The sequence below is a fragment of the Vibrio hepatarius genome, from assembly GCF_018860525.1.
Lineage (GTDB): Bacteria > Pseudomonadota > Gammaproteobacteria > Enterobacterales > Vibrionaceae > Vibrio > Vibrio hepatarius_B.
In genome coordinates, this window is the sequence record NZ_JAHKPM010000042.1 from 1 (window position 1) to 115343 (window position 115343).

Sequence of the window (115343 nt, forward strand, 5' to 3'; positions counted from 1 at the left end):
CAGCTTCTGCCCATCGGTGTACCAGGCGAGCTGTATATCGGTGGTGCGGGATTAGCTCGCGGCTACCTCAATCGCCCAGAGCTCACCGCTGAAACGTTTATTGCTCACCCCTTTAGCGATGAACCAGAAGCGCGTTTATATCGCACCGGAGATTTGGTGCGTTGGCTGCCCGATGGCAATCTCGCTTTTTTAGGGCGTTTGGATCATCAGGTCAAGATCCGTGGATTTAGGATTGAGTTGGGGGAAATCGAGTCTCAGCTTTTGCGTGAGCCGAGTGTTAAAGAAGCCGTGGTGTTAGCCCGTGAAGATCGCTGTGGTGACAAGCGCTTAGTGGCCTATGTCACAGCGGCTGAGACGTCTGAGGATGTGGGCGCAACAGAAGACGCGCTGATTGATTCACTCAGGCAAAGGTTAACAGCCGTATTGCCCGATTACATGGTGCCATCGGCTTTTGTGGTGTTAGAGCACTTGCCATTAACACCCAACGGTAAAGTCGATCGTAAGGCCCTGCCTGAGCCGGATTTAGCTCAGGTGACAGGGGCTTATGAAGCACCGCAAAGCCTCACCGAAGCGCGTTTAGCTGAACTTTGGCAAACACTGCTACATCTAAACTCGCCCGTTAGCCGTGATGCGCATTTCTTTGAGCTGGGTGGGCATTCATTATTGGCCATGAAGCTGGTTGCGGCGATTAATGATACGTTTTCAACACACCTATTGATTAAAACCATTTTTTCCAATAGTTATTTGCATCAACTCGCCGAGCAAATTGATAACAATCAGTCAAAAGAAAATGTATGGCAACCGCTTGTGGAAATGCACTCAAACGATAAGGACATGAAGAGTTTACCTATTGTCTATGCAGTGCCGGGCGCAGGTGGTTCAAGTGCCGCTTATCAAGCACTCGCTAAAGCACTGGAGCCCTATGCGAAAGTCGTTGTGCTGGAGCCCAAAGGTATAGCTGGTGATCAGGCACCACATAAAAACTGGGTTGAAATGTTGGACGAATATACGGAGGAGATACAGCGTTATCAACCTAAAGGACCATACTGGCTATTGGGTCATTCTTATGGTGCCAGAGTCGCATTTGAAATAGCGGTTAGATTGGAAGCACGAAACAAAGAGGTAAACTGTATCCTACTCGATGCTGAACTCTGTGGCGTTATGACGGAGGACATGCCTGAAGATACGTTAAGTACAGAAGAAAAAGTGCTCAGTGTTATGCAAGAGTTTCTGGATGTGACTGTTTCTCCTTTTGGCTCATTGAGTAAGGAACAAGCGAAAGCGGAATTGATTCAATTGATGACAAACGCCGGTTTGATTTCACAAGAAAGGGGGGCTCGGCAAGTAGAAGCCATATTGGAGATTTACAACTTTCAGGAACAAACTGGTTTTGATTATCGAGCGAGCCAGTTAATCGATGGGCCATTAACGTTGCTGTATAGCAAGGAGTCTTTCTCTCAAGAAAGCCTTCTTAAGGTTCATGAATTACACGGAAAACTCAGCCAAAAGGGCTTCTCCTGTTATCCAGTGGAAGGCACACATGTCTCTATGCTTAGGCCGCAGCATGTACATAGTATCGCTAGCTCTGTGCGTGACTTAATTCACGCCAATACCTGTGGAGTAGTCATGGAGTAATAATTTACATAAAACTAAAAATATCAATATTCAATAGCCAGCTTGTTAAGTTGGCTATTGAGTTGACCTAAACTTATTGAGTTCCATTTCAATAGTTAGGCACTTATTTCAATCGTTGGCGTATGATAAATCTACCCATACAGAAAAGGCGAACCCAATGGTTCGCCTTTTGTTATTCAAGTTAGTTTCCAACTTAGTTATCTGTGATCAGTAAAGAAACTTACTCTTCGTAGTTATCAATACTTGGGCAAGAGCAGATTAGGTTACGGTCGCCGTAGACGTTGTCGACACGGTTAACCGTTGGCCAGTATTTCCACTGCTTAGTTGCCGGTGTTGGGAAGCAGCCTAGTTCACGCGAGTATGGGCGGTCCCACTCGGCAGCAGACAAGTCTGCTTGGGTGTGAGGTGCGTTTACTAGCGGGTTGTTCTCTAGTGGCCATTCGCCATTTTTCACCTTGGTCATTTCTTCACGGATGGCGATCATCGCTTCGCAGAAACGATCGATCTCTTCTAAGTCTTCCGATTCAGTTGGCTCAACCATCAGTGTGCCAGCCACAGGGAAAGACATAGTTGGCGCATGGAAACCGTAGTCCATTAGACGCTTGGCAATGTCTTCTTCGCTGATACCTGTCTCTTCTTTTAATGGACGAATGTCGATAATACATTCGTGAGCCACACGGCCATTAGTACCACGGTAAAGTACCGGGTAATGAGGACGTAGACGCTCCATCATGTAGTTCGCATTTAAGATAGCGACTTTGGTTGCATCGGTTAGACCAGCTTCGCCCATCATAGCAATATAAGCCCAAGAGATAGGCAAGATAGAGGCACTACCAAGATCGGCTGCTGCTACTGCTAAGTCTTCACCTTCTACACCGTTTTCAATGTGACCTGGTAGGAAAGGCGCTAGGTGCGATTTGACACCAATTGGCCCCATTCCTGGGCCACCGCCACCGTGCGGGATACAGAACGTCTTGTGCAAGTTAAGGTGAGAAACGTCAGAGCCGATGAAACCCGGAGAAGTAAGACCGACTTGCGCATTCATGTTGGCGCCATCAAGGTATACTTGGCCACCAGCAGCATGGACCATTTCACACACTTCTTTCACTTGCTCTTCGTAGACGCCATGCGTTGAAGGGTAAGTGATCATAATGCTTGCGAGGTTGTCTTTGTGCTTTTCAATCTTAGCCGCAAGATCGCTCACATCGATATTACCCTCGTCATCACACTTAACGACTACAACCTTCATTGACACCATAGAGGCTGTCGCTGGGTTGGTGCCGTGTGCAGAGCTTGGGATCAAGCAGACGTTACGGTGTCCTTCGCCACGACTATCATGGTAGCGCTGAATGGCGATAAGGCCGGCATATTCACCTGATGCGCCTGAGTTTGGCTGTAATGAGAAGGCGTCATAGCCTGTAATCTCACACAGTTTTTCTTTAAGATCGTTAGCAAGTGCAGTGTAGCCAGCTGCTTGATCTAATGGCGCGAATGGGTGAATAGAACCAAACTCTGGCCAAGTGACAGGGATCATCTCAGCCGCAGCGTTGAGCTTCATAGTGCAGCTGCCGAGCGGGATCATACCGTGAGTAAGAGAAAAATCTTTGTTCTCTAACTGCTTCAGGTAGCGCATCATTTGCGTTTCGCTGTGATGCGTATTGAATACTGGATGAATCAAATATTCAGATGTACGGCGCAGCGCTTCAGGGATGGCAGCAAATTCGTTGGATGCAATCTCAGTAGATAGGGCATTCACATCTTCTTTCACGCCAAATACCGCGAACAAGGCTTGAATATCTGCCGTTGTAGTGGTTTCATCCAAGCTCACACCGAGCTGACCTTTCAGTAGACGCAGGTTGATGTCTGCTGCTTGCGCTTTGGCGTACAGCTTGTCTGTATTGGCAGAGGTATTGATAGTTATGGTGTCAAAGAAGCAATTATGAGCAAGCTCAAAACCAGATTTAGTCAGCCCTGCCGCCAAGATAGCCGTCATGTGATGGGTGCGGCGTGCAATAGTGCGCAGGCCTTCTGCGCCGTGGTATACCGCGTAGAAAGAGGCCATGTTAGCCAGCAGTGCTTGCGCGGTACAGATGTTCGATGTCGCTTTTTCACGGCGGATGTGCTGCTCACGCGTTTGCATTGCCATACGCAGCGCTTGTTTACCTGTGCTGTCGATAGACACACCGATAACACGACCTGGAATAGTACGTTTGTGCTTTTCACGCGTTGCCATAAATGCAGCATGAGGACCACCGTAGCCCATAGGAACGCCGAAACGTTGGGTTGAACCAATGACAACATCGGCGCCCATTTCACCTGCTGGTTTAAGCAGTGTAGAAGCAAGTAGGTCAGTCGCTACTGCAACTAATATTTTGTTCGCTTGCGCTTTAGCGATGGTTTCAGTGATATCTCGCACTTCACCTGTGGTGTTTGGGTATTGAACCAATGCGCCGAAAATATCTTGCTCAGCAAGAGAGTCAAGTGAGCCAACCAGCACGTCAAAACCAATGTATTTAGCACGGGTTTTGATGACTTCGAGTGTTTGCGGGTGTACATCATCAGCGACAAAGAATACGTTGCTTTTGCTCTTACCTGCGCGTTTACAAAAGGTCATGGCTTCAGCCGCTGCGGTTGCCTCATCAAGCAAAGACGCATTAGCTATGTCCATTGCCGTTAGGTCCATAACCATTTGCTGAAAGTTCAGCAGCGCTTCAAGGCGGCCTTGTGAGATCTCTGGTTGGTAAGGCGTGTACGCTGTATACCAGCCAGGGTTTTCCAGTACGTTACGTAGGATCACATTGGGTGTGAAAGTGTTGTAGTAACCTTGGCCGATAAAAGTACGCTTAACTTGGTTTTGATTGGCGAACTCACGCATAGCTGAGAGCATGTCTGTTTCGCTCATGGCCTCTGCAAGAACCATCGGTTTCTCAACGCGGATTTGCGCTGGTACGGTTTCATCGATCAGTGTATCAAGGCTAGTGGCTTTGATAGCATCCAACATCTTTTGTTGGTCTTTTTTATTAGGGCCGTTGTGGCGAGCAACGAACTCATTTTGGGTGCTAAGGCTTTGAAGTAATTCAGTCATTGTCCTTTACCTACTCCATCATTCGGGTATTGGATACCGCTACTGATATAAATGATTATACGTCCGAGTTTTGGAAAAAAGCTGCCCCGTTATGGGACAGCTTTACCTATTTGCCTATTACTCGTCTTCGATTGAGTTTAGGTATTCTTCTGCGTCTTTGAGATTGTCAAGTTCAGCAGCATCTGCCATTTTGACTTTAACAATCCAACCGCCTTCATAAGGCTCTTCGTTGATAAGCTCTGGGCTATCTTCGAGGTCTTCATTTATCTCGATTACTTCACCAGTAATGGGAGCGTAGATGTCTGAGGCTGCTTTTACAGATTCAACCAGAGAGAAACTATCACCAGCATCAATTTCAGCTTCTACTTCAGGAAGGTCAACGAAAACTACGTCACCCAGCATTTCCTGTGCATGCTTTGAAATACCGATAGTTGCTGTGCCGTCACCGTTGTCACGTACCCATTCGTGGCTGTCTGCAAACTTCAGTGTTTTGTCCATTGCTTAGTCTCCAAAAAAATAACTTTGTTTAAATTTGTTTACTTGTAAAGAGGGAAGCGGTTGCACAGTGTTTTTACTTCTTTGCGAACGCGTTGTTCCACTTGTGCATCACCTTCTGGGTTTTCTATTAGCCCATCCAGTACATCGCCAATCCAATTACCAATGAGTTTGAATTCTTCAGCGCCAAAGCCGCGGCTTGTTCCCGCAGGTGTACCTAAACGTATACCCGATGTAATCATAGGCTTCTCGGAATCGAATGGGATTCCATTTTTGTTACATGTGATCCCTGCACGTTCTAGCGCTTCTTCTGCCTTGTTGCCTTTCAATCCTTTCGGACGAAGATCAACCAGCATTAAATGTGTGTCAGTACCACCAGTGACAATATCGCATCCACGAGTTTGCAATACTTCAGCCAGTACTTTTGCATTATCGATGACTGAATCGATATAAGAGGAAAACTCAGGGCCAAGAGCTTCGCCAAATGCGACCGCTTTGGCCGCAATAACGTGCATTAATGGTCCACCCTGAAGGCCTGGAAAGACTGCAGAATTTATTTTCTTAATGATGTCGTCATGGTTGGTTAAGATCATACCGCCACGTGGACCACGTAGAGTTTTGTGTGTTGTTGTTGTTACTACGTGTGCATGCGGCAGTGGGCTGGGGTGAGCCCCTGTTGCTATAAGGCCAGCGATGTGAGCCATATCAACCATTAAGATGGCGTTGACTTCATCGGCAATGTCGCGAAATTTAGCAAAGTCGATAGTACGTGGAATCGCGCTGCCACCTGCGATGATCATTTTAGGCTTGTGCTCAAGTGCTAATTCACGAACATCTTCGTAATTGATTTCAAGTGTTTCACGGTCAACGCCATACTGAATGGCATTGAACCATTTGCCAGAAAGTGCAGGGCGAGCGCCGTGCGTTAGGTGACCACCTGCGTCCAGCGACATGCCAAGAATGGTATCACCAGGCTGAAGTAATGCGAGTTTCACTGCGCCATTTGCTTGAGCGCCAGAGTGAGGTTGAACGTTGGCGTATTCACATTTAAAGAGCTGTTTCGCACGTTCAATCGCGATGGCTTCTACGGTATCAACATGTTCACAACCACCGTAGTAACGACGGCCGGGATAACCTTCTGCGTATTTGTTGGTTAAGCATGTGCCCTGAGCTTGCATTACGGCTTTCGATACAATGTTCTCAGAAGCAATCAGCTCAATCTGTTCATTTTGACGAGTATTTTCTGCTTGGATACCAGCAAAAACCGCATCATCTGTAGCAGCAAGGTTGGTTGAGAAAAAATTCTCTAGGCTGTGATTTGGGTAAGTGTTGTTCATGGTAGATGACCTTCCATTCGTGCTAACGAGATTATTAATAGGATTATCGCTCTCGTTAGTCCTCTTTCTGTTTACTGCCCTCTATAATGAAGACAAGGTGAATTCCATACCCCAAATGATGAACTATCGCGGGGAAAAACCGAATCTCACTGTTAAATCACATTATCAGTCAGTTCGGAAATCGCATCTCTACAACTAACAAGTTGGTAACATAGCTTTTGTTGAAGCTATAATCAACTAAAAATTTCCTATTGGAAACATGGTTTCTTAAAATGTTACCAAGAGCACGGTTTATTTGTCCTAGTTATCTTTTTTATCCTATAAGCTTAGTGCACAATAAAAACCAACAGGAAATGGACATTCAATGAAGAGGGATACATGCCTGAAGACACCTATGACGAGTACCCATCTTTAACTCTTGCAAAAGAAGGCGAGCAAAATATTGAGCCTTTAAAATTAGGCGAGAAAATTAAGGACATTCGAAGTAAACTGGGGATCACTCTTGAGGAAGCAAGTCAGCGTACAGGTTTGGCTCGTTCTACCTTGAGTAAAATTGAAAATGAACAGATTTCTCCCACGTTTCAAGCGATGCAAAAACTGGCTTTAGGCTTGCAAATTGACATGCCACAACTATTTGAACCGCCAAGAAAAAAGGTGGCAACGGCACGTCGTGATATTACGAAGACTAGGCAGGGTAAATCACACCCAACACCTACCTATGAACATGAGTTACTGGCGACCCAACTATCGAACAAAAAAATGATGCCTTTTAAGAGTCGTATTCATGCGCGAAACTTTGAAGAATACGGTGACTGGGTTCGCCATGACGGAGAGGAATTTTTGCTCATTCTTTCTGGCACCGTTCTCTTCTATTCTGAATTCTACGAACCCGTTGAATTAGGTGAAGGTGACAGTGTTTATTATGATGCAACTATGGGCCATATGCTGATTTCTACCAGTGAAAAAGATGCCAATATTTTGTGGGTAACAGCTAAATAGTGACAGCTTTGTCAGATTTCCTATAGTAAAGGCAAACGATTGCATTTCGAGTTTTAGTTGATACAATGACATCCTCTCGATTGAGATGGTGTTTTCTTTTGTTATCGGAAAATGTGAAGATGATGTTAAATGTCACATTTTGAATGCTTGCACTCTTGTTAAGAGTGCAAAAAGGTCTCACTCGTGTTTATTATTGGAAACAAGGTTTCCTTGAATGGAAAGCGGACCTGATTAAATGGAGACAACAATGACTCAAGATCTACTTAAAACACCACTTCACTCCCAGCACGTAGAAGCGGGTGCGAAAATGGTTCCTTTTGCAGGCTATGATATGCCAGTGCAATATAAACTGGGTGTAAAGAAAGAGCACCTGCATACTCGTGATGCTGCTGGGCTTTTTGATGTATCCCATATGGGGCAGCTTCGATTACATGGTGAAGGCGCTGCTGCATTTCTTGAGTCTTTAGTTCCTGTTGATATTATCGACTTGCCGCAAGGCAATCAGCGCTATGCCTTCTTTACTAATGAGCAGGGCGGAATTATGGATGATCTTATGGTGGCAAACCTAGTTGATCATTTGTTTGTCGTGGTCAATGCGGCATGTAAAGAACAAGATATCGCGCATTTAGAAGCTAATTTACCCGCCGACGTTGAACTTGAAATCATTGACGATCGCGCGCTACTTGCACTTCAAGGACCTAAAGCGGTGGATGTGCTTACGCGTTTTAACCCTGCGGTTGCTGAAATGCTATTTATGGACGTCAAAAAACTCGATATTCTCGGCATTGAATGTATTGTTAGTCGCAGTGGTTACACTGGCGAAGATGGTTACGAGATCTCAGTACCAAATACTCATGCTCAAGAGTTGGCTGCTAAGCTAACTGTAGAAGAGGAAGTGGAATGGATTGGACTTGGCGCACGTGATTCATTACGTCTGGAATGTGGGCTATGTCTCTATGGGCATGATCTAGATACAACAACAACACCTGTTGAAGCTAGCCTTTTATGGGGAATCCAAAAAGTGCGCCGTACAGATGGAGAACGCGCAGGTGGATTTCCTGGTGCGGACATTATCCTCAAGCAGATTGAAACCAAAGATGTCTCACGCAAGCGTGTTGGTTTGGTTGGTCAAACTAAAGCCCCCGTTCGTGAAGGTGCGGAGTTATTTGACGCCGACGACAATAAAGTAGGTATTGTAACCAGTGGTACCGCAGGTCCAAATGCGGGTAAACCTGTATCCATGGCATACGTTCGCGCTGACTTAGCGGCCATCGGGACGGAATTATTTGCTGATGTTCGTGGTAAGAAGCTACCAATGATAATTGAAAAGATGCCGTTTGTACCACAGCGCTATTACCGTGGATAAGTAGGTATTTTTAAATAGCAATTTCTTTTAAACCTCTCATTTGAGAGGTTTTTTATTTCTATTTTTGGGATGTTGACTTTTTAATTTTTAATTAAATTAATGATTTAGAATCTAACGCCTTCTCTTTTTGTCAACTAGACTTAACTTTGACAGATAGAAAAGGGAGACGGAATGATGAAAGCTTTACTTGGGTTTCTCGGCTTGATATTTGTGTTCTCTCGTGCAATGGCAAACGATGTATCCGCCTACATTGTTAATGGCACTAACGTTAGCAGTGCTACTACATACCCTTCTTTTGCTAGCATGTTTGTTATTAGTGGAGCCTCTTACAGTAACTATTGTGGGGCAACTATGCTCAATAGCCAATACGCACTCACTGCTGCCCACTGCATCTATGAAAACTTTAGTAATATGCTCAACACTTATATCATTCCTCAGCTTTTAGATGAATCAACTTATGCCAGTGCTGAAAAAGCCAGAGCGTTGGAGTTTTATTTCCCTAGTGACTACATAGACTCAGGAGCAGCACTTTGGCCTAATGATATCGCTGTGATCAAGCTTGAATCGCTTCTGTCTTCTGTTCCTGATTATACCTATCTACTCAATACGACGATTAATAACAGTTTTTCTGCTTCAGAAACTTATATCGCGATAGGACATGGCCAAATTGCGGGTAACGTGTCGGGTGGGACCATATTACAACAAACCAACCTCGATTATGTGTCCTTGAATGATTGTCGGTCTAAATATGGTTTAGTGACTGATAAACAAATATGTTTTGGAGGGGCTCAGTCAGGTGGATATAAAAATGCGACTTGTAGTGGCGATTCTGGAGGCCCGGTCTATTTAGAAAGTGGTAGCCAATACATTCAGATTGGTATTACTAGCTTTGGTCCTGGGTCGTGTGGTGACGCATCTTCGACCGTTACCTCTGTCTTCACAGATGTTTATGACTACATTGGCTGGATTAATCAAGTAATAAATGGTCAGGAAGCCCCTAAGTATTACGTCACTACGATCAATGGGGAGCGTACCCTTGTCAGTAATATTATTACCGCGAATTCAGAATCAGGTGGAAGTATTAACCCGATTATTTTAGCTGTATTCCTCCTATTTAGGTTGTTTAAAGAGCGGTTCAAGCCAATTAAAAAATCGATTTTTTCACCAACTAGCAGTTTATAAAGCCATTAATTTTTGGGTGTAACTCAACTTTATTATTAACTTTGGGATTTTAAATTGTCTCATAATTGATAATTTCATGATAAATGTGTTACTTACTGAGGTATTTAATTGGGTTAAAGTACTTTTTCTATTCTGGCAGCTTGACAATATTTTCTGAATCAATATTGTCTCTTCGATCAATAAGAATGAGCCGGAGAATATGCACATGGCGAGTAGGCTAAGCTATGAAGTAACCTTTCTTTCAGATGCTTCCATGCAATCTAGAGTATTTAATGAGTCTTTACAAAAAGGTATTAACCAGCCCATTGGCATGAATGCGGTTGAGATGTATGCAGCAGGTGATGTCAGCCTTGGTGACTATGTCTTGGTTGACTACCATTATTTGAATGAAACCAAATTTGAGCAGTACAATCAAGCACGAATGATGAGTGCTAATAATGCCAGAGAAATTATTATAAACTGTCCAAGAAATATATCTTCAGCAGAGCTTTTAAAATGGAGAAATTTGGTTGGGGTTTTCTATCTCGATGATAATATATCGATATTATTCAAGGGTATGGAAAAGATTTTTCAAGGTGAAATGTGGTTGTCACGACAAATAGCTCAAGAGCATATTGAGTATTTTAGATCCGCTAATGCAGCAACGACTTCTCAAGTTTATGCAAACCTGACTAAACGTGAAAAACAAATTATGCGTTTATTAGGGCATGGTGCATCCAATGCAACAATTGCCGATGATCTTGTTGTGACGGAAAATACGGTTAAGACACATCTACATAACATTTTTAAGAAGATTAATGCTAAGAATCGATTGCAAGCGCTGCTTTGGGCAAACAACAATATTGCTTTAGAAGACAGGTCTTAAATTCAGTATGAATAATTCTTACTGATATACCTGCACAAAGCTTTGAGTAAAGATTAGGGTAAATTTATATGAAGTTTAAACACACCATTGGATCTGAATAAGCTGTTCTAACCGTTATTATGCATTTAACTGACAAATCAATATTAAGTGTCCAATTAGTCTCTGGTCAGCCATGCTGTGCAGACGAGTTTGATGATACACAAGACCCATTTTATTCACCACACCGTCATGAATATTGGGAGATTGTCTGGTGCCTCAATGATGTCGGCAGTCAATGTATAGACTTTGTTGAATATCAAAACCGATCAAATCGATTTTTCACTATTACGCCTGGTCAAGTGCATTCTTCTCAATGTATGGGAAATAATGTCCGTTTTTTGGTTTTTGCGACAGGCTTTATTGATACCCATCCTCGCAATATTCAACTAATTAACAGTATTTTCGCCTCATTTGATAGAGTCCCATACATTGACTGCTGTGATGAAGGTATAATTTACTTAGAATCGATTTTTTCGCTGCTCAGTGAAGAGTGTAAACGGATTGATTGTGACTGGGATTTGGTGGAATCATTAGTCAGCAGTTTTATGCGTTATTTGATTCGACATTCTAAAAAATCTGATGGTAGTTCAATACTTTACGATGGACGAGTTACTGCACTGGTTGAGTTGATTGATAGGTACTATCGACAAGAAAAAAAGAGTGGATTTTACGCGGATAAGTTGTCTTTGACCACCAAAAGGCTTAATGAAATTGTTAAGCGGGATAAGGGAAAATCAGTCACTCAACTCATACATGATCGTCTTGTATTGGAAGCCAATAGAGAAATGACTTTTTCAGAGAAGAGCATCAAGAAAATTGCTTTAAATTTGGGCTTTGATGACCCAGCATATTTCAGTCGATTCTATCGTTCACAAACAGGTGAAACACCAACTCATTTTCGTCTTCAATGTTCAGATAGTGCAAGATAATAGGCATTAAATCCATTTATAGTGGCTCTTAAGGTACTGATAATACCCGAATGTAAACTTAATTATTCGGTAGTGTTAGTTCTATGACAGTCAATTTAAACAAGGATCCGATTTCCACATCTTTCTATCAGTATTTATGGCCTGCACTGGCCGGAATGCTTACTAAATCTCTGTTTATTATGGGTGATGGGTTAATTATAGGCATAGGGATTGGAGTGGAGGGGCTCGGTGCTCTCGCACTTATAATGCCAGTGTTTTCTATTTTTACTGCACTTGCGATGATGATAGGGATTGGCGGTGCGGCAAAAATGTCCATAGATATAGGCAAGGGAAAGATTAACTCGAGTCAGGTCTGGTTCAGTCAATCAACTCTGCTGATCGTTGTTACTTCAATTATAACAGCTGCCTTAGCCATTATTTGGCTCGATGACCTTCTGACTCTAATTGGTGCGTCTGGAATAATAGCTCAGCTAGCGCGTGATTATCTTCTCATAATGTTACCATTTTTCACGCTCTATTCTGGTACTTGGGTTTTATCCTGTTTTGTACGCAATGATTCTAACCCTAGATTGGCAACTTACGCTATGTCTTCTGGAGCCATTGTAAATTTGTTATTTGATTATTTATTTATAATGGAAATGGGAATGGGCATTAAGGGTGCAGCGTATGGAACCATCACTGCCCAGCTGGTTATGTCACTCATTCTTCTCAGTCATTTTGCGCGTGTTCGGGGTTCTCTAAAGCTTAGTTTAAAAGGGATTGGTTTCAGCAAAGCCAGAGATATTCTGGCAATGGGGGTACCTTCATTTTGTGTTGAGATGGCATCTGCATTAACGATAATATTGTTTAACTATATTCTTTTGACTCAGTTTGAAGAGAGTTACATTATTGCATATGGCCTAAATACCAATATTGGTGTTTTCGCACTATTTGTTATGGTCGCTGTTGGACAAGCTTGTCAGCCGATTCTTAGCTTCAACCATGGAGCAAAGCGACAGCCTAGGATTGATGAAACTATAAAATTAGGTCTAAAGGTAGCGATTATCAGCGGTAGCTTATTTCTCATCATTATCTGGATATCCGCTCCTTTTATAGCATCGTTATATTTAGGTAATTTAACCCAGTTGATATCATTGGCGGTGACAGCATTAACATACTATTTTTTCGCTGTGCCACTGATGGGGTTCAATATCGTTGTTGCCAATTTATTTCAAGCGATTGAGAAACCACAACGTGCGACTGTGCTTGCCTTATCTCGCGGATTCATTTTTGTCGTTCTTGGTATGCTTTTACTCCCTATGCTTTTTCCTAGCAATGGTATTTGGGTGAGCATTTTATTTGCAGAATTTTTGACAGCAATAATGGCACTTATTATGTTGTTGAATTACTTTCGTGACTCACGGCCAGATAGAGCAGAGTGCATTTCAAACTTTGGCACTTAGGTTGTTCGTGCTATATACAAATAGTAGTCACTGTATGCAGTGATTTTAGAGCTTATTTGAGTAATAAAATAAGCTCTGTCGCTGTTTATGTGGAGAATACCTGAGTTAGTCGTAAATCGTAGGAATGGGTAACCTCTTGTGCTGCGTTGCTTTGTAAATTGCGATTAAGCGGTCTGATGTGTCTTGTGATACAGACTTGCCTTCAAGGAAATCATCAATTTGGTCATAAGTGAGGCTCAGGGCATCTTCGTCAGCTTTTTGTGGATCTAGCTCTTCTAAATCGGCAGTTGGTGTTTTGTTTACTAGGACTTTAGGAGCACCTAGGGTGTCTGCTAGCTCGCGAACTTGACGTTTGCTCAGGCCAAAAAGAGGTGCTAAGTCACATGCGCCATCACCAAATTTTGTATAAAAACCGGTAATGTTTTCTGCTGAATGATCTGTGCCTAAGACTAAACCGCCAACATATCCTGCGATTTCATATTGTGCTACCATTCTTGCTCTGGCCTTTACGTTGCCTTTTACAAAATCAACTTTCTCTTTTTGAGTTGGGAACAAACCTGTATTCGCCAAAGCTTGGTGTGAGGATGTATGTAGACCATCAACACCAGGTTTGATATTTACCGATACAGAGTGAGTGGGTTGAATAAACTCCAAGGCAATTTGGGCTTCGTCTTCATCTTTTTGCTCGCCGTAGGGCAGGCGAACGGCGATAAATTGGTACCCAGCATTTGTTTCACTATTCAGCTCATCGATAGCGATCTGTGCCAAACGCCCACAAGTGGTCGAGTCAACGCCACCACTGATACCCAGCACTAATGTTTTACATCGTGCATCCTTTAGCCTGTTCTTAATAAATGCGATACGGCGGGTGATTTCAAATTGAGGATCAATTGATGGTAGTACACGCATTTCGTCACGGATTTGCTGTTCCATAGGTTTTCTTCCTGCAAGCATGATTTTACGGAATAATAGTAATATCATACCTCAAAGAACGGTTTAGAAAACTATGAACAGTGAATTCACATATATCAGGGAAAAAAATGAACAAAATTGCGGTGTTTGGCAGTGCTTTTAACCCACCAAGCCTTGGTCATAAGAGTGTTATTGATTCGTTGCAGCACTTTGATCGTATTTTGCTAGTACCAAGTATCTCCCATGCATGGGGTAAAGAGATGCTTGAATACGCAAAACGATGTCATCTGGTTGAGGCATTCATTGAAGATTTATTGATGGTTAATGTGGAGCTAAGCTGTATTGAAGAGATGTTATACCAGCCAGAACAAAGTGTGACAACTTATGCTGTCTTGAATGAACTTCAAAATCAACACCCTAATGATCACATTACTTTTATTATGGGGCCAGATAATCTGTTTAATTTTTCTAAGTTCTATCAAGCAGATGAAATTCTCAACAATTGGTCGGTAATGGCTTGCCCAGAGAAAATTAAAGTGCGAAGCAGCGATATCCGGCAGTCAATCGCAAAAAAACAAGATATTAGCACCCTGACAACACCGAGAGTCTGCCAGTTACTGAACAATAACAAGTTCTATTAATCTTTACAGCGTTTTTAAGGTCTTTGACCTTCAACAGGTAATGACTTCGGGTGGTGGCTCAGTAGGGCCTATGTTGTTTTGTGCTTCAATAATGGCTTCAGGTCGTTGCGGGCGTGAGTAGTAATACCCTTGAATTTGAGCACAACCCATTTGGTGTAGTTTATCAACCGCTTGCTGGGTTTCAGCACCTTCTGCAACAAGATCAACCTTGAGTTGTTTGGCAAGTTGGATAATTAACCAGATCAAACGTTCAGATGTTGGGTTGCTGAACATATTACGAATAAAGCTCGCATCAATCTTTATGCAATCTATTGGGTATCTGTGAATGTAGTTGAGGCTTGAATAACCAGTTCCGAAATCATCAAGAGCAATACAAAAACCGAGCTTCCTCATTTTATCGAGAATATCCCCAATCTCACTTGCCTGTGTGAGTAGTACAGTTTCGGTGAGTTCTATGGTGAACTCTTCGGGCTTGAACCCGTAACGACCAATTGTTGAGGTGATATGTGTAAGATATCGATGAGGATCATTGAGCTCATGTGCAGAGCAATTAATACCTAACTTCACTTTGTGCCCTAAACCCGCTTCCAATTGTTTTTTGGCCCAGCATGCTAGCTCAAAAATCCTTTCGCCTAAATCGACGATTAAACCTGATTGTTCGGCTGCTTCAATGAATTCGGTTGGTGAGATAAAACCAAGCGTGCGGCTTTCCCAACGAGCTAGAATCTCAAAATAATGCCAGTGCTCTTGACCTAGCTTGACGATGGGTTGAGCGACAACATGAATCTCGTTTGATGTTTTATGGCCTGATGTAAGCACTTTTCGTAAGGCATCAATTACTCGGGTACGTCTATAGTATTTTGCACTTAGTTCAGTATCATAGCATCTTATTTGTGATTTTCTCGACTGTTTACAGTCTTTCAGTGCCAAACTGGCATTGAGAATCAACTGTTCGGCATTCACTCTATTATCTGATGTGATCGCTATACCCATGCTGACATTGATTTTCACATTATGTACAGGATCAGTGTAACCAGCACTGAGCTTTGCCAATATAAGCCGACATGCTTCTACAGGATCACTAGCGTAGGTGATGAATGCAAACTCGTCACCAGAGATACGAAAAGCAAGTTGTCTGATATGAAGTGAAGACTCAATCGTATGTGCGACAAACTTAAGCACCTGATCACCAACATATTGTCCATATAGGTTGTTAATGGATTTGAAGCTATCAATATCGACATAGACTAATGCCAAGTAGTCAGCATGTGATTCAGTTAAACGTTCAAGCTTATCGGATAAGTAACTTCGGTTCAGTAGGCCTGTTAAATTATCATGAGAGACTTCGTAACTGAGTTGTCTAACGAGGCTATCTGATCGTGCAGCGAGCCACTTTACTCGCAAACTGTGTACTACCATATTAGCGAGTAATATGTGGTAATAAATCAGTTCTTTTGGGTTTTCAATTGGTTGCTTGAATGTTGATAAAAGAACGCCAAGTACCTCACCTGATACTGTTTTTAGTGGAATACCGATATAAGCTTCTAATTCATGCTCTCGGATGTATGTGTCTTCAGGAAATTGCAAAGAAACGTTTTGAGTGTAAAGTAAATAATCAAGCTGAGAATGGCTAACTCGAAATGAGGGGGTGCTTCTTAGTGAGTAAGAAGTGGGGACACTTTTAGATTCAAAGCAGGCTTGAGATAAACAATAGCCATTGGAATTAAATTTATCAATTTCTACGATACAGGTGCAATATGTACCAAAGTGTTGATTCAACACTTTGGTCACTTGATTTAACAACTCTGTACCATCAAGTTGCAACGTACTATTAATGACATCTAAATCCATAGATGTCACCTGTACTGGTGTCCTAGCCATTTGAACTTACCTACTTTGTCGTGATTTAAATCACTTATTTATTGGTAACGCTATGATTAAATATGGTACAGGTCTCATATTATTTCAAATTTTGGCAAAGTTTTTTCTCTCGACTACTGCTAGCCTATTCGTCTATCAATCTATTTTTAAGATAATCGAGAAACAGTTTGGTTCGGGTATGTTGGTAATCTAATTTAGGGTAGTAGGCATATACAGTTGTTTCATCAGTAGTTATTGATGGCAAAATTCTTTTTAGCGCTCCAGATTTTAATTCATCTTTGATCATGACGTCATTTGAAATGAGTATGCCCATAGCATTTTTTGCTGCGTAGTAGAGGGCCTCAGGATTGGTTGTTGCAAGGTTACCTGTCAGGATAATTCTCTTACCAGTGTTGAGTTTGACTTCCCGCTGGGGCCTTTCTCCCCAAATTAGAGTGTTGTGCTGGGTGAGTTGTTCGATATTGTCAGGCTCCCCATATTTATCTAAATAGAAAGGAGAAGCGTAGAAACCAGCTTTGTGCTCGAATAGAGCTGTAGCCTTAAAGCTCAAAGAGTTAAGTTGTTCTAGTTCCCTACTAATAAAAAGGTCTAAACTGAGTTCCGGTAACTGACCTGGAGTGGTGGTAATTAATTGTATTCGTATATCTGGATACATCTGGAGAAAATCATCCAGATATTGGACTAGGAACTTAGAGCCCACGGCAATGGTAGCACCTATCTTCAATAGGCCAGCAGGTGTTTGATTAACTGAGCGTGTTTCATCAATAATTGATTGCCATCCTTCTAATTGAATTTTCGCTTGCTGATAGAAAAGTGCTCCTGCTTCAGTTTGAGTAACACTACGGGTGGTGCGTTTAAGTAGTTGTACGCCAATTCTTTCTTCAAGCCAATGAATACGTTTACTTATCGCAGAACTCGTCGTATTCATTTTCCGAGCAGCACCATTAAAACTGCCTTCATCTACAACTCGTATATAGCTCTGTACGCTTTGGATCCAATCCATTTTCTACCTTACTCTTTCCTGTATGGAAGTAATCATTTTCCAATTGAAGATATTATCATTATATAGAGTTTAATCTAAACTTTGTTGCACATGGGCTATGTGAGGTATTGTGATGAAAAGAGCGCCGATTTTAATGGCGATGTTAATTATTTCTACAGGGCAGGTAGGTGTCAGTATCTATCTACCTTCACTCCCTATGATCAGTCACGCCTTACAAATCAGTCAGTCCGATGCACAACTATTGGTGACTCTATTTCTTATCGGGTTTGGTTGTTCACAGCTATTTTATGGCCCTTTATCAGATGCTATTGGCCGACGGCCCGTTTTTATTTTAGGTCAGGGTGTGTATTTGATCGGCACTTTGCTTTGTATCCTATACAGCCATAATCTCTGGTTGTTAGTCGTTGGCAGATTACTACAAGGATTAGGTTCTGGAAGTGCCTCAGTTCTGGGTCGGAGCGTGCTTCGAGACTGCTATGATGGTCAGGAATTAACAAAAGCACTATCGTATGTCTCAGTAACCGCATCTATCATGCCTGTTCTTGCACCGGTGCTTGGTGGCTGGGTGGCATTCTATTTTGGATGGGAGTCCGTCTTTGTCTTTGTGTTTACCTATCTGGCTGCGACTTTTGTTTTGGGTTACTACTTATTGCCCGAAACAATGACTTATGAAAGAACAAAATTCAACATAAAAACGGTGGCATCAAATTATGTAAAGCTGATCAAGAGTAAACAAGTATTTTTTAGCGCGAGTTATAACTGGATTACTTATTTAGCATGTGTCGTTTCCTTGTCTGTAATGCCATTTATTCTGCAACACGAATTGGGCTTAACGACGGCTCAATATGGAACTGTGATGGTGGTACCCTCAGCGGGTTTGTTAGCCGGGACTTTAGCATTAAATGTTCTGAATCGTTACTTAAATTCGCGGAAAATTCTTGGGTTAGCAGCCGGTATTATTGTGCTGTCGGGCGTATGGTTAATTGTGGCAGATTTGACCATATTTAATATTACTTGGGCATTTACATGGATGGTGGTTGCACAAGGTCTATCTTTCCCGCTCTCCATTGCGACGTTACTGGCACCGTATAAAAGACAGGCCGGAGCGGTGTCTGCTTTAACAGGTGCTATCCAAATGTGTTTTGCTGGATTGCTCGGTGGCTATTTAGTTGAGAGTTGGATACGAAGTAGCATAGCATTAGGTGTGTTTTATCTTATTTGTGCGGCCACTATGGTCATCGTATTGTATGTGAGTCGCGTAAAGCCATTCATACGCCAAGAGTTTGCTTGAAAGGCATCAACTCCCTGTTACAATGCGCTGACTAGTTAACACATATTCTGAAGGAGTGATGATGGAGCACAAAGAATTTGCTCAATTAGTTACTGTACTTTGTAAGCAAGATAACTTGCCTCAAGTCTTAGAATTACTAAAAGTTAGTGAAGATGAAGAAATAGCTCAAGCTGCGTTATCACTGGCTGGTCAGTTTGCTCTGGCAGAGGTTGAAGGTGAACAACGTATTTACCACGTGACTATTGAGAAAAGCCTGCAGGGCGAAGACCAGGAATATGTTGAGCATATTATGAACGAAGGTGATGATGTTGTTCGTTTTGTTGCTTGGTTCTTTGAGGTTATGTTTGACGTAAAACGAAAAGAAACTTACCAAGCTGCCGGTAAAACGTTTCAGCAGCCCAAACGGTAATTCAATAGTGAAGTTCTAGATTATGAACTGACCTCAATAGTAGGGCAACCAACCATTGAGGTCTTATTTTTTAACCAGCAGAACTTTGATTATTTTCTAAATTGACGACGTTATCAGGAACTTTATTTAGTCCTTTTTTCTCAAGCCAAGCAGTGAGGTTGTCCGCACCACCAATATATTGGCCATCAAGCCAGATTTGTGGGACAGTGACCGGTGTTTTTTCACCAATAATCGCTTTGACTTCAGGGATCATTCGATATAACGCGGCGCTATCTTTAACGACATCATGGTACTGGTATTCAATTCCAGCATCATCGAGCAGTTTCTTTGCTTTGACACAATATGGACAGGTGGCTTTGCCGTATACAATGTTACCTTTAAGTGTGTCGCGTTTTGTCCATTCTTTTATGACAGATTGAACTAAGACCCCTCGATTTAACGCCTCACCCTGGCTGACAACTTTACCTTCAATCATAAGAATAGGCGCGTGCCATGCACCCACCTTAAGTGGTTCCCACCAGTGAGATAACCAGTCTTTGACTTCCAGTTCAACGGCGACTTCAGACAACTCATTTTCAAATGTATCTTTTAGAATATCTTTGGTTAGCGTACATTCACCACAAGGAATTTTGACGCTAAATGGTCCCCAACTGCCACCCCAGCGATATAGCGTTATTTTGATTGGATCTGTCATAGAACTCTCTCCCATACCTATCTACAATTAATAGAACGGGATTAGCGGGTATTTATTTCAATTGGCGAGTTTTTTTTGATTCCCATTGAGTGATAAAAGCAACAGATGCAATAATAATGGCCGCGCCAAGCCATAATCTACCGGGTGGAATCCAACTAAAGACAACCCAGCCGGCCAGCACATTCAATGGTAACTTAGCATGATCAAAAGGCTGTACAAACGACGCATCTGCAACAGAATAAGCTTTTACGACCGCCCATTGGGCTAAAGCCGTCAGAGTACCGGCTGCGAATAGTACTAGCCAGATCGAACCGCCTATTGGTGTTTGCCAGTCGGGTATCGCGAGCAAAATATTAAATGGAGTAATCAAAATCAGTAAATAGACAACTATGGTGGATGGTGAATCATCAGAAGATAATTTTTTTACCATTAATGAGTAACAGGCCCAAAAAAATGCAGCACCAATAGGGAGTAATGTCGCCCAACTAAAGTCATCTGCCCAAGGTTCTAAGATGAGCATGGCACCAATAAAACCAGATACTGTCGCTCCCCAGCGTGCTACCCCCACTTTTTCTTTTAAAAATAGACCTGAACCCACGGTCGCAAAAAGTGGGGATGTCATCAATAAAGCTATGCCTTGCCAAATAGGTACAGGATAAGCGAGGGCCCATAGCCACAATTGAATGCCGATGACAGAAATGAAGACACGAAATATATGCCAACCGAGGTGGTTTGTACGTAAGGATTGACGAATACCAAGTGTTTTTAAATACGGCAAAATAACTATCAATGCTATCGCATATTGAATTAGAGCGATAGTTGTAGAGGCTAAGCCGAATTTAATGCTGGCAACTTGCGCAAAGCTATTTACCAACGCAAACGCTAATCCAGCCATGAGCATCCAACTTGCTCCCTGTACTGGGTGATGGGATTTTGAAACCATAATTATCTTTTCAGAAATTGAGTATGCAGAATCATACGATGTTATTGCTTACTCGTCATCTATCTCACTGTTTATTATTTGATTTTTTGTCGAAATAGTCAGCTTAATCACCTTACTAAAGCACGTGTAACATTGTTTTTTAGCAAAGCAAGGAGGTCATCTAACTCTGCTACGCTCACCGATGCAAAACGAGCAAATGGACTTGCTTGACCATGAGTGATGAGACAAGAAGGCATATTTGCGTTGCTGGCTGCTTGTAAATCATAGACATAGTCGCCCACATAAAGCACTTGTGGAGATGATAACTGCCATTCATCGGCAAGCGCTAACAAAGAGTCTGGGGCTGGTTTAGGTGGGAAATGTTCACGACTGATGATACGTGAAATGTTCAATTTATGCTGTGCCACTTTCCGTTGGGATGCTTCGTAGCAATTACGTGTAATAATAGCGGTGTACAGTTTATTTTGTTCAATGTAACTGAGTAAGTCATGGCAACCTTGCATAGGAGTCGAATGATTGGCGTCATCAAGTTCGTGTTTAAGGACTAACTTCTTTGCTTTCTGTGCAGATTGGGAACAACCTATATTATCAATAAAAGTAAGTAAATCAATGCTTTCCGGGCAACCTATTTGTGATCTAAGCCATTTGAAATTTAGACTTGAGCTTACTAAAGTATTATCCAAATCAAAGACGATGGCTTTGATTTTCTCTATGTTTAGATCCATGACTTCCATGTGAACTCCCTCAGTAGACGTTATGTGAACTCTTTGTCTAGATACTCAACAATATTAGATGATTCATACATCCATTCTACCGTGTTATTTTTTTCTATCCTTAGGCAAGGTACCTTTATTGTGCCTCCGCCCATTTCAAGCTCGGATCTATGCTGCGGGTTCGCTTTGGCATCACGTAATTCAATATTTAATGATTGGCGTTTCATTGCTCTGCGTACTTTGACACAAAATGGGCAAGCTTCAAATTGATAGAGGGTGAGTTGATTTGTTTTATCATCAATTTTTTGCTGTTCTTGGGTAGAACGTTTGACACCTTTAGGTGAGAAAATAAAATTGAGCAATAGAATTACACGGCCTAAGAACCAACGGACAAACTTCATAATATTCCTTACAACATGGTATTTATAGCAACATTGTACCCAAGTTGGCCTTTAATGAGTACTGATCTTGTGCTGCTTTGTCACTGTCAGGCCCAGCCGTTTGGCAAGTCGGGTTAGATTCGCACGGTCTGTTTTTAATTGGCGAGCAGCTTTGGCCCAGTTAAACTCAGCTTCAGTGAGCGCGTGTGTAACTAGCTGCCTTTGATAATCTTCTGTCGATTCACGTAGCCCTTTTGACCAAGTTGGTTCTGGCATATAAGTTGAGTAAGAAGTTTGGTCTGTGGGTATTTTAATTGGTAGGGTATTCAGTTCCCCAATATCTGAAATTGATACCGAAATCAGCTTGGCATTGTCAACTCGTGCTCTAGCTTTTAATGCAGCACGGTTAATAACATGCTCTAATTCACGCACATTGCCTGGCCAATTGTAACGTGGCAGTAGATGTTGAGTATCTTTACTTAGTTTGATTTGAACAATACCAAGCTTACGTCTCGCTTGCTCGAGGAAGTAACCCGCTAGAAGGATGATGTCGCCTTCGCGTTGACGCAGTGGAGGAACACTGATTGGGTAAACACTTAATCGATGATAAAGATCGGCTCTAAATCGTCCCTCAGCGACTTCTTCGGGGAGATCGCGGTTGGTTGCAGCTAATACACGAACATTTATAGTTTCAACAGTATCTTGGCCCACTGGCTGGATTTCATTGTTTTGTAGAGCTCTTAAGATTTTACTTTGTGCATTGAGTGGAAGCTCACCTATCTCATCTAAAAAAAGTGTCCCTCCATCTGCAAGAGCAAATTTGCCTAATCGTGATTTATCAGCGCCAGTGAATGCCCCTTTAACATGCCCAAACAGTTCACTCTCAACTAAATTTTCAGGAATAGCAGCGCAATTAACATACACTAAGGGTTGTTTGCGTCGATTGGACAAGTGGTGAATGCTTCGGGCTACTAACTCTTTACCGACACCAGTTTCTCCGTTGATAAGGATGTTAAAATGGGAGGGGGCAACTACCTCGATATCCGATTTTAACGAGAGCATCTTTTGACTTGTTCCAATGATTTCTCCTCCTTCTCGTTCCCATGCATCTTCGTTTAGTTCTTCAAAACGTTGCTGAGTTTGTTTTGCTTGCTGTTCGAGTTGATTGACTGTCATAGCCACTTTAAGTGTTGAAGCTAGGATTGCTGACAAAGCCTCTAAGCTACGTGTTGGAATTTGGTCAAAGACATTGGGCGTTAAGCTGTCAAGTGCCAGTATCCCTAGAAGTTTATCAGCATAGATAAGTGGTAGGCCCATGCAGGAATGCATGGGTAGGTCACCTTCGTAATCAATTAGCAAATTATCAAACGGGTCGGGCAAATCGCAATTGGTATCAAAGCGTACTGCCACTTTTGATGAACATATGATGTTTAAGCGTGGATGCTCGCTGATAATAAATCGACGTCCTAGCGTGTCTCTTGTCAAGCCTTGGATAGCGAGTGGAATAAGAGTTTCACCTTGTAATGAAAGTAGCGCGATACTATCACATTGAATCGCTTTGCGAATGGCATCAAGCAATTTGTGAAATCGCTCTTGCTCATTATGACCAGTAGCAAGGCCAATTGTCATATCGATTAAAGTAGAAACAGAAATATCTTGCATGCTAGCGTTAGACTCCAGAATGAATTGTGATGCCTTTGCAGTTAATTGGGGCGGTTAAAAAACAGTCACAGCCAGTGTGTTATTAGTCTATTATAGAGTCATTTGGACTTATTTCAATAGGTCTAAATGACTTTCATAAGACGAATTATTCACTAGAATCCAAGTAATTACGCGTTTTGGTGACTTGGCACTGATTGTGCAAAAGCATGGTAAGAGTAACCATACTTGGAGAATATATAGATGCTCAATAACCAGCATATTGACGTTGTAAAAAGTACCATTCCTTTGCTAGAAAGTGCCGGACCAGTTTTAACTCAGCATTTTTATCAGCGTATGTTTTCACATAATCCAGAGTTGAAAGACATCTTCAATATGACGCATCAGAAGACAGGTCGCCAAAGTGTGGCTTTATTTGAAGCGATTGCTGCTTACGCAAAGAATATTGAAAGCTTGGAGGCATTGGCTTCTGCTGTTGAGCGAATTGCTCATAAACACACCAGTTTCAATATTCAAGCGGAGCATTATCAGATAGTTGGCCATCATTTAATCGAGACACTACGTGAATTAGCACCAGACGCATTTACAGAGCAGGTAGAAGAAGCATGGACGGCTGCTTATTTGTTTCTTGCAAAAGTATTTATTGACCGTGAGGGAGAATTGTATCTGCAAAGAAAGCAAGCAATCGGTGGCTGGGAAAATGCACGTCAGTTTATTGTAAAAGAGAAAACTCGAGAATCTGAACTAGTGATGAGTTTTGTACTGGCCCCTGTCGATGGTGGTAAGGTGCTTGATTATATTCCTGGGCAGTACGTTGGTGTTGAAGTTAAGCCATCGTCAGGGGAGCATAATGAGATTCGTCAGTATTCTTTATCTCAAAAACCCAATGGTAATAATTACCGTATTTCAGTCAAACGTGAAGTGGGTGAGTATAAAGGCTTGGTGTCTAATTTTCTGCACGATGAAGTGACTGAAGGTGACATTGTTCACTTATACGCACCAGCAGGTGATTTTTATTATCAAGAGAAAGAAGCGCCTGTTGTGCTTATTTCTGCTGGAGTAGGTGCAACGCCTATGCAATCAATGCTACAAGCACTAGCGGATGCTGGTAAACAAGGTGTGTCTTACCTTTATGCTTGTAACAATGCTCATCAGCACACTTTTAAGCATGAAACTGAGCAGCTTATTGACCAATGTGGCTGGCAGCAATTTACTTGGTATTTGAATGGTGGGGCCCATTTTAAAGGTCAAATGGACCTAGCTCCGATAGCAAGTTCATTGTCTTTAAGTTGTGCTGATTTTTACCTTTGTGGCCCAGTTACATTCATGGAAATCATGGTGAAGCAGTTAGAAGATCACGGGGTACAAAGAGATCGTATCCATTACGAAGTCTTTGGTCCTCATGCTTACTTATAATGTTTGAAAAGGGTTTTCTTAAGGAGGCCCTATACAATTATCTGAAGTTATTTTTTAGCCAATTCCAAATTGAATATCGATTTGATGCAATGGGCGAACTTTTGTTGCCAAGGTAAAAGCTAGCGAGAAACTGAGTCCGAATCTCGTGAATATCTGAATGTGACAGCTTTGCTATTGTCTTTGCTGTTGCATCGGCATGATCGTTAGCTAGACTGAAATCCATGTTTAAGTAACCTTGGACGTAGAGCCAAACATGCGTAACTAGCATTAGTATGTGAAAATCTTGATACTCGAGACTTTTGGCATATTCGGTACCTAACGTTTTGTTTAGTGTCTGCCACATGGTTTTTACAGCCGTTTGATTGAGCTCAACACTTGATAGGCATTCAATATGCGCTTTGGTTAAAATCCCCAACAGGTGAGATTCATCTGCTATGTTGGGTTTATTCTGCTTCACATTGGTAAACAACACCGAATGTTGTTGCAAAAATTGTTGCCATAGTTGTGGGTGATCATGGATTAGTGGTAGTGAACTAATACCTATCTTTTGAAACGCTTGGTTGAGTTCACTCATTGGATTGTAGTGTTTCTATTTGAATTTCAAATGAGCCCTTATCACAATCAACGAATACGCTTGTTCCACTAATCATAATAGACAGATCCATCCCACGTTCAATCACTTCAGATAAGGCTTCTATACCCTCGGAGCTAAGGCGATAGATATGAGCATCATACTGGTGTGATTTGTTTTTAGTTTGTTCCCACCAAGTACTAGACTTACTAGTAAAACTAAAAACATCCACTCTATCAGCTAAGCGAGTCGCTTTTTTTATACGATCGAGTGCTGGCTCGCCGACTTCAATCCAATGTGAAATCGTACCATTTAATGCTTTTACCCAAAGATCTGGCTCTTCGATCGATGATAGACCTTTGGTAAATGTTAATTCTGCTTGGTACTTTATGCAGTATGCTAACACGCGAGCGATCATCCGAGCTGTATTCTCTGACGGATGTTGAGCTATGGTCAACTGTGGTGAGCTATATTGGTCTCTATTAGTATCTGAAATCGAAAGCCGGAATTTAAAAATAGTCGGTTTTAGTGCCATGATTATTTGCTACACATAAAAAAATAGCCAGCATAATGCTGGCTAATAAAATTCTTTTAGTTTAAAAATTAAACTAATTTGATGTTTTCTGCTTGAGGGCCTTTTTGGCCTTGAGATACAGTGAACTCAACTTTCTGACCTTCAACTAGTGTACGGAAACCGTCGCCAGTGATTGCAGAGAAGTGAGCGAAAACGTCAGGGCCGTTTTCTTGTTGAATGAAACCGAAACCTTTAGTTTCGTTGAACCATTTTACTGTACCAGTAACAGTGTTTGACATAATGTTTTTCCTTGATAAATCTTTTAAAAGCCATAACGGCAACGATAGCGTGGAAAAGGAGATTGCTATTGCGCACGACGTCACGGAAGAAATACAAGAAATCCAACGAAACGGCGAAATAAAAACAAGAACCGTTTTCTAGCTGACTCATAGTCTAAAGGTAAGTGGCACTAAGTCAATAAAATTCATATGATACTTTTCTGTTTCTACGATTTTTCATTGGAAACTTGCGCTGAGTAGGGTTTCGAAAATATTACTGTTTACAGTCAAACCAGTGTAACATTCGAAATTCCGATATTTTTTTGATAAAAACAATTTAATTGATTGCTTTGTTATTAATCGCCAGGTGTTTATAAAAAATTCATAAGGAAAGTTTATGATTCATTGTACTAAAAAAAAGAGTGCTGAGTTTCAACCTCAAGAGATGCGTTTAGAGGTTGGGCGAGGTGAGATTAAAGATAATGCACTTAAAGCGCTTGTTACCAGCCCGGTATTTAGAGCACGTGTAGAAAAAGCGAAGAAGGGAAAAGGGAGCTTTAATCGTAAGTTGAAACACAAGGGCAAAGAGCCCTATTCAAAAGCGGCTTAGTCTTGCTTTTGAATAGGGCTTTATTCGTTTCAATCTGCCACAAGATTTATCCAGCGACTTCCACTGGCTTTCGGCTATTATCTTTTATTTTAAATTTTTTGATGTTTCTCTTGTTAATAAAGTGTAACTTTTTGTTTCTTTTCTATGGGTGGTTCAATTATTTCTTTAAACGTCAAGGAATAAGATAAAACATAGGCTTAACCATTATTTTACATATGTTAATGGCAATATTTTTGGTGGTAACATCATAAATCTATCACTTGAATTGAATGAAAAAGTGATGTAAACATTCGGGAAATGAGTTTGCATAAATGAAAGTGAACTTTCACCTAGAGTCATAGTGAGTAGAAGATGAAGCTTTTCCTGATCATAGTTACGTCAATTTCAGCTGGTGTTTTATCTGCTGAACACCTCCACTCATTCATGCTGGGGTTATGTATCTCTGCCATAGCGGTTGGTAGTTGTTATTGGTTTGCTTTTCGAAGCACCCGCTTTCCTGAATTAGCGGTATTGTTCCTTATTATTGGTTTGTTTTCTAAGTTGATTATTACTGTTGCGGGGGTGAGTTGGGGGTTGTCGCAAGAGTTGATTTCTTCTCCGTTCGTATTTGCACTGTCATATCTATTCTTCTCATTGATTGTGACATACTTGTGGTTTACATACCGCGAAAGTATTACGCCTAAGCCAGAAACAGTTCGAAATGTTTCTCAAAAACGGCAGTAACTATCTAATGATGAGTTACTGTGTTTTACTTTAGTGTAATGAACGTTATTCGAGCTGATTTTTTGCAACTATTTACCAATAAATGGCGCCGAATTCTCATAAATTGATAAAAGCTATCATGGATAAGTAACTATTAGTTACAAAGCAAACACATAGCTAAATTGTTTGTATATACTCAAACACATAAACAGTACGTTAAATTGTGACTTGAGTGGTAATGTCCCATGATAAGAAATTTCCTTTACCAAGCTGCCTTGTGGTGTACCTTGACTGTTGCATTCAGTACTTTTTCTGCGCCAACGATTATCCCAGATCCACCTTCATTATCTGCAAAAGGCTATGTTTTAATCGACTATAACACTGGAAAAGTATTAGTTGAAAAAAATGCTGAGACCAAGCTCAATCCAGCAAGTTTAACCAAGCTTATGACGGCCTATGTTGCTGGACAAGAAGTCAAGGTTGGTAATATTACTTTGGATGATCAGGTACTTATCAGCAAAAAAGCATGGGCAAAAAACTTTCCTGACTCATCAAAAATGTTTATTGAAGTGGGTACTAAAGTCGCTTTGATGGATTTGTACCGAGGCCTTATTGTTCAATCAGGCAATGATGCGAGTGTGGCCATTGCCGAATATGTGGCTGGAAGTGAAAGTGCGTTTGTGAATATGATGAATTCATGGGCAGAAAAACTTGGATTAGAGAATTCTTCATACAGTAATCCTCACGGCTTAGACAGCAAAGGGCTTTATTCTACACCGCTTGATATTGCTAAACTTGGGCAAGCGATTATTCGTGATCTACCGGATATATACTCTTTATACAGTGAAACCTCCTATACGTATAATGGCATTACCCAATACAATCGAAATGGGCTTCTACGTGATAGGAGTATCAATGTCGATGGTATGAAGACAGGTTATACGAGTGGTGCGGGCTACAGCTTAGCGACTTCAGCGACATATGGAAACATGAGATTAATTGCTGTTGTGATGGGAGCTAAAAGTGCTAAAAGCCGAGAGTCTGTAAGCAAACAGCTACTGAGCTATGGTTTTCGCTTTTTTGATACTATCTCCCCTAACAAAGCCGATGATGTTGTAACAAGTACCAGGGTATGGATGGGGGAGAAAGATCAACTATTTGTAGGAGTCAGTGAAGATATTTACCTGACCTTACCAAGAGGAGACATTGATAAGTTACAAGCAGAAGTTGAATTTGATCATGAATTGGTTGCACCTATTACTAAAGGCGAAAAAGTAGGCAGTGTTATATATGCAGTAGAGGGCCGACAATTGGTGGTGACTGATCTCGTCGCTCAGTCTGATATTAAGAAAGGAAGCATGTTTAAACGACTGATCGATTGGTTCAAACAGCTTATCTCAAGTTGGTTTTAAGTGGTAAACCATAAATAAGATTAATCTTTAACTAACGTTTACTGTCGGCTGACATCTTGGTAAACAAAAAGTCACATAGTTAGGTTCATATATGTGATTTAAGGATTAACCATGGAATTTACGGAAAAAGACAGAGAAGTCCTCTATGCGACGTGGATGTCTAAAAAGTCAAAAATGCGTATTACGCAAATGGAGTTTGCAAAAAAACTTGGGATTAGTCAGCTTAATTTTTCTCAACTTCTACGAGGCGATCAACCGTTGACCATGTCGTTTGTGAGCCATTTTTGTCGTTTGCTTCGATTGGATCCTAAGCTAACTTTCCCTTCTCTCAAGCAGTCGAATAATTTAGGCCCTAAAGTTGTGTATCTAAAAAGTCGCATGAGTGTGGATGGAGAAATTCAAAATGCCTACATTGAAGGCAATCAGATTGTGGTTGAATATGCCCATACCATCAATGAAGAATAGGCGGATTGTTATGTTCGCTACCGTAGCCTTTCACTCGGTGGTATCCTAAACTCACATACTCCCATCCCTAAATTTCCCCATGTTAGAAAAAGAAAACTTGATTAAGCTAGCGCGTGTTCAGATGCCATTTGGTAAATATGCTGGCCGCGTGCTGATTGACTTACCTGAAGAATATTTATTGTGGTTTGATAAAAAAGGTTTTCCGAGAGGGGAACTAGGGGATCTGCTTAAACTCTGTTTAGCGCTACAAATAGAGGGACTCGATACATTGGTCAAACCGTTAAAGAATGGCACTATGCATTAGACTTCGTGTTTGGTTTATACCAAACTGATTTGATGGTTTTCAGTATTTGGATGCGCAACCCATAACATAATCTTACTAAGCATCTGTTTTGGAAATATATTCTAACAATTTCGATGAGAGGTTGTGGCTTAACGCGTTTAGACCTGGTCGGACCAAAAACTATAAGACATAGCTAACAAACTCGCGTTTTATGCGTGCTTTAAATTTCTGCGTGAGTTTATACTAATGCACCGCAATCCTTTTTGTTACCTTCAACGCGCTTATTATCATTTGAGAGGGCGACTTCACACTAGGTTGTTACCTTTTCAAGTCCCTGCCTTTAGTCAGCACTGTCCTTGTTTCATCCTTTTCTCTGTTGTTTTTCTGGCTTCATGTTTTGATGGCTCGGAAAAAGCGCAAAATATTCAAATACCTTCTTCTGGTTCTTCTATTTCTCAAGAAACCAGTTCTGAGCAAGAACTTTTTGCAGAAGCTGACTTAACTATCAATGGTATAGCACTAACGCCAGAAAACATTCTGGCTAAGAGGGGAGAGTGGAAACAACGGCTGAAAAATCTTAATGTTAGCGCTGGAGAAGATTCTACAATTCTTAACTTTTCGCATGTGCAATTTGGTGATATGCCGAGTTATGATCATATGGGGCAGAATACGGTTATTAAATCTTCAGATCTTTTTGAGCGTTACATGATTAACGTTCAAGAACAATTGGATCCCTCAGAACATCAAACATCGGACAGTACAGGATTAAAAAAGCTATTCGATTTTCTGGATGATTTGGGCAGGACATATACTGGATTACGTTTAGATAAGTCAGGGACCACAGTTAAAGTGGTGCACTACGGACCTGATGAGTACCCTAAGTTTAGAACGAGAGATGAAAAGCGAGTAGAGCCTGCCATATTTGGTGAATTTTTACAGTTCAACCTCGAGGAAAAAATAGAGTTCTTACGTTTAGCATCCTATCTAAAAACGGTAGAAAAAATTGGAATACCTGAGGATGCCACACCTGAAGTTATAATCCAAAAGTTAAAAAGCTATCAAAATACTGGAGCTCAATTCAACTACTCTGATATGCCAAAAGATATTAACATTCTCTTTCGAGAAAAAGAGTTTGAATTATCAAATAAAGAGAAAATACTTGTCACTCATAATGGTATCTCACTAGCGTTGGGTACTGAAGAACCATCTCCAATCAGTATGAGCGCAGATGTCCGCTTTCTTACTGATAAATACAATATTAATAATTTTGATGTGATTCGTGATTCACAAACGCTCACAGAAGAGAATCGACAGGAAGTGGGTGAGTTTTTCGATACCATGCTCAAGAGTGACGGGCGAATTCTGATGACAGGTTATGCTATTGCAGGGTTTGGTGATCTTGTGAACTTCCAGATGTTGTATAAAACAATCATCAGAAAACACCCTGAACTTAAAGGCAGAATCGATGCTTATGCACATTTTTATCGTTACTCAATCAGTAATGAGATATTAGATAAACTGCTCGATAAAGACATTAAAGTCGTGACGCACCAAAATGCGAATCGCCAATGGGATCCTAACTACAGCTACCAGCTAGTAAATGAGCTGGGTAAGCGTCATAAACCGGAATTTGAGATTCAATATAATGTAGGTTCGGTATACAGTGTGGTTGATGATCAACACATATTGAGAGTTGGTGAAATTGGCGGTATGGCAGGTGTGAGTCAAGTTCAAGATGCTTATTTTACCGGTCTTTCACGTGGAGCAATAGGGTTTGGTATTCCAAGTGTATGTGCCGATATTGATAATCCTGAAATCAAAGTGGTTTTATCTGGAATTATGCATGAGGTGTTAGGCCAAGCACCGGACAGTAGTATTTCTTTATCTTCATTAATTCAAGAACATTTTGCTTTGATGATGGCCCGTGAAAACTCACAAGTGATTAACCAAGGCCGATTTTACAATGTAAATGATGTGCAAGATGGGCAAAATCTGAGTATAGGTAAACGTGTATTGGTCGAGATTTTGAAGGCAATGACAGAGCATGCTGCGACAGGTAATCCTATCATACTTGCAACAGGAAGAATTGATGCGCTTCAGGAGCAGTCTAAAGCCATAGGTGTAACATTAAATGAACGACCTAGCTTTGCTATACAAGGTACTAAATACAAGCTGTTTGAGCTGATTACTAGTCGAGGCGATAAAGCGTTTGTTGTTCAAGGGTTCTTTGACAACGCACTTGTAAATGCAGTGATGAAGGATGCGAGTATTCCGACGGTTTATTCTGGGGAAGGTTCAATGAATGAGGGCCTTTCGTTCCGAGGAAAAGGTTTTATGCTCCCTTTCTACGATTACCAGGTAACCACACTTATTGAGTCAGCAGGGATTGTTAGCACGCAAGATATTGGTTCATTTGGGCTTGAAGTTGACGGAAATGATCGAGACTTTCTGGATGATCCCAACAAGTTAGTTAAGATAAAGCCGGACAGCGATTCGCTACAGGAAATTAGTGAACCTTATGATTTAATTAAGCTAACACTTGATGATCAGCCAGCGCAAATGTATATGGTGACAAAGCGCTCTTTTTCAGATATCCATTTAAAAAAGCTCGACAAGCCTGCTTTAGACTTCCATGTCTTATCTTCGCAAGCTCAATTAGATAAGGTGTCAAATATATACCGTTCTGAGGCAACGATATATAAATTAGAACCTTGGGCTCAAGAGTGGTTAAAACTGATTTATGATCGAGAAAATACGCAATTAGATATGGATAAGCTGGGGAAACAAACTCTAGCGATACTAAAGGAAGAAAAAGAGCAAATCGCCAATTGGTTTGATTTATTTAATTAATGTCATTAAGACGACTGTATTTTTATTGATAAATATGAAAAGGAGGCGGATTTGTCTCCTTTTCTGTTTTGTATTTATCAAACTTGAATAAGCACAACACCTCAGTTTGAGTTAAAAGGGTCTTATTTACATGTGTCGAGTTGAAAAAACTCAATAACCTGTACTAGTATGACCAGAACGCATTGTAACTATCTAGCTGACTTAAATGAGCTTTTTCCTAGTTTTTAATGTTCGGCTCTGTGGTGGTAAGCGTACTGATAAAATGTATCTACTAGCGAGTAATTACCATGATTCATAACGCAATAATTAATATCACTAATCTTAGGCTTAGGACGTTTATAGGTTTTAATGACGATGAAAAACAAAAGCAGCAAGACATAATTATTAATGTTGAAATCCATTATCTGGCAGATAACAAGTGCCTAAGTGACAATGTTGATAATGCCCTAAACTACAAAACCATTTGTAAAGATATTATCCACCATGTTGAAAATGGGCGGTTTTTGTTGTTAGAGAAATTGACTAGTGATGTGCTCGGTTTATGCGTAGATAACCCAGTAGTGAGCTTTGCTAAAGTGACGATTGATAAGCCTCATGCACTGAGATTTGCTGATTCTGTTTCCTTGACATTAAGTTACTCAAACGAAGAAAACAAGGGTGGTTAGATGATGAGTGATGAAGCAAGGCGAGTAGAAAAAGCACTTATTGAACAGGGTTTGGAAACACCACTTATTGATCGCGTTATGACACCTGAGCAAAAATATGAAAGGATCAAAGGACTGCTTACTGAAATGATCTCAGTAATCGGTTTAGATTTGAATGATGATAGTCTAGCCGAAACACCACATCGCATCGCTAAGATGTATGTTAATGAGATATTCTCTGGGCTAGATTATGTGAACTTCCCTAAAATCACTGTTATTGAGAATAAAATGAATGTTGATGAGATGGTGAAGGTGTCAAATATTAATCTAACATCTACCTGTGAGCATCATTTTGTCACCATTGATGGGTTGGCGAAAGTAGCCTATATACCAAAATCAAAAGTGATTGGTCTATCAAAGATAAATAGGATAGTACGGTTTTTCGCTCAACGCCCTCAAGTTCAAGAGCGTTTGACTCAGCAAATTCTTATTGCCGTTCAAACTCTAGCTGAAACAAAAAATGTTGCGGTGACGATAGACGCGACTCATTATTGCGTTAAATCGAGAGGAGTGATGGATGTCAATTCAAATACAACAACAACAGCCTTAGGTGGTTGTTTTAAAACAGACCCTCAAACTCGCGCGGAGTTTCTACAATGAGCAAGACTATATTAATTACTGGTGTTGGTAAGCGCCTAGGTTTTGAGTTAGCTAAAGCATTATTAAAGGATGGCTATCAAGTGGCTGGCACCTATCGCACAGAATACCCATCTCTTGCTGACCTCAAAGAATTAGGAGCTGATCTCTATCAAGTTGACTTCTATCAGCAAGATCAAGTCGATGACTTAGTTGCTCAGCTTGTGCAAAATTATGCGACTATTAGAGCCGTTGTTCATAATGCTTCAGATTGGTCTGCTGACCACGATGGTCAGGTTGAGTCTAGTAAAAGTGCAGCAGCCGTTATGCAACGTATGATGACGGTACATGTTTCAGTGCCTTACCAAATCAATTTAGCGCTGCAAGACATTCTTCGCAAAAATGGTCATGCTGATGTTATCCACATTGGAGATTATGTCGCTGAAAAAGGTAGTAAAAAACACATTGCCTATGCTGCTAGTAAGGCTGCAATGAACAATCTGACTTTATCCTTTGCCTCATTACTTGCTCCTGAGGTTAAAGTGAACACTATCTCGCCAGCATTGTTAAAATTTAACCCAGATGATGGGGCTGCATACAAAGATAAAACACTGGCCAAAGCCTTGCTTCCAAGAGAGGCAGGTTTTGATGAAGTGATTGAAGGCGTAAAAATGTTGCTTAACAGCCATTTTATGACAGGTAGAAATTTGCAGTTTGACGGAGGACGTCATTTGCGTTGACTACTATACATAGTCATACCTATTGTACATGGTCACTAGTAGCATACTTTTCGCCAATGTTACTTGCCAGAAGGGTGAAAAACCGAGTTGAAGTAGATATTAAATACTTTGGCTTTGGTGGGTTATAGTCGCAGCCATTGAAATAAGAAAAGCCAAATTAATGGCTTTTCTTGGGGCCATTTCGCACCATATCTTGTCCAGTTTGGAACACATCATCGGTTACCCATCTAGCTAATAGTAATTGATGGTTGTCATCCAGCACTGCAACAAAATGGCGTCCGTCGGCGTTATTGGTCGCAAGAGCAATACCCGCAATTCCTTCCAATCCAAAGCTACCATTTTCGACTGCTATCAGAAAAGCTTCCAGCTCTTCTAGGCTATCAATGGTACGGTCATCACTAAACATAAAACTAATCTCTATAGACTCTCATTGAGTGGTCGATGTGAATATAAGCCTACACTCTAGCCATCATTCTTGTCGATTTCTAGGTGCTATGGATCTTTCGAACAAAATTCAACCACAAAGGTCAATAGATCCTAACCACGAGATATAAATTAGTATGCTGATATTCCAAATTTTTTTAGTTTAGCTGGAAGAGTATCATCCAGCCTATCTATATCCTTAGATTCAATTTCTATTAAGTTAAATTGATGGTTGTGATAGATGGCTTGAATCTTTTCTTTTTCGATATCTGTGAAATTATCGCTTCCCCAGTATTGGAGATAGACTTTACCACTAGGAAGGTAAAAATCGCTTAGAATGTCTTCCTCTATCGGCAGCTGGCGATCGTAAGCGTGAACGATACCGTTCATGTATAGCCAATTATCAATTTTTAGTTCGCTTTTCGAGCGGACATAATGGCCGTCTAAAGTGCGAAACTTGGCTTCAAATTTTTGCCTAAAATGAGAAATAGATTTGTCTGTAGAATATTGTTCAGCTTGCTGACCAGAAAACTCAGTGACAGATTGCTTAAAACGTTTGTTGTGTACAATTGAGTCGTGCCACAAGGCATATTGGTGATCATTTTTCTGGTCGTGTTTCTGGTATCCACCCATTTTGAGGCCATTATTGGTGATTTCCCATCCATTATCAGCTTTGTGTAACCAGCCAAGCTCTTGAAGTAGCTGATTGATCTTTTTGGGGTTGAGAGCAAAACGTTGGCCAAGTTGCGTTGTGCTTAGTGGCTTTCCACTACTAGAGCTACTGTTTATAAGCAAGTTTTCAGGCCAAACAATAAACTGGCCGTATTTGGGGTGCTGTAGATATTCCCCCCCAAATTTCTTCCCTATTTCTGTGAGTAGCCAAGTGTCTTCATGGCGATTAACATAACCTGCATTTTTTAGCGTTTTAAATAGCTGCTTGGCCTCGGTGTTTCGCAGCTTAGCTAGTGCAGTTGTAGAGATTTTATCTGCCATGTTTCTTCCTTTCATTTTTGGGAAGGTTTAGCCGTATTGTTAGATATATAGTCCAGTGAATCAAGCGAGTAGAAGAAAGAAACTTTGTTAACAATTATCGTTTTGCATACAAGATAACCAGTGAACAAGGTGTAACAAGGATCTGTTTATCTTCAATGTGTTTATTGAGCTCATAACAATGGGTATCACAAATAGTGACCCATTGCTGTTTATAATTGCTTGGCAAACTAAAACGGGCTGGTGCATTGGTTTGGTTAATACAATAGAACATTTCCTCTCCTTGATTACCCAAACCAAGGTGCAAAGCTACTGCATTAAGTGTATTCCAATCATCATGTTCGATTTCGGTTCCATCGACACGTCGCCAATGAATGCGATTATCATGACGCTGCTTGCCACTGAAGGCTTTAATAAAAGGAGCCATAAATTGATGACGAGCCGCGACTATGTGACTCATCCACTGTTTAAAATTGTCCTTTTCAGGTGAAGGTCGCCAGTTTAACCAACTCAACTCATTGTCCTGGCAATAGGCATTATTATTGCCTTTTTGGCTATGTGAAACGATATCTGCAGTAAGTATGTGTGGTATGCCAAACGAAAAAAGTAGACTAGCCATAAAATTACGTTTTTGCTTTTCGCGCTTTTCAATAATGATAGAACTGCCGGTGTCACCTTCGATACCATAGTTGTCTGAGCGATTATCTCCGTGCCCATCGCGGTTTTGTTCACCATTATCATGGTTGTGCTTTTGGCGGTAAGAAACTAAGTCTTGTAAAGTAAATCCATCATGATAGGTGATATAATTGACAGTGAGGTTATATGGCCAGTTGGCAGCACTGTATAAATCTCTTGACCCCATTAGACGTGTTGTGAATTCTTTAAGGTAGCCTTGATCGCCTCGCCAAAAACTTCGGGTGATGTCTCGCAGCCTATCATTGCATTCATTCCAGCCAATTGGAAAGTGTCCGACTTGATAACCATTGGGCCCTATATCCCAGGGTTCTGCAATAAGCTTTACTTGTTTGAGCACGGGGTCTTGGGCAACCGCTTTAAAGAAAGCAGAACTTGGGTTGAAGGTATCCCCTTCGCGACCTAATGTAGCCGCTAAATCAAAACGAAATCCATCTATCTGATATTCTTCTGCCCAATATCTGAGGCTGTCCATTACTAGGTTTAGAGTGGGTTGGTACGTTAAGTCGAGGGTATTTCCACAGCCAGTGAAATTTGCAAACAAATCACCATGTTTGAAATAATAGTTATCGTCTAAAGCCTTTAGGTTAAACAGCAGGCCTTCATTACCTCCTTCCGCAGTATGATTATAAACTACATCAAGGATGACTTCGATTCCATGGCGGTGTAGTTCTCTAATAGCTGTTTTAAATTCATACACTGCATCTGTATCCGCAAAACGAGGATCTGGGGCCATAAATACATACGGATTGTACCCCCAATAATTAGATTGGTTGTTTTGCAGCAGGTGAGGTTCATGCATACAAGCGGCAATGGGTAACAGCTGTATCGTATTGATATTTTGCTTTCGGTAAAATGCGATCATTGCTTCGCTGGCCAAACCAAGGTAACGACCTTGGTGGCAATGTGGCACGTCTGGGTTTAGCTTAGTCACACCTTTAATATGAGTTTCAAACAGTACTATTTCTTCTCTCGGACGAAGAGGTTTGGATATATTTTGCCAATCAAAGTCGTTATTGACTACCACTGACTTTGCGACTTGGAAACTCTCAACTGGTGTGTATGGTGGTGTGTAGTGAAGAGGCTTCTCTAGTGCCTTAGCATATGGATCTGATATGAGATAGTCACCGTCTGGGTGATGAACTATAAAGCCGTATTTTTGTCCAGCCTTCACTCCGTCAATGTGAATATGTTGTATGCCTGCATATTCATTATTTATTGGGTAGGCTTGGAATTGGTTACCTTCATTAAATAGTGCAAGGCGTATATTATGGTGATCGGGCGCATAAACAGAGAAATTGCATCCATCACTGTCTAAAGTGGCACCAAGAGGATAAGGGCTAGAACAAGGCATAATTAATATTGTATCAGTTGTTATTTAATAACTGAACTAAGTAAATCTCTTTGTTGTAAGGACGTCAAGCGCCTTCTTGTTGAAAATTAAATTGTCAATAAATGCATTTGTTCTCAGTGTTTTTAAATTTAAAAGTGATCTTAATTAGACTTTTTTGGGATTATAAAGACATCTTTGGTATTTTCTACCCCCTATATTTGTGATCTAAACCAAAAATATTTTTGTTATTTATTTTTCTCATCCTTTCTCATCCCCCTAAAAATTTGCCTAGGGTGGAGGAAGTCAACCTTGCCTCTTATAGTTAGTCTGTCAGTAGTTAGAGCAAATAGGTTGAGACATTAATCTTAACCTTTCTTATCTCGCTTATTTATGATTTTGTTTCTGCCTTTACAGGATCGTTCAATGAGTCAGGCATAAGAATAATAAACCTTAAATGGAGTGAATAATGAAAAAAATGAATTTGGTTGCGGTTGCAGTGGCTGCAGCTCTTACCGCTGGGCCTGTTTTGGCTGTTGATTTCAATGGCTATTTTAGAGCAGGTACAGGAATTAGCGGTAATTCAGGTAGCGATGTAGCGGTTAATAAGGCTGGTATCGGTCGTCTGGGTAACGAAAACGACAATTACTATGAATTCGGTTTTTCTGAAGAGCTAAAAACAGGGGAACAAACTTGGCGCGTTGAATCTATGTTAAACAAAGGAGATCAGGGTCAATCGGGCAGTGAAGATGGGGACATTAATGTCGCTCAGTTTGCAGTAAAAGCAAAAGGTCTGATTGCTTCTGATAAAGAAGCGACACTTTGGGCCGGAAAGACCTACTATCAACGTAAAGATGTGCACATTACAGACTTCTACTTCTTAAATACTTCAGGTACAGGTGGTGGTATTGAAAACTTGTCGCTTGGAGAACAAAAATTATCTGTCGCTCTTATCCAAGATGGTGAAGATGATAATGGTGCCGGTTATATTTTTGATACCCGTTTAGCCAATATGGGCGTTTGGGAAGATGCCTCCCTTGAGCTGGCTTTAGCCTATAACTTCTCAAACGAAAAAGACGGCAAAAATATTGATGCTGACGATGGTTTGTTGGCATCGGCAATCTTACATCAAAATATGAAGCTCGGTTTTAACCAGACAGTACTCCAGTTCGGAACCAATGGCTATGGTGCTCAGGTCGCATCATACGGCTCTGGTGCATACTATAACCGTGCAAATAACGCTCAGAATGAGGCTTCCGGTTACCGTTTTCTTAACTGGGGCGTTGTGAGCCTTGGCAGTGATTGGGAAATGGGACACCAGTTAGCCTTTATGTTTGGTAGTGATATAGGCAATAATACCACTTCATTTACATCAGACACCGACCAATTTTCTGTTGTGGTCCGCCCTATGTATAAATGGGACAACACCATGCGTACCATTTTTGAAGTCGGCGCAAATATGGGCGAGAGAATCAACTCGGCAGGTACGGTGAAAGAAGATTTTGGTAATACCAAACTTACTGTGGCACAAGGCTGGGCAATGGGTAATGATTTTTGGGCACGTCCTGAACTGCGAGTATATGGTTCCTATATCACAGATACTGAAGATGACAACGCATTTGGCACTGGTGAAGATTCTGAATACGTGGTTGGCATTCAAGTTGAAGCTTGGTGGTAAACCGATAATAAAATTGTGCTAATTGGCACGTCAAGTTATGATGGCCGACAGTAACTGTCGGCTATTTTTGTTGCCATTTAATCTTTTAAAAACAATTACATGAGAAAGATATTATGTATGCTTTTCGTATCCTTACCTTTAGCAGTTGTATTGCCTTATTTGGATGCCAGTCTCCCGAAATAATTGAGCAGTTTAGTACAGAAAGTACCACTCAGGTGGCTTTGCTGTCAGAGCTAGAATCAGTACCAATGAGGCTACCAAGTAACAAAAGCGTTAGTATTACCTCTAAATCGCAGGCTCTTAAATATCAAGATATTAATAGTCCTGTGGCTTTATTTGAGTTACCCGCTGATCGTGGTGAATTTTCAATAAATATTTCTAGCGAAATTGGTGAAACGGCTTTTGTTCCAAGAGCGGTTATTCTCGACAAAAATGGGCGTGAGCTAGAGCGTTATGGAAAAGACGTGTTTATATACCAACCTCCACGTCTTGGAGCTGGTAATCGTTTGAGCGCTGAGGTTGATTTCTTTCCACCAAGAGATAACACAAATGTCTATTTGCTGATTTATACAGATAGATCTGAACTTGGCAAAACCACTATGGTTACTCATCCTGCTAGGTTGTATGCAGAGGGGAGAGGGAACTACTTGCCTGAAGTAAAAGATATTGCAATTCCGAATTCAGAATATGGTCTGGTTAGTGTGTCTATTGACCGAGTTGGCTTTCTTAAACATTTGGCAATAGGAAGTGCATCTAGTGACTCAAGCTCACAACCTTTGATGGCAAAAAGCGTGGATATAGTTCAACCTGAAACGCAACAATATTATCATCAAGCAATAACAGCAGCTGTTGCCGATGACGATCTTAATAAAGCGATAAACTTATTGGAAGAAGCGAAAGCACTTAATGTTGAAGGTGCCCAGCAAGTTTTTGTTAAAGCGGTAGAAGATAGAAAGAACACTTTATGATAGTAATGCTTATAGCTAGACGCTAAATTTTTGTTTACTGAATGGGGCTTAATGGCTTTGACCATGAAATTACTTTATCCGATGGTAGGCAGTAGTAACTCGGTGCCCCAATATTTAAGATGGAAACACTTAGTGTCTGAAATTACTTTTGACCGTACCCCCGATTGTAGCGGTATGAAACGTAACTGACATTGAAATTCAGTCAAACTGTCAAATGAATAGCACGTAATCGTCATATTTTACTCCTAGCATGCTGGTTGATATTTTACTCAATTAGTCCAGAGGGATTGAGATAGTGACAACATTATTAACTAAATCAAACGTAATATCATTGCTTCTTACATCGGTGGTATTGTCAACGTCAACGATGGCGCAGGATGCTAATATCGACTCGTTGATACAAGCTGCTCAAAAAGAGGGCCAAGTATATAGTGTTGGTATGCCTGATAGCTGAGCAAATTGGGATTACGAATGCACTTGGAATAGATTTAAGGATTAAAGATGGTTGTTATACCTCAACAATACAGGGTGTGCCAAGTTACCGAGAGGGTAAAGTAATACGCTTAAAGGAGTGGCTGCAATCTCAACCTGATAAGTATTCAGTTATTCACTTCTATACCGACTCGATAAATGATTTACCATTATGTGAGTTTGCCGATAAGGTCTACCTAGTGAACCCATGCCCACAATTGCTAGAGCAAGCCCAACACCATAATTGGACTAAATTGAACTGGGAATAATCAAAGTACATGTCCGTGAGTGGCCTAATTAGACATTTTATACAAATTGATGCATTACTAAAGACTATCTAAAAACCTAAAGTTAACTTAAGATATCTGCTCACGATATAGAGGTTTTAAAAGGGTATTTAAGTTCTTATTTGAATGAATGGTATTTGTATGGAAATGACGGTTGGTGAAGTAGCGAAACGAGCGGGTGTCAATGTGTCAACACTGCACTTTTATGAACAAAAAGGGCTTATTTCAAGCTGGCGAAATCAAGGTAATCAACGCCGATACCATCGTGATGTATTGCGCAGGCTTGCGGTTATAAAAGCGGCGCAAGAAGTAGGACTTACCTTAGAAGAAATTAATCAATCACTTTATTATTTACCTAAGCATCATGCTCCCACACGTCAGCAGTGGGAAAAAATGGCATCGAGTTGGCACGATTTACTTGACCATCGTATCCGGCAGTTAGAAGCTCTCCAAGATGATCTGGGGGGGTGTATCGGTTGTGGTTGTTTATCGATGAAGTCTTGTGCCATCTATAACCCAAAAGATATTAGAGCAGAAGTCTTTGAGGGGAAAACTATGTTGACTCATCCGGAGGAATGGTCAGAACCATTAGATGTCGAAAATGAATAATGATGAAAGGCAGCTTGAATAATACGCTAAAGATCTAATTTCGATACTTTTAATCGTTTGTTGTAATCCTACACTGGACAGTTCTAAGCTGGAAAAAATTGTCAGATCTCTCACTATTCTCATACCCATTCAGTAATTTTCTGACCAGTCCTATGGTCGTATTTGTGAAGTGTATTGTATTTTATATCCTCCTCCTCCATTTCTACGCCTCATTAACTAAGGCTATAGGAGGAGGGAGTTTGATTTGCTAAGAATATAACGTGAGCTTGAATACATCTACCTTGGTCAACACGGTTATTAACTTAATAACACGAAATATCAGTGGGAATATGAATGAAAATCAAGCGAACAGAACTGTGTATAGTGATAGCAGTGCTTGGCTTATTGGCTGGTTGTGATGACTCTCCAGAAGCCCAGGCAATTGAGACATATTTTGGCGGCAGTTCGACATATTGGGAATCGGAGAATGGTAGTTCAGCCGACTCTGATGCGGTATACAAACAAGCTGTCATCTACTACAAACGCGACGATGGTGATTATAACAACTGGGGGCTGCATTTATGGAATAGCACCTCTTGCGATTCCATCTCTGATGACATGCTGCCTGATATTGATTGGAGTCACCCAGTAATATGGAAAGATATCGACCTAAGATATGGTGCTAAATTTGTTATACCGCTGAAGTCTGAGCATGGTGCGTGTATGAATTTTATCCTCCATAAAGAGGATGATAAAGCACTGGGTGGTGAGGATTTAAAAGTTGAATTTGATAAAGGAAATACGCTCTATACCGAGCATGGAAGCGCGATACTCAAATATTCTCCTGATGAACCATTGAATGTAAAGCTTGATGGTGCCGCTGCCCATTGGCTTGATACTAATTCGATTGCTTGGTTTGACCATAGTAACGCGGTTAGTTATCAAATCTGGAGCCATGAGACGGGAGAAGGAGATATTGCTCAACCACAACATTTTATCAAATACGATCTGGCGATCTCCGATACTATTTATCACCCTAAGTTTCCCAATCTTAACGGCCGTGTAGGTTTTACTCTCAATGTTACTCCCCAAACAGCCAAAGCTTTACTCAAAACACAATTAATTGCGCTTGCACTCGATAATGATGGTAAGCCACTCGTGGCTACACGTGTTCAAATCCCAGGTGTACTTGATGATCTGTACACAACAAGTCCAAGTGATGCGGATGAAGAAAAACTAGGCAGTTGGATTGAAGACAATAGGGCTCAATTTGCTCTCTGGTCACCAACCGCTCAGAAAGTTGAGCTGCATTTGTACGATCAAAATAAAATGCCATTGCCTGATTCTCCTTTTGATTTGACGCTTGACGCTTCTACCGGTATTTGGCGTTTTGAAGGTGATGTGTCACTGAAGAATATGTTCTACCGATATCGTGTGAAAGCGTTTCATCCGCAAACTGATAACATTGAATGGATGACAGTTACTGATCCTTACTCGCTGTCACTCAGCACGTCTAGTCAATATTCACAACTTGTTGACTTAAATGCCCAAGACACTAAGCCTTCTGGTTGGGATAACCAGAAAGTTCCTGAACTCACCAATCCAGAAGATCACATTGTTTATGAGCTTCATATACGCGACTTTAGTGCCAGCGATAAGCAAGGTGAAGAGCTTAACAATGGAAAATATCTTGCTTTTTTGGAAGATGAGCGAGATAGCGTCAAGCAACTGGCAGCACTTAAAGAAGCTGGCCTGACGACGATTCATCTTTTGCCTACGTATGACCTTGCCTCTATGCCTGAAGATCCTGAAAAAATGCTGAGCCTGACGGATACGGTTGAAAAACTTTGCAGTATTAACCCTGCGGCCAATCTATGTAGTAATAGTACTTCACGCCATTCTTCAATATTGTCTTTATTGGAGCAAACTGATCCAAGTAGTGGTGAGGCACAGAAGTTATTGGCAGATATCCGCCCAATTGATGGCTTCAATTGGGGGTACGACCCTTTTCATTACAACGTGCCAGAAGGTAGTTATGCGGTTGCGAGTGATGGTATTTCACGTATTCGTGAATATCGCCAGATGATACAGAAACTTCATGCAATGGGCTTTAGGGTTGTTCAGGATGTAGTTTATAACCATACCTATGCTTCCGGACTGTACGAGAAATCGGTACTCGATAAGGTTGTGCCTGGCTATTACCACCGCCTTAACCCCTTAACAGGTGCAGTCGAGAACTCGACATGCTGTGATAATACCGCATCGGAACACCGAATGTTTGAAAAGTTAGTCGCTGACAGTGTCGTTATGTGGGCCAAAGACTACAAGATAGATGGTTTTAGGTTTGATTTAATGGGGCACTTGATGAAGTCAAGTATGCTGCATGTTTATGAACAAACGCAACAGGTCGACGAAGATACGTGGTTCTATGGAGAAGGTTGGAACTTTGGTGAAGTGGTTAACGGGCAACGTGGTGAAAATGCCACGCAGTGGTCAATGGCAGGGACAGGTATTGGGACATACAATGACCGATTGCGTGACGGGGTTCGTGGTGGTGGACCATTTGATAGTGGGGAAGCCTTGCTAAAGAATCCAGGCTTTGCCAATGCTGGTAGTCGATTCAGTGATGACCTAAAGTCGAAGATGGATCTTATCCGCTATGGTATGGCGGGTAATTTACAAAACTATCCGTTGGAAACTTATAGTGGCGCGATTGTCTATGGGCGTGATTTTCAATACGGAGGTCAAGGTGCTGCTTACACGCTTGATCCTCAGGAATCGATTAACTATGTTTCAAAACACGATAATCAGACCTTGTGGGATTTCAATCAATATAAAGCCGATAGTAACATAAACTCTGCGGATCGGGCGCGTATGCAAATTGTCGGCCTCTCAACGGTTATGCTTGGGCAGGGAGTGCCATTTTTACACATGGGGTCTGAGCTACTGCGTTCTAAATCAATGGAGCGTGATAGCTACGACAGTGGCGATTGGTACAATAAAGTCGACTTTAGTAAGCAAACCAACAATTGGAATGTTGGTTTGCCTCGTGCCGACAAAGATATGGCAAACTGGGATGCGATTCGATCCGTGATCGCTAATCCAAATACCGTTGTCACACCAGAGCACATTGCTTGGACTAACGAGGTATACCAAGAGCTGCTCAAGATCCGTTCAACGTCACCTTTGCTCCGTTTGGTTAGTGAAGAAGAAGTCTTAAAGCGTGTTCGGTTTCACAATACAGGGCCAGCAACTTTACCAGGTATGATCGTTATGTCGGTCAATGATGGCGTGAGTGTAGGCTCTGATCTTGACAGCAATTTTGATTCTTTGATTGTTGCCATTAATGCTAATACTTCTGAACATACCATTCCTATCATAGGTGCAGAAAATTTTGAGTTAAATCCGATTATGAAAGATTCCTATGACCCTGTTGTCCGACAGGCTAGGTTTGACAACGGAAATTTTACCATCCCACCATTAACTGCAGCTGTCTTTGTTCAGGTACAAAATGGCGCTCAAGGTGAAGGTTTAACACTTGTCGATAAACCGAATGACTTAGCTCCGTTTGGTTCAACAAAAGTGTATGTTAGAGGGTCAATGAATGACTGGGGAACAAGTGATGAAATGATTTACCAAGATCATGGTCAGTATACCTTTGAAGGGTATCTTACCCCCGGTGAATATCAGTTCAAACTGGGATCGTTGGATTGGAATGAAGTTAATCTTGGTTTTGGTTCTCTAGCTGTTCTCAACGATTCCATTACGCTTGAAGATGGAGGTAGTGGCCATATAAAAGTAAAAGTAAATAACCAAGGGGTGCATAAGTTTACGCTTGATGCTTCAGATCAAAACTCTCCCACCATTTCAGTTATAGATGCCAAGATTGATTACGCCTGTTATGAGGATGATAACAGAGCCTGCAACTTAAGAGTTTATCAGGTGATGGTGGAGTCCTTTGTGGATGGTGATCCCAAACATAGCTATGGCCATGGTTATGGCAATTCACATCATAATGGTGATCTTCAGGGTGTGATCGACAGCCTAGATTACATCGCAAGTCTTAATGTAAACGCATTATGGTTAACGCCTGTGTTTGATTCATGTGCAGGCCAAGCTGGTGATGATCGCCTAGATGCGACGGGTTACTTTCCCTGTGATTATTTTAATGTTGACCCAAAATTTGGTACCAACGATAAGCTTAAGGAGCTGGTGGATAAAGCGCATGCAAGAGATTTGTATGTTTTTCTCGACGGTGTCTTTGGCCATTCTAATCTTGTTGGAGTTAAACCGTCGCCAACGGGTAAGTTACCGTACTTAACAACGAAGGAAGGTTACCCTGGCACATACGTGGCCTATCCAAATGAAGATAGCGATGCCTTTTTTGTTGAGGTAGCGACATATTGGATAAAAGAATATGGTGTTGATGGCTGGAGGCTAGATCAATCCTATCAACTTCCTTTAGACACTTGGCGTAAAATTCGTGCTGCGGTTGAGCAGGCATCTATGGGAAACAAACTGGCGGGCCAGCAGTGGGGAACGTTGGGCTATCTGGTTGGCGAGGTATGGAAGGGTGCAGATGATATTACCGCAACCGCGTATGGTAGTGATGCCAAACCTGGCCTCTCTTCAGCGTTTAATTTTCCGTTACGTTATGGGTTGGTTCAGGCGCTGGTCGTTGAAGAGTCGGGCAAAAGTGGTAGCGCAAGAGCGCTAGATGCCAGCTGGAATAGCCGAGCGAAATCTCCCTATCATGCGATGCCAAATCTTATGCTAGGTAACCATGATCTGGTTCGTTTTGGCGATCTTATTCAACGTGGAAAGTTAGGTAATGAGGTGAAACGGCATAAAGCCGGATATAGTTTTTTAGCAGCATATTCAGGACCAATTACTGTTTACTATGGTGAGGAAATTGGTGATGAAGTTGCGGGTTTTGCTAAAAAGATCGATGAAAACTGTGTTTCCCAAGGTCTGTGTGATGATCACGTTGCACGTTCCAGTGCAAAAATTGAAGGCGTGACAGGCGCAGTACTTACAGTTAATCAACAAGAATTAAAGCAGTATTTTACTATGCTAATGCACCTACGTAGTCAGTATCCTGCATTATACGCAGGAAAACGCCGTAATTTATGGCTAGACGATAACTTATACGCAGATCTCAAAGTGTATGATAATCAGCAAATAATTTACGCACTCAATACGTCAACATCTGATCAAATACTGTTTGTTGATTCCACTTATCTAAAACAAACGCATTTACTCCGAGACTTAATCAGCAACGAAGTGGTGAATGTGACAACGGGTCCAGTACAAATTAAAGTCCCAGCATTAACTGGGCGCTTTTTAATCGCTGAGTGATGAGTTATTTATATTATTCCTAGCCGGAGGGTTTATTACTGATGCGATAAACCCCGTCTAATCATTTTGGACTCAGTTTTGTTTCTATCCTAAGTAACTTAGAGCTTAAACATGAAAAGCATTTGCATAATGAACATGCATTGTGCAAGTTTTGTTGCATAATGCAAATTCATATATGCAATATATGGCGCAATTTAACCAAGTTAATCGGAATTCATCACAATTCAGTCTTTTTTCTCTTGGCATAGAATTTGTAGACTATCAATAGTGTCCTGAAATGTGCTCATCATCCTAAACGTGTGTTCATATGGTTTGGTAGAGTAATTAAACTGGGCGCCAATACAACAAGCAGTAGAACAAAAAATAAGCCAAACATGTTTGTTTATAATCCAAGGAGTGGAGGCGGCATGAAATTGATAGAGCTCGTCTACGTTAGCAAAGCTAGAAATAGGCTTGAACAAGATGAATTGGAAGGCATCTTATCAAAAGCCCGCAAAAACAATACCGACCATGATATCACGGGACTTCTGCTTTATGATGGCTATGGTACCTTCATTCAAGTGTTAGAAGGACCTGAACCATCAGTTGAGCGGCTATTCGAAAAAATCAAAACAGATTCTCGCCACTCTGGTGTTAACAGAATCGGTTTCCATCAGATAAACAGCCGCAGCTTCCCTGATTGGAAGATGGGCTTTCGAGTGCTTGATCAAGACCTTGAATCTTCAATTCCAGGATATAGTGATTTTATGAAGCACAAGGGAGAGGTGCAATATCTTGTAGAGCACAAAAGTTTTGCCATGCAGATGGTGCACTATTTTGTGAAAAAAGATTAGGGAGAGAGGCATGTTATCATATTTCAAGATTGCTCATAAGGTCTACCTGCTAGGGTTTTTCCTACTTGGTGCGATACTTATTATGGGAGGGTTTGCTCTTCATCAAATGAATAAAATTGGTGTCGAGTTAGCTGATATTGCAGAGCGAGATATCCCTCTTACTAAGGCTTTGACAGTATTAACAGAGCACCAGCTTGAGCAGGCGATTATGTTCGAACGAGCCTTAATTAAGGCTATCCGAGTAGAGCAAAATCTTGCGCCAATGAGTGCTTTCGTGGAATACAAAAATAAAGTAGATAAAATTAGTATTAAAGTTGAGAAAGAAATAGTGGCAGTTGAGCAATTGATTACTGCAGCGATTCCAAAACTTCACAGCTTGAAAGCAAAAGCAAAGTTCGAAGCAAAATTGGCTGAACTTAAAAAATTTGAGGAGTCTTACCATTCTCTGGTGGATGAGGTTAAAGAAACGATGCGCTTGGGATCTCAAGGAGATATCGAGACCATGCTTGTGTATTCGGAAAAAGTAGAAAAACACGAAGATGAAATTGATAATTCATTAATCAAAATATTGGATGATGTACAGAGTTTTACGTTAGCCAGCGCTTTGCAAGCCGAAGAAGATGAAAAATTTGCCATCAAATGGATGAGTGTCATCGCAGTTGTTTCAGTGGTGTTTGGCATTATTATGCCTATTTGGATTGCTAAAGCTATTAGAAACCCCATAGTCACCTTGATTGGAAGGCTTCAGCAAGTTGCACAAGGGGACGGTGATTTAACCATCAGGCTTGATAGTAGTGCTAGAGATGAAACAGGCACAGTAGCCAGTGCTTTTAATACCTTTCTTGGCGTATTAACTGGAACCATTTCTGTGGTTAGCTCAAAAGCCGCAGAATTAGGTAAATCATCTGAATCTGCATTGGGCGCGATGCAACGGACATTGGCAAATGTTGAGAAACAACACAGAGATATTGAGCAGGTGGCGACGGCGATTAATGAGATGAATGCGACCACACAAGAAGTTGCTACTAGTACAGCTAACGCATCTTCTGTTACAGATGCGGCTAAAAAGCACGTTGTTGATGGTCAGAGAGAGTCGTTGGAAATCCAGAAGATTATTGAAGAATTAACCAATGAAGTCACGTCCTCATCAGGGGTGATTGAAAATCTGGTCTCTGAAACTAACAATATTGGAACCGTACTTGAATCTATTCAAGGGATTGCGGAGCAAACAAACCTGCTTGCGCTTAATGCAGCGATAGAGGCCGCTCGGGCAGGGGAAACAGGGCGAGGCTTTGCGGTGGTTGCCGATGAGGTACGTTCACTTGCACAACGTACTCAAGATGCGACAGTTGATATTCAACAATTAGTTGATCGATTGCAATCTGAAGCAAAAAATGCAGTAACCAGTATGCAAAAAGGGACAACTACAGCCCAATTGTGTTTAGAGAAAAGTACGCAATCGGCTAACACCTTCCTTTTAGCCGCTGAGTCTGTTAACGAGATCGCTGGCTTAAATGTGCAGATCGCGACCGCTGCGGAGGAGCAAGCTGTTGTAGTCAAAGATTTGGATGCCAATCTCACCAATATTAAGCTGCTGTCAGAAGAAACTGCCGAAGATTCTAGGCATACTGCTTCTGCAAGTGAGACAATTGCCAAAAATGTTATAGATTTACATCAAAACTTAAATAAGTTCCAAATCTGAGATTGTTGAGAGCCAACATCACTTTTTATATCTGTGAAGTAATGATTGAGGGATATGGCAGTAATCTTGAGGATAATGCGTAAGGCGGTCCTGGTGTTCAGGATCGCTTTTTACGTAATTGGTCAGTGGTAACACCTCAACGACAATATGACTGCTGTTAGGTTGAAGACTAATAAATTGTTTTGCTTTGGCTAAGTGTTGATAATCTTTACTATAGACACCTGTACGGTATTTTTTACCTATATCTTGCCCTTGTTGGTTGAGGCTAAAGGGGTCGATGATCTCAAAAAAGAGTACCATCAATTGCTCAACGGTTGTTTCTTGAGGATCAAATTGAGTACGAACACATTCAGCATAGCCATCATATTTTCCTGTAGTGTCGATATTCATACCATTTGCGCGTCCAGCTTCAGTTGCAATGACTCCGGGAAGATGTTTGATAAACTCTTGAACGCCCCACAGGCAACCGCCGGCAAAATATATCTCTTCCAATTATCTGTACTCCTATGACTTACGACATCCTATTACACCAAAATTATAGTACTAGGGGTAGGTTTTATTCTCTTCCTTAAAGACAACTAGCTAGCTTTAAGTTTTTTATGGAGGGACAAGTTAGGTTTATAGTAGATAGGCATCTTAAAAAGCCTTTTAGATGCCTTAAATTGGCTATTTTAGGGTGTTTTAATCTATTGATTTTTAAAGCTTTATTTCGGTGGAAAACTCAATGGTGACAGTGGTAGGCTAGCAGCAACTAAGGAGACATTATGTCAACAAAGAATCAAACCTACTATCAGCAAGATTTTTCTCATCAAGATCTGCAATATGAAATTTATGAGGACTGCCAATTTACTCAATGTAACTTTGAACGTGCAGATTTACGTGATGCAAAATTTATCAATTGCCGCTTTATTGAAGCGCAGGCAATTGAAGGGTGCAGCTTTGCCTATGCGAAATTAAAGGACACCAGTTTTAGCAACTGTATGTTAGCGATGAGTCGGTTTGTTGGAGCCGACTGTTTTGGCATTGAATTTAGAAAATGTGATTTAAAAGGGGCAAATTTTCAAAGAGCTAATTTTATAAACCGTATCAGTGATACGGTTTATTTTTGTTCTGCCTATATGACAGGATGCAATTTGAGTTACACCAATTTTGAAAGAGCACTGCTTGAGAAATGTGATTTGTATGAAAATCGGTGGAATGGAGCAAACTTATTTTCAGCTAACTTATCGGGGTCTGATTTATCCCGTGGTGAGTTTACTAAAGATCAATGGGGTTCATTTAAAGTTGAAGGTGCTGATCTCACTTATGTTGACTTAGAAGAGCTTGACGTTCGCCGCGTACCATTAAATGGAGTGAAAATTTGCAGTTGGCAGCAAGATCAACTTTTATCTCAATTTGGCTTAATTGTTGTGGCGTGATTTTGTGATTACGCCATACCAAGCGCAATCTTAATGGCGAAAGACAACATGCCTAAGAAGATTACGCTAGCAAGCCATATGAATACAAACCAGGTTAACTTTTTCATCAGTGGTAATTCTCCCCATGCTTCATTTTTCCTCTGAAAATCCAATAGGTATAGGCACTGTATGAGATGATAAGTGGGAGTAGAAATACAGTGCCAGCAAGTAAGAATTTCAGACTTTCATCGGGAGCCGCTGCTTGATGATAAGTGAGGCTAAAAGGCACTAAATAAGGGAAGGTGCTTATTCCAAAGCCCAGAGCGGCAAGTCCAAACAAAGCAATACCACATAGGTAGGCTTTTAGTGCTTTGCGATTTTTTAAAGAGCGATAAAGCTGCCGTATAAACCATGCGGACAAAACCGGTATACACAATAATATTAAAGCGTTTGGAAAACTAAACCAGCGATCAAATATCAAGTTGTTTTGCAGTGGAAGCCATATACTCACAATCGCAATACATAACACCATGCCCATACCCCACCGCTTTGCAATGATCTCATAGCGGCCGGTTAGATCGCTTGGAAGTTTAATCATCAGCCAGCACGACCCTAACAAAACGTAAGCAAACACCAGCGCTAAAGCACAAAATAGACTAAAAGGACTTAACCAATCGAACCAAGTGCCTGCGTATGAGCGTCCCTCAACTTCGATTCCTTGCAATAGAGCGCCAAGCATTATCCCTTGCATAACCGTGGCAAGTAGTGAACCGACGAAAAAAGCAATATCCCATAAAAATTTCCCTTTGGTGGTTTTAAAACGATACTCAAATGAGACGCCACGTAGGATTAAGCCCAGCAACATAAGTATGAGAGGAGCATACAATGCTGGCATAACAACAGAGTAAGCTAAAGGAAACACGGCGAACAAACCGCCGCCACCGAGAACTAACCAAGTTTCATTCCCATCCCAAACAGGCGCTATGCTGTTCATCATCATATCTCGTTCCACTTCGCTATGAGCGCTGGGAAACAAAATGCCAATTCCAAGATCGAATCCATCGAGTATTACGTAGATGAGTACTGCAAGGCCAATCAAAGCGTACCAAATGAGCGCATAATCCATGTCGTTGTCCTTACGTTAAATGATTTGAATGGGAGGCTGGTGGTATGTCTGTCCCATCGGGTAGACGGCTGTCTAGTGAGCGTTCATATCTCGTTGGAGACTTGCGCATGAGTCGAAGCAAATAAAAAATACCCGCACCAAAAACTAAAAAGTAAACGATGACAAAGGCCGTTAATGAGATACCAATTGCGGTTGCATCAATGGGGGAAGCCGATTCTGCGGTGGTGAGCAAGCCATATACTGTGAAAGGTTGGCGACCTACTTCCGTTGTTATCCAGCCTGCAAGTACGGCCACAAAGCCCGCTGGGCCAAAAGCAATACAAATCTTGTGGAACCAACGAACTTCGTAGAGGGTGTTTTTATATCTTAAGTACAAACTGCAAACACCAACAAACAGCATGCCAAAGCCTATGGCGACCATAGTTCTGAAACTCCAAAATACGATACTGACGGGGGGGTGTTCATCTTCTGGGAATGCATCTAGTCCTTTGACTTCTCCATTCCACTGATGGGTGAGAATGAGACTTCCTAAATGAGGTATTTCAAGTTTGTAATCGACTGTTTTGGTCTCATCATTGGGAATACCAAATAAAATAAGCGGCGCACTTTTGTGGGATTGATAATGTCCTTCCATTGCCGCAACTTTGGCAGGTTGATGTTCTAGTGTGTTTAAACCATGCATGTCTCCAGCTATTATTTGCAATGGTGTTACAATTGCAGCCATCCACATCGCCATGGAAAACATGGTTCTTGCAAGAGGATTTTTGGGTGCTGAAAGTAGGTGATAGGCACCAACAGCTGCGACAACAAAGGACGTTGTTAAATAGGCAGCAAGCAGCATGTGTACCAATCGATAAGGAAATGATGGGTTAAAAACAATTTCAAACCAGCTTTCGGGAACAAACTGTCCAACATCATTAATAGAAAATCCGGCTGGAGTTTGCATCCAACTATTAACTGACAGTATCCAAAATGCTGAGAGAAATGTACCAAATGCAACTATGCAGGTAGACATAAAATGTAGCTTTTTGCCAACCCGTTCCATGCCAAATAGCATTACGCCTAGAAATCCAGCTTCGAGGAAGAAAGCCGTGAAGACTTCATAGCCCATCAATGGACCTAATATGGGCCCAGTTTTATCAGCGAATACACTCCAATTAGTACCAAACTGATAACTAAGAACTATGCCACTGACCACTCCCATGCCAAAACTAATCGCAAATATTTTGATCCAGTATTTGAAGAGTTGAAGATATTTTTCTTCTTTTGTTTTAAGCCATAGACCTTCTAGCACAGCTAAATAGCTGGCAAGACCAATAGTGAAGGCTGGAAAAATAATGTGGAAGGCAACCGTAAAGGCGAACTGAAATCTGGCTAAATCCACTGCTAACGTGTCCATAATTATTTCCCGCTGTTGGTACATCTATTTCTACGGTGCTGCGATAACGAATGTTCAATCTGAGCCAAACTTTTTATTGCTCTTATTACGGTTCTATTTCGTATCGAAATATATCGGTTCTTCAGGAAGTAAAAATATGAACTTGAAATCAAAACTAGAAGCAATCGCTCCGACGTTTGAGCCGGGTGGGAAGTACGAAAAGTTTTATCCAATATTTGAGGCAGTCGCCACCATCCTTTATACACCAGGAATGGTTAACAAAGGGGCAACACATGTCCGAGACAGTATTGATCTGAAACGCATTATGATTTTTGTCTGGCTAGCGACTTTTCCAACTATGTTTTGGGGTATGTACAATATTGGTAATCAGTCTGCATTGGCATTAATGAGTCAGTACACCCCACAAAACTTAGAATCTATCGTCGCTGAAAGTTGGAGATTAGCGTTTGCTTTTGACAGTTATCAAGGGTTGGTAGAGGCTGGCTGGGGTAGTAAAATGTTGTTAGGCGCTACCCATTTCTTGCCTATCTATTTAACAGTATTTGTCGTTGGTGGTTTTTGGGAAGTCCTATTTGCTGTTGTCAGAAAGCATGAAATCAACGAAGGTTTTTTTGTTAGTTCTGTTTTGTTTGCTTTAATCTTACCTCCAACTATACCGCTATGGCAGGCCGCATTAGGTATCTCATTTGGTATTGTGGTAGCCAAAGAAATTTTTGGAGGCACAGGTCGTAACTTTCTAAATCCAGCGTTAGCAGGAAGAGCATTTTTATATTTTGCTTATCCGGCTAATATGTCTGGGGGTAGCGTATGGGTAGCCGCTGACGGATACTCAGGCGCCACGCCATTGAGTCAGTGGTATGAGGGTGGAAGCAATAATTTAATCAATAATATGACAGGTGAGGCGATTACATGGAATGACGCTTTTCTGGGTAATATCCCAGGCTCAATTGGTGAGGGCTCCACATTGCTTGTGATGTTAGGAGGTATAATTTTAATTGGAATGCGTATCGCTTCATGGAGGATTGTTGCTGGCGTTATTCTTGGATTGTTTGTCGGCTCAACCATACTTAACCTAATTGGATCACAAACCAACCCTATGTTCTCTATGCCATTTTACTGGCACTTTGTTTTGGGAGGTGTCGCTTTTGGTACTTTCTTTATGGCAACAGACCCTGTATCTGCTGCTTATACCAACTCAGGGAAATGGGCATATGGTATTTTGATTGGATTGATGGCGATTTTAATACGAGTGCTCAACCCTGCTTATCCGGAAGGGATTATGTTGGCTATTTTGTTTGCTAATCTATTTGCTCCCCTGTTTGATTTTATTACCAAGGAAGCAAATGCTAAGAGAAGGCGGCAGAGATCCACTCGCCTAAGGTAGAATAACGGCTTCTCACCATGGTAGTGATTGCCCATCGTAGGTCAGAAAACTGCCGCTGGATTCTGGGGTCGCCTTCTCCATGATATCCAGAATATCAGCTGCTACTTTGTCCGGACTAAAAAGTTTTCCGGTAGGAACGTTAGCTTGAAAAGGCTTTGAAAGCGCAGTATCAGTGGTACCCGGATGAATAGATAAAATACAGGCTTTAGGCATACGCCTTGACCACTCTATACTGATGTTTTTTATCAACATATTGAGGGCAGCTTTGGACGATCGGTAACTGTACCAACCACCCAGTTTGTTGTCTTCAATACTGCCTACTTTAGCGGAAATAGTGATAAATTTGGGTTGTTCGCTTGAACTTAAACAAGAAGAAAAATATTTTGCAATCATTAGTGTAGGTAGAGCGTTTACTGCCATGTTATGCAAGAAAAAGTCAGGCTGACAAGATTGAAGGTTTTTTTCAGGGCCCTGATCTGTACTATGTAACAGCCCCACAGCATTAATAATCAAGTCTAATGATGAAAACTGGCAGGCGAGACTTTTTAATTCCTGCTCAGAGGTGATGTCAATACGATGCCACTTAATATCATTCGCATGGTCTTCTGGTTGTTGATTATGGTAAGTAGCGTGAAGGTCAATGTTTGTTTTTTGATTCAGTAGGCACTTGCACAGTGAGTAGCCTATACCGCCATTTCCGCCAAAAATAAGTACTTTCATATGCTGCCTATGTTGCTGTATTTGCTAAAGAACAGCTTTAAAATATAACTATTCTTTACTGGCAAGGTATTTCTTATTGGTTTGTGTGACTCTATTCACGCAAATAATAAAGACTTATACAGAAATCTATAAAAACCCCGTCTGTCACTAAAGATCGTAAATCTATACGCTACGTTTATATGTAATAAATTTACCATCATTTTGAGGGCGAGAAAATATGCTACCAGTCCGGAGAAGTTTTGTGGCGGCGCTGCTCTGTATTGTTACATTCGTTGCCGCCATTCTGGGTCTTGATCAATTTAACTGGCGCAAAAATACTCACATGCATGAGGTTAGAGTGGGGGTATCTTTGACTCCTTTGGCCTCGCCATTTTTGATTGCAGAACACTTAGGTTTGTTTAAAGAGCATGGCCTTAAAGTTTCGCTTTTTCCTTGCGCAAGTAGTACGGCTTGTACCCAACTGATGTTAAGTCGCGATGTAGAATATGCGACAGCCTCTGAATCTGTTGTTATGTTTCAAAGTTTTGAACAAAGTAATTTAGCATTGCTAGTCAGCTTTGTTGAATCAGATAATGATTTAAAGCTGCTGTCATTGAGTCCTTCTGATATCAATCAGATAAGTCAGTTAGCAGGCAAAAGGGTTGGTGTTGTAAAAGGAAGCGCTAGTGAGTTTTATTTTGATTCAGTTTTGATCGCGAATAACCAAAAAGCATTAAATATAGAAAAGGTATATTTGCAGCCTCATGAACTCGTTCCAGCTTTGCTTTCATTTAGTGTTGAAGCTATCTCAGCTTGGGAGCCAATGGGTTATAAAGCGGATATACAGTCAACCTCGGAAGTTAAAAACCTCGGTACTCCGGGAATTTATCAACATTCCTTCAATTTGTTGTCGACTGAAACCTATCTAGAGTTTGCAGGCCAGGAGCCTGTTCATTTATTGAAAGCACTCGATGAAGCGGTAGAGTGGATTAATGCAAACCCCGATGCGGCATCAAGGCTAATTGCTAAGAGATTGAATATACCCCTTAATCAAGTTAAGTGGTCGTGGGAAGACTATGTATTCCGTTTGTCTTTGGGGAATTCGTTACTTTCAAATTTACAATTACAGGCAAGATGGGCATTAAAGGAAGGCTTAGTTAGCAAGGAACAGCCTGATTTCAGGGAGTTGTTTTTTACACAACCTTATCAACAAATTATTGCTTTGAGAGACTGAACCATGCTGAATTCATTGTTTAAAAAGCTGTTTGTCTTATCAACCACTACTTTAATGTTAACACTGTTTATTATTGTCTCTTTTAGCAGAGTAGCTGCTGAGCAAAGAGAAACTAAAGTAGAGTTGGATCAAATTATCGATCTTCAACTTTCAGTGGATTTACTTAGAAGCCAATTATGGTTTTTTCTTCAGTTTGGCGATGAATTGAGCCTAAACCAAGTTGAACTAGCTCAAGCCGAACTCGCGACCAAGCTTGCAAAATATAAAAAATCTCACAATCAACTAGAAAATATACAGAGAATGAACCACAGCTTGAATGCATTATTAACGAGAGAAATACAGCTTTATGTTGTAGAGGCCAGTGAGTCAGAGAGCGTAAACTCTATAGGTTTTCTTCATTCTAGGTACAATATGATAGTACAAAATATGACTGAGGAATTGGCGTATGTTCACCAATCCGCTTTGAACCGTAACACAGATAACGTTCAAAGCGTCATGATGTATGCAGCTGCTTGGTTGGTTGTTTGTTCCTTTTTAGTGAGTGCGACTGCTTGGTTGATTTCTTTTCGATTTAAAGCCGGTGTTGAAGCGATGAAAAAGGCTATTGTAGATTTAGCGAATGGTAATCTCGATTCCAAAGTAGAAGTAGTGAAGATGGATGAGGAGTTTAGAAGAATGGCTCGTTTCTTTGATGAAATGACGGTATCCCTTCGTGACACTACTGTGACTAAACAAGAATTGGAAGATGAGGTTAAACGTCAAACTAAACAGTTGATTCATAAACAAGAGCAACTCATTTTTCTTGCAGAACATGATCCTTTGACTAATTTAATGAACCGTCGAGCTTTCGACAGAGCATTGGAAAGTGCTATTGTGAAAGCTAATCGAAGTAATTGTAAATTAGCGATATTTTTCATTGATCTTGATGAATTTAAGTCAGTAAATGATACTTTTGGTCATGATGCTGGTGATGCTATTTTGGTTGAGGTTTCTAACCGTATTCTTACCGCGATTCGAGAATCTGATTTTGCTTGCCGCTTAGGGGGCGATGAGTTTGTGGTATGCCTTGATTTGCTCAATGACTTCGATGTTGTCACCGTAAAAGCACAACAGCTTTTAGAAATCATTAACCTTCCAATCAATTTCAATAACCGCACATTAAAAGTAGGTGCGAGTATTGGAGTAAGTTACTTCCCTGATCATACAAGGAACAAGGAAGTACTAGTCAGTCTAGCGGATGAAGCTATGTATCGTGCTAAACAAATGGTAGGCCCAGCATGTTTTGATGGTCGTTCGACGATTTGTAAAAAGGCCGTTTCGCCAGTACGTTTAACGTCAATTAATGAGTAACGTCCATATGGTTTAATGCGCTATTAAACAGTTCAATATTTTTATTATCAATGTGGTAACCATTACGATCACTGGCATGAAGAGTGGCTACGAATTTTATCTTGTTATATTCAAAAAACTCACTGAAAAACGCTCTAAAAATTGGGCATAATCTACGATTTCCCGAGCTTGATACAACAAACCCTCGTTTTGATGTGAGTAAGTTTGCTTGGCTTTTGAGTTTTGGTGAATCACCAAGTTCGGTTAGTCTATCAATGAGGTTTTTCATTGGAGCAGTGACTGCATACCAATAAACAGGTGAGGCAAAAACGATATTGTCGGCGTGTCTTATCTTATCGATTAAACAATAAAAATCGTCATCTGGATATTGATTATCATAACGGTATGGTGTGATGTTAAGTGTATCGAGATAAATCACTTCGCATTCGTGGTCAGTATAAATTTTACCGATGGTTTTTGCTGTATTACCATTTTTATTCGCACTTGAAAATAGGATTAAAGTTTGCATGATTCGCCCTATGATTGTTGAGAATCTTTAAACCTAAGAGCTCAACTATACTTGAGGTCAATAATAAACTTTAGAGGTTCTCTATTTGAGGAAAACTTTTGGTCAACGAATGTTAATGATTTGAACCTTAATCATCAGCATTATGGCTTCACAGCTCATTATTTTTAGAACAAAGTGCAATTTATTTCGTATTTGTTGTCTATGCCATTAAAAAACATAGTGAATATTAATGTTGGTAATTATTCATATACTATTGTTGTCGAATTTGTATTTTGTCCGTATAAAAATTGTTCTTCATATTGTTAAAAGGATTTTGTATGCGAGTGAAGGTGTTACGTTGGTCCCTACCTCTTATCATATTAGGAGCGGCATACGGAGGCTATGTTGCTATCTCGTCAGGTAATGCAGAAGCATTAGAAACCAAACCAACTAATACATCACTAACTGTCAAAGTCTCTCCACTTCGTTCTAGTGATCATAATGTTGTTATTACCAGTCATGGTGAGGTGTCTCCTGTTGAAATTACTCAACTTTCTGCCCAAGTATCAGGTGAGGTTGTCAGTTGGCATCCAAGCTTTGTTGCTGGTGGCATTGTCAAAAAAGGTGAGATCTTATTTTCGGTTGAGAGTGAAAACTACTATGCAGCTGTACTTCAGGCAGAGGCTGACCTAGCTACCGCTCAAGCGTCATTGATAGAAGAAAAAGCCAAGGCTGAGGTTGCCAAGCGTCAGGCGAAAAATGTTCCTTCTAGTCAAGTGACCGATCTTTATCTGCGTAAACCTCAGGTTCTTAGTGCAAAAGCTCAGGTGAAATCTGCGACGGCATCGTTAAAAAGGGCAAAACGGGATCTTGATAAATGTCGTGTAGTTGCACCATACAATGCTTTGGTTATTGAGCGAGAAATTGGTGTGGGGCAATATATTTCTGCAGGTACACGAGTAGCGACCCTAAACAATATTGAAGCTGCTGAAATCCATATTCCGATTGCTGGCTTTGATAGTGTTTTTTTACCTCAAGAATACGCTAGTGTGACAGCCAAAGTGACCCGTAAGGGGGTCAATAATATTGAACGTGAAGGAAAAATTGAGAGAGATATCGGTGTTATTGACAGTGCGACGCGCATGACAAATTTAGTGATAAAAGTGACAGACCCTTATGCGTTATCTTCCAGTGCATCTCCCCTCAAGTTTGGTTCATATGTTGAAGTCCAGTTTATCGGTAAAATGTTAAAACATGTCTACCGTCTTCCTCAAGAGCTGGTAAATAATCGTCAGGTGTGGGTGGTGAATGAGAATGATGAGCTTGAGCCTCGTAATGTTAATGTAATAAGGGCTGAGCAGGAGTTCATTCTTATAAATGAAGGTCTAAACGATAGCGATCGCCTCGTATTGACTGTACCTGAGTACCCCCAAAAAGGAACTCGAGTAGAACTAAGTACCGTTGATAATTATTTTAAACAATAAGGTGCGCAGCATGGATGATATGAAACCTAAGGGATTAATTGCCTACTTCGCCCATAACCCAGTGGCCGCAAATCTTATAATGGTGTTTGTTCTAATAGTGGGTACAGTGAGCTTTTTATTTATTCAAAGACAAATGTTTCCCAATCTTGAGGTTAACTATATTAACGTCAATGTTCAATATCCAGGAGCATCTCCTCAAGAGATCGAAGAGAGTATTCTGATAAAAATAGAAGAGTCTTTGAAAAATGTGTCTGGCATAAAAAAAGCGGTAACAACAGTTTTTCGAGGTAGTGGATCTATTGAGATAGAGGTGGATGTCGATCGCAAAATAGAGGATGTTCTTGTCAAGGTTCAACAAAAGGTAGATGCGATATCCAATTTGCCGTTAGGTATGGAGCCTATTCAAGTTTTTCAATATGAATTTCAGCAGGATGTTATCGAAATGGTTTTGGTCGGCGATCGTTCGTTATGGCAACTTAAACCAATAGCTAAGCAAATTGAAGATGAGTTGCTGCAATTAAACAATGTCGCTTTGGTTGATCTAAGTGCACCGGATTATGAAATAGGTATTGAAGTCGCGCCGGAAATGCTGCGTAAATATAACCTGACATTAACGGACATCAGTACGGCTATCCAACAATATTCAGCCAATTATTCTGCAGGTGAAGTTAGAACGGATGGAGGGCTGATATCGGTTAGGATTGAAAACCAATATTACAATGGCGAAGACTTTCGGTTTATACCCGTTAAGATTGGTAGAAATGGGAGTAGGGTATTGCTTCAAGACGTTGCCCAAATTAGGGACGGCTTTACCGAAGACGAACGTTATTTTAAGTATTCTGGACAAAATGCAATTTATCTATCTGTCAAAGCAACCAAAGATCAAAACATGGTGACAGTCGCTGAATCTGTCAAAGCGTATATTGAGCAAAAGAACCCACAACTTCCGGTAGATCTTAAGGTAAAGATACTGGTTGATATGACGTATTATTTAAATGCTCGCCTTGACATGATGTTAAAAAATCTAATGCAGGGTGCTGTACTTGTGGCCTTGATGCTGAGTTTATTTTTGCGCGTTAAACTTGCGATGTGGGTGATGATTGGTTTACCAGTTTGCTTCTTGGGAGCTGTTATGCTCATGCCTTTGGTCGGTGTGAGTATTAATATCGTATCATTATTTGCCTTTATTATGGTCCTGGTTATCGTTGTTGATGACGCCATTGTCATTGGCGAAAGTGCATACACCGAAATAGAAAAGCAAGGTAGTGGTATCAATAGTGTTGTAGAAGGTACACAACGAGTAGCTACACCTGCGACATTTGGAGTGCTGACAACAATTGCTGTTTTTGCGCCTTTTCTTATGTCAAAAGGTATTGAAAGCGCTTTCTTTTTTGGTATTGCCTCTATTGTCATTCTTTGCTTGATTTTTAGTCTCATCGAATCCAAGTTAATTTTGCCTTCACATTTAGCCCATTCAACATTTAAACCAATTGAAAAGGGCAGTTGGCGAGACCGATTTAACTGCATTTTTTTTAACTTCGTTAATGGCCCATATCGTCGCTGTATAACCTTTTGTACCTATTGGCGGTGGAGCGTATTGGCAAGTTTTATGGCTATTCTGGCGGTAAGTATTGCCTTAGTTATTGGAGACTATGTGCGTATTATTCCCTCCCCTAAAGTTCCCCATGACTTTCCAACTATAAAACTCATTATGAATGATAATGTGTCGAGTGAACAGACGATTCAGGCACTTAAATCGATTGAAAGCACTGTACTCGAAGGTGATAAACAAATTGAGCTGCAAACGGGACAAAAGATGATTCGGGACATACTTACATTTAGTCAAGGGCGAAAGGAAGGTCTAATGGTGATCGCTCTTGTCGATGAAGATAAACGTCCTTTTAACACCTTTGAACTTGCCCGTCGATGGCGTGAGGCGATACCTAATATTCCAGCCAAAAAAATGCTGACAGTGTCTGATAATGTTAATAACAGCGGTAAAGGAGATGAGTTTGGATTTTTGTTGTATGGCTCTGATATAGAGACACTTAATGCAGCAGGTAGGGAACTCATTTTGGATCTGAAGCAGCAAGAAGGGCTGTTTGATATTTCTTCATCAATGGATACCGGAAGTAAAGAGATACTCCTTTCTCTTAAGCCTATTGCTTATGACTTAGGCATTAGTTTATCTGATATTGGTGCACAAGTTGGAGGAAGTTTTTACGGTGGTGAAGCACAGCGCATGATCAGAGAAGGAGAGGAAATTAGAGTGATGGTCCGTTACCCTAAGTTAACGCGAGAAGCTTTTGCTTCATTGCGCTACGCTTTGATCACCACTTCTGAAGGGCAAAAGGTGATGCTGGGTGACGTGGTGAATATTGTACAGCAACCAGGAGTCAGCAGCATACGACGTGAAGGTGGTTTTCGGAGTGTTTATGTGTATGGTTCCATTGATGAGGAGCTAGTTGAACCCGATGAAGTTGTCACTCAGGTTAATGAATTGATTTTGCCAAGTATTTTAGCGCGACACATTGGTGTTAAAAGTCAATTAGGAGGTTCAATAGAAGATCAGCAAGCTCAGCAGGATGAGCAGATAATCTTCTTTGTTGCAGGTATGATCATTGTTTATATTCTGCTTGCCGTTCCACTTAAGAGCTATACTCAGCCTTTAATCATTATGTCAGTCATTCCATTTAGTCTAACGGGTGCTATTTGGGGACATTATTGGTTTGGTATTGACTTGAGTATGATGTCAACGTTTGGACTTATTGCTGCAGCTGGTGTGGTCATTAATGACTCTTTAGTTATGACAGATTACGTGAACCAAGTTAGAAGTAAAGGATCTTCAATCAAAGAAGCGGTTATAGAAGCTGGTTGTGATAGGTTTAGGGCCATTGTTTTAACGTCAATTACTACTTTTGCTGGAGTCTTACCTATTATGTTTGAGACTAGTTTGCAAGCTCGGTTTGTTATCCCCATGGCGGTTGCTTTAGGTTTTTCAGTCTTGTTTGCTACAATGTTGACGTTGATTTTAGTTCCTTGTTTATACCTAATTTTAGATGACTTTAATGACTTCGCTCAAAGGGCCAAGAATCTTATTATGCAGCAAAAGTTGTTTCGATCGAGCTGATCGGGTTTCAGTCTAAAGCTTTCTTTATGGAAACAATGTAATAAGTGTGTATGGTTTTCATTTATTCCTGAAGATTATTTCTGGGCAGTTGAAAGTGATTGAGCTTCAAAAATATAAAGGGTGCTTGATAAGATAATCGTGAAAACTGGTCTGACCTGTTGTTTTTTTTGTATTTTTGAAGTGCCCATTTGGGAATCGATTCCTTCATAGAATGTTTGTGGTTTGGTCGTTAGAGTTATTCAAATACGTTTTTACATTTACCCGCTCTATGTTATTTAATAATAAAGATATTTTTAAGAAATGTTTCATGAATTACACACAATGTGCGCGGGTACTCTGGGCATTAGTTTCGTTATTCCACTGCGCGTATAGTTCCTAGTTGTTTATAACAAACTGTAATATTTCACTATTGTTTTTTATAATATTAATCAGTATCGTAAGATGAAAAGTGACTAAAAGAGTCTCTCTATTAAGACAATCTAGATAAGCATAGGTTTGTCTCAGGAGGTAACTCTTACTACTCTACGTTGCCTTTTTCTATTACGTTACTCCAAGATGGAGTGATGTCATGCTCCAAAATATGGAGCGTAAAGGCCAGTAACGGCTAAGCTTAAGGAAAGCAGGTGCTTTAGGTTTATAGCCTGAGATTTTGTTTAAATACTCAATTAAGCGTTTATGAATTATGAATCTTTATGGCAGTTGTATCCTCTCGCTCGAGAGCAACTAGTCAATATTAAAACTCGTAGTGCTACAAAGCTCAAAGGCACAGAGTGTCGCGTGCTGGAGATTTTAATTGCTCAGCAAGGTCAGGTTGTATCTAAGAGAGAGTTATTTGAAAAGGTGTGGGGAGAGCGGGTTGTTTCTGAAAATAGCTTAACTCAGTGCATTGCCCAGCTCCGTGTTGCACTTGGAGATAGTGGTAAAGAACAAAAATTTATTAAAACGGTACCATCCCATGGCTATATGTTGTTTGAAAATGTCGTAGAGCTAGCCCAAATTGAGCAGCCATCAAAGGAGCTCCCTGTAGTTTCAACTCCAAGACAATCTGAATCTGAAACAGAGTTTGAAAGTGTTAAGGAGTATGGCTATCGCCAACAGTTTAAGCTATTACTTGCGTTAGTTCTGGCTATCGTATTGTTATTTCAAGGTACTTCTGCCATTCATCGCTGGACTTTTTCATTGAATGTCCCTTTAGATGCATGGATAAAAGTTCAGCAAGGTGAGCGGGGGTTTTTCTACTTTGATAATAAAGCCAGTAAAGCCATGTACAAATATCTGAGTAAAAATAGTAATCATTTAAGTGATTCCCCTGTCACTGAACTCTTAATTTCTACAGGTGTTAATCATTATTATCTTTCCTGTATATACCGCTCTGAAACGAATGGCGACCAACAGGTAAAAAATTTAAACTTCTCGCTTCGTGAGAATTTTTATTTTATTGGAGAAACGGTGCGTGATGTCTGTCGATAATGTTCTCAAAACACTGTTATGTTTAGTTGTAATTGCAACAGTATCGAATGTCGGTTTAAAACTTCGTGATATTCCTGAGGTCATGGATGGTAAACATAGCTTGCTTTATTACAGTAACAACTTGAGTTTTAGCCTTGATGGGGACGTGCTGTTTAGTGAAGATTACCATACGATAAACCACAGGTTGTTTTTTAATCAGAAGTCACATACGAGCAGAAAAATATATGGTGAACCCAAGGGAGCATATTTTAGTTATTATACCCAGTTTTACGACCACGGCCTGATTCAGTTTAGTGACTTTACCTTTCCTAGTGGAGAGGTCGCTCGGAATAATATCACCGAGATAGAAGCCCATAATCTACGTCGTATCAGCGAAGAAAAACTGCAGGTAATATACAAGGAAGGTAAAGCGGTTTGCTATACAAAACTATTAGACGGTGGGGTTAAGTGCCTTGTTCGCAGGCAGTAACTAATCGATCTTTAACTTCGATATTTCTTTTCCACTAACTTGAAAATGTTGTCTAGTCCATCTCTTTTTAGTGCGTATGAGGTGTTATTTGGGGATGATTTGCGTGCCTTTTAGGCTATGTTAGACGTGTTAGTCGGTGGAAATGGTTATTTATTATTTGGTCTATCCCCCCCCCCCTTTTTTCTACCTAAATAGTATTTTCAAACGCACTAATTTCTAACCTATATCACCTGCCAATTAACTTAACATTTAACATTATCTTGTCTAGTTTAGTGTAAATATCCTATTTAGTAAAAATCTAAATGTTTTATATCTCCTTTATATTCAATGGTTTATGATTGATTCGTGTGATTCATAAAGGTTGTTATAACTTCATTGTGTGTTTAGCACACCCACTGGCATTATGGCTAGGTCGTTGATGGGCAGCTTAATGCATTCGCTTTTATCTTAAATCAAAGTTGTCTGTTCAATTTGGAATAAATGAATAAACGCAAAATGTTTGCGTAGAATAAATGAGGTTACTATGTCAGTCACATTTTTAGGAAATCCTGTAGAACTATCTGGTGAACTACCACAACTAGGCCAAATGGCTCCAAGTTTCACCCTATGTGATCAATCTTTAGCTGATATCGGTCCTGAACATTTTGAAGGCAAAAAATTACTGCTAAATATCTTTCCAAGTGTTGATACACCAACCTGTGCTAACAGCGTACGTGCATTTAATGAGGTAGCGAAAAAGCTCGACAATACCGTTGTACTTTGTGTATCTGCAGATCTTCCTTTTGCTCTGGCTCGTTTTGTTGAAAAGCATAACCTCCAACACGTCTCTATTGCATCTTTTTTCCGTTCTCCTACATTTGCATTAGATCATGGTGTTGCTATTTCAGACGGAGCGTTACGTAGTCTCGCTTCACGTGCAGTTATTGTATTAGATGAAAAGCGTAAGGTTATACATTCTCAGCTAGTGAGTGAAATTGCAGATGAGCCAAACTACCAACAGGCTATCGAAATGGTAAAGGGAGCATCATTGTGAGACGCACGCTAGTTTTACTAACCATGATAACATCTACATGGGCTCACGCTGGATTTGAGGTGACTAAACAGTCTGCAGGTTTGGGTGAAGATCAAAGTGTTACTTTGGAGTACAGCACTACATTTAACCTAGGCGGTAAAACGTTAAATGAAGGGGATATCATTCCTCCGATGACACTTTCAACCTCGACTTTAGATAAGGTTAAAACGCAAGGTAGCGGAAAAGTTCGTATTTATAATGTTTTGGTTTCTGTTGATACTCCAGTGTGTGTAGAACAGGCTTTAGCATTTGATCAAATGGCGAAAGAGAATGGGGCTGATGGGAAAATTGAATTCATCAATGTAAGTGCTGACACACCCTTCGCTCAGGCTCGATTTGTTGCTGACCAAAAATTGAGCCAAGAAGCCTCTTTTCTGTCTGACTCTGCTAAACACGAGTTTGGCCAGCAGACCGGAGCTCACATAGAAGAGCTGGGTTTGCTTTCTCGCGCTGTTATAGTAGTGGGTAAAGATGACCGAATTTTGTTTATCCAGCGTGTGCCTGAACTCACTCAGCTTCCAGATTTAAAAGCGGCATTGGATATTGCTAACCACAATATTTAAAACTAGACACCAAACACTGAGTAGGTGTTTGGTGTTGCATTCTACATAGTATCGTACTGAAGCTTATGAAGTTGTTTGCACCTCTATGCCTTTTTGTGCTCGTAGCACTGGGATTTTATGTGTTTTTTTGTCTAATTGCTGAGAGTTTTGATGGTCAGTCTTTGTGTAAAGAAGCGCTACGCTACCAACATTTTCAATATTATCCTCATAGAAACCCTTGTATGTGACTACTCAAGTATCTGATTGTAAATAGAAAAAACCTCAGATATAGGTTTATATCTGAGGGGAAATACGCGGGAGTAGACAGGAATAACCCGCAAAGCAAGATAGCCAATTTCTAGCTGTAGGCGAGGATTTAACCACATTGGCCAAAAAAGCCACTAAGCTGAATCAGCTTAGCTATTGTAGATCTTCCGAGTTCGTCTAAATATGTTGTTTTTGTGGCATGTTTTACGTGTTTTCTACTTGTAAGTTAGCTGCCAGATTAGTTTACCTACAAATTTTACGGTGTTTTGAACTATGAATGAGAATTTTTAGCGCAGTAAGACGAAATGAAATTCTCTATGACTCTTAAGGAAGTCATCGGACTCTTGTGACACTGCGTTCATTTATTACGACTTAAATTGAAGAGAGAAACTAGCTATGGCAGAAACAAATATTCGTAGACTTAATCAGCTATTGAAAGCGTATGAATGCAATCATACCTATAACGTACTTGTCGAAGACTTAGCCAGTACGTTATCTTCTTCAAGGCGAAATGTGGCCTTAATAGTAAAGCGTTTAGTTGCTTTGGGCTGGATTGAATGGCGGCCAGCTGTTGGTCGAGGACAAACGAGTGTATTAAAGGTCCGAACATCCATTGATGATGCACTTTATCAAACTATGGTTGAAGAGCTGCGTGAAGAGCGTTTTAGCCTTATTTCAAAACTGATTGAACAATATCGAGAAACAGCTGTTAAAGCTTTAACACGTGCAATGGGACTGACATGCTTTTAAATCTAGTCTTTACACCAGTAATAGGTATTGATCTATCTCAATACTCTTGGTTTAGAATAAGCGCCTAGCATACTCTCCGTTAAGTTGCATAACAGCATCAAAAACATTGGAATGACGAATAAATTGCATGTAAAGCTGCTCTCTCTACTCAAGCTTATCTTTATCATTAAGCTGGTTGTATTGCACAAGGGCTTGCTCAGCGGCTTGACAATTAGGTGCTAAAGTTTCACTAAGGGCTGCTATGATAGATTTCGATTGATTTGATTCTAACGCAAACGATATTTCTTTGGCTTTTTTGATTAGTGCCTGAGCAACACTATACTTTTCTACATTCTCTACTTTAAGTTTTAGTTCATTCTTATCATAGGTAAGCCCAAGGTGATCGAGTTTTTCAGTTAATTCTTTGTACATAATGTTACCTGAATAAAAAACATAAAATTAGGTCGAAAATTGTTGCTATTACTGACAGTACTGAGGCGGTTTTTTTTGCGTGAGAGTGTCCAAAAGCGCATCAGATACTTGAATATGTAACAACCGGTACTCTTTGGTGGTTTTTAAAGCTTGGATAAGCCCCCACGACTGATTGATATAGATGGCTGCCAGTATAGTCCCCAAGTTGTTCTCATGTCCTGGGCACATAACTGCCGCTACCATACAGGCGATCACATTATCATCTGTGACATTGAGTTCGAGTAATTTGGCACAGCGGACAATCTCTAAAATACGTACTCTCATTTCCTTTGGCCCTCTTGGTGATCACACTTGCTGTTTTACGAAAGCGTCAGAAGGATAAGGTTTCCTACATCTATGGACTGTTACTTTGTAAATTCTTGCAATTATTCCACTCCAGATTATAAGAATTAATCCAGTTAAGTAATGAAATAAAATCACATTATTTTTCATGATTCGTTACAGTTTGAGGACGTTTTTTAAAATCATGGCCTGTACCTTTCAATTAATAAATTAATTTGTGATTAAATGGATCATAAAAATTAATATGATTTTATTATCATTATCGGTTTGATCTATGTAAATATCTGTCTTGTCGATTATTTATATGAGTGGTGATATTTTTTGCCTTTGGAACATTTAATATTGCTATTGATCTCCAGGGCATTCAAACAGGTATCCCAATTCGTAATACTCGCTTGAATGACGTTTTTTTTGAATCAGCAAAATTCCAAGATGTTAATGTATCTGGCAGGGTTAATTGGGGTGAATTAGATGAAGGTTCTCACAAATTAGTGATCCCTGCTCAAGTGACATTGTTTGGTAACACTAAGTCTATTGATTTCCCTGTCGTTGTGCTAAAAACTGATAACATTATTATGGTGAGCTCTAGCGCTCCAATAATCATTAATGCTAGTGACTTTGGCATCCCGAGCGAGAATTTAACCAAGTTGGCTGCACTGGTAGGTGGAATTTCAATTTCTGATAAAGTGCCATTGACATTGAATCTAACGTTCAAAAAGTAATTTATGTAAAGTATGGCTTGGTCGTTTGCTAAGCCATAACAAACTATTTATATACGTCTAGCCGTTGGCTATTCTTTCTGTCAACCATTTAATTTTGGGGTCATTATTACGCGTTTTATGCCAATACAGTTTGACCTTATAATTTGGCACTTCTAACGGCAAAGGAGATATTTTAATCGGCAATTGCTGGGCAATATGCTCAGCGTATCTTTTGGGTATCGCTAGCAAATATTGTGTATCTATCACAAACGTCGGGGCGGACAACACGCTGGGGGTTTTTATCGCAATTTTTCTCTTCTTTTTGAGTTTTGATAAGGTAACATCAAGTATCCCTCTTGCTTCATTCCAAGGTGTGATGACAACATGATGATAGTTGAGAAATTTAGTTAAGCTCAGTTCATTTCGAAATGGATGTTTTGGACTGTGTATACAGACATATTGGTCCTCAAACCATACTTTATTACTGATACTTTCAAAATTTTCGATTTCATGGGCAAAACCACACACTAAGTCGAACTGACTTTCCCTCAACGCATTCTCTGGCAGCCTTTCTTCTAGATTGAGAAATTCAATTTTGATATTTGGGTAGTCTTTACTCAGTTTTGAAATAAAAGTGTGCAAACACCAACTTGTGTAATCTGTGACTGCAATTCTTAAGGTTTGTACTTCGTATGGATCGAAAATAGTAGAAGAGCTAATGCCTTTCTCAATCTGGTTTATTCCTTGTATGAGTTCATTGGCAATGCCTTTAGCGTATTCTGTTGGTAACATAGAATTACCGACTCGGACGAATAAATCATCCTTTAACCGTTCACGCAGTCTTTGCAGCGCATGACTGCAAGCTGATTGGCTAAGGTTTAAAATATCAGCGGTATCTTTAACCGAATGAGTTTTATATAACACAGAAAACAAACGGATTAGGTTTAAGTCTATATTTGATGGAATAGTCATGTTCTTTGTTCAGTTTCTAATTGCAAAAAATGCATTTTTTTCATGATTTATTTGAGGCTACACTAGTTGAAATGCTTGTCAATATGACAATTTTCATAAAACAGAGGTTATAACCTCCAATAAATATAAAGGACAAAAATGAAAAACATCAGTATTAGAGAAGCTTATATTGAAGACACTCAGATAATATTGCAGTTTGTTAAAGAACTAGCCACATATGAAAAAGCGCAGCAAGAAGTAAAAACAACGTTAGTAGAATTAGAAGAAAGCTTGTTTTCAGAGCACTCGACGGCCCATGCTATTATTTGTATGGCAAATGACAAACCTGTAGGCTTTGCTGTCTATTTCTATAATTTCTCAACTTGGCTTGGAAAGAATGGACTTTATTTGGAAGATTTATACGTCTCACCAGAGTACCGTAACTTAGGAGCAGGTAAAGCGATTTTGAAATATTTAGCAAACTTAGCGTTACAAAAAAATTGCGGAAGGTTTGAGTGGTCGGTACTTGATTGGAACCAGCCTGCGATCGATTTTTACCATTCTGTTGGCGCTGTCGCTCAAGATGAATGGATAACGTACCGGCTTAGCGGAGAAAGATTGACTTCATTTGCATTGAGCTAACATCATTACATGTGTTCGTAATTGTCCTAAACTAGCGATTATGATTAATTTGGGCGATTTCATAACTGTGTTTCTAACCAACGGATAAAGGCTGCGTTTTTGGGCCTTTTTTCTTGGCCATTCAAACAGATTAAATCATAACTTAATCCAGAACTTACTTGCTCAAAAGGAGCAACTAACTCGCCCTTGTTCAAGCTTGATTGTATCAGAGATGATCGACCTATAGCGATTCCCATACCATGCTTGGCTGCAATCATTGCCATGTCTGAATGGTTAAGTAGGTAGGTCTTTTCCATTACATTAATTAACTTTAGTCTCTCATCACTTTGATTTTGTAGCCAATGATTCCACTCCTGATTGGGTTCTCCAGTTTCTAGAGACTCATCGCAGTGAATGAAAGTAGCACAAGACAGCTGGCTAACTAGATCAGCGTCATTTGTAAAGTGAGCTTTATAAAAATCTGGGCTACATACTGGTATGAGAACCTCATTAAACAATCTTTGATGATAGAAACCTGGGTGTTCGCTTGAACTGTAATAAATGGCAATATCAACTGGTTCATGCTGGAAGTTAAGGCGGCTTGCTTTGACTCTAAGTTTAATATTGAGATTAGGGTACAACCGCTGGAACTCAGGTAGCCTAGGTAGTAACCAACTTTGGGCGAAGGTCGGCGCTGCGCCAATATAGAGTTCACCACGTAGTTCATTGAATTTAATATCTTCTAACTCAGAAAATATCACGCCGAACGATTGGTTTAATGCGTGAAGAAGCCGTTCTCCTTCTTTGGTCAGCTCAAGACGTCGAGTCATGCGTACAAAAAGGCTAAATCCGAGTTGGCCCTCTAGAGACTTTATCCGTTGGCTAACTGCACCTTGTGTAATGAACAACTCTTCAGCGGCTTTGGTGAAGCTTAGAGACTTTCCTGCGATAGAAAAGGTGTACATATTAGATAACATTTGCTGTTTTTGCACCATGATTCAATCCTATAAATTAGATAATCTAATACATAACAAGTTGTCTTTAGTTTGTATAGCTTATTATGATGTTTTTAAATTATTTCATCTTATCCATAAGTGGGTGCATCATGATGAAGAAACATCTTAAGATCACAATTATTGGCGCAGGCTCAAGTTACACACCTGAGCTTATTGAGGGGCTGATAAACCGTTACCATGAACTACCAATCGGTGAACTTTGGTTGGTAGATATCAAAGATGGCGAGAATAAGGTGAGCATTATCGGTAGTCTGACTCGCCGTATGCTTGAGAAAAATAATCTGTCGCATATTAATGTTCACGTGACCTTAGATCGAAGGAAGGCGCTCAAGGATGCTGACTTCGTTTGCTCCCAATTTCGCGCAGGTTGCCTTGAAGGCCGTATTCGTGATGAACGCATTTCACTGAAATATGGGATGATTGGTCAAGAAACCAATGGCCTTGGCGGTTTTGCCAATGCCTGTCGAACTATTCCAGTTGCCCTGGAAATCTGCAAGGAAATGGAAGTGTTATGCCCTGATGCGTGGCTACTTAACTTCACTAATCCATCGGGGATGGTGACAGAAGCGATCCTAAAGCACACTAAAGTTAAAGTCGTTGGCCTGTGTAACGTTCCTGTGATTATGCAAAAAGGTATTGCAAGCATTCTAAATGCTGACGAGCAAGACTTTGTACTGCAAGTTGCCGGATTGAATCACTTTATTTGGGCACGCCAAATTCTCCATGAAGGGCGAGACAAAATGCAAGATGTGGTGGATGAAATTTTATCAGGCAATGACCCATTAATACCAAATAACATTCCACCATTTGAGTGGCCTGCCGAGTTACTGTGTAATATGAGAATGATCCCTTGTGCTTACTTGCGTTATTACTATACGAGTGAAGATATTATGAATCAGGAGATCAAAGAAGCCAGTGATGAAGGAACACGTGGTGAAGTGGTTAAAGCTATGGAGAAACGCCTGTTTGAGATATATAGAAACCCCAAACTTAGTGAAAAGCCAAAAGAATTGGAAAAGCGTGGTGGGCAATATTATTCAGAAGCTGCGTGTGAGCTAATGAGTTCAATTTACAATGATAAGCGTACAATTATGCACATCAATACCCGTAATAATGGGGCGATTAATGGTTTGCCGGATGATTGCGCAGTAGAGGTCAGTTGTATGATCACTAAAGCTGGACCCGTGCCACTCAATGTGGCTCCGTTTCCTGACGATACTTTAAGGCTGATTCAATTAATAAAAGAGTTTGAATCACTGACGGTTGAAGCCGCCGTTAATGGCGATCGCCATGCAGCTCACCGTGCACTGATCTTAAATCCACTGGTGTCAACAGGTTCGGTGCTGGAAAAAGCCTTGGATGAAACTATTGAAGCAAACCGAGATCATATGCCTCAGTTTCGCTAGTTATAGTTAATTATAAAAGGAGGAGGTCCTTGTGGGTAAGGACCTTTTTAGTAGCATAGAAAGTATTATGGCATCAGTATAGAGGAATATAACCCATTCACGGCTTAAGACTTGTTTGGGTAACCAAAAACATCATTGCCGTTTTGTGATATACCGGTTTGAGGCTCGATGATGTCCCAATGTTCGACGATAAGCCCATCACTATTAAAGCGGAAGATATCGATATATCCTGTCCCTAAATCTCCTTTTTTATTAAGATCTATTTGCTTAGAGTGGATAAGGACCATATCGCCCATAGCAATGGTTTTGGCTATTTCAGTCTCAAATTTGGCATCTTTTTTATGTAAGTAATCTAAGTAGCCCAGCAGAGCGTCTCTACCATCAGGTACTTCAGGGTTGTGCTGAATATAGGTTTCGTTAGAGACATATTTTTTCACAGCGATTTTATTGGCTGGATTGTCAAAGGTTTTTAATACCGAAATGGCTCTTTTCCTATTACGTTCAATGTTTTGAGTATTATCGTAAATATTGGCATCTGGCCCTTGGTACATAGTGTTTTTATTAGCTGATAAAGCAGGGATTTTCTGGTAGTGATCCCAATGTTCGACTAGCTTACCATTCTCTTCTCGCCAGATATCAACATAGACATATTGTGCGTTGTCAGAAGTGGTCCATACGGAGTGAATAGCGACATAAGGGCCCTCAGAGATCGTACGATAAATATCGATTGTAACATTAGGATCTGCAGTTAATTCACCGGCTATGGCTTTCATTAATTCAACTGGGCCATCACCGTAAGCAGGGGCATGTTGAATATAAGAGTGACCAATGTATTTTTGAAAGTTGTTAAGGTTACGGTAAATCAGTACATCTTGGTAAAAGCCTTCGGCAAGCTTTTTGACTTGGCTCGTTTGTTTATCAATGGTGCTGAGATCAGCAAAGCTTGGGGTTGTGAGTAGACATATCGCGAATCCGATAACAGCAGACTTAATAGACATTATATATACCTCTCTGAATGGTTCTTATTGAGAATTCACATGTTATCGATGCAGATTCATCAGATATACAGGGAGTTAACCATAGGTACTATGAAGAAAATCGATGATTTAGGATGTGTTATGAACCCTATTGTATTAAATTTTTAAACCAAGCGTGACGTTGTGACTGCTTGTTCCGGCTGTGCCAAACTTTAACAATATTGAAAGGTGAGTAATTAAAAGGTAAGGGCACCTGCTTAAATTCGTGAAAGATAGTAGTGGATAAACGAGAAGGCATGCTTACTATGATGTTTGTGTCTCTTATCAAAGAGGCAACGGCAGAAAAGCTTGGGGCACTGGCAACAACTTTTCTTTGCATCCCATATTCTTGCAATATGGTATCAATTTCGGTGTAATGAATATTCTCATACGCCATAATTGCATGAGGCTTAGCGCAGTATTGCTCAATGGTTGTTGGTGGTGTTTGTTTCTTCGGGTTATAAAAGCAGACTTCTTGGTCGGAGAGAAGTGTCGTTTGAATTAAATCCGACTCATTACTATTTAATTCGGGAGTGAGTACCAAGTCAACGTCACCAGATCGTAATAGTGATGCCCATTTAAGTTGTGTTCGAGCAGGGGCGATATGTAAATAGCTTAATGGAGCTTGTGTTTGGAACTGCTCAAACATAGGTTTGAGCACCGTCTCAATTTCGTAGTCATTAGCAGCAACCGCGAAACCTTTTTTATCCAAAGATGGATCGTAGTGCTTAGAGCTTGAAAACTCTTGCATGGCAAGGATAAGCGCTCTTGCTTGCCCAATCAGCTCGTTGGCCTTTGGTGTAGGGGCGATACTACGGCCACACGCAACGAACAACTCATCTTTAACAATTTTACGTAATTGATTTAGCCCATGGCTCACTGTGGATTGAGTAACGCCCATGGTCACTGCCGCTTTGGTAACCGATTGGTGTTCATAAACGCAAATAAACATACGTAGCAAACGGCCGTCGAGTGACGAGTAATCGAAAGTATTCATAAGTATCATTCACATCGCATGAAGCATTGATAACTTTGGTTATAGCACGTTTTCCATAAACCAGACAAGTAACATGGTGAAGCTAATAACTATATGATCTTAGATTAGTTTTTAGTCCTTTGCATAAAGTAATTAATGCCGTCCGGCTAGGTATAAAAATTTATGCTTACTTGATATATTATCTGTTAATTAGCCTTAGGCTAGATTGCATATAATTTAAGGGTAATCAATGCTTAAACGGTTCAATGGGTTTGTAGTTTGAATCTAAGGTTGCGGGTTTGACATACCAAAGCGAACTGAGTGATAAAACATAGAAGTTATATGACCAATAAAGGAGGGTTCGGACCCTTCTTTATGGCATTTATGTATGATGTGATTTAAATTATTGTCTATTGACGAATTTTTCAGCTTTTGCAAATAGTGTGTCGCACTTTTTTTTCTGCTTGATATATTCTTCACTGCCTTCGCTCATAGCATCAAGAAATTCTTTAGCTTTTTGATATTCTTCGACCATTAGGGCAAACCGTTCTTCAAAATCGGTTTTGCGCATTTTTTTTCCTGTCTTTTTTACTGGCTTTCTCATGTATTTCTCATTCTATAGGTCCCATAGGTTTTTCTGCTCGCGTTCTAACAGAATCCGTTCGATCTTTTTTCTTATCTCATGAATGTTATCCGGACGTTCATCTTTGATTTGATTTTCGACTTTGGCTGGTTTCGAATTACGACAAGTTGATTTTTTTTTCAAAGTTTAACCTCCTTTATTTGATGAAATTGAAAAAGTACCTAAGACCATACCTTGTGAATTTATAATCTTCCCCAATTTTTCAGTCTCACAAAATGAGAAACTCAAATCAAAAAAACTGGTATTTATTCTGGGGAGGATATGGCGTGTTAATACGTCACTGTTTAGTTGATTTATGGTCGCTGACCACGAGGATTTACTGTGATAAAGAAAGAATTTAATTTTATACAATTATATTTTTATCTTGGCTGTTTTTTGTTCACGCAAAACATAATACCAGTATATTTTTCTATGGGTTCTTCGAGCCATAGTTCTCCTTAATAAAATGACAAATCGAGACCTTACCCTAACTAGGAAGTAGGTAAGATCTCGTTAAAAAAGGTTACAATACTGTAACGTTACCCGCTTGCGGGCCTTTAGCACCTTGCTCAACACTAAAAGACACCTTCTGGCCTTCAGCTAGTGTTTTGAAACCGTCGCTTGTAATAGATCTAAAGTGAACAAATAGATCAGCACTGCCGTTATCTGGAGTGATAAATCCAAAGCCTTTTGATTCGTTAAACCATTTTACTAGACCAGTTGTATTATTTGACATGTATATCTCGATAGATTGATTAAGTTAAAAAGAAAGCTACTAAATAAGGAAGTAATAAGAAGGTATCGCAGGATAGAAATGACGAATCAAATCGAAAGATAACTGTGAAGATCTTGAACTAAACATATTATAAATAGCTCGCCGTTTGAGCTGGGGATTACTATACACCATATGATAACAATAGATATAAGTTTTTGGTGTTATTTTTTTTAATCTTAAAAATCATGTGCTTAGTCTTAATTTTGGCAGTTGTAAGTATATGGTTTTATAAACACCGATGCATTTTCATATGAGGAATGACGATAAAAATTCTGTTAGATTATGACTCTATATGTATAATCAACCCAATGATATTTAACACTTTTGATGATTTGAAGCGCTGTTTTCTAGTAGGAAACTAAAGAATTGGTAACAGTATGACTAATTGTATTATTTTTGATTTTGATGGGACATTAGTTGATAGTGAGTATATAAACAACTACGCATTGAAATCAATGTTCCAACAGTATGACGTATACTATGATGTGCATGATTCAGTTCAACGCTATAAAGGTTTTAAATTAGCAAGAATTATTGCTGAGGTCGAAAAAGATAATGGAATTAAGGTCGAAAAAGATTTTGTCGATCAATATCGAGCATTAGTGGAAGCGTACTATAACGAGTACCTTGAGCCAATGCCACAGGTTATTTGTACCTTAGAAGCAACAGAACTGCCGGTATGTATTGCTTCTAGTGCTCCCAAGAAAAAGATACTCCACGGTTTGGAAGTTACAGGGTTGTCTGGCTATTTCAATCAACAAGCAGTGTTCAGTTCTTATGAGATCAATAGCTGGAAACCAGAGCCTAAGATTTTTTACATGCCGCTTCATCAATGGGGTTCAATGCTGAAAACTGTTTGGTGGTTGATGATGCAGACATTGGTATTAGGGCAGCATTGGCGGCTAATATGAGGGCGTGTTACTACAGCCTTGATGGGCAAAAGTCTTTTGACAATAATGTGGTTTCAATTTCACATATGCCGGATCTGCTAAAGGTTCTCTGCTAATTTATTTATGGTACTCTTTCTATTGCAGTGAAGTCAGGACTTGGTGTTATAAACGCTAGCCGTAATATCATTATAAATAACAACGCGCTTAAATATACACTCGTTCACGTTCTCTGACTGTTCAAGGCTTTCGAGGTTGCTATTTCTGTAGGGCTCAATACTATCTTTGTAATTACATTTCAATTAGATAGTAGTAATGTCATTGGCACGAGTCGATAGTTTGGTCAAGAAACTAGATCTTAAACCGCATCCTGAAGGTGGTTATTTTAGTGAGTATTATCGTTCAAAAGAAGTTCTAAAATGTCCGCCGGAGAGGTTTCATGGTGAGCATGTTTTTAAGACATCGATATATTATCTCTTGCAGCAAGGCAATGTATCGATGTTTCATCGGCTCAAACAGGATGAGCTTTGGCATCATTATACGGGAAGCAGTGTTGTGATACATATTCTTGACCCTGAGTATGGCTACCAGCAACTGATTCTTGGCTGTGCCCTTGAAGATTGTCAAGCTGAGTATCAAATACTGGTTGAACAAAATGTGTGGTTTGCAGCGGAAGTTAAAGATAAATCTCACTTTTCTTTGGTAGGATGCACAACTTCGCCGGGTTTTGATTTCTCTGATTGGGAGCTGGCCAATACAGAACATTTGGCTAGAGAATTCCCTGAGCAAGAAGCACTAATATCACGAATTATGCTATCTACTTGAGTTTATTCATCGCCAAGAAAAAACCCGCACAATGGGCAGACTGTGCGGGTAAAGAAGGGCAACAATTTATTTTTCTCGTTTGGAGGTTGTTGGTTAAATGTCCATATCCAAACTGTTAGAAAGTATCCGTGACTCTGTATGATTACTTTGTATCAGTGTTACCAACATTAAACAAAGTAACACTTATGTTACTTTTCTTTAAATGATAAAAATGAAAATATAAATTTCATTTATGAAATAAATATCTTATAGACAAGTTCCAATAAGCATTTAATCTGTCGACATTTCGTCCAGATTTTCTGCGAAAAATACAGCTATAATTTTTTTTGAATTACTGAAAACAAAGGCGAAGATTGATACTGTATCGGGTCTGGCTCACCTTTTTCTTGTGCTTTCCAATAATCCCATCCGACGGATTTTTGGGCGCCGAGCTCATAATTCATTCCGTCCCATCCATCTTCTCTAAAGCTATAGAAAGCCCAATGAAGATTGTTTTTATCTAAAGCGGTTATCACATCATCTAAGTATGTTGCGCAATTGTTGAGTTTTCGAACGCAGCCAAATTCACCAGCTATGAGCCTGTTCGTGGGAATACTATGCTGATTGGCCCAATTTACGGGGTTATTGAGGTGTTGTTGCACGGCTTTGGCATCCCAAATTTTGTTGAGTTTATCTGCAAAAGGAACCTGCCCAGGGTAAATGTAGGGCTCATTTCTGTTTAGATTATGAGAACTAGTTGCTTGATAGGGCTCATACATATGAAAACTGTACAAAACTTTTTTATCATTGAGTGCTTTGTCCCAGTAGTTGAAACTATCCGCAGCAGCATACCAGCCGGCATCAACCATAATAGGGGTAACAGGGTCGACTTTTCTTATCGCTTCTATGACTTTTTCATAGAAAAGTGGTAAATCATGACTTCCACCTTTATTGATCTTGTACCAAGCTTGCATTTCTTCAGTAGAGGCGTGCTCTTTTAATCCAGCCTTCTTTTCTGGAGCTGGTTCGTTAATGATATTGTAAGCTACGATATGGGGATTATTTTTTAGCTCTTTGGCGAGATCTACCCAAAAAGCGATAGCTCTGTCCCAATTATCTTGGTTTTCGAATAAGCGACCATCAAAACGTCGACCATTGTTTTGTGACCAGCGCATGAAGGGCAGTGATAAAGGAGAGACAACAACTTTGAGGCCAGCTTGTCCTGCCTTATTTATTTCATTGATGAGTTTATTGAGATCTTGCTTTATCAGTCCTTGATAGTTATCCGCATTTCCAATTAGGAAGTCACGATGGTCAGATTGCCATTTATCATAGGCTAGACGGACCCAAGTCGCATTGTAAGCCTTAAGATCTGGGTACAACGTTGGCATTGCCGGCATGCGGTTGAATACATTCGCGCCATGCTGTGGTGTGTCCCAGAAATGAATCAGATCGGCTGCGCTGGTAATCTGAGTGGTTAGACAACTTAATGAAAGGGTTATTGTTGCTATGTAGTATTTGGGCATGAATGAACCATAGAGGATTGTTTGCAATAGACTAATAATAACGAGCTGATGTCGAGCTTTGTCTCTTATTTGTCACTATTGCTCTATGGTTTATTCATATTCAGATCTTAGCAAAAGGGAAATTAGTTTATTACATCCTTCTTCTCGTTCACAAATGGCGAAAAGGGTATGGCCACTCGTTGTATGTAATCAATCTTAATTCCTTGCTGGTATTCGAATAAAGACACTGAAGCGCTGAGGTGTTTTGCTCCTTCATATTGATATGTAGGTTGAGGAACAGGAGCAATATGTTTTTGAATGGGGATTTTACTATCTAACATTATATAGTTGTTATCAAACCACTGCCAAGCTGCAACAGCTTGGCTACAGCCTTTGACTGTTTTTGGAAATGAGATACTGATAATGTCTGCAGTGCTATCGTAGGTAAGCCAACTTTTATTGTCCGGTATGGCGATGAGCAACGGAAAAAATTGATCATTAATACGAAGTTGATAAACTCCAGTACTTGGTTTTATCAGCATCTCTTTTGTCTCAATCTCTTGATAAGCAATCTGTTTAGGTAATTTAGTCTTCAGAAGCCTAGTTGAAGATGGAGCAATGAGCTCGACGATGCTGTCAGTCTTTGTGTTTTCGGCTGAAAGTTTAATTTGGAAGCCTTGTGATGATAACCCTGAGCGGCGAATAAAGGCGATACTAATGTTCGCAGTAACAGGTCCGGCATGATTGACAAGTTTCTGACCACATGACGTTTGGCTGAGAATCTCTTGCTTAACCGCAAGCCAATATCCACTCTCAATATTCTCGCGACTTAGGGCCAGAATAAGCTCTTGCCACGCGAGCTTTGGCTGGTGATTGATTAATGCTTGGTACACGGCTTGGAATGATGTATCTGTAAACCAGCTAGCTTGTACAAAATGAGGTTGGCATAGTGTATAGAGAATGAAAAGCAGCTTATATTTCATCAAAACGCCTCATGAAGTCGGTATCCAACCCCCCGGTGGGTTTCAATGTTGAGCACAGGTAGCTTTTGTCTTAGACGCAGAATATGATTGTCGACTGTTCGAGTGCTCGGAAAGGCTTGATAACCCCAGACTTTGTTGAGTAACTCATCTCGATGAAAGACGCGGCCTTGATTTTGTATTAGTAACACCAACAATTTAAATTCTTTAGGTTTAAGAGAAACGGTTTGGTTATCAAAGACAGCATCACGCTTCGCAAGGCGAATTTCTATGCCAGCATAACAAATAGAGCTGTCGCCAAGAGGCCTAAGTTGGCTTGCAATTCTGGCTAAGAGTTCTTGGTGTGAAAAGGGCTTAGTAACATAATCCTTAGCTCCACTTAATAAACCTTCTATCTTTTGCTGCGTATCGATTTTAGCTGTTAGAATTATGACGGGGAGCGCTTTAAGTAATAGCCAGCTGGTAAGGTGCTTTAGGCTGTCACCGTCATTCAGTTGCCTGTCGAGGATGACTAAATCTGCTTTGAACCAATGTTTCTCTACCTCGCTAGATTTTTGAACCCATGAACACTTATAGTTATGAGATTCAAACAGAGAAACTAAACCTTGACCAAGTAATTCGTCATCTTCAATCAATAATAGAGTTTTCATAGTGGGATTTCCAAAGTACAGCGAGTTGGACGACGGCGGATTTTCAGCTGGCCACCTATAAGTGTAATTAAGTGACGGATAATACTTAAGCCCATGCCCATATTGTCAGTACTAGGCTTTACAATGGAGGCGGCCATTAGTTGTGAGAGTGTTGAAGGAAAAACACCTTGATCAGATACTGTGAGCTTTAGTTTGTCAGTCAAAGTAACGCAGACAGTAACTTCTCCTTTTCCATGCTGTTTGGCATTTATAATCAGGTTATCCATACATATTGAAAGCCAGTAGAAGGGAAGGGTGACTTCTTTATCTTGGTTGAGTTGATAACTTAAGTTATGTTTCTCGCATAAATGATCTAGCCAATCACTTATGTAGGCAGTTTGTTCCATCAACTGATGTGAACTGTGCGTACTTAGATACACTTTGCTGTTTTCCGTAAGTTGGGCCAACCTTTGGTGATCGGAAATCAGTCGCCAGACTGCTTGTTGAGTTTCTTCCTTTAATAGGTCGAATTGATTGCGTAGCATGTCAATGGTCAAGCCTAAGCTGGTGATAGGAGTGCGTAATTCGTGTGTAAGAAGCTGCAATATAAAGCGTTTCTCTCTATTTTGTTGCCTCTTCATGTACAAGCTTCTTCCGAATAAAAGCAGCAGCGAGAGTGTTATGCTAACCAATATAAAACGCTTTAGTACCAAGCTATTAGTCTCCTGACTGATGCACAAGTTATTATACCGTAATTCACAATTAGGTCCCGATAAGCGGATATTTAATTCTTTGGCAACAGGGTGCCATTTTATATTTGGTACGGCTTTCCAGCCTTGTTCACCACTTAACCATAGTGTTTCTTCTTCCATCCATGCTCGATAACCATTAAGCAGAGTTTCTCTTCCTTTAACTGAAAGTAGTGATAGTTGTTTGTTCAGTGGATGCTTTGGGTCACTAATTGTAAGATAACGCAAAAAATCACCAGTGGTTTTTTGTTCTGGATGTTTAGATAGATAACGTTCGGCAAAGCTTCCACCTGCTGGGTGTATCGGTGAATGAGTTGAGAACCATGTTTCATCAAGAGATTGGTTATGGCATAGCGCTAACTCAAATTCGACGGCTGTTTTGAGGTGTGGCTGGGTAGGTTTATTAACTTGGCAATCTTGTGCAATCTGATACAAGATTTGGATATCGCCCCAGCTATAGTTTTCAAAATCAGGATAGCGGGCACTTTCGCTAAGTAGTTTCTGTGGAAAGTGGCTTAACTCTTGCGAATTGACTACTAGAGGTGCGATCTGCCAAGTACGCTGAAAAAAAGATTGCCACTTTTTTTGGATGTTTGTTGCATGGGAGGCCCAAGGAAGCGCAGTAATGAAAAAAATCACCAATGGGTAAATCTTCATCCTTGTACTCAATTTGTGGAAAGTCATCATGATTATATTGAATACAGGCATTAAATTGTAACTTATATGTCAACAATAGCTGAAAGATTATTCCTGTAATCAAGTTAACTCATTTACGATACTAATGCAGGTCAAAGTTATTACGATTCAAAAAAGCTGTCGAGTGGAGGCTCGACAGCTGGATGGAGTTTCAACTAAATCACTATTTTGGCGTTTCGTCTATGGACTATTGGTACTGACTCTTTATTTTGTCTAGCTCGCCAGATTGAGCGATTTGGTCTAGCCCTTTTTGTAACTTGTTGACGTATTCATCTGGTGTATCAGGGCTAAGGCTATAGAAGAGTTGCCCTTCGCTGAGAACATATGCAACATTAAATTTGCTAGGATCAACGTTTGCAGATTTCATTAAGTAGGTTGCTACACTTTGCTCGTAGGCCAACATATCTATTCGCCCTGCAGCAAGTTGCTTTATTAATAGTTCTGCACCTGGTGAAACCTTCATAGCAGATGCCGGAACGCCCGCTTTCTTCAGAAGAGCTTCTCCCACATCATCTCTAACCACACCAATTTTATATTTGCTTAGCTCTGAAGCATCACTGATAGTGACATTCTTACTGGAGAAGATGACAACCTTAGTGGCAATAATCGGCCCAACCCACTTAAACTTGGACTCTCTTTCTTCGGTTCTTGTGGTAGCAAACAGTGCTACTTTAGGACCTTTGAGCGCGGCGTCATAACCGCGAGCCCATGGCTGGAGTTTGATATTACTTCGTGATACTGGTTCACCGACAGCTTTAGTTGCTGCCTCCAAGACATCCACTGAAAGCCCCTTGAGCTCTTTGTTTTCATGATAATTAAAAGGAGGGTAGGATTCGGTGATATAACTAAGATCATTTAGGTTGTTTGCAAAAATAGATGTGGAAAAAAATATACAGACAAGCAGCAAAACTCTCATGGTTGAACCTCATTTAGTAGTTTATACACAATGCAGTATAGTTGCTTTTTTTAAAATCAAGTGTGGGTATAAGCATTCGATGGTAAATTAAGAGAGAAGGTTATTCATATTTCCAAGAATTACCCGTTTATTGTTTATATTGTCTAAAAGGGTTTCGATTTAGCCCCCGCATATCGTTTTATACCGACTCGATAGTATCAGGACACTAACGTCTATATTTATTAAAAATGTTACCTAGATGGTCTTTTAGGCTCATTTTTGACAAAATTGGGCCAATTACAAAGACTTGGTTCATAATTATACCATGCTCCAATTAAATAGGACTGAAAGTGAGGGGTTGGAGAATTTGGCTGGTAGTTTACACTCCAGCGTTAGCATGGGCTGGGTTATCACTTCTTGAGTCCACTTGGTGGGTAGAAAATATTGTTTCCTACCCGGGGCTATTTTTGGTGCTTTATGCACTGATCGCACTTTTGATGATCTTGGGGCAAAGATGGGCACCTAGTGCGATATGCATTGTATTGGCCGGTGCTTTTGGACTAATGTCACCCAAGCCTCATGAACATTTAGTCGCGCAATGTACAAATTCTATATCAATCATTCAATATAATCTTCATTACGAAAACCCCAGTATTAATTCGTTTGTTAATTACTTAATGACTAAACCAGCAGACTTAATAGTGATGCAAGAAGTGGCTCCAGAAGTAGGAGAAAAACTGCAACTTTTAAATGATATATACCCTTATTTCTATGGTGGGCAGGAGGGAGTTGGATACCCTTCAAGCCAAATGATTCTGAGTGTTTCGCCATTAAAAAATATGTCGGTGTTTAAAACGCCAGATTCGCAAAGTATTATTCGAGGAACTTGGCACCCAAATCGGCAAGCGCCTATTTCTTTAATTGTTGCACACCCTCCATCCCCTCGGACTGAAGAGCTGTGGTACAGACGCAATGCGTTAATAAAAACGGTGGAGTCTTTGCTTGCTGTTTACCCCAGTGAAGAAGCGCTTGTGATTGGTGATTTCAATCTGTCTGCCACTAGCTTACGCTTTGCTCAAATGCTCCCAACATTTCAGAAAGCGCCCGTTGCAAGCTGGCCTAATTGGATTGCCTCATTTCGCCCTCCAACAGCGTCTATGATTGCGATTGATCACCTTTGGTTGCAATCAGTCAATGCCGGTAGGAAAATCTGTCAACGACATAGTTTATCTGTATTATCTGGCTCAGATCACCTCGTCGTTAAGACCGATATTGGTTATTAAAGTATTCTGACCTCTAGTACAGTGAGACTAAAGGCCAGTTTACTGAAATAGTTATTCAGCTACTCCACCTTGTGTTAGTTTGGCCGGGTCAAGTAAACGTTCTAAGGTTGTACGGTCGAGGTCGGTCTCTTGTTCTGCTACATCGATAATAGCATGCCCTTGTTGGTATGCTTTTTTGGCGATATCTGCTGCTTTTAAATAGCCGATTACTGGGTTTAATGCTGTTACAAGGATTGGGTTTTTGGCCAAGGCTATTTGTAAATTGTCTTCACGCACAGTGAAGGTAGAAATGGCTTTATCTGCTAGAGCGATAGAACTGTTGGTAAGTAACTCAATACTTTCTAATATATTATGTGCGATAACAGGGAGCATGACATTAAGCTGGAAATTGCCCGATTGACCAGCGATAGTAATGGCTGTGTCATTACCTATTATTTGTGCAGCTGCCATCGCTGCAGCTTCTGGAATCACGGGGTTTACTTTACCAGGCATTATTGATGAGCCTGGTTGCAATCCCTGAAGTTCAATTTCTCCTAATCCTGCTAATGGGCCAGAGTTCATCCAACGGAGATCATTGGATATTTTCATTACAGCGACCGCGGCAGTTTTTAGCTGTCCTGAAAGTGCAACTAAAGCATCTTGACTGCTGAGGTTATAGAAGAAGTTTTTACTGGATGTGAATTGTAATCGAGTCGCTTGAGAGACATTATCTACAAACGTATTCGCAAACCTTGGATCCGCGTTAATACCGGTTCCTACAGCTGTACCACCTTGTGCGAGGGCTTTAACATTAATTAGGCTTTGTTCAATCCCATGTTTTGCCTGCTCAATTTGAAATTGCCAAGCTCCAAGCTCCTGGTCGAAGGTAACAGGCATAGCATCCATTAGGTGAGTTCGACCAGTTTTAGTAAGATGCCCAACTTCATTTCGTTTACTTTTTAGTACCGTAATAAAGTGATTTAATGCTGGGATAAGCTGCTTTTCGACAGTTAATGCGCTGCTAAGTTGAATGGCGGTTGGAATAACATCATTACTACTTTGCCCCATGTTAACATGGTCATTTGGGTTAACGTCTCCGCCAAGAATCTTGCTCGCCAATGTTGCGATAACTTCATTGGCGTTCATGTTAGAACTAGTCCCTGAGCCAGTTTGAAATACATCAATAGGAAAATGTTCATGGTGCTGACCATCAATAATACACTGTGAGGCTTCTTCGATAGCATTGGCAATATCGCCTTCCATCAAACCCAGCTGCGCGTTGGTAAGCGCTGCAGCCTGTTTGATAAATGCTAATGATTGGATAAATGCAGTCGGCATGGTGTGTTTGCTGAAATGAAAATTGTCCATGGCACGCTGCGTTTGCGCTTGATAAAGTGCTTGTGCAGGCACTTTTACCTCGCCCATGCTATCTTTTTCAATGCGAAACTCTGATGTAGAGGAAGTTTGAGTCATGAGATGTCCTTTTTTATTTAATCGAGTGGCATTCGAATACGTTGCAACTTTTGTTGTAGTTGTAAAAACCTGGTATCCCCGTCTTCCCGTTGCAGGTAAAAACGTTTTAAACATAGAAGAGGAGTATGAATTGCATCTAAACATACTCGGCGAAATGTTCTACTTCTTAATGGGTCTTGAATCGCCCCAATTAAATGGAAATACACTTGCCGCAAGTAGAGTTCACAAAGCAAAGCGTTTTCATGTTCAGTTCCCTGCTCGTATAACGATGATAAGGTCATTGCTGAGTGAATATACTCATGAACGATATCTGGCTCAAATCCGTGAGGAGTGTAGTTATCAACGAACTTGTCTTGTGCTTTGAAAAATGCATTGTATAGCGCTTTATGTGAATCCATACTGACCTCTGGCTTTTGGTAATGATAATTATTATCGTTTTATTGGTTGTAATCAACCTTGTTTGTAATATCTATATCACAGAGTGGCCTTGAGCACATTTGGTTGGGTCATAACGCTTTAATAATTGAGGACTTACCTTGCAGTTTGAGTTTCATTTTGGGCTTTAATAGTCATTTTAAGTTGTATGTACTTTTCCTTGAGAAACAGAAATTTCAATTCGTTGAGCAAAGATAGTTTGCTACGTTGCGGAAGGATTGTTCTTAATACTACTGAAGTGATATTGACCAAAAGCAATGGATAAATAGGTTAAACTATATGAGTCTCTATGATAGGTTGTAAATAGTGAGGTAACATTTTGCTCATAGACAGAAAACTGATATTTGCTACGGCCAATTTATTTAATTTCATTGAGCCCCCTTACGCCTTTTATGATTTTGAAAATATTTATTCTAGAGAGCAGTGGAAGAAGAAATGTCGTTGGACAAGGAAAACGATTGAATCATTAGACGCTGACATTATTGCGATTCAGGAAATATTTAGTATAGATTGCGTGAAGCATATGTTGTATAAACTCGGTTATCTGTACTTTGTACATGTTGATCAAGCATACGTTGAAAGCGACTATATCTATAGTCATCCAATTGTTGCTTTGGCTTCGAAATACCCTATTTTACACGCACATCCAGTGACTGTTCCTAGAGATTTGCTTGAAGGGTATGGCATTCAACAGCTTGACTTCAGTCGTAAACCCATTTGTGCAGTTGTAGATGTTCCTGATATTGGTCAAGTAGCCGTTTATGCTTGTCACCTAAAATCACAAAGGGAGACACAGGCAATCCAAAGCGATAAGAGGCACTCTCTTGTGGGGCAATGGTTATCCAGCCAGCAGAGAGGTTGGGAAGCTGTGATGATTCGTATAGCCATGGAAGAAACCTATAGTAAAAACCCAATGCCAACGGTTCTTATGGGGGATTTAAATCAGCCTATTACTAGTGATGTGGTTGGATTATTGACCAAACCTATCGACATAGGTAGCCATAAGTTGGTACTTCAAGACAGCTGGGACATAGTTAATCGTGGGCTGGTGGATATTCAGCGTCCAGCGACACACTATCATTTCTCTTCAGGTAAGGTGCTTGACTATATATTATTTTCTCAAGAGTTTCAGCCTGAATCACCATTCTCAATGGCAGATATTATTGAATACCACACTATTGATACGCATCTCATTAATCCAAATTTTGAACATGATGACCAATCCAGTGACCATGCTTTTGTCTCTGTCACTGTCCAATTCGTCTTATGAGTGTTTTAAAATGGAAATAGGCAGAAAGAGCTGATTTTTCTGCCTGTAAGGTGAGTTAGTTATTAAACTCGGTTTCCAATTCCTGCTCTGCTATTGCTAGCATCTCAAATTCTTCTTCGGCTGTTGCCGCGACAAGGTTATGTCGGCTGTAAAGGATGTAATATACACCGCCAATAGCGTAAAGGCCAAGTGTCAAAAAGAAGGCTAATGGGGAAAATGCATATACACCTGTCATTGCGATCAGAGATAAAATTAGAGAGATACTTGACGTTACTATGCCCCCTGGAGTTTTATATGGACGCACTAATAGTGGTTGTTTAATACGCAGCAATATATGGCTTAGTGATATTAGTGCATAAGAAACGGTTGCACCGACGACAGCCATAGCCAAAATGAGGTCGCCTTCACCTGTTAAAGACACGACAAGCCCTAAAATTCCGGGTAGTATTAATGCTTGAGTTGGTACTTTATTTTGATTGGTAAGTGACAAGCTTTTGGGTAAATACCCTGCACGGGATAAAGCAAAAACCAGTCGGCTATAGCCATAAATAATCGAGAAGAAAGAGGCGATAAGCCCCGCTAGACCGAGTATATTCACTAAGGTTGCAATAGATGAATAGCCACTTAAATTGAGTGCATCAACTAAGGGGACCGAGCTATTGCCTATCACCTTGGCACCGACCGCACCGGCTAACAAGAAAACGACAAGTGCTGCGGTGAATAAAAGAAACGTCATAGCGCCAATAATACCTTTTGGTACATCTTTTACTGGATTCTTCGCTTCTTCTGCAGCTAATGGAACACCTTCCACTGCTAAAAATAACCACATTGCAAATGGAAGCGCAGCCCATACTCCATACCATCCCATTGGTAACACTTCCGTTGCTGCGTAAGTCGCTGGTGCAATATCGAATAGATTATTTATATCGAAATGACCTATTAGTGCTCCCGCAGTAAGTACTATAGCGACAACAGCGAGAGCACTAATGACCATCATTACTTTCAGTGCTTGGCCTACGCCGGACAAATGGATAGCAATAAAGACAAAATAGAAACAGGCGTAGACAATGGGACCGTCAATCCCAAGGAGCTCATTGACCGCTGAGCCAATAAAAATCACTATTGCAGCAGGAGCTAAGGCATACTCAATCAAAACGGAAAGACCAGTAATATAGCCACCAACGGGCCCCATTGCTTGGCGGGCAAAGCTGTATCCGCCACCTGCAGTAGGAATTGCCGCAGACATTTCGGCCAGTGACAGTACAAGAGTAAAGTACATGAGTGCCATGGTCAGTGCTGCGATAAGAAAGCCCGCCCAACCAGCTTGCGCAATACCAAAATTCCATCCGGCAAAATCGCCAGAAATAACATACGAAACGCCCAAACCGGCGAGCAGGATCCAACCTGCGGACCCGCGTTTTAGCTGTCTTTTGGCGAGATAATTCTGACGTTCATCAGACATGATAATTCCCTCTATCATTTAGTTATTGGTGGTGTTAAAAAATTGGTTGAAGACTTGCTTTTGAGCACTTGACTGCTATTGTCATCGCTGCGATCTTTTAAATCGATACCTGATATTTGTCGTTGAAGTGATTCGTTGAGTAAGTAGTATGCTTTTTGACAGGCTTCTTGGTAATTGAGCCCTTCTGGCCTGATATTGGAAATACAGTTTCGGCTTGAGTCCTGCTTACCACGTATGGGGTTCCAAGTAATGTAAAGCCCCATACTATCTGGTGATGTTAGTCCTGGCCGTTCTCCAATAAGAATCAAGGTGATCTTAGCTTTATAGCATTCACCGACATCATCACCACAAGCTACACGTCCTTGCTTTACTATGGTGATAGGGGCTAAGGACCAGTTATGTTCACTGTTAGAATTAAGAAGAGTGATTAGTTGGCCCACAACGTGTACTGCATGATCCTGAATGGCGGTGGAAGATAGGCCATCAGTTATAACAATTGATAAATCATAGTTATCCGCATTCTTAGCTTGGTAGTCGCTTATTTTCTGCCAAGATGCTTCATCAAGCTGGCGTCCTAAATCGGGGCGTTGTAGATACATGAGTCGATTAGAGACTTTGCTATTGACGACTATTGGTAGATCTGGAGTATGTTCTGTGATGCATTTTTGAATGCAAAGCTCTTCCATGAGCTGGTCTATATTTAAAGCCCGATGTACTGCATCTTTTGCTCTTGCATGATCAAGCTGAAATGCCAGCATTTCATGAGTAGGGATGCTATTTCCTGCTCGCCCGAGTGCGATTCTTGCCGATGTAAACTGGCGCAGAATTTGCCAAGGATTTGAGATGACTTGTAACGATTCTTTGTTACCTTTGCTAGGCTGGTCACTCACTTGATTTCTCCTTACTGATTGTAAGCAGTGAATCAGAAAAGGGTTTCGCTATGCTTTTGGTCAGGCGTACTTCATCGAGGCTATCAAAAATATTCATTTTTATAAGCCAGCTTTCGAACTCTGGTGCAGGCTTCAGTCCTAGTACTTGTCTGGCGTATAAAGCATCATGGAACGAGGTTGTCTGATAATTCAACATTATGTCATCTGATCCTGGGATACCCATGATAAATGAGCAACCTGCGACGCCGAGTAATGTGAGAAGATTGTCCATATCATTCTGATCTGCATAAGCATGATTGGTGTAGCAAACATCACACCCCATAGGTAGACCGAGCATTTTTCCGCAAAAATGGTCTTCAAGGCCAGCACGAATAATCTGCTTACCATCAAATAAGTACTCAGGACCGATGAAACCAACAACTGTGTTGACTAAAAGAGGATCAAAATGCCTTGCGACTGCATAAGCTCTTGCTTCACATGTTTGTTGATCTACACCAAAATAGGCATCCGCAGAAAGTGCTGTACCTTGGCCTGTTTCAAAGTACATACAGTTATTACCCACACTCCCACGATTTAGAGATAGAGCCGCTTCTTGAGCTTGTTTAAGAATATCAAGATTGACTCCGAATGCCTTGTTAGTACCTTCTGTACCTCCGATGGATTGGAATACAAGATCGACAGGTGCACCTTTTTCTATTGCTTCGATGGTATTGGTGACATGGGTAAGTACGCATGACTGAGTGGGTATTTGGTAATGTTGAATCACCTCATCTAACATCGAAAGAAGTTTAATGGTCTGAGGTACATTGTCGGTAGCAGGGTTGATGCCAATGACAGCATCTCCATTACCATACATCAAACCATCAAAGATAGTCGCTGCTATTCCATCTAAAGAATCTGTTGGGTGATTGGGTTGAAGGCGTGTTGATAACCTGCCAGACAAACCAATAGTATTACGAAATGCAGTATGTATACGACATTTCTTGGCAACAGCAATGAGATCTTGATTACGCATTATTTTACTGACGGCAGCAAGCATCTCTGGAGTGAGACCTAGTCGAATTTTTGTCAGCATATGACTATCAGCCTGATCGCTAAGTAACCAGTTACGAAAATCTCCAACGGTTAGGTGAGAAATAGGGCTAAATGCGGCAATGTCGTGACTATCGATAATCAGACGTGTTACTTCATCATCTTCGTAAGGTATGACAGATTGTTGCAAAAAAGTTTTTAATGGTAGTTCTGCAAGCGTCATTTGAGCTGCAACTCGCTCCGTTTCAGAACAAGCACTGACTCCTGCAAGAATATCCCCAGATCTCTCAGGGCTTGCCTTGGCCATCAGATCGGCTAAAGATTGGAACTGATATAGATGGTTTCCTTGCTGCCAGCGATACCTTGCTGTCATTGCGTATTCTCCTTCTAATTAATTCAGAAGATAAATGAATTAACCCTGATTCGTTAACTAATTGTAATAAATAGAGCTCGATTAGAGTAATGACTTAACAATGAGAAAGCCACAGTTAAATATGGAGTGTGAATTCTTTATATATTTAACAATATCAATAACTTTCATCTCTAGTGACCTTTTTTCTGCAGCGTAAGATAAGAAAACAACGATATAAAAACTGGGATAAATATCTCGCTTTCTTTATCTCAGGACTGTTCACATACTGTTTGTCATAAAAGATGGTAGGTTTACCTAGTTGGAGAAGTTCATCATACCTGGCTATGACGTTTGTATTACTTCTTTACGCTTTATCAGCAATAAGGCTTTCAATGATTTCGTTACATCGTTGTTTAGATAGAGATGTTCTATCAGACAGGTAGTAAGATTTGCGAAGTAGAAATTGGTCAGTTATCAGTTTTATTTCCACTGGAAGGTGCTGAGTCGTTCTAAGATATAGGGCACTAATAAGTGCTGGTGTAGTATCAAAGTCTCTTAAACAGTAGATCATCTTTTGATTCAGTTTGTGACTATTTGAAAGCTGAATTTGAATTTTGTAGTTAAAATGTTCCTCATTGAATGATGGCGGTATCTCAAACAAACATGCTAGCCATTGCTGCTTAGCTAAAATTTTTTGCATTGAGGAGTAGGAGTTCTTATCGAGCCTATGATGCCACTCTGTTAAAATTTGATTGAATATATAGTGTTTAACCCACACTTCGCACTCTTCAGGATTTAACTGACGAAAAAAACGCCATACATAAGCTTTGATAATGCGTGGCGCGGCTTTATCTTTCCAGATTTTATCACTGAGTTGCTCAACGTTTTGTTGTGTGATGATAGATTTATCTTGATTCAGTTTTGGTACCCATGACCATGATTCTTGGTATGGTATACGAGTGTTTAGTATCGTTTTAATTGACTGCTTGATAGGCAAGTTGAGACTTGGAGCAGGGTCTAAAGGGATAGACATTGCGCTAATTGAGGTAATCTGCATTTTGGTATCTTTTCTATATCATAAGCGCAGCAGTAAACCATAGCTGATATTAACTTGATAAATGAAAAGTCATGAAGTATCAATAAAAGTTGCGTGTGGTTGAAACAAATCTTATAAATGCAACGTTCAGGTTTTAGCGTGTTTAATAAGCCAATTACATAGTTGAAGTTCTGAAAAGAAATTTTATTTAACGGTTTGGTACTGTTCGCATTATGTAGGAAGGCATAACTTCATCGTAATTCAGGGTTTTTCTTGATTATACTTTAATTTTTTGTAGCAAAAATAAGATTATCCACCAATTATATATACCTGAAAACTATTTAATTTTGCATGTATATTGTATTTTGTGCGCGTACCAATATTACTTTTCATATGTTCCTGATATCATACTTACATTGGTAATTATTATCTTTGCCTAAATTCAGATAGTGGTGTCATATGAAAAGTAATAGTGAGCAACTGGCTATATTAAGAGATAACATCCAGTTTGGTCTGTATCAAGGTAAAGAGACGAAAGCATCATTGAGTAGGAAAACTGGTATTACCCGCTCGACTATATATAAAATACTTGATGGAAAGGTAGAGCGCGTTCAAACCTCTACAGTTGAAAAAATTGCAGATTTTTTCGGTACAACGTGTTACATCATCCAAAATGAGTCTCTTGAATCTTATTGTACAGATGCTTTAGTGACTGTAGATGGTAATAAGAATCCAATTGCGGTACCTATTTTGACCGAACATGAGTTTATTGTGAAAGGGGACCATTATGTCAGTGAAATGGTAACTGAATACCCTCTTACTTATCACTTTTCTCAAAGCAAAAATGTTGTTGCTATCCTAGTTGGAAAATGGCTATCTGCTAACTACACAAGAGGTAATTTGTTGATTGTCGATCGCTCCAATCGTCATATGAAAGAGTCGAGCCAGCTTATTGTTCGTGATGGTAATTTATGCTCAGTACCATTTTATGAACCACTAAAACCCAACGATTATTTTTTTGGAAGTATTCTTGAGGAGCGTTACAGTGTTTAACAATAAATACAAGTTAATTGGTTTTAGTGAAAATCCAGATATGACAGCGAGTATTATGATTAGAGGTACTGGCAAGGTGGTTGAAATACCACCAAATGAATTATTGAAAAGTGATGTAGCAGATGACTTGAATCGTAGTGAATTAGTAGAAGTTTGTAAGAAGGCATATTCAAAATCAAGCTTTGAAGGAGCGTATGAATTAGAAGACCGGCATGAAAATTACTGGATGAGTTATTCTTTTTTAGTGCTTTGTCTTTGCTCGCTTTTTACACTTTCCAATTTGACTGGTATCAAACCTATAGAAATATTTGATACAGGCTTAGTTGTTCCGATCGCTATTTTTCTGTACCCGATTTCATTTATATTTGTAGATATTTTAAACGAATTTTATGGATTGAGGCTGGCGAGAAAGGCTATTATTAAGTCAACCAGTGTTAATGCTGTCATTTTAGCCTTTATTTATTTGTCAACCTTAGTTCCCAGCATCGAACAGTGGAAGGCTATGGATGAACAATATTTAAAGCTTGTTGGTAGTATGATGGCTGTGTTCGTTGCTTCGCTAAGCTCATATTTTGTTTCAGAGAACATTAATGCTTATATTTTGAACAAAATTAAGTTGATCACTAATTCTCGATGGTTGGCTGTTAGGGTTATTGTGAGTACCAGTATTGCATCAATAGTAGATAGTGCTTTGTTTATTGGTATTGCCTTTTATAATGTTATACCTAATGACGTGTTAGTTGTCATGTTTTTTAGCCAAGTATCCATTAAGATACTCTATGCGCTAATTAGCGTTGGGCCTATCTATTATGCTAGAAAGTTGTTTTCTCGGTTAATCAATGTCAAGGAGTCGTAATCAATGGCAATTTATAACAAGAATCTAGGAAAAAAAACAGAATATATTCCTCACTATAAACCGGAATTACTAGATCCGATTCCTCGTGCTAGAGGGCGTTCTGAGATAAAAGACTATGTCCAAGCAACACAGTCTGGCTATGATTTATGGACAGCTTTTGAAATATCTTGGCTGAATAGTAAAGGAAAACCAGTTGTCGCAATAGGTGAATTTGTTATTCCCCATACATCTAATAATTTGATTGAATCAAAATCTTTTAAACTGTACCTCAACAGCTTTAATCAAACTCGATTCGACTCTCAAGATATTGTGATGCTGCAAATGAAAGAGGATCTCAGTCAAGCTGCTGGAGCGGAAGTGTTAGTTTCTTTTACCGCTGTAGATGAGCCTCAAGAAACGCTTGTCGATAAGAAAAACTACTGCATCGATGAATTGGACATTACGGTGGATTCATTTGTTTACGAGGAAGATGCATTGTTGGGAAGTACAGAAGGTCAATATGTTACAGAGTCATTGTGTTCTCATCTTCTGAAATCTAACTGTTTAGTAACCAATCAGCCTGATTGGGGAAGTGTGTACATCCGCTACGCAGGGGGAAAAATTGATCATGAAGCGCTTTTACGCTATTTGATTTCATTCCGTGAACACAATGAGTTCCATGAACAATGTGTTGAGCGTATTTACTCTGATATCAAGCGCTGCTGTAAACCTGAAAAACTCACAGTTTTTGCAAGATATACACGTCGAGGAGGGCTTGATATTAACCCTTATCGAAGTGATTTTGAAAGTGAAATCTGCTCAGTAAGAAACCCAAGACAGTGAATATAGCCACAATTGTGGATGTGATGTTACTTGGAGTAATAATCAAGTTGATCTAATTGGCATCTTTATACTTTAGAGCGGGGTAGGTTTACTATTGAACCTCCTACTCTCATAAAGCAACATTTGACTTAGCTCGCGTGTGTTGATTTTGACTAAAATCAGCGTGCTTTCTCTTGTTTATGTCTGATGTTGCCTATACTTAAAACAGGACAAACTGGGCAAACCTGTCGTGAGGCGGGGACGCAAAGTGACAGCACAGCTTGGCGCTGTGGGCTGCATTGCATTAGCTTTAGGGGAACCTGACTATGCTTACATTACCCACTTCACTTACCAACCAATTCAAGCAATGTATCCTGACGACTAGGATTTTGAAAAAAGAATCAGTTTCATTTCATCAGTTAATTAATGGACTAAACGGCTATTCTGGGTTGCTGTCTATGACTAATGAACATCTACTATGCTGTTGTGATAAAGCGACGTTAAATGAGTTTCGAGAGACGGGTGTTCTATTTAGCGGTCATCTATTTAAACTTAATGAACTTGATGCGCTTAGCATCACTGAAGCTCCGGTGTTTGCGAATGCTGCCAAAGTAATCAAATAAAGTAATCAAATAGCTGAGTTTTTTAAGGTTAATTTTAGCTTCTTTAAGCATCATTCTAGATGCTTAAAGGTTTTTTTTAAATAGGAAAAATACTGAATACCCTTTAGTAAAATTGGTTTGATTATCTATAATTGACTGAAAACATTAATTAAAAATGTGATTTTTTTTGAATTTGTGTGATTAGTTTTTTCCTATTGTACGAGTCCTGTCAAGTGGTAGAGGGCGGCTTGAAAGAGGGCGAAAACAAATCTTCACATGTATTCACGCTACAAGATTAGTACAAGCGTTTATATTATTGGCGTCTAATTCAGCTAGGAAATATAAATATGATAACAATAGAGCATAATGAATCCTTGTTTCAGAATATGGTTAGCCACACTGATAGAGATGATTCGACCGTCGGTTTGACAATATTCATGGGAGAAAAAATACTGACTGGAGAGCTTATATCCGAGCGTCGTTACTTTGAACTTGTCAATGAGCATCTACAAGATAGTACAGAAAATCTAGCATTTGATTGCCAACTGGCATTGGGTAGAGACAGTTCTGGTGATAGCCAGTATTTCCACCTGAAAAATGCCATCTATATTGATTCTCATGGACGATCTATGCCTGCAGAAGGTTGCCTGCTACGAGGAAGAGTGTCTAGTGTTCAAGCTGTTTCTATCGGCTCGTGGCTACTACCTAAATAAAGCTCTGTTAGCCACTGCTGTATTGATGGTGGCTCTCAGTTGGTACTTTGGTTGTATGATGAGTGCGATGTAGTATACTTGGACTTCGCCCGGTAAAATTTGAGTTAGTATGTTTGACTCTTTACGTCTATGCCTGCATCAGAAATCCATTTAACTTATCAATCAATGATTAGCTCATGATACCGTTTTCTAAACATCTCCCCAAAAATATGGATTACTCAAAAGTTAGGCTCATTGTCTAGCGATGAAAGTTTGTGGGATTATAAGAAAAGTAGCCTTCTTACTTAGAAGGCTACTCGAATAGAGCGACGCTATTTAGATTTTCTTTGTAAATCTTTACGTGTAAGCTTTTCTTGTCTGCGTTGTGTGATGACTTGGTCTGCGTTACCACCGACATGGGACTCACCACGAGCATTAGCTAACTGAACTTGTTTTTCTCGTTCACGGAATCTAGCTTTTTGTTCATCAGTATGTTTATCGGTGCATTTAGGGCAGCTTACCCCTTTTTCGTATGATGGCGAATCCATATCTTGAGGGGTTATTGGTAGTCTGCATGCGTTACACATTTCGTACAGACTCTTTTCTAATTGGTGATTGACGGCAACGCGCCCATCAAAAACGTAGCAGTCACCTTGCCACAAGCTCTCTTCTTCAGGTACCTCTTCGAGGTATTTCAGAATTCCTCCCTCCAGGTGGTAAACTTCCTCAAAACCTTGCTCTTTCATATAAGCTGTCGACTTTTCGCAGCGAATGCCACCAGTACAGAACATGGCGACTTTTTTGTGTTTCGCTGGATCCATATTTTCTGCCACGTAAGAGGGGAATTCTCTGAAAGAGTCAGTATTTGGGTTAATGGCGTTCTTGAAGGTACCGATATCTATCTCGTAGTTATTTCGGGTATCGACGACTAAAACGTCGGGATCTGATATTAAGTCATTCCATTCATTGGGTTTGACGTACGTTCCGACTACATGACGTGGATCGATACCTTCAATACCAAGGGTAACAATTTCTTTTTTTAGTTTGACTTTGGTACGATGGAAAGGCTGATGTATATCGTAAGATTCTTTATATACTATGCCTGCAAGTCGTGAGTCGTTTCTAAACCAAGCTAAAAGGGCATCAATGCCTTGTCGGTTGGATGCTACGGTGCCATTAATACCTTCTTTGGCAAGTAACAAGGTACCGCGAACCTGGTGTTTTTCCATCAGCACTCTTAGTGGTTCACGAAGTTCTTGGTAATCTTCTAAACGCACAAACTTATATAAGGCACATACTACATAATCGGTCATGATTTTTCCTTTTTAGCGAATTGGATCGTAAATCCAGAGCTGTTATTTGAATCATGCGAAGTATAGCGAACTGCCTTGCAAATAAACATGAGTATTTACTAAGGGAAAATCAAGTGGACATCTAGAAAGTGTCCACTCTCGGTGAGCAGGGTATATGGAGTCTGATTAAGGTTTTAGATTTAGCGCGTTATCAATATCGTCAGCACTATGTCTTTCCGGAACCTGCTCCCAGCTCTCGCCCCAAGTTCGATTAACAATATGACCACGTTTAACAGCAGTGCGGTTTTCTACTGTTTTAGCCCAGCGTTGGAGGTTTTTATAGCTATCAACGTCTAAGAACTTGGCAGCATCGTACAATTTTCCTAATACGAGGTTACCGTACCATGGCCAAATAGCGATGTCTGCAATACTGTATGCCTCACCAGCAATAAAGGAATGTTTTTCAAGTTGTTTATCTAGTACATCGAGTTGTCGTTTAGCTTCCATTGAGAAGCGGTTAATCGGGTATTCGAATTTTTCAGGTGCATAGGCATAAAAATGGCCGAAGCCACCTCCAAGGTAAGGTGCAGATCCTTGAAGCCAAAATAGCCAATTCATTACTTGGGTCTTCGCCGCTATTTCACTGGGGAGAAAGTGGCCAAATTTTTCAGCTAGGTAGAGCAAAATGTTACCTGACTCAAAAACACTAATGTCTTCGTTATTTGAACGGTCAATAAAAGCTGGAATTTTGGAATTGGGATTGATGGCAACGAAATCTGAGCCAAACTGATCGCTTTCCCCAATTCTTATCAAATGAGCATCATATTCAGCTTCTTCTATGCCGAGTGCTAGCAGTTCTTCTAGCATAATCGTCACCTTTTGACCATTTGGTGTACCCATGGAATAAAGCTGGAGTGGATGTTTACCTATGGGTAATGATTGGTCATGGCGAGCCCCAGAGTCAGGACGATTGATGCTCGACCATTGGCCACCATTTTCATTTTCCATTGTCCAGACAGTAGGTGGTACATATTTGTTAGCCATTAGCATTCCTTATTTAATTTGATTGCGCCAGCAATAATAGACCTTGGGGCAAGCCATAAAAATACAAACCCTTTGAAGAGAACTTTGTTATACCTAAGAGTTATTACACTTAACTCTTAGGTAATAATGAGTAGAGTTTAGTTGTGTGACTTAAGCAAGTTCAACACATCTTTGAGTGAAGGCAAAATTGTGTGCCCAAACGCGATAACTTCGTCACAGGGGGCCACTAGGTCAGGGATTTGAAATGTTGTCATTTGAGCAGCGATTGCACTACGAACGCCATTGCTGGAGTCTTCAAAAGCGAGGCAATGCTTAGCATTAACACCAAGTCTATCGGCAGCTAAAAGGTAGATTTCTGGATCTGGCTTTCCGGCGGAAACTTCGCAGCCGCAGGTTAATCCCTCGAAGAATTTGTCTAATCCTGACAGTCGGAGTTTAATTTCAGCAATATCACGCTGGGTGGAAGTTGCCACAGAGGTGGGAATGCTATTTTCTTTAAGCCAAGTTAATAATTCCACCACGCCTTCTTTGATTGGGATGGGTTGATGTTTGACTATAGCATCATAGTTTAGTCTCCATTCGTTATGGAGCTTATCTAGGTCATCTCCGTAGGCTCGACGAAATATTTTTTCAATTCCTGCTGAGTTTCGGCCAATGATAGACAGGTAGACATCTTTATAAAACGGGAGTTGGACGTTAGTGCATGCTTGTTTGAATATACGCATACATACTTTCTCGGTGTCCAGTAATAAACCATCCATATCAAAGATAGCAGCTTGGAAGTTCATTAAAAACTCAATTAATCTCTAGGGGATTATGCATTTTTGCATACTATAGAGTTTGAGTAAATTTAAAGCCGAGTTATGTACTATTTTGTAAAGATATTAGAGAGAGCTAGTGTCTAATATCTCATTCTGGTGGAGCAAATATTCATTTGAATAGGTTCAAGCGTACATTGAGCTTTGGTAGCACCCAACATACGCTTTAATCGCTAAGTTAATAAAAAATGAACAACTCTTGTGTGTCAAACAGTTTAAAAAACTCGAACCCTTTCATTGCTAACTCTCCTTATTTATCCATCTTTGATGGATAGGTATGTCACATTGTATGAATCTTGTTTCTTATTGAGTGTTACTCTATTTAACCTAGTTTAAAACTGTGTGATTGCCAAAAAATGAGTGAATTTCGGAAGATTAGCCCTCATGGCCATATGCATGACCATGAGGTACAGCTGATTCACTGATTGAGGTCGAAACGATCAGCATTCATTACTTTTGCCCATACTTTGACAAAATCTTGGACAAACTTTTCTTTGTTGTCATCTTGTGCATATATCTCTGCGTAGGCCCGTAATACCGAGTTAGAACCAAATACTAGGTCGACTCTGGTTGCCGTCCATTTTTCGTTGCCACTTTTCCGCTCAATTATCGAGTATGAATTACGCCCTGTTGGTACCCAAGCGTAGCGCATATCGGTTAGATTAATGAAAAAATCGTTACTTAATGCGCCTATATTGTCAGTAAACACCCCGTGAAGTGTATTTGAATGATTAGTGCCTAGAACACGCATTCCACCAATTAACACTGTCATCTCTGGAGCAGTTAAACCCAGTAATTGCGCGTGATTTAACATGAGCTCTTCAGGGCCTACCGAATAGTGCTGATTTTGCCAGTTACGGAATCCATCCGCTATAGGTTCCAAAACACTAAATGATTCCACATCCGTCTGATCTGATGTTGAATCTCCACGACCTGGAGAGAATGGTACAACAATGTTTATACCTGCGGCTTTTGCTGCTTGTTCAATCCCTACATTTCCAGACAACACAATCGCATCTGCAATGCTCATGTTGAATTCATTTGCGATATTTTCGAGTACAGCTAACACTTTTGACAATCTTTCGGGTTCGTTACCTTGCCACTGATTTTGCGGTGCGAGTCGTATTCGAGCACCATTTGCACCGCCACGTTTATCTGAGTTTCGAAATGTGCGTGCACTATCCCAAGCTGTGGAGACCATATCGCCAATACTCAAACCGCTGCTGGCAATTTTGGTTTTAACCGCATCGATGTTATAGCCAGTATTTCCTTTTGGTACAGGGTCTTGCCATAGCAAATCTTCAGCAGGTATATCTGGGCCGAAGTAGCGTGATTTAGGCCCCATATCTCGGTGAGTCAGTTTGAACCAAGCTCTGGCGAAGGTTTCTGAGAAGTATGCTTGATCTTTATGAAAGCGTTCTGAAATTTTGTGATATTCAGGGTCAATTCGTAAAGCCATGTCAGCATCTGTCATAATGGGGTTAACCCGAATGCTAGGATCTTCCACATCGACAGGTTTATCTTGCTCATCAATTTCAACCGGTTCCCATTGCCATGCTCCAGCCGGACTTTTCTTCAAATCCCAGTCTTCCTCAAGCAAGAGACGGAAATATCCGTTGTCCCACTGAGTGGGATTTGTTGTCCATGCTCCTTCAAGTCCACTTGTCATAGTGTCTCGGCCTATGCTTCTTGAGGTATTATTATTCCAGCCTAACCCTTGCTCATCAAATTCTGCTCGTTCTGGTTCTGGTCCTATATTTGACTCACTGCCATTACCATGAGCTTTACCAACGGTGTGCCCACCGGCGGTTAGTGCAACAGTTTCCTCATCATTCATCCCCATGCGTTCAAATGTTGTGCGCATATCTTGCGCAGTTTTTAATGGGTTAGGTTTACCGTCCACACCTTCTGGATTGACATAAATAAGCCCCATCATTACGGCAGCTAGAGGGTTTTCTAAATCTCGTTCGCCAGTGTATCGGCTATTTTCGGAACCGCTGGGTGCGAGCCATTGCTGCTCTGCACCCCAATAAATGTCCTTCTCTGGGTGCCAGATATCTTCTCGGCCAAAAGCAAAGCCAAAGGTTTTAAGCCCCATAGATTCGTAGGCCATATTACCAGCTAAGATCATAAGATCTGCCCAGCTCAATTTGTTGCCATATTTTTGCTTAATTGGCCATAGTAGACGCCGCGCTTTATCTAGATTTGCATTGTCAGGCCAAGAGTTAAGAGGGGCAAATCGCTGGTTTCCTGTATCAGCACCGCCTCTACCATCACCTACACGATATGTACCAGCCGAGTGCCATGCCATACGAATCATTAAACCACCATAATGACCCCAATCGGCTGGCCACCAATCTTGGCTCTCGGTCATCAGTGTCTTTAAATCATTCTTTAGTGTTTGGATATCAAGTGTTTTTAGTTGTTCGCGATAACTAAAATTAGCATCCATTGGATTGGTTTTTTGATCATGTTGGTGAAGAATATCCAGATTAAGTGTTTTGGGCCACCAGGCCACATTTGATGAGTCAGAAGAAGTTGCGCCTCCGTGCACAACAGGGCATTGAGCACCAGATTTTGTTTTTTTGTGTTCCATTAATCGCTCCTTAGTGTCCTGCCTCCTAATATGCCAGTAAATATGGCAAGGACTCAGACATCCAGATAATTTATGTTTTACTTATCGCTTGAAGATCGCGTACCTAGAAATGAGCATAGTTGGCATGGGCAGGTATAGAAAACAGTTTATGGCTATATTATCAATAGCCGTTTGCTATCTTGACGTTAAAAGTACAGCTAAGGCTTCAACATATCATTGGTTAACAATTACTTTGATTGCTTTAAAAGTGGTGAAATAAATTGGTTAAGAGAATATTTTAGGCTTGAGATTGAAGATATTTGTTGTTCTGGGTAAAAAAATCAGGCGATATTCTCTAAAAATATTACTATTAACGTTAGGGAAAGTAAAAATAACACTGAATTGCCAGCTATTTTCCCATTTTTTTTGCCCCAATCCTGCACGTTTAGGTGTTTAGGAGGAGACCGGATGATAAAGGTACGAGTTTTTATACTCTTGTTCACGTTACTCGCAATTCGATCTGCGGCGGCGGAACCCGTAGAGCTAGTGACTCTTGAATATCCTCCGTATATTGAAACACGAAATGATCAAGTGACAGGTGTTGCCGTGCTACTGGTCAGTTATATATTTCATCAACTTGAAACACCTGTCAATATTACAGTCCTTCCTTGGGCACGAGCATTGGCTTTAGTTGAACGAGGTAAGGCAGACGGTATTTTTACTGCCTTTAAAAATGCTGAAAGAGAAAAATTCGCAGATTATAGTAAAAACGTACTTTTTGTGCAGAATATTAGCTTAATGGCGCTACGTGGTAGCGGCTATCGACCTGATGAAATTCTGGTAGGTGATGTATCTGATATCGCTCTCTGTGTTGTTAATGGTGTTAGTTATGGTAAACGAATGGATATGAAGATCGCTAAAGGAGGTTTTAGGGCTGTTTTTAAAAGAAACAGTGCTAAAGAATGCGCCCATCTAATTCGCACCAAACGAGCAGATATATGGGTTAACAATGAGTTTGGAGCAAGAAATATCTTGGTACAAGAAAGTTTAGATAAAGCTATCGAAATATTATCCCCTGCCATTGAGGCAACTCCGAGCTATATTGCTTTTTCTAAAAAGCGCGATCGTAAAGTCCTTTTGAACCGTTTTGATGAAGTACTTGCAGAGATGAGACAGGACGGCCGCTACGAGACTATTATTTACGGATACTTTGAGAGTATGAGAATCAAATGTGAATCTACCTTTGAGTAAAAGCATATAAACCGCTACCTTAATAGCGGTTTATTCCATTAACTTGAACCGGTTAACTCAAATCTAATCATGAACAAGTCATCATTGTTAGGGTAGATATCGCGAATAAGCTTTTTTAGCTTGGGCAATGGCAGATGTTCCTGCTCTGCGTGGTAGTGATTGATTTCGTCAAAGTGAAGAGACTCAACCGAAACAATCTTGATGTCACACACTTTCTTGTCTGTTTCTAAAGTAAACACTTCAACCAAGCTATCCGGTGTATAGTAAGACTCAGACTTGTCACGAATTGTAATGGTCTTTTTACCAGAGGTAATAAGCGGCATTAAAGACTCAAAAAAAGTGATACAGGTTGGTGCCTTCATTGTTCATCTTCCCTTTTACGCTTGTTTTTGGGAACGTAATTGAGAATAGATACTGGCACTGGCTTACGTGGTTCAAACCCTTCAATTTCACGGCGCTCAAGCAAATGCCCTAGACGAGACTCGATCATACATAAATTTTTAAAATTGTCTTTAGAGACAAACGATATCGCTTCACCTTGTGCATCCGCGCGACCAGTTCGACCGATACGGTGGATATACTCATCCGCAGGAAAAGGTAGGTCATAATTGATGACACGATTGAGCCCTTCAATATCAATACCGCGAGCGCCCACACCAGTAGCAATCATAAACTTAATGATACCAGCTTTGAAATCTTCTAAAAGCTTAGAGCGAACAGCTTGACTTCGTCCACTGTGGAAAGCTTCGGCTTCTATCCCTCGTTTCTCGAGCTGTTCAGCGAGTTTGGCGGCACCATGCTTAGTCTCGATGAATATTAAAGCTTGGTCCCAGTTATTAACCTTGATTAAATGGCTGAGAAGAGATGACTTTTTGTCTTTATCGACGGTAATCAACCATTGCTCAATATTTTTCTTTGATGCGTGGTGAGCGGCTATAGAAATCTCAAATGGGTTATGCACGGCAGTTTTGGCTAAGTCACGAACCTTATGGGAAAGGGTTGCCGAGAATAACAGGCTTTGAATGTCTTTGGGGAGCCGGCTAAGAACCTTATTGATGTCTTCTATAAAGCCCATGTCTAGCATGCGATCTGCTTCATCAAGAACCAGTATTTCTACCTCATCAAAATGTACCGCGCGTTGACTATACATATCGAGCAGTCTGCCGGGTGTTGCGACTAAGATGTCGACACCATCAATGAGCGCCTGTTTTTGGCTTTTCTCATCGACGCCACCATACATGGCCAGCGAAGTAAGAGAAAGGTTCTGACTGTATACTTGGATTTTTTCTTCAATTTGAGCAGCAAGTTCTCGAGTTGGCGTTAAGATCAACCCACGAATGCGTTTTTTTCGCTGTGTGCTTTCTAGACTTAATTTCTCAAGCATTGGTAGAACAAAGCTTGCTGTTTTTCCAGTGCCTGTCTGAGCTGCTGCGATTAGATCCTCGCCTTGCAAAATGGTAGGTATGGCTTGTGTTTGAATATTAGTAGGCTTTTCATAGCCAATCTTTTCTATCGCTTGGGTAATAGGTTGGCTTAAGCCGAGATTCGAGAATGACATCTATACACTCAATTAGTAAGAGCAGAGTAAAACTGCGTTTGGTATCAAGTTTAACATGTTGGAAGTGTTGCGTAGACTGATTATTTGCAGATGCATTATTGCTTTTGACTAAATATAACGGCCAACTAGGCTAGTTTTAGATCTAACTTTAAGCTGCTTCTTTGCGGTAGAATGTGATTATAAGGAACAAAAAGTAATGATTTGTAAATCCTTACCGGTACTCTTAATGAGCGCAGCTTTAAGTATTAGTGCTCATGCCACTGAAACTGCTGATATGGTTCTAATGAATGCACATATTTATGGGCATCAGTTTGCTGATTCTGTAGCAATTATGAATGGCAGGATTCTTGCCGTTAGTACTCACGATGAGCTAAAGCACTTGATAACTCCATTGACTCAAAGAGTGGATTTGGAAGGTGGGTTTGTTATGCCGGGCTTTATTGACAATCATAACCATATCTTTGAGGCAGCCTCTCAGGTAGGTGGTCAATGTGAATTAAGTATGAGTGCGAATTTGGAGCAACAGGTACCATATTTAAAAGCTTGCCGTGAGGATAGTGTTAAAAGTAACTGGGTCATCGGTTATGGCCACTCAATTGAGTCGTTGTTGGTCGAGGACAATAAACGCACGCCTCTTGAAGTCATTGATGCTATATTTCCCAGCCAGCCTGTTATCATCATGGAACAGACTTCACATTCAATGTGGGTGAATTCCATCGCACTCCAAAAAGCGGGTATTACGATCGATACCCCTGATCCAAAGGGTGGAAAGTACCTTAAAGATAAACAAACAGGCTCACTCAACGGCATTTTACTTGATAACGCTGGAGATATGGTCATGGAGCTGGCTTGGAACAGTATTAAAGGGCAGTTTAACCAAAGCTATGAAGGCCTGATGGCTGGTCTTTACGAAGCTCGAGCCCACGGTATTACGACTATTGGCGATGGCCGGCTTTATTGGAGGAGAGGATGGTATCAGGTATGGAAAGAGGCTGAACGACGAGGTGATATAACGGCTAGAGTGTCGCTTAGACCATGGATCTATCCTGATGAATCAATGAAGAACCAGTTATCGTTTCTGGAAAAAATATGGTCTCCAGATCACACGCGATTATTATGGGTGGATCAGGTCAAAATGTACAGTGATGGGATAATAGTCAATACGACGGCTAAAGTGCTTAATCCTTATCTTCAATCTTATATTCCTACGTACCCAAATGGCATTAATTACATTGGTCCTTTAGCCATGGAGAAATGGTTAGAAGCTTTAGACAACATTGGGTACGGTGCGCATATCCATGCAATTGGAGATGGAGCTATTCGTGAATCCTTGGATGCTATTGCAGTAGTGCGTGAGAAAGGAGGGAAGAAAAATTATACCCTTACGCATGTTGAATTGGTTAACCCGAAAGATATAGAGCGATTTCCCCAATTGGAGGTTAATGCGGACTTTCAAGTGGGTTCGGATTATATTGCTTATCATGACCATCAATGGGCTGAAGCATTTATCGGTGCAAACCGAGCCCGTACAATGATGAATCTCAGAGCTTTTTTTGACTCTGGTGTTAATGTCTCATTAAGCAGTGATTGGAATGTTCATGACATCAACCCTCTAGTGAGTATTACAAATAGCGTTATTATGGGTAAAACGGGCTTACCTAGTATTGAAGATGCGATAGATAGCTATACGATTAATGCAGCCAAAAGTCTTGGTATAGATGATTTAACAGGTTCTATTGATATAGGAAAGGCAGCCGATTTTGTGGTTCTATCTCAAGATATTAGTCACAGTTCAATACAAGAAATTAAACAAGCACAAGTATGGATGACCATTGTTGATGGCAAGGTTGTCTTTGATTTTAATCAGCAGCATCAGAACTGACTACTGCCAGTTAATCCACTTGGTCATTAAAATATATAGTCTAATTTTTATTCCTATATAAAGAATAAATTCTCAAATGAAATTTTATTTTAATTATTTAATACACTATAAAATAAAATCTTGTCTATTGTGATGATTAATCATAGAGATGAAATTCCTTGTAAATAATATAACATTAAGTTAAATTTACCATTTGGTAAATGGCAATAATTTTTTAAGGTAAACTTCAAAGAGAGGCATGTTATAAAAAATGATATGTGATGTATTTGTCAGTAAATCTGCGGCTGGAAACCCATGTGGTGTCGTCGAGCTTGAGCAATGGTTAAATGAAGATGAATTAGTTAAAATTACTAGAAATTTAAATCAGCCAATTACTGCTTTTGTGGTAAATACACTAGGTGATTATAATATCAGATGGTTTGCACTAGCTGGTGAAATTAATCTATGTGGACATGGTAGCTTGGCAGCCGGTGCTGTTATGCTTAACCGCTACATGTTGACTGAAATCACTTTTAATAGTGTGTATGGGAAAGTAACTATCTCTAAGCAAGGTAGTCTCTATAGCCTTATTTTACCGAGTTGGACTGCCAATTCACTACCTAATTATGAGGATGTGATTGAATCTTTCCCTGCAACTATAGATGTATTCTCAACTCGTGATTTAGTTGTTGTTCTACCTTCAGTTGAATCAGTAATTGACTATAGCCCAAACCTTGAAGAGATTGCGAAAATGAACAGCCATCATGCTTTGATGATAACTTCTCAAAATGGCGATAATAGTTATGTATTGAGGTACTTTGCTCCCAAAATTGGTATTGATGAAGATATTGCTACCGGGTCTGCACAATGTTCACTCGCTCCTTATTGGTTTGCTAAGCTTGGTAGAGATAATTTATTTGTAAATCAGCTCTCCCATGCTGGTGGGTATTTTGAAGTTGAGAGAATATCAGATGAATATATTAAAGTATTTGCCCAAGTATCGTTTCGTTGATTTTTACTCCATAATTATTTTCTAAATGTTTATTTCTATATGCAAAATAATCATATAAAATACCACCCCCATAAATAATCTTAAAAAATTCTGTAATTTATTTTAATGATACTTAAATTTATTGTAATGAATTTAAGTATGAAAAAAAACCTACATATATATAAATTATTCGACTGATGAAATAATTATTCTCCACCAATGTTATAAACAAAAATATTATTATCCATTAATTCTTACCTTAGATGACAATTTTATTTCTAATTTTTTACAAATATATGTAACTCATACCAGTTATAAAGTTTAAAGTTTTGTTTATAAAAAGTATCATTTGTAAAATTTAGGGAAAATAATTAATTTAATTGTTAGGTGGCTGCTGACTTTGATAGTCATGATGCAATCACCACCAGGAGATATACTTTGAATAATAAGACTATGCATTCGGTTAATTTTAATCTGAGCGCTCAAAAGGAATTGGAACAATCAGGGAATAAGTTCGACACAAGGGAAATGACGCATAATTTGCCACTCGATTTTATTCGCAAACCACATAGTCAAGATTTTATGGAGCAATACTCAAACCTGCTAGCAGAGCCTATGGTGTTAAGACTAGAGTGTTTATGTGCCGATCTAGATGTGAGTTTATCGACGTTAATACTCTCTATTTTTACTACTCTTATTAGCCGTAACAGCCATGATATGGAGATTTTGATTGCAGCATTAGTGCAGGAGAGAGACTTTTCAAACGAAGTAGAGCATAAAGGACAGGTTATTGGGGGGCGATTACACCAATGGGTAAAAGCATTTCCTGGCTTAAATATGTCTGCTCGAGGTCGTGGTATGGTTTGGGGACTTGAAATCCCAGAAAAGAATGTCGCAAAATTTGTGTCTAAGCAGTTGTTTGAAGAAAAATTGTTGTTAGAGTGCTGTGGTGCCAATGATAGTGTCTTAAAATTCTTGCCTCCTCTGACAATAGAAAGAGAGACACTGGTTCGCGGTTTGGATAGAGTTGAACAGGTATTCAAACAAATGTATTAAGTGTTAAAATCAACAGCTGTATAACGAATTAATAGAGCTTAGCTTTTAAGTTAAGCTCTTTTGAATGAATAGTTGAAAAGTAAATAATTTGAATAACCAAGATTTCCTAATTCCATCCAAAATCTGCTTATTAGAGCTGCCGAGCACGATTGAATTCAAATATAGTGGTTTTGATGTGAGTTCATATAGTCAAAGTTTGTTTCAACATTATGGAGTTGATATGCCGCAAAGCTTGCAAAGTGCGGTTGATAAGCGATGTGCTGAGTATCTTGCTGGGCGTATTGTTGCCCAGCAAGCGATAGCTCGGATAAATGGAACCAAGCCTCAAATTGGCACACATAAAGATCGCTCTCCTATATGGCCGAAAGGCTTGATTGGTTCAATAACACATTCAGATAGATTTGTGGCAGCGGCATTGGCTCAGCAGAAATATCATCAATTTCTTGGTATTGATTTTGAACATTGGGTCAAGGCTCAGTTAGCTGATGAACTTTCGGGGCAGATCCTTGATAAATATGAAAAACAGCTGCTTTCACAGAGCTCGATTTCATTTGAACAAGGCGTAACCTTGATCTTTTCTGCAAAAGAGAGTTTTTATAAAGCACTCTATCCGCATGTTAAAACATTCTTTGGTTTTGATGAAGCCAGGGTTAGCAGTATGGATGTTGCATCTGGACGCTTTACTATTGAGCTTTTGACGAGCTTTGGTGATGAATTTGATCAAGGTTGGGAAATTAAAGGTTATTTTAAGATGTTGCCTGATGGCATAGTAACGTATATATTCCACTAGTTGTGTATTTCTTGCGGTTAATTTAACAAATTCATAGTATTGCAAATGTGTACTGGTAACTGTTTTTTTATACAGTTTCTTGGTGTATCCTTTTTGCCTATTTTAGAAAGGGTAAATCGTATGGAATTGAACTATAAAGAAATTACGCCAAGTCCCGGAGAGTTCTGCGAACTACGTGTAAAAGCTGGATTATCAGCAAAGTCTCTTAAGGCTGCCACTATTGCTTTACCAAATAGCTTGTATGCCGTTTCAATCCGAGATGGTCAGTTACTTGTTGCAATGGGACGAGTCGTGGGCGATGGGGCTTGTAATTTTGAAGTCGTCGATGTGGCAGTTGACCCAGCTTATCAAGGCAATGGGCTTGGAAGAAAAGTAATGGGATGTATTGATGGTTATTTGGCTTCAGTAGCACTTGAAGGTTCATATGTGTCAATGATTGCTGATGAGCCTGAGTTTTATGAAAAATTGGGCTACAGGTTGGTCTCACCGTCTTGCCAAGGCATGACAAAAAAGTTTAAGCCAGTAGAGCAATAAATATGATTAAAAAGTGCAGTTATGATTTCTTACCTGCTATCGCAGGCCTTATGTGCATGCGACAAAGCACAATCAGACTCTGTATATTTCCGGACTGACAGCATTTGGTACAGATGCTCAGTGTGGAGGGGTAACTGAGCAAGCGATGGAAATTTTGTCTCAGATATCGCAAGTGCTTGATCATGAAGATTGTTCGAGGTCTGATCTAATAAAATTGACCATATTTGTTACGGACATAACCTTGTTATCGTTAATTCGAGAGCAGTTGTTTGAGTTTTACCAAGGGCAGCTACCCGCTTGCTCATTAGTCGAAGTGTCCGCATTAATTCACCCTGATTTAAAAATAGAAATCGAGGCAATTGCCGCGCTTAGTCACAAGCATGGAAACATATAGAAACTCTATTTTTAGTAACACGTTTAAAACTCAATATTACAGGATGTAAATTGATGGCAAAAAGGATAATTTTCATACATGGCCGTGCGCAAAAACCATCTAAAGAGGACTTACAGCAACTTTGGTATGAAGCGATTAATCATGGCTTATTCAGGGATTTTGGCCTCAAGGCAATGGAGCAGTTTCAATCGGTCAATAAAGACTTTGTTTATTACGGTGACCTATCCAATGATTTTTTACAACAGCCGATTGAACATGCCGCGATACGCAATGAATCACTAGAAAATCTAAAAAAGTACTCTAAGCATCAGTTTACTAAGGCTTCTTATCAGGATTTAACTCAAGCCGGTTTTTTCAAAGAAGCATTAGCTGATTTGTTTTCCGCACCACTTGGTAAGTTAGGCATCGCCACGTCTTTAATTAAACTTGTCGCTCCAGATATGGCTCACTATTGGAATTGTGATTCCTACTATGGCAGTGATGTCAGAAGTCGCTTAATGCCAGTGCTAAAACAAGCTTTAGACAGTGGGGATGAGATTATGCTTGTCGGGCACAGTTTAGGCTCTATGATTTGCTTTGACAATTTATGGAAGCTTTCACATTACGGCGAATATCGGCGTGTCTATGGCTCGCGTAAAAAAGTGAGTCTTTTTGTTACTTTGGGATCACCTCTGGCGGATGAGAATATCAAAAAACACCTGAAAGGAAGCCAGAACCAAGGGTATAAAAAATACCCAACCAACATCGTAAGGTGGTGTAACTTTGCTGCAGAAGACGACTTTATTTCACATGATAGCCGAGTAAGTAATGATTATGCAGAGATGTCTACATTTGGTTTGCTCAGCGCACCAATCGATGATTTTCATATCTACAACTTGGCTGTTAGAGAAGGACGTTCTAACCCTCATGCGTCTATAGGTTATTTGATCCATCCAGATTTTGTATCCCTAGTTCATGACTGGCTCAATCAATAATATAAAAGATTCTTTGCGCTTCGGTCGGTGATGAACCGCTGTGAAAAGTAAATAAGTTGCGATGTAGGTAAAAGTTTCTAATTCATAAGTTGTTCTATCACTTATATTTATAAACTATGTATTTGTCATTGGACGGCTATCACGTAAGTTATGTTGCAAGTTTGTTAACTCAAAAGGAAGCATAGTGAACTCACCGTTTAAAAAATATGTTTGTCTGTTATTTCTATTTCCCTGTTGTGCTTTTGCTAACGTCAATACCTCACCCTTGGTTTTGCAATCAGTTGATGAGCCCACGAACCAATCTACCGAAATTTGTTCGCATCACAATGTGGCCCTTGATCTTGTTACCGATGATTATGGCTCAGAAACAAGCTGGAGAATTAAAAATAGCCAAGGCCAGAGCCTGTTTACTGGCTCAGGTTACGGCAATAACCAGCGCTACCAACAGATCATGTGCTTAGAACCTGGGGACTACTCATTTGAGGTTCTTGACTCAGAGAATGATGGTATGTGTTGCCAATTCGGAGAAGGCTCTTACAGTCTAAGTTCTGACAGGCAGATATTAGCTTCTGGCGGTGCATTTTCTGGCTCTGTTGAACATGGCTTTGCTTTAGGGGAAAGAAACGATAACCGCAAAGGCTATTATCAATCTGCGCAGGGTAAATCTGGTTACGAGCTTAAAACTGCATTACATAACATCATTAAACATCACCAGCCTCAAGGTTATTCTGCGGTATGGCGTTTGGTGAAATCAACAGATATAGACCGTTATTACGAGAATGATGGCAGTATCCTCGATATCTATTCTGAAAATGTATCAGGGCCAGATTCGATTAATTATGTGGCTAGGGTTGATCAATGCGGTCAATACCGCCGTGAGGGTGATTGTTATAACCGCGAGCACTCTTTTCCTAAAAGCTGGTTTGGCGGTAAAGTTGCTCCGATGAACTCAGACGGTCATCACCTGTTTGCATCTGATGGCTATGTGAACTCCAAACGGGGAAATTGGCCATTTGGTGAAGTCGATACATCTAACTATCAATCCTCTAATGGCTCTAAACTTGGCTATGCTGCGAATGACTTGAATTATTCTGGGATTGTGTTTGAACCGATTGATGAATTCAAAGGTGATTTAGCTCGAGTATACTTCTATATGGCGACGCGCTATGAACACGAAATTGCCCATTGGGAAGGCAATACCAGTAGCTCAGATGCGGTGCTAAATGGTACTCAGGGTTCGGTTTTTGAACCTTGGGCTCTTGAGATGTTTAAGCGTTGGCATGCCAGTGATCCTGTTAATCAAAAAGAGCGAGATCGTAATGATGCGGTTTATCAATTTCAGAACAACCGCAACCCTTTTGTTGATCACCCAGAGTTTGTTCAGAGAATCTGGGGAAACTAGAATGCAGATTTTCTAAAAGTGCATGAGTATGCTGCGTTTAATTAATTTTTAGATGGAATTCCCTGATTAAATCATCTTGGGATTCCATCTGTTCAAATCCAAGCTTAGACAAAACGTTAATACTGGGTTTGTTCCATGTGTGAACTCCAGCCCAAATTTTTCCTTGGTAATCTCTATTGCGAATATACGCCAGTACCTCATTGCACATAGTTGTCGCATAGCCGCGACCTCTTTGAGTGGGCATAACCCAATACGCCAATGCAAAATCTTTATCACGGGGAGTTAGAGTAATTTGACCGATAAATGACAAATTTTCTTGGTGTCGACAGGTCCATACAAAACACTCACTGGTTTGCCAGTCCCTCAACCGTTTTGAGCACCATTGCTCCGCTTTGCCTAGCGTATTAATTTTTGAAAGTACTAAATCGGGATGGAAGGCTTTAGCATTGAAAGCATCAAATAAATGCTCAGCATCATCGACTGAAATAGGCATAAAAATCAGGCCAGAAGGGGTGATTATATTGCTTTGGTTTGCAGGATCTGAAAATTCAAAAATCATATGAAAACATTACTATCGTTAGTGTTCTAATTATTATTTTTTGGTGTGTCAAACAAGATGTTTAAAGTGTTAATCTGTAATTAGCTTATATCCTCACTATTATTTACCCAAATATCAAGTGTTTTTAAATAAATCACAAGAAAATGTAATTGTATAGATATAATTCCCCCAATATTTATATGAACTGAGAATGGGCCCATGTTTCACTTTTGTAAAAATTAGTTTGAACACTAACTAATTTTCTGGCATGTTATTTTTAATTGAACGTTCAATTAAAAAAGGAAGATGGTTAATGCCGAAGGTAGGGATGCCTGATATTAGAAAACCTCAGTTGGTGAATGCGACCATGTCTGTGATAGATAGAGTTGGCTTACACGCTGCAAGTGTTGCTTTAATTAGTAAGGAAGCGGGCGTATCGACGGGCATTATTAATCACTACTTCGG

General features: G+C 40.2%; 105 protein-coding genes, 4 pseudogenes and 1 riboswitch (1 of these 110 running past the window's edge). Of the genes and pseudogenes, 61 read left to right on the forward strand and 48 right to left on the reverse strand.

Annotated elements, in window-relative coordinates; all coding sequences use genetic code 11:
* A partial coding sequence (locus tag KO511_RS22445) for an alpha/beta fold hydrolase (RefSeq protein WP_215987646.1) occupies window positions 1–1635 on the forward strand: 1635 nt, incomplete at its 5' end.
* 220 nt (window positions 1636–1855) lie between these two features.
* Here KO511_RS22445 and gcvP read toward each other — a convergent pair.
* The 3 genes from gcvP to KO511_RS11920 all read right to left on the reverse strand — a co-directional run bounded on the left by gcvP (window position 1856) and on the right by KO511_RS11920 (window position 6552).
* Window positions 1856–4720 (reverse strand): aminomethyl-transferring glycine dehydrogenase, encoded by a 2865-nt coding sequence (gene gcvP, locus KO511_RS11910; RefSeq protein WP_215987647.1) that lies wholly within the window; start codon window positions 4718–4720, stop codon window positions 1856–1858.
* A gap of 117 nt (window positions 4721–4837) precedes the next feature.
* Entirely contained in the window at window positions 4838–5218 is a 381-nt protein-coding gene (gene gcvH / locus KO511_RS11915) for a glycine cleavage system protein GcvH (protein WP_215987648.1), read from the reverse strand.
* 38 nt (window positions 5219–5256) lie between these two features.
* Window positions 5257–6552, reverse strand: a complete 1296-nt coding sequence (locus KO511_RS11920; RefSeq protein WP_215987649.1) for a serine hydroxymethyltransferase — start codon at window positions 6550–6552, stop codon at window positions 5257–5259.
* A gap of 378 nt (window positions 6553–6930) precedes the next feature.
* Here KO511_RS11920 and KO511_RS11925 point away from each other — a divergent pair, with 378 nt between their 5' ends.
* From KO511_RS11925 to KO511_RS11950, 6 genes are all read left to right on the forward strand, one after another.
* A complete protein-coding gene (locus KO511_RS11925; protein WP_215987650.1) occupies window positions 6931–7551 on the forward strand; it encodes a helix-turn-helix domain-containing protein in 621 nt (206 codons plus the stop codon).
* Between the two features lie 247 nt (window positions 7552–7798).
* The gene (gene gcvT / locus KO511_RS11930; RefSeq protein WP_215987651.1) at window positions 7799–8917 is read left to right on the forward strand and encodes a glycine cleavage system aminomethyltransferase GcvT; all 1119 of its coding nucleotides are present in this window, start codon (window positions 7799–7801) and stop codon (window positions 8915–8917) included.
* Window positions 8918–9091: 174 nt separating this feature from the next.
* Window positions 9092–10099 (forward strand): trypsin-like serine protease, encoded by a 1008-nt coding sequence (locus tag KO511_RS11935; RefSeq protein WP_215987748.1) that lies wholly within the window; start codon window positions 9092–9094, stop codon window positions 10097–10099.
* Between the two features lie 205 nt (window positions 10100–10304).
* Window positions 10305–10964 (forward strand): LuxR C-terminal-related transcriptional regulator, encoded by a 660-nt coding sequence (locus tag KO511_RS11940; protein WP_215987652.1) that lies wholly within the window; start codon window positions 10305–10307, stop codon window positions 10962–10964.
* 119 nt (window positions 10965–11083) lie between these two features.
* On the forward strand, window positions 11084–11932 hold the full coding sequence (locus tag KO511_RS11945; protein ID WP_215987653.1) for a helix-turn-helix domain-containing protein: 849 nt from the start codon (window positions 11084–11086) through the stop codon (window positions 11930–11932).
* A gap of 83 nt (window positions 11933–12015) precedes the next feature.
* On the forward strand, window positions 12016–13374 hold the full coding sequence (locus KO511_RS11950) for an MATE family efflux transporter (protein ID WP_215987654.1): 1359 nt from the start codon (window positions 12016–12018) through the stop codon (window positions 13372–13374).
* A 105-nt stretch (window positions 13375–13479) separates the two neighbouring features.
* On the opposite strand, the gene nadE is transcribed toward KO511_RS11950, so the two are convergent.
* Window positions 13480–14307, reverse strand: coding sequence for an ammonia-dependent NAD(+) synthetase (nadE, locus tag KO511_RS11955; protein ID WP_215987655.1), 828 nt, complete (start codon window positions 14305–14307; stop codon window positions 13480–13482).
* A 107-nt stretch (window positions 14308–14414) separates the two neighbouring features.
* Between nadE and KO511_RS11960 the strand changes: the two genes are divergently transcribed.
* A complete protein-coding gene (locus KO511_RS11960) occupies window positions 14415–14927 on the forward strand; it encodes a nicotinate-nicotinamide nucleotide adenylyltransferase (protein ID WP_215987656.1) in 513 nt (170 codons plus the stop codon).
* 30 nt (window positions 14928–14957) lie between these two features.
* Here the strand turns inward: KO511_RS11960 and KO511_RS11965 are convergent, their stop codons facing one another.
* Complete coding sequence (locus KO511_RS11965; RefSeq protein ID WP_215987657.1) at window positions 14958–16808, reverse strand: putative bifunctional diguanylate cyclase/phosphodiesterase; 1851 nt, start codon at window positions 16806–16808, stop codon at window positions 14958–14960.
* A 124-nt stretch (window positions 16809–16932) separates the two neighbouring features.
* A complete protein-coding gene (locus KO511_RS11970) occupies window positions 16933–17811 on the reverse strand; it encodes a LysR family transcriptional regulator (RefSeq protein ID WP_215987658.1) in 879 nt (292 codons plus the stop codon).
* Window positions 17812–17923: 112 nt separating this feature from the next.
* Here KO511_RS11970 and KO511_RS11975 point away from each other — a divergent pair, with 112 nt between their 5' ends.
* Together KO511_RS11975 and KO511_RS11980 are read left to right on the forward strand one after the other, a co-directional pair.
* Window positions 17924–19102, forward strand: coding sequence for a multidrug effflux MFS transporter (locus KO511_RS11975; protein WP_215987659.1), 1179 nt, complete (start codon window positions 17924–17926; stop codon window positions 19100–19102).
* A gap of 61 nt (window positions 19103–19163) precedes the next feature.
* Window positions 19164–19511, forward strand: a complete 348-nt coding sequence (locus KO511_RS11980; RefSeq protein WP_215987749.1) for a hypothetical protein — start codon at window positions 19164–19166, stop codon at window positions 19509–19511.
* A gap of 70 nt (window positions 19512–19581) precedes the next feature.
* Here KO511_RS11980 and KO511_RS11985 read toward each other — a convergent pair whose 3' ends face one another.
* The 5 genes from KO511_RS11985 to norR all read right to left on the reverse strand — a co-directional run bounded on the left by KO511_RS11985 (window position 19582) and on the right by norR (window position 23903).
* On the reverse strand, window positions 19582–20205 hold the full coding sequence (locus KO511_RS11985) for a glutaredoxin domain-containing protein (protein ID WP_215987660.1): 624 nt from the start codon (window positions 20203–20205) through the stop codon (window positions 19582–19584).
* A gap of 52 nt (window positions 20206–20257) precedes the next feature.
* A complete protein-coding gene (locus tag KO511_RS11990) occupies window positions 20258–21148 on the reverse strand; it encodes a DMT family transporter (RefSeq protein ID WP_252724345.1) in 891 nt (296 codons plus the stop codon).
* Window positions 21149–21255: 107 nt separating this feature from the next.
* Window positions 21256–21882, reverse strand: coding sequence for an HAD family hydrolase (locus KO511_RS11995; RefSeq protein WP_215987661.1), 627 nt, complete (start codon window positions 21880–21882; stop codon window positions 21256–21258).
* Window positions 21883–21902: 20 nt separating this feature from the next.
* Entirely contained in the window at window positions 21903–22262 is a 360-nt protein-coding gene (locus tag KO511_RS12000; protein WP_215987662.1) for a glutaredoxin domain-containing protein, read from the reverse strand.
* Between the two features lie 51 nt (window positions 22263–22313).
* Entirely contained in the window at window positions 22314–23903 is a 1590-nt protein-coding gene (gene norR / locus KO511_RS12005) for a nitric oxide reductase transcriptional regulator NorR (RefSeq protein ID WP_215987663.1), read from the reverse strand.
* 240 nt (window positions 23904–24143) lie between these two features.
* On the opposite strand from norR, the gene hmpA reads away from it, so the two are divergent.
* Window positions 24144–25316 carry an NO-inducible flavohemoprotein gene (gene hmpA / locus KO511_RS12010; RefSeq protein WP_215987664.1) on the forward strand — a complete coding sequence of 391 codons (1173 nt, stop codon included), beginning with the start codon at window positions 24144–24146 and terminating at the stop codon, window positions 25314–25316.
* 37 nt (window positions 25317–25353) lie between these two features.
* On the opposite strand, the gene KO511_RS12015 is transcribed toward hmpA, so the two are convergent.
* The 3 genes from KO511_RS12015 to KO511_RS12025 all read right to left on the reverse strand — a co-directional run bounded on the left by KO511_RS12015 (window position 25354) and on the right by KO511_RS12025 (window position 26700).
* Entirely contained in the window at window positions 25354–25890 is a 537-nt protein-coding gene (locus tag KO511_RS12015) for a hypothetical protein (RefSeq protein ID WP_252724346.1), read from the reverse strand.
* Window positions 25883–26422 (reverse strand): YaeQ family protein, encoded by a 540-nt coding sequence (locus tag KO511_RS12020; RefSeq protein ID WP_215987665.1) that lies wholly within the window; start codon window positions 26420–26422, stop codon window positions 25883–25885. The genes KO511_RS12015 and KO511_RS12020 overlap by 8 nt, the downstream gene beginning before the upstream one ends.
* A gap of 68 nt (window positions 26423–26490) precedes the next feature.
* The gene (locus KO511_RS12025; RefSeq protein ID WP_006960450.1) at window positions 26491–26700 is read right to left on the reverse strand and encodes a cold-shock protein; all 210 of its coding nucleotides are present in this window, start codon (window positions 26698–26700) and stop codon (window positions 26491–26493) included.
* 376 nt (window positions 26701–27076) lie between these two features.
* On the opposite strand from KO511_RS12025, the gene KO511_RS12030 reads away from it, so the two are divergent.
* The 9 genes from KO511_RS12030 (at window position 27077) to folM (ending at window position 35021) form a co-directional block, all read left to right on the forward strand.
* Complete coding sequence (locus KO511_RS12030) at window positions 27077–27289, forward strand: alternative ribosome-rescue factor A (protein WP_289847788.1); 213 nt, start codon at window positions 27077–27079, stop codon at window positions 27287–27289.
* A gap of 351 nt (window positions 27290–27640) precedes the next feature.
* Window positions 27641–28012: an NADH:ubiquinone oxidoreductase gene (locus KO511_RS12035; RefSeq protein ID WP_215987666.1), complete on the forward strand. Its 372-nt coding sequence runs from the start codon at window positions 27641–27643 to the stop codon at window positions 28010–28012.
* Window positions 28013–28236: 224 nt separating this feature from the next.
* Complete coding sequence (locus KO511_RS12040) at window positions 28237–29403, forward strand: D-alanyl-D-alanine carboxypeptidase family protein (protein ID WP_215987667.1); 1167 nt, start codon at window positions 28237–28239, stop codon at window positions 29401–29403.
* A 111-nt stretch (window positions 29404–29514) separates the two neighbouring features.
* Window positions 29515–29868 carry a helix-turn-helix domain-containing protein gene (locus KO511_RS12045; RefSeq protein ID WP_215987668.1) on the forward strand — a complete coding sequence of 118 codons (354 nt, stop codon included), beginning with the start codon at window positions 29515–29517 and terminating at the stop codon, window positions 29866–29868.
* Window positions 29869–29947: 79 nt separating this feature from the next.
* Window positions 29948–30172, forward strand: a complete 225-nt coding sequence (locus KO511_RS12050) for a DUF3820 family protein (RefSeq protein WP_215987669.1) — start codon at window positions 29948–29950, stop codon at window positions 30170–30172.
* Between the two features lie 225 nt (window positions 30173–30397).
* Window positions 30398–33001: a hypothetical protein gene (locus KO511_RS12055; protein WP_215987670.1), complete on the forward strand. Its 2604-nt coding sequence runs from the start codon at window positions 30398–30400 to the stop codon at window positions 32999–33001.
* A gap of 287 nt (window positions 33002–33288) precedes the next feature.
* The gene (gene folX, locus KO511_RS12060; RefSeq protein ID WP_215987671.1) at window positions 33289–33666 is read left to right on the forward strand and encodes a dihydroneopterin triphosphate 2'-epimerase; all 378 of its coding nucleotides are present in this window, start codon (window positions 33289–33291) and stop codon (window positions 33664–33666) included.
* Entirely contained in the window at window positions 33667–34305 is a 639-nt protein-coding gene (folE, locus tag KO511_RS12065; RefSeq protein ID WP_215987672.1) for a GTP cyclohydrolase I FolE, read from the forward strand.
* Window positions 34302–35021, forward strand: a complete 720-nt coding sequence (gene folM / locus KO511_RS12070) for a dihydromonapterin reductase (protein ID WP_215987673.1) — start codon at window positions 34302–34304, stop codon at window positions 35019–35021. The genes folE and folM overlap by 4 nt, the downstream gene beginning before the upstream one ends.
* Before the next feature lie 157 nt (window positions 35022–35178).
* Here folM and KO511_RS12075 read toward each other — a convergent pair whose 3' ends face one another.
* The 3 genes from KO511_RS12075 to glgX all read right to left on the reverse strand — a co-directional run bounded on the left by KO511_RS12075 (window position 35179) and on the right by glgX (window position 38481).
* On the reverse strand, window positions 35179–35427 hold the full coding sequence (locus KO511_RS12075) for a hypothetical protein (protein ID WP_171360321.1): 249 nt from the start codon (window positions 35425–35427) through the stop codon (window positions 35179–35181).
* 149 nt (window positions 35428–35576) lie between these two features.
* Entirely contained in the window at window positions 35577–36437 is an 861-nt protein-coding gene (locus KO511_RS12080; protein ID WP_215987674.1) for a glycerol kinase, read from the reverse strand.
* Window positions 36438–36531: 94 nt separating this feature from the next.
* Complete coding sequence (gene glgX, locus KO511_RS12085; protein ID WP_215987675.1) at window positions 36532–38481, reverse strand: glycogen debranching protein GlgX; 1950 nt, start codon at window positions 38479–38481, stop codon at window positions 36532–36534.
* Between the two features lie 445 nt (window positions 38482–38926).
* Between glgX and lamB the strand changes: the two genes are divergently transcribed.
* The 8 genes and pseudogenes from lamB (at window position 38927) to KO511_RS12125 (ending at window position 50342) form a co-directional block, all read left to right on the forward strand.
* Window positions 38927–40135 carry a maltoporin LamB gene (gene lamB, locus KO511_RS12090; RefSeq protein WP_215987676.1) on the forward strand — a complete coding sequence of 403 codons (1209 nt, stop codon included), beginning with the start codon at window positions 38927–38929 and terminating at the stop codon, window positions 40133–40135.
* Between the two features lie 113 nt (window positions 40136–40248).
* Window positions 40249–41103, forward strand: coding sequence for a MalM family protein (locus KO511_RS12095; RefSeq protein WP_215987677.1), 855 nt, complete (start codon window positions 40249–40251; stop codon window positions 41101–41103).
* 295 nt (window positions 41104–41398) lie between these two features.
* Window positions 41399–41554 (forward strand): annotated as a pseudogene (locus KO511_RS12100) (ABC transporter substrate-binding protein); the annotation flags it as partial.
* Window positions 41523–41843: pseudogene (locus KO511_RS12105) on the forward strand (HAD family hydrolase); the annotation flags it as partial. The pseudogenes KO511_RS12100 and KO511_RS12105, both read left to right, overlap by 32 nt.
* A gap of 159 nt (window positions 41844–42002) precedes the next feature.
* Window positions 42003–42470: a redox-sensitive transcriptional activator SoxR gene (gene soxR, locus KO511_RS12110; RefSeq protein ID WP_215987679.1), complete on the forward strand. Its 468-nt coding sequence runs from the start codon at window positions 42003–42005 to the stop codon at window positions 42468–42470.
* A gap of 333 nt (window positions 42471–42803) precedes the next feature.
* The gene (gene pulA, locus KO511_RS12115; protein WP_215987680.1) at window positions 42804–47807 is read left to right on the forward strand and encodes a pullulanase-type alpha-1,6-glucosidase; all 5004 of its coding nucleotides are present in this window, start codon (window positions 42804–42806) and stop codon (window positions 47805–47807) included.
* Between the two features lie 407 nt (window positions 47808–48214).
* Entirely contained in the window at window positions 48215–48640 is a 426-nt protein-coding gene (locus tag KO511_RS12120) for a BLUF domain-containing protein (RefSeq protein WP_215987681.1), read from the forward strand.
* A gap of 10 nt (window positions 48641–48650) precedes the next feature.
* Window positions 48651–50342: a methyl-accepting chemotaxis protein gene (locus tag KO511_RS12125; protein WP_215987682.1), complete on the forward strand. Its 1692-nt coding sequence runs from the start codon at window positions 48651–48653 to the stop codon at window positions 50340–50342.
* Between the two features lie 18 nt (window positions 50343–50360).
* Here KO511_RS12125 and KO511_RS12130 read toward each other — a convergent pair whose 3' ends face one another.
* A complete protein-coding gene (locus tag KO511_RS12130) occupies window positions 50361–50834 on the reverse strand; it encodes a peptide-methionine (S)-S-oxide reductase (protein ID WP_215987683.1) in 474 nt (157 codons plus the stop codon).
* Between the two features lie 272 nt (window positions 50835–51106).
* On the opposite strand from KO511_RS12130, the gene KO511_RS12135 reads away from it, so the two are divergent.
* A complete protein-coding gene (locus KO511_RS12135; RefSeq protein ID WP_215987684.1) occupies window positions 51107–51760 on the forward strand; it encodes a Qnr family pentapeptide repeat protein in 654 nt (217 codons plus the stop codon).
* A 106-nt stretch (window positions 51761–51866) separates the two neighbouring features.
* On the opposite strand, the gene cydB is transcribed toward KO511_RS12135, so the two are convergent.
* Window positions 51867–52865: a cytochrome d ubiquinol oxidase subunit II gene (gene cydB, locus KO511_RS12140; RefSeq protein WP_215987685.1), complete on the reverse strand. Its 999-nt coding sequence runs from the start codon at window positions 52863–52865 to the stop codon at window positions 51867–51869.
* A gap of 10 nt (window positions 52866–52875) precedes the next feature.
* A complete protein-coding gene (locus tag KO511_RS12145; protein ID WP_215987686.1) occupies window positions 52876–54264 on the reverse strand; it encodes a cytochrome ubiquinol oxidase subunit I in 1389 nt (462 codons plus the stop codon).
* A 136-nt stretch (window positions 54265–54400) separates the two neighbouring features.
* Between KO511_RS12145 and KO511_RS12150 the strand changes: the two genes are divergently transcribed.
* Complete coding sequence (locus tag KO511_RS12150; protein ID WP_215987687.1) at window positions 54401–55648, forward strand: NADH:ubiquinone reductase (Na(+)-transporting) subunit B; 1248 nt, start codon at window positions 54401–54403, stop codon at window positions 55646–55648.
* A 12-nt stretch (window positions 55649–55660) separates the two neighbouring features.
* On the opposite strand, the gene KO511_RS12155 is transcribed toward KO511_RS12150, so the two are convergent.
* Window positions 55661–56368: an SDR family oxidoreductase gene (locus KO511_RS12155; RefSeq protein ID WP_215987688.1), complete on the reverse strand. Its 708-nt coding sequence runs from the start codon at window positions 56366–56368 to the stop codon at window positions 55661–55663.
* A gap of 217 nt (window positions 56369–56585) precedes the next feature.
* On the opposite strand from KO511_RS12155, the gene KO511_RS12160 reads away from it, so the two are divergent.
* Both KO511_RS12160 and KO511_RS12165 read left to right on the forward strand, forming a co-directional pair.
* The gene (locus tag KO511_RS12160) at window positions 56586–57581 is read left to right on the forward strand and encodes an ABC transporter substrate-binding protein (RefSeq protein ID WP_215987689.1); all 996 of its coding nucleotides are present in this window, start codon (window positions 56586–56588) and stop codon (window positions 57579–57581) included.
* A 3-nt stretch (window positions 57582–57584) separates the two neighbouring features.
* Window positions 57585–58931 carry a diguanylate cyclase domain-containing protein gene (locus KO511_RS12165; protein WP_215987690.1) on the forward strand — a complete coding sequence of 449 codons (1347 nt, stop codon included), beginning with the start codon at window positions 57585–57587 and terminating at the stop codon, window positions 58929–58931.
* Here KO511_RS12165 and KO511_RS12170 read toward each other — a convergent pair.
* The gene (locus tag KO511_RS12170) at window positions 58921–59439 is read right to left on the reverse strand and encodes a flavodoxin family protein (RefSeq protein WP_215987691.1); all 519 of its coding nucleotides are present in this window, start codon (window positions 59437–59439) and stop codon (window positions 58921–58923) included. The genes KO511_RS12165 and KO511_RS12170 overlap by 11 nt on opposite strands.
* Before the next feature lie 317 nt (window positions 59440–59756).
* Here KO511_RS12170 and KO511_RS12175 point away from each other — a divergent pair, with 317 nt between their 5' ends.
* From KO511_RS12175 to KO511_RS12205, 7 genes are all read left to right on the forward strand, one after another.
* Window positions 59757–60902, forward strand: coding sequence for an efflux RND transporter periplasmic adaptor subunit (locus KO511_RS12175; RefSeq protein WP_215987692.1), 1146 nt, complete (start codon window positions 59757–59759; stop codon window positions 60900–60902).
* A gap of 10 nt (window positions 60903–60912) precedes the next feature.
* Window positions 60913–64032, forward strand: coding sequence for an efflux RND transporter permease subunit (locus KO511_RS12180; RefSeq protein WP_215987693.1), 3120 nt, complete (start codon window positions 60913–60915; stop codon window positions 64030–64032).
* A gap of 675 nt (window positions 64033–64707) precedes the next feature.
* Complete coding sequence (locus tag KO511_RS12185; protein WP_215987694.1) at window positions 64708–65502, forward strand: winged helix-turn-helix domain-containing protein; 795 nt, start codon at window positions 64708–64710, stop codon at window positions 65500–65502.
* A complete protein-coding gene (locus tag KO511_RS12190) occupies window positions 65489–65971 on the forward strand; it encodes a hypothetical protein (RefSeq protein ID WP_215987695.1) in 483 nt (160 codons plus the stop codon). Before KO511_RS12185 ends, KO511_RS12190 begins: the two co-directional genes overlap by 14 nt.
* A 523-nt stretch (window positions 65972–66494) precedes the next feature.
* The gene (gene tpx / locus KO511_RS12195; protein WP_215987696.1) at window positions 66495–67004 is read left to right on the forward strand and encodes a thiol peroxidase; all 510 of its coding nucleotides are present in this window, start codon (window positions 66495–66497) and stop codon (window positions 67002–67004) included.
* Complete coding sequence (locus tag KO511_RS12200) at window positions 67001–67606, forward strand: redoxin family protein (protein ID WP_215987697.1); 606 nt, start codon at window positions 67001–67003, stop codon at window positions 67604–67606. The genes tpx and KO511_RS12200 overlap by 4 nt, the downstream gene beginning before the upstream one ends.
* Window positions 67607–68248: 642 nt before the next feature.
* Window positions 68249–68602: an SgrR family transcriptional regulator gene (locus tag KO511_RS12205; RefSeq protein WP_215987698.1), complete on the forward strand. Its 354-nt coding sequence runs from the start codon at window positions 68249–68251 to the stop codon at window positions 68600–68602.
* 144 nt (window positions 68603–68746) lie between these two features.
* Here KO511_RS12205 and KO511_RS12210 read toward each other — a convergent pair whose 3' ends face one another.
* Together KO511_RS12210 and KO511_RS12215 are read right to left on the reverse strand one after the other, a co-directional pair.
* Window positions 68747–69013 (reverse strand): hypothetical protein, encoded by a 267-nt coding sequence (locus tag KO511_RS12210; RefSeq protein WP_215987699.1) that lies wholly within the window; start codon window positions 69011–69013, stop codon window positions 68747–68749.
* A 48-nt stretch (window positions 69014–69061) separates the two neighbouring features.
* Window positions 69062–69337 (reverse strand): hypothetical protein, encoded by a 276-nt coding sequence (locus KO511_RS12215; protein WP_215987700.1) that lies wholly within the window; start codon window positions 69335–69337, stop codon window positions 69062–69064.
* Between the two features lie 347 nt (window positions 69338–69684).
* Here KO511_RS12215 and KO511_RS12220 point away from each other — a divergent pair.
* Window positions 69685–70077 (forward strand): annotated as a pseudogene (locus KO511_RS12220) (YceI family protein); the annotation flags it as partial.
* A gap of 57 nt (window positions 70078–70134) precedes the next feature.
* Here the strand turns inward: KO511_RS12220 and KO511_RS12225 are convergent.
* The gene (locus KO511_RS12225; protein WP_215987702.1) at window positions 70135–71028 is read right to left on the reverse strand and encodes a LysR family transcriptional regulator; all 894 of its coding nucleotides are present in this window, start codon (window positions 71026–71028) and stop codon (window positions 70135–70137) included.
* Window positions 71029–71166: 138 nt separating this feature from the next.
* Between KO511_RS12225 and KO511_RS12230 the strand changes: the two genes are divergently transcribed.
* Window positions 71167–71649 carry a GNAT family N-acetyltransferase gene (locus KO511_RS12230; protein WP_215987703.1) on the forward strand — a complete coding sequence of 161 codons (483 nt, stop codon included), beginning with the start codon at window positions 71167–71169 and terminating at the stop codon, window positions 71647–71649.
* 59 nt (window positions 71650–71708) lie between these two features.
* Here KO511_RS12230 and KO511_RS12235 read toward each other — a convergent pair whose 3' ends face one another.
* Window positions 71709–72623, reverse strand: coding sequence for a LysR substrate-binding domain-containing protein (locus tag KO511_RS12235; protein WP_215987704.1), 915 nt, complete (start codon window positions 72621–72623; stop codon window positions 71709–71711).
* A gap of 113 nt (window positions 72624–72736) precedes the next feature.
* Between KO511_RS12235 and KO511_RS12240 the strand changes: the two genes are divergently transcribed.
* Window positions 72737–74050: a 6-phospho-beta-glucosidase gene (locus KO511_RS12240; RefSeq protein ID WP_215987754.1), complete on the forward strand. Its 1314-nt coding sequence runs from the start codon at window positions 72737–72739 to the stop codon at window positions 74048–74050.
* A 104-nt stretch (window positions 74051–74154) separates the two neighbouring features.
* On the opposite strand, the gene KO511_RS12245 is transcribed toward KO511_RS12240, so the two are convergent.
* The 4 genes from KO511_RS12245 to cspE all read right to left on the reverse strand — a co-directional run bounded on the left by KO511_RS12245 (window position 74155) and on the right by cspE (window position 77400).
* Window positions 74155–75048, reverse strand: coding sequence for a nuclear transport factor 2 family protein (locus KO511_RS12245; RefSeq protein ID WP_215987705.1), 894 nt, complete (start codon window positions 75046–75048; stop codon window positions 74155–74157).
* A 127-nt stretch (window positions 75049–75175) separates the two neighbouring features.
* Window positions 75176–76063: a LysR family transcriptional regulator gene (locus KO511_RS12250; RefSeq protein ID WP_252724347.1), complete on the reverse strand. Its 888-nt coding sequence runs from the start codon at window positions 76061–76063 to the stop codon at window positions 75176–75178.
* 382 nt (window positions 76064–76445) lie between these two features.
* Entirely contained in the window at window positions 76446–76646 is a 201-nt protein-coding gene (locus KO511_RS12255; protein WP_215987706.1) for a hypothetical protein, read from the reverse strand.
* 541 nt (window positions 76647–77187) lie between these two features.
* The gene (gene cspE / locus KO511_RS12260) at window positions 77188–77400 is read right to left on the reverse strand and encodes a transcription antiterminator/RNA stability regulator CspE (RefSeq protein WP_215987707.1); all 213 of its coding nucleotides are present in this window, start codon (window positions 77398–77400) and stop codon (window positions 77188–77190) included.
* Between the two features lie 416 nt (window positions 77401–77816).
* Here cspE and KO511_RS12265 point away from each other — a divergent pair, with 416 nt between their 5' ends.
* Together KO511_RS12265 and KO511_RS12270 are read left to right on the forward strand one after the other, a co-directional pair.
* Complete coding sequence (locus KO511_RS12265) at window positions 77817–78350, forward strand: HAD hydrolase-like protein (RefSeq protein ID WP_215987708.1); 534 nt, start codon at window positions 77817–77819, stop codon at window positions 78348–78350.
* A 291-nt stretch (window positions 78351–78641) separates the two neighbouring features.
* Window positions 78642–79151 (forward strand): cupin domain-containing protein, encoded by a 510-nt coding sequence (locus KO511_RS12270; RefSeq protein WP_215987709.1) that lies wholly within the window; start codon window positions 78642–78644, stop codon window positions 79149–79151.
* Between the two features lie 314 nt (window positions 79152–79465).
* Here KO511_RS12270 and KO511_RS12275 read toward each other — a convergent pair whose 3' ends face one another.
* The 5 genes from KO511_RS12275 to KO511_RS12295 all read right to left on the reverse strand — a co-directional run bounded on the left by KO511_RS12275 (window position 79466) and on the right by KO511_RS12295 (window position 84605).
* Window positions 79466–80656 carry a glycoside hydrolase family 5 protein gene (locus KO511_RS12275; RefSeq protein WP_215987710.1) on the reverse strand — a complete coding sequence of 397 codons (1191 nt, stop codon included), beginning with the start codon at window positions 80654–80656 and terminating at the stop codon, window positions 79466–79468.
* Between the two features lie 122 nt (window positions 80657–80778).
* A complete protein-coding gene (locus KO511_RS12280; RefSeq protein ID WP_215987711.1) occupies window positions 80779–81618 on the reverse strand; it encodes a DUF2861 family protein in 840 nt (279 codons plus the stop codon).
* Entirely contained in the window at window positions 81618–82265 is a 648-nt protein-coding gene (locus KO511_RS12285) for a response regulator transcription factor (RefSeq protein ID WP_171360990.1), read from the reverse strand. The genes KO511_RS12280 and KO511_RS12285 overlap by 1 nt, the downstream gene beginning before the upstream one ends.
* Complete coding sequence (locus tag KO511_RS12290) at window positions 82262–83650, reverse strand: ATP-binding protein (protein WP_215987712.1); 1389 nt, start codon at window positions 83648–83650, stop codon at window positions 82262–82264. The genes KO511_RS12285 and KO511_RS12290 overlap by 4 nt, the downstream gene beginning before the upstream one ends.
* 226 nt (window positions 83651–83876) lie before the next feature.
* Window positions 83877–84605, reverse strand: a complete 729-nt coding sequence (locus KO511_RS12295; RefSeq protein WP_125322651.1) for a substrate-binding periplasmic protein — start codon at window positions 84603–84605, stop codon at window positions 83877–83879.
* A gap of 329 nt (window positions 84606–84934) precedes the next feature.
* Here KO511_RS12295 and KO511_RS12300 point away from each other — a divergent pair, with 329 nt between their 5' ends.
* Window positions 84935–85867, forward strand: coding sequence for an endonuclease/exonuclease/phosphatase family protein (locus tag KO511_RS12300; RefSeq protein WP_215987713.1), 933 nt, complete (start codon window positions 84935–84937; stop codon window positions 85865–85867).
* 51 nt (window positions 85868–85918) lie between these two features.
* Here KO511_RS12300 and KO511_RS12305 read toward each other — a convergent pair whose 3' ends face one another.
* Together KO511_RS12305 and KO511_RS12310 are read right to left on the reverse strand one after the other, a co-directional pair.
* A complete protein-coding gene (locus tag KO511_RS12305; RefSeq protein ID WP_215987714.1) occupies window positions 85919–87319 on the reverse strand; it encodes a class II fumarate hydratase in 1401 nt (466 codons plus the stop codon).
* 17 nt (window positions 87320–87336) lie between these two features.
* Window positions 87337–87717, reverse strand: coding sequence for a hypothetical protein (locus KO511_RS12310; protein WP_215987715.1), 381 nt, complete (start codon window positions 87715–87717; stop codon window positions 87337–87339).
* Window positions 87718–88073: 356 nt separating this feature from the next.
* Here KO511_RS12310 and KO511_RS12315 point away from each other — a divergent pair, with 356 nt between their 5' ends.
* Window positions 88074–89024 carry an endonuclease/exonuclease/phosphatase family protein gene (locus tag KO511_RS12315; RefSeq protein WP_215987716.1) on the forward strand — a complete coding sequence of 317 codons (951 nt, stop codon included), beginning with the start codon at window positions 88074–88076 and terminating at the stop codon, window positions 89022–89024.
* Between the two features lie 55 nt (window positions 89025–89079).
* Here the strand turns inward: KO511_RS12315 and eat are convergent, their stop codons facing one another.
* From eat to KO511_RS12335, 4 genes are all read right to left on the reverse strand, one after another.
* Complete coding sequence (gene eat / locus KO511_RS12320) at window positions 89080–90486, reverse strand: ethanolamine permease (RefSeq protein ID WP_215987717.1); 1407 nt, start codon at window positions 90484–90486, stop codon at window positions 89080–89082.
* A gap of 14 nt (window positions 90487–90500) precedes the next feature.
* Window positions 90501–91376, reverse strand: a complete 876-nt coding sequence (eutC, locus tag KO511_RS12325; protein WP_215987718.1) for an ethanolamine ammonia-lyase subunit EutC — start codon at window positions 91374–91376, stop codon at window positions 90501–90503.
* Window positions 91369–92781 (reverse strand): ethanolamine ammonia-lyase subunit EutB, encoded by a 1413-nt coding sequence (locus KO511_RS12330; RefSeq protein ID WP_215987719.1) that lies wholly within the window; start codon window positions 92779–92781, stop codon window positions 91369–91371. Before KO511_RS12330 ends, eutC begins: the two co-directional genes overlap by 8 nt.
* A 343-nt stretch (window positions 92782–93124) precedes the next feature.
* Window positions 93125–93817, reverse strand: coding sequence for a hypothetical protein (locus KO511_RS12335; RefSeq protein WP_215987720.1), 693 nt, complete (start codon window positions 93815–93817; stop codon window positions 93125–93127).
* Window positions 93818–94255: 438 nt separating this feature from the next.
* On the opposite strand from KO511_RS12335, the gene KO511_RS12340 reads away from it, so the two are divergent.
* The 5 genes from KO511_RS12340 (at window position 94256) to KO511_RS12360 (ending at window position 97821) form a co-directional block, all read left to right on the forward strand.
* On the forward strand, window positions 94256–94849 hold the full coding sequence (locus KO511_RS12340; protein ID WP_215987721.1) for a helix-turn-helix domain-containing protein: 594 nt from the start codon (window positions 94256–94258) through the stop codon (window positions 94847–94849).
* Window positions 94842–95705, forward strand: coding sequence for a queuosine precursor transporter (locus KO511_RS12345; RefSeq protein ID WP_215987722.1), 864 nt, complete (start codon window positions 94842–94844; stop codon window positions 95703–95705). The genes KO511_RS12340 and KO511_RS12345 overlap by 8 nt, the downstream gene beginning before the upstream one ends.
* Window positions 95706–95708: 3 nt before the next feature.
* On the forward strand, window positions 95709–96527 hold the full coding sequence (gene queF, locus KO511_RS12350) for an NADPH-dependent 7-cyano-7-deazaguanine reductase QueF (protein ID WP_215987723.1): 819 nt from the start codon (window positions 95709–95711) through the stop codon (window positions 96525–96527).
* Between the two features lie 207 nt (window positions 96528–96734).
* Window positions 96735–96813, forward strand: a riboswitch (cyclic di-GMP riboswitch).
* A 19-nt stretch (window positions 96814–96832) separates the two neighbouring features.
* Complete coding sequence (locus tag KO511_RS12355; protein WP_125322641.1) at window positions 96833–97129, forward strand: hypothetical protein; 297 nt, start codon at window positions 96833–96835, stop codon at window positions 97127–97129.
* Between the two features lie 326 nt (window positions 97130–97455).
* On the forward strand, window positions 97456–97821 hold the full coding sequence (locus KO511_RS12360; RefSeq protein WP_215987724.1) for a hypothetical protein: 366 nt from the start codon (window positions 97456–97458) through the stop codon (window positions 97819–97821).
* Between the two features lie 311 nt (window positions 97822–98132).
* Here KO511_RS12360 and trhO read toward each other — a convergent pair whose 3' ends face one another.
* From trhO to katG, 4 genes are all read right to left on the reverse strand, one after another.
* Window positions 98133–99113: an oxygen-dependent tRNA uridine(34) hydroxylase TrhO gene (gene trhO / locus KO511_RS12365; protein WP_215987725.1), complete on the reverse strand. Its 981-nt coding sequence runs from the start codon at window positions 99111–99113 to the stop codon at window positions 98133–98135.
* Window positions 99114–99278: 165 nt separating this feature from the next.
* Complete coding sequence (gene yghU, locus KO511_RS12370; protein ID WP_215987726.1) at window positions 99279–100136, reverse strand: glutathione-dependent disulfide-bond oxidoreductase; 858 nt, start codon at window positions 100134–100136, stop codon at window positions 99279–99281.
* A gap of 137 nt (window positions 100137–100273) precedes the next feature.
* Window positions 100274–100924 carry an HAD family hydrolase gene (locus KO511_RS12375; RefSeq protein ID WP_215987727.1) on the reverse strand — a complete coding sequence of 217 codons (651 nt, stop codon included), beginning with the start codon at window positions 100922–100924 and terminating at the stop codon, window positions 100274–100276.
* Between the two features lie 448 nt (window positions 100925–101372).
* Window positions 101373–103550 (reverse strand): catalase/peroxidase HPI, encoded by a 2178-nt coding sequence (gene katG / locus KO511_RS12380; RefSeq protein ID WP_215987728.1) that lies wholly within the window; start codon window positions 103548–103550, stop codon window positions 101373–101375.
* A gap of 447 nt (window positions 103551–103997) precedes the next feature.
* On the opposite strand from katG, the gene KO511_RS12385 reads away from it, so the two are divergent.
* Complete coding sequence (locus tag KO511_RS12385) at window positions 103998–104780, forward strand: substrate-binding periplasmic protein (RefSeq protein WP_215987729.1); 783 nt, start codon at window positions 103998–104000, stop codon at window positions 104778–104780.
* Between the two features lie 38 nt (window positions 104781–104818).
* Here the strand turns inward: KO511_RS12385 and yqfB are convergent, their stop codons facing one another.
* Both yqfB and KO511_RS12395 read right to left on the reverse strand, forming a co-directional pair.
* Complete coding sequence (gene yqfB / locus KO511_RS12390; RefSeq protein WP_215987730.1) at window positions 104819–105142, reverse strand: N(4)-acetylcytidine aminohydrolase; 324 nt, start codon at window positions 105140–105142, stop codon at window positions 104819–104821.
* Window positions 105139–106338, reverse strand: coding sequence for a DEAD/DEAH box helicase (locus KO511_RS12395; RefSeq protein WP_215987731.1), 1200 nt, complete (start codon window positions 106336–106338; stop codon window positions 105139–105141). Before KO511_RS12395 ends, yqfB begins: the two co-directional genes overlap by 4 nt.
* Before the next feature lie 196 nt (window positions 106339–106534).
* On the opposite strand from KO511_RS12395, the gene KO511_RS12400 reads away from it, so the two are divergent.
* The 8 genes and pseudogenes from KO511_RS12400 to KO511_RS12435 all read left to right on the forward strand — a co-directional run bounded on the left by KO511_RS12400 (window position 106535) and on the right by KO511_RS12435 (window position 114340).
* The gene (locus KO511_RS12400; protein ID WP_215987732.1) at window positions 106535–108220 is read left to right on the forward strand and encodes an amidohydrolase; all 1686 of its coding nucleotides are present in this window, start codon (window positions 106535–106537) and stop codon (window positions 108218–108220) included.
* Between the two features lie 250 nt (window positions 108221–108470).
* Entirely contained in the window at window positions 108471–109211 is a 741-nt protein-coding gene (locus KO511_RS12405) for a PhzF family phenazine biosynthesis protein (RefSeq protein WP_215987733.1), read from the forward strand.
* A 417-nt stretch (window positions 109212–109628) separates the two neighbouring features.
* Window positions 109629–110246 carry a hypothetical protein gene (locus tag KO511_RS12410; protein ID WP_215987734.1) on the forward strand — a complete coding sequence of 206 codons (618 nt, stop codon included), beginning with the start codon at window positions 109629–109631 and terminating at the stop codon, window positions 110244–110246.
* A gap of 220 nt (window positions 110247–110466) precedes the next feature.
* Window positions 110467–111036 carry a 4'-phosphopantetheinyl transferase family protein gene (locus tag KO511_RS12415; protein ID WP_215987735.1) on the forward strand — a complete coding sequence of 190 codons (570 nt, stop codon included), beginning with the start codon at window positions 110467–110469 and terminating at the stop codon, window positions 111034–111036.
* 120 nt (window positions 111037–111156) lie between these two features.
* The gene (locus tag KO511_RS12420; protein WP_215987736.1) at window positions 111157–111570 is read left to right on the forward strand and encodes a GNAT family N-acetyltransferase; all 414 of its coding nucleotides are present in this window, start codon (window positions 111157–111159) and stop codon (window positions 111568–111570) included.
* 2 nt (window positions 111571–111572) lie between these two features.
* Window positions 111573–111964: pseudogene (locus KO511_RS12425) on the forward strand (RidA family protein).
* A gap of 53 nt (window positions 111965–112017) precedes the next feature.
* The gene (locus tag KO511_RS12430) at window positions 112018–112938 is read left to right on the forward strand and encodes a hypothetical protein (RefSeq protein WP_215987737.1); all 921 of its coding nucleotides are present in this window, start codon (window positions 112018–112020) and stop codon (window positions 112936–112938) included.
* 184 nt (window positions 112939–113122) lie between these two features.
* Window positions 113123–114340: an HNH endonuclease signature motif containing protein gene (locus KO511_RS12435; protein WP_436840224.1), complete on the forward strand. Its 1218-nt coding sequence runs from the start codon at window positions 113123–113125 to the stop codon at window positions 114338–114340.
* Window positions 114341–114377: 37 nt separating this feature from the next.
* On the opposite strand, the gene KO511_RS12440 is transcribed toward KO511_RS12435, so the two are convergent.
* Complete coding sequence (locus KO511_RS12440) at window positions 114378–114899, reverse strand: GNAT family N-acetyltransferase (protein ID WP_215987738.1); 522 nt, start codon at window positions 114897–114899, stop codon at window positions 114378–114380.
* A 292-nt stretch (window positions 114900–115191) separates the two neighbouring features.
* Here KO511_RS12440 and betI point away from each other — a divergent pair, with 292 nt between their 5' ends.
* Window positions 115192–115343, forward strand: the 5' end (the start) of a protein-coding gene (betI, locus tag KO511_RS12445; RefSeq protein ID WP_215987739.1) for a transcriptional regulator BetI. It continues 445 nt past the right edge of the window; 152 of the gene's 597 nt are visible here — the first part of the coding sequence; its start codon is at window positions 115192–115194; its stop codon lies beyond the right edge, outside the window.

Excerpts from the sequence above, each read along its gene's own strand:
- KO511_RS11940 (WP_215987652.1), top strand. The coding sequence starts at position 10,305 with ATGGCGAGTAGGCTAAGCTATGAAGTAACCTTTCTTTCAGATGCTTCC.
- KO511_RS11970 (WP_215987658.1), bottom strand. The coding sequence starts at position 17,811 with ATGGATTGGATCCAAAGCGTACAGAGCTATATACGAGTTGTAGATGAA.
- KO511_RS12020 (WP_215987665.1), bottom strand. The coding sequence starts at position 26,422 with ATGGCACTAAAACCGACTATTTTTAAATTCCGGCTTTCGATTTCAGAT.
- KO511_RS12255 (WP_215987706.1), bottom strand. The coding sequence starts at position 76,646 with ATGAGAAAGCCAGTAAAAAAGACAGGAAAAAAAATGCGCAAAACCGAT.
- KO511_RS12050 (WP_215987669.1), top strand. The coding sequence starts at position 29,948 with ATGTTAGAAAAAGAAAACTTGATTAAGCTAGCGCGTGTTCAGATGCCA.
- yqfB (WP_215987730.1), bottom strand. The coding sequence starts at position 105,142 with ATGAAGGCACCAACCTGTATCACTTTTTTTGAGTCTTTAATGCCGCTT.
- KO511_RS11925 (WP_215987650.1), top strand. The coding sequence starts at position 6,931 with ATGCCTGAAGACACCTATGACGAGTACCCATCTTTAACTCTTGCAAAA.
- yghU (WP_215987726.1), bottom strand. The coding sequence starts at position 100,136 with ATGGCTAACAAATATGTACCACCTACTGTCTGGACAATGGAAAATGAA.
- glgX (WP_215987675.1), bottom strand. The coding sequence starts at position 38,481 with ATGCCTTGTTCTAGCCCTTATCCTCTTGGTGCCACTTTAGACAGTGAT.
- KO511_RS12145 (WP_215987686.1), bottom strand. The coding sequence starts at position 54,264 with ATGGACACGTTAGCAGTGGATTTAGCCAGATTTCAGTTCGCCTTTACG.
- KO511_RS12335 (WP_215987720.1), bottom strand. The coding sequence starts at position 93,817 with ATGCAGATTACCTCAATTAGCGCAATGTCTATCCCTTTAGACCCTGCT.
- eat (WP_215987717.1), bottom strand. The coding sequence starts at position 90,486 with ATGTCTGATGAACGTCAGAATTATCTCGCCAAAAGACAGCTAAAACGC.
- katG (WP_215987728.1), bottom strand. The coding sequence starts at position 103,550 with ATGGAACACAAAAAAACAAAATCTGGTGCTCAATGCCCTGTTGTGCAC.
- KO511_RS12420 (WP_215987736.1), top strand. The coding sequence starts at position 111,157 with ATGGAATTGAACTATAAAGAAATTACGCCAAGTCCCGGAGAGTTCTGC.
- lamB (WP_215987676.1), top strand. The coding sequence starts at position 38,927 with ATGAAAAAAATGAATTTGGTTGCGGTTGCAGTGGCTGCAGCTCTTACC.
- KO511_RS12155 (WP_215987688.1), bottom strand. The coding sequence starts at position 56,368 with ATGAAAGTACTTATTTTTGGCGGAAATGGCGGTATAGGCTACTCACTG.
- KO511_RS11945 (WP_215987653.1), top strand. The coding sequence starts at position 11,084 with ATGCATTTAACTGACAAATCAATATTAAGTGTCCAATTAGTCTCTGGT.
- KO511_RS12215 (WP_215987700.1), bottom strand. The coding sequence starts at position 69,337 with ATGAGAGTACGTATTTTAGAGATTGTCCGCTGTGCCAAATTACTCGAA.
- gcvH (WP_215987648.1), bottom strand. The coding sequence starts at position 5,218 with ATGGACAAAACACTGAAGTTTGCAGACAGCCACGAATGGGTACGTGAC.
- folE (WP_215987672.1), top strand. The coding sequence starts at position 33,667 with ATGATGAGTGATGAAGCAAGGCGAGTAGAAAAAGCACTTATTGAACAG.
- KO511_RS12025 (WP_006960450.1), bottom strand. The coding sequence starts at position 26,700 with ATGTCAAACACTGTTACTGGTACAGTAAAATGGTTCAACGAAACTAAA.
- folM (WP_215987673.1), top strand. The coding sequence starts at position 34,302 with ATGAGCAAGACTATATTAATTACTGGTGTTGGTAAGCGCCTAGGTTTT.
- gcvT (WP_215987651.1), top strand. The coding sequence starts at position 7,799 with ATGACTCAAGATCTACTTAAAACACCACTTCACTCCCAGCACGTAGAA.
- KO511_RS12210 (WP_215987699.1), bottom strand. The coding sequence starts at position 69,013 with ATGTACAAAGAATTAACTGAAAAACTCGATCACCTTGGGCTTACCTAT.
- KO511_RS12095 (WP_215987677.1), top strand. The coding sequence starts at position 40,249 with ATGTATGCTTTTCGTATCCTTACCTTTAGCAGTTGTATTGCCTTATTT.
- KO511_RS12075 (WP_171360321.1), bottom strand. The coding sequence starts at position 35,427 with ATGTTTAGTGATGACCGTACCATTGATAGCCTAGAAGAGCTGGAAGCT.
- KO511_RS12245 (WP_215987705.1), bottom strand. The coding sequence starts at position 75,048 with ATGTCTATTAAGTCTGCTGTTATCGGATTCGCGATATGTCTACTCACA.
- KO511_RS12125 (WP_215987682.1), top strand. The coding sequence starts at position 48,651 with ATGTTATCATATTTCAAGATTGCTCATAAGGTCTACCTGCTAGGGTTT.
- KO511_RS11920 (WP_215987649.1), bottom strand. The coding sequence starts at position 6,552 with ATGAACAACACTTACCCAAATCACAGCCTAGAGAATTTTTTCTCAACC.
- KO511_RS11990 (WP_252724345.1), bottom strand. The coding sequence starts at position 21,148 with ATGGTTTCAAAATCCCATCACCCAGTACAGGGAGCAAGTTGGATGCTC.
- trhO (WP_215987725.1), bottom strand. The coding sequence starts at position 99,113 with ATGACCGATTATGTAGTATGTGCCTTATATAAGTTTGTGCGTTTAGAA.
- KO511_RS11965 (WP_215987657.1), bottom strand. The coding sequence starts at position 16,808 with ATGGCTAGGACACCAGTACAGGTGACATCTATGGATTTAGATGTCATT.
- KO511_RS12340 (WP_215987721.1), top strand. The coding sequence starts at position 94,256 with ATGAAAAGTAATAGTGAGCAACTGGCTATATTAAGAGATAACATCCAG.
- nadE (WP_215987655.1), bottom strand. The coding sequence starts at position 14,307 with ATGGAACAGCAAATCCGTGACGAAATGCGTGTACTACCATCAATTGAT.
- KO511_RS12235 (WP_215987704.1), bottom strand. The coding sequence starts at position 72,623 with ATGGTGCAAAAACAGCAAATGTTATCTAATATGTACACCTTTTCTATC.
- KO511_RS12305 (WP_215987714.1), bottom strand. The coding sequence starts at position 87,319 with ATGACTCAAACTTCCTCTACATCAGAGTTTCGCATTGAAAAAGATAGC.
- KO511_RS12385 (WP_215987729.1), top strand. The coding sequence starts at position 103,998 with ATGATAAAGGTACGAGTTTTTATACTCTTGTTCACGTTACTCGCAATT.
- KO511_RS12400 (WP_215987732.1), top strand. The coding sequence starts at position 106,535 with ATGATTTGTAAATCCTTACCGGTACTCTTAATGAGCGCAGCTTTAAGT.
- KO511_RS12230 (WP_215987703.1), top strand. The coding sequence starts at position 71,167 with ATGAAAAACATCAGTATTAGAGAAGCTTATATTGAAGACACTCAGATA.
- KO511_RS12180 (WP_215987693.1), top strand. The coding sequence starts at position 60,913 with ATGGATGATATGAAACCTAAGGGATTAATTGCCTACTTCGCCCATAAC.
- KO511_RS12000 (WP_215987662.1), bottom strand. The coding sequence starts at position 22,262 with ATGAAGTTTGTCCGTTGGTTCTTAGGCCGTGTAATTCTATTGCTCAAT.
- KO511_RS12045 (WP_215987668.1), top strand. The coding sequence starts at position 29,515 with ATGGAATTTACGGAAAAAGACAGAGAAGTCCTCTATGCGACGTGGATG.
- KO511_RS12405 (WP_215987733.1), top strand. The coding sequence starts at position 108,471 with ATGATATGTGATGTATTTGTCAGTAAATCTGCGGCTGGAAACCCATGT.
- KO511_RS12190 (WP_215987695.1), top strand. The coding sequence starts at position 65,489 with ATGTCTGTCGATAATGTTCTCAAAACACTGTTATGTTTAGTTGTAATT.
- KO511_RS12430 (WP_215987737.1), top strand. The coding sequence starts at position 112,018 with ATGGCAAAAAGGATAATTTTCATACATGGCCGTGCGCAAAAACCATCT.
- KO511_RS12135 (WP_215987684.1), top strand. The coding sequence starts at position 51,107 with ATGTCAACAAAGAATCAAACCTACTATCAGCAAGATTTTTCTCATCAA.
- KO511_RS12225 (WP_215987702.1), bottom strand. The coding sequence starts at position 71,028 with ATGACTATTCCATCAAATATAGACTTAAACCTAATCCGTTTGTTTTCT.
- KO511_RS12035 (WP_215987666.1), top strand. The coding sequence starts at position 27,641 with ATGAAGCTTTTCCTGATCATAGTTACGTCAATTTCAGCTGGTGTTTTA.
- KO511_RS12375 (WP_215987727.1), bottom strand. The coding sequence starts at position 100,924 with ATGAACTTCCAAGCTGCTATCTTTGATATGGATGGTTTATTACTGGAC.
- norR (WP_215987663.1), bottom strand. The coding sequence starts at position 23,903 with ATGCAAGATATTTCTGTTTCTACTTTAATCGATATGACAATTGGCCTT.
- KO511_RS12185 (WP_215987694.1), top strand. The coding sequence starts at position 64,708 with ATGAATTATGAATCTTTATGGCAGTTGTATCCTCTCGCTCGAGAGCAA.
- KO511_RS11995 (WP_215987661.1), bottom strand. The coding sequence starts at position 21,882 with ATGGAAGTCATGGATCTAAACATAGAGAAAATCAAAGCCATCGTCTTT.
- hmpA (WP_215987664.1), top strand. The coding sequence starts at position 24,144 with ATGCTCAATAACCAGCATATTGACGTTGTAAAAAGTACCATTCCTTTG.
- KO511_RS12055 (WP_215987670.1), top strand. The coding sequence starts at position 30,398 with ATGCACCGCAATCCTTTTTGTTACCTTCAACGCGCTTATTATCATTTG.
- KO511_RS11985 (WP_215987660.1), bottom strand. The coding sequence starts at position 20,205 with ATGACAGATCCAATCAAAATAACGCTATATCGCTGGGGTGGCAGTTGG.
- queF (WP_215987723.1), top strand. The coding sequence starts at position 95,709 with ATGGCAATTTATAACAAGAATCTAGGAAAAAAAACAGAATATATTCCT.
- tpx (WP_215987696.1), top strand. The coding sequence starts at position 66,495 with ATGTCAGTCACATTTTTAGGAAATCCTGTAGAACTATCTGGTGAACTA.
- KO511_RS12280 (WP_215987711.1), bottom strand. The coding sequence starts at position 81,618 with ATGAAATATAAGCTGCTTTTCATTCTCTATACACTATGCCAACCTCAT.
- KO511_RS12205 (WP_215987698.1), top strand. The coding sequence starts at position 68,249 with ATGGCAGAAACAAATATTCGTAGACTTAATCAGCTATTGAAAGCGTAT.
- cydB (WP_215987685.1), bottom strand. The coding sequence starts at position 52,865 with ATGGATTATGCGCTCATTTGGTACGCTTTGATTGGCCTTGCAGTACTC.
- KO511_RS12275 (WP_215987710.1), bottom strand. The coding sequence starts at position 80,656 with ATGCCCAAATACTACATAGCAACAATAACCCTTTCATTAAGTTGTCTA.
- folX (WP_215987671.1), top strand. The coding sequence starts at position 33,289 with ATGATTCATAACGCAATAATTAATATCACTAATCTTAGGCTTAGGACG.
- soxR (WP_215987679.1), top strand. The coding sequence starts at position 42,003 with ATGGAAATGACGGTTGGTGAAGTAGCGAAACGAGCGGGTGTCAATGTG.
- KO511_RS12170 (WP_215987691.1), bottom strand. The coding sequence starts at position 59,439 with ATGCAAACTTTAATCCTATTTTCAAGTGCGAATAAAAATGGTAATACA.
- KO511_RS12355 (WP_125322641.1), top strand. The coding sequence starts at position 96,833 with ATGCTTACATTACCCACTTCACTTACCAACCAATTCAAGCAATGTATC.
- KO511_RS12120 (WP_215987681.1), top strand. The coding sequence starts at position 48,215 with ATGAAATTGATAGAGCTCGTCTACGTTAGCAAAGCTAGAAATAGGCTT.
- KO511_RS11950 (WP_215987654.1), top strand. The coding sequence starts at position 12,016 with ATGACAGTCAATTTAAACAAGGATCCGATTTCCACATCTTTCTATCAG.
- KO511_RS12080 (WP_215987674.1), bottom strand. The coding sequence starts at position 36,437 with ATGGCAGATAAAATCTCTACAACTGCACTAGCTAAGCTGCGAAACACC.
- KO511_RS12310 (WP_215987715.1), bottom strand. The coding sequence starts at position 87,717 with ATGGATTCACATAAAGCGCTATACAATGCATTTTTCAAAGCACAAGAC.
- KO511_RS12250 (WP_252724347.1), bottom strand. The coding sequence starts at position 76,063 with ATGAATACTTTCGATTACTCGTCACTCGACGGCCGTTTGCTACGTATG.
- KO511_RS12160 (WP_215987689.1), top strand. The coding sequence starts at position 56,586 with ATGCTACCAGTCCGGAGAAGTTTTGTGGCGGCGCTGCTCTGTATTGTT.
- KO511_RS12240 (WP_215987754.1), top strand. The coding sequence starts at position 72,737 with ATGAAGAAACATCTTAAGATCACAATTATTGGCGCAGGCTCAAGTTAC.
- KO511_RS12395 (WP_215987731.1), bottom strand. The coding sequence starts at position 106,338 with ATGTCATTCTCGAATCTCGGCTTAAGCCAACCTATTACCCAAGCGATA.
- KO511_RS12295 (WP_125322651.1), bottom strand. The coding sequence starts at position 84,605 with ATGAGAGTTTTGCTGCTTGTCTGTATATTTTTTTCCACATCTATTTTT.
- KO511_RS11935 (WP_215987748.1), top strand. The coding sequence starts at position 9,092 with ATGAAAGCTTTACTTGGGTTTCTCGGCTTGATATTTGTGTTCTCTCGT.
- KO511_RS12040 (WP_215987667.1), top strand. The coding sequence starts at position 28,237 with ATGATAAGAAATTTCCTTTACCAAGCTGCCTTGTGGTGTACCTTGACT.
- KO511_RS12150 (WP_215987687.1), top strand. The coding sequence starts at position 54,401 with ATGAACTTGAAATCAAAACTAGAAGCAATCGCTCCGACGTTTGAGCCG.
- KO511_RS12290 (WP_215987712.1), bottom strand. The coding sequence starts at position 83,650 with ATGAAGATTTACCCATTGGTGATTTTTTTCATTACTGCGCTTCCTTGG.
- KO511_RS12015 (WP_252724346.1), bottom strand. The coding sequence starts at position 25,890 with ATGAGTGAACTCAACCAAGCGTTTCAAAAGATAGGTATTAGTTCACTA.
- KO511_RS12270 (WP_215987709.1), top strand. The coding sequence starts at position 78,642 with ATGTCATTGGCACGAGTCGATAGTTTGGTCAAGAAACTAGATCTTAAA.
- KO511_RS12285 (WP_171360990.1), bottom strand. The coding sequence starts at position 82,265 with ATGAAAACTCTATTATTGATTGAAGATGACGAATTACTTGGTCAAGGT.
- cspE (WP_215987707.1), bottom strand. The coding sequence starts at position 77,400 with ATGTCAAATAATACAACTGGTCTAGTAAAATGGTTTAACGAATCAAAA.
- KO511_RS12165 (WP_215987690.1), top strand. The coding sequence starts at position 57,585 with ATGCTGAATTCATTGTTTAAAAAGCTGTTTGTCTTATCAACCACTACT.
- KO511_RS12440 (WP_215987738.1), bottom strand. The coding sequence starts at position 114,899 with ATGATTTTTGAATTTTCAGATCCTGCAAACCAAAGCAATATAATCACC.
- KO511_RS12175 (WP_215987692.1), top strand. The coding sequence starts at position 59,757 with ATGCGAGTGAAGGTGTTACGTTGGTCCCTACCTCTTATCATATTAGGA.
- KO511_RS12360 (WP_215987724.1), top strand. The coding sequence starts at position 97,456 with ATGATAACAATAGAGCATAATGAATCCTTGTTTCAGAATATGGTTAGC.
- KO511_RS12265 (WP_215987708.1), top strand. The coding sequence starts at position 77,817 with ATGACTAATTGTATTATTTTTGATTTTGATGGGACATTAGTTGATAGT.
- gcvP (WP_215987647.1), bottom strand. The coding sequence starts at position 4,720 with ATGACTGAATTACTTCAAAGCCTTAGCACCCAAAATGAGTTCGTTGCT.
- KO511_RS11975 (WP_215987659.1), top strand. The coding sequence starts at position 17,924 with ATGAAAAGAGCGCCGATTTTAATGGCGATGTTAATTATTTCTACAGGG.
- pulA (WP_215987680.1), top strand. The coding sequence starts at position 42,804 with ATGAAAATCAAGCGAACAGAACTGTGTATAGTGATAGCAGTGCTTGGC.
- KO511_RS11960 (WP_215987656.1), top strand. The coding sequence starts at position 14,415 with ATGAACAAAATTGCGGTGTTTGGCAGTGCTTTTAACCCACCAAGCCTT.
- KO511_RS11980 (WP_215987749.1), top strand. The coding sequence starts at position 19,164 with ATGGAGCACAAAGAATTTGCTCAATTAGTTACTGTACTTTGTAAGCAA.
- KO511_RS12415 (WP_215987735.1), top strand. The coding sequence starts at position 110,467 with ATGCCGCAAAGCTTGCAAAGTGCGGTTGATAAGCGATGTGCTGAGTAT.
- KO511_RS12030 (WP_289847788.1), top strand. The coding sequence starts at position 27,077 with ATGATTCATTGTACTAAAAAAAAGAGTGCTGAGTTTCAACCTCAAGAG.
- KO511_RS12330 (WP_215987719.1), bottom strand. The coding sequence starts at position 92,781 with ATGACAGCAAGGTATCGCTGGCAGCAAGGAAACCATCTATATCAGTTC.